This window comes from Bacillus sp. FSL M7-0003 (assembly GCF_038628485.1).
Lineage (GTDB): Bacteria > Bacillota > Bacilli > Bacillales > Bacillaceae > Bacillus > Bacillus safensis.
In genome coordinates this window covers 57,672-173,014 of the sequence record NZ_CP152024.1, presented here as the reverse complement: position 1 = coordinate 173,014, position 115,343 = coordinate 57,672, and the positions used below count along the sequence as shown (strand labels likewise).

The 115,343-nt window shown below is 43.3% G+C and carries 115 protein-coding genes, 13 tRNA genes, 9 rRNA genes, 1 pseudogene and 2 other annotated features (1 of these 140 only partly in view); of the genes and pseudogenes, 3 read left to right on the top strand and 135 right to left on the bottom strand.

The features are described 5' to 3' along the window. Positions 1–243: 243 nt before the first annotated feature. The 5 genes from MHI23_RS00990 to MHI23_RS00970 form a co-directional block, all read right to left on the bottom strand. A tRNA-Thr gene (locus MHI23_RS00990) sits at positions 244–316 on the bottom strand. Between the two features lies 1 nt (position 317). Further along, a tRNA-Asn gene (locus MHI23_RS00985) sits at positions 318–392 on the bottom strand. Positions 393–434: 42 nt separating this feature from the next. After that, a 5S ribosomal RNA gene (gene rrf / locus MHI23_RS00980) occupies positions 435–550 on the bottom strand. Positions 551–611: 61 nt separating this feature from the next. Further along, a 23S ribosomal RNA gene (locus tag MHI23_RS00975) occupies positions 612–3,542 on the bottom strand. A 182-nt stretch (positions 3,543–3,724) separates the two neighbouring features. After that, positions 3,725–5,273 (bottom strand): 16S ribosomal RNA (locus MHI23_RS00970). The 16S, 23S and 5S rRNA genes sit together here with 2 tRNA genes alongside, the layout of an rRNA operon. Positions 5,274–5,648: 375 nt before the next feature. Between MHI23_RS00970 and pdaB the strand changes: the two genes are divergently transcribed. Beyond that, positions 5,649–6,413, top strand: a complete 765-nt coding sequence (pdaB, locus tag MHI23_RS00965; protein WP_025092244.1) for a polysaccharide deacetylase family sporulation protein PdaB — start codon at positions 5,649–5,651, stop codon at positions 6,411–6,413. On the opposite strand, the gene MHI23_RS00960 is transcribed toward pdaB, so the two are convergent. After that, complete coding sequence (locus tag MHI23_RS00960) at positions 6,406–7,008, bottom strand: KinB-signaling pathway activation protein (RefSeq protein WP_034621553.1); 603 nt, start codon at positions 7,006–7,008, stop codon at positions 6,406–6,408. The two genes, pdaB and MHI23_RS00960, sit on opposite strands and share 8 nt — an antisense overlap. Positions 7,009–7,098: 90 nt before the next feature. On the opposite strand from MHI23_RS00960, the gene gerD reads away from it, so the two are divergent. Further along, positions 7,099–7,686: a spore germination lipoprotein GerD gene (gene gerD, locus MHI23_RS00955; protein WP_025092243.1), complete on the top strand. Its 588-nt coding sequence runs from the start codon at positions 7,099–7,101 to the stop codon at positions 7,684–7,686. Between the two features lie 37 nt (positions 7,687–7,723). Here gerD and MHI23_RS00950 read toward each other — a convergent pair whose 3' ends face one another. The 3 genes from MHI23_RS00950 to MHI23_RS00940 form a co-directional block, all read right to left on the bottom strand. Next, on the bottom strand, positions 7,724–8,782 hold the full coding sequence (locus tag MHI23_RS00950) for an Mrp/NBP35 family ATP-binding protein (protein ID WP_024425873.1): 1,059 nt from the start codon (positions 8,780–8,782) through the stop codon (positions 7,724–7,726). A 103-nt stretch (positions 8,783–8,885) separates the two neighbouring features. Then, positions 8,886–9,599, bottom strand: a complete 714-nt coding sequence (cwlD, locus tag MHI23_RS00945; RefSeq protein WP_034283867.1) for an N-acetylmuramoyl-L-alanine amidase CwlD — start codon at positions 9,597–9,599, stop codon at positions 8,886–8,888. Between the two features lie 58 nt (positions 9,600–9,657). After that, on the bottom strand, positions 9,658–10,101 hold the full coding sequence (locus MHI23_RS00940) for a DUF2521 family protein (protein ID WP_044333888.1): 444 nt from the start codon (positions 10,099–10,101) through the stop codon (positions 9,658–9,660). A gap of 152 nt (positions 10,102–10,253) precedes the next feature. Between MHI23_RS00940 and MHI23_RS00935 the strand changes: the two genes are divergently transcribed. Continuing rightward, on the top strand, positions 10,254–10,820 hold the full coding sequence (locus MHI23_RS00935; RefSeq protein WP_125587475.1) for a DUF4825 domain-containing protein: 567 nt from the start codon (positions 10,254–10,256) through the stop codon (positions 10,818–10,820). A gap of 36 nt (positions 10,821–10,856) precedes the next feature. On the opposite strand, the gene MHI23_RS00930 is transcribed toward MHI23_RS00935, so the two are convergent. The 126 genes and pseudogenes from MHI23_RS00930 to purR all read right to left on the bottom strand — a co-directional run. Further along, entirely contained in the window at positions 10,857–11,936 is a 1,080-nt protein-coding gene (locus MHI23_RS00930) for a serine hydrolase (protein WP_342492193.1), read from the bottom strand. Between the two features lie 108 nt (positions 11,937–12,044). Further along, positions 12,045–12,518, bottom strand: coding sequence for a GNAT family N-acetyltransferase (locus MHI23_RS00925; RefSeq protein ID WP_335374395.1), 474 nt, complete (start codon positions 12,516–12,518; stop codon positions 12,045–12,047). 126 nt (positions 12,519–12,644) lie between these two features. Continuing rightward, positions 12,645–13,169 carry a GNAT family N-acetyltransferase gene (locus MHI23_RS00920; protein ID WP_034621546.1) on the bottom strand — a complete coding sequence of 175 codons (525 nt, stop codon included), beginning with the start codon at positions 13,167–13,169 and terminating at the stop codon, positions 12,645–12,647. 282 nt (positions 13,170–13,451) lie between these two features. Continuing rightward, a complete protein-coding gene (locus MHI23_RS00915) occupies positions 13,452–14,291 on the bottom strand; it encodes an HNH endonuclease (RefSeq protein WP_224427095.1) in 840 nt (279 codons plus the stop codon). Between the two features lie 554 nt (positions 14,292–14,845). Then, positions 14,846–15,238, bottom strand: a complete 393-nt coding sequence (gene rpsI / locus MHI23_RS00910; RefSeq protein WP_007496354.1) for a 30S ribosomal protein S9 — start codon at positions 15,236–15,238, stop codon at positions 14,846–14,848. 20 nt (positions 15,239–15,258) lie between these two features. Then, entirely contained in the window at positions 15,259–15,696 is a 438-nt protein-coding gene (rplM, locus tag MHI23_RS00905) for a 50S ribosomal protein L13 (protein WP_003217042.1), read from the bottom strand. Positions 15,697–15,861: 165 nt separating this feature from the next. Continuing rightward, positions 15,862–16,605, bottom strand: coding sequence for a tRNA pseudouridine(38-40) synthase TruA (gene truA, locus MHI23_RS00900; RefSeq protein ID WP_034621540.1), 744 nt, complete (start codon positions 16,603–16,605; stop codon positions 15,862–15,864). An 11-nt stretch (positions 16,606–16,616) separates the two neighbouring features. Further along, positions 16,617–17,414, bottom strand: a complete 798-nt coding sequence (locus tag MHI23_RS00895) for an energy-coupling factor transporter transmembrane protein EcfT (RefSeq protein WP_024425607.1) — start codon at positions 17,412–17,414, stop codon at positions 16,617–16,619. Next, positions 17,411–18,280: an energy-coupling factor ABC transporter ATP-binding protein gene (locus MHI23_RS00890; protein WP_024425606.1), complete on the bottom strand. Its 870-nt coding sequence runs from the start codon at positions 18,278–18,280 to the stop codon at positions 17,411–17,413. The genes MHI23_RS00895 and MHI23_RS00890 overlap by 4 nt, the downstream gene beginning before the upstream one ends. Continuing rightward, positions 18,256–19,098 carry an energy-coupling factor ABC transporter ATP-binding protein gene (locus MHI23_RS00885; protein WP_024425605.1) on the bottom strand — a complete coding sequence of 281 codons (843 nt, stop codon included), beginning with the start codon at positions 19,096–19,098 and terminating at the stop codon, positions 18,256–18,258. Before MHI23_RS00885 ends, MHI23_RS00890 begins: the two co-directional genes overlap by 25 nt. 126 nt (positions 19,099–19,224) lie before the next feature. After that, positions 19,225–19,587 carry a 50S ribosomal protein L17 gene (gene rplQ, locus MHI23_RS00880; RefSeq protein WP_003216944.1) on the bottom strand — a complete coding sequence of 121 codons (363 nt, stop codon included), beginning with the start codon at positions 19,585–19,587 and terminating at the stop codon, positions 19,225–19,227. A 75-nt stretch (positions 19,588–19,662) separates the two neighbouring features. Next, entirely contained in the window at positions 19,663–20,607 is a 945-nt protein-coding gene (locus MHI23_RS00875; RefSeq protein ID WP_003217009.1) for a DNA-directed RNA polymerase subunit alpha, read from the bottom strand. Positions 20,608–20,782: 175 nt separating this feature from the next. Continuing rightward, positions 20,783–21,178, bottom strand: a complete 396-nt coding sequence (gene rpsK, locus MHI23_RS00870; RefSeq protein WP_003217231.1) for a 30S ribosomal protein S11 — start codon at positions 21,176–21,178, stop codon at positions 20,783–20,785. Positions 21,179–21,198: 20 nt separating this feature from the next. After that, entirely contained in the window at positions 21,199–21,564 is a 366-nt protein-coding gene (gene rpsM / locus MHI23_RS00865; RefSeq protein ID WP_003217023.1) for a 30S ribosomal protein S13, read from the bottom strand. A 21-nt stretch (positions 21,565–21,585) separates the two neighbouring features. Next, a complete protein-coding gene (rpmJ, locus tag MHI23_RS00860) occupies positions 21,586–21,699 on the bottom strand; it encodes a 50S ribosomal protein L36 (protein WP_003156543.1) in 114 nt (37 codons plus the stop codon). 31 nt (positions 21,700–21,730) lie between these two features. Further along, on the bottom strand, positions 21,731–21,949 hold the full coding sequence (gene infA, locus MHI23_RS00855; RefSeq protein WP_003217190.1) for a translation initiation factor IF-1: 219 nt from the start codon (positions 21,947–21,949) through the stop codon (positions 21,731–21,733). Continuing rightward, positions 21,927–22,215: pseudogene (locus tag MHI23_RS00850) on the bottom strand (RNA-binding protein). Before MHI23_RS00850 ends, infA begins: the two are co-directional and overlap by 23 nt. 45 nt (positions 22,216–22,260) lie before the next feature. Further along, complete coding sequence (gene map / locus MHI23_RS00845) at positions 22,261–23,007, bottom strand: type I methionyl aminopeptidase (RefSeq protein ID WP_003217210.1); 747 nt, start codon at positions 23,005–23,007, stop codon at positions 22,261–22,263. Then, a complete protein-coding gene (locus tag MHI23_RS00840; RefSeq protein WP_024425604.1) occupies positions 23,004–23,657 on the bottom strand; it encodes an adenylate kinase in 654 nt (217 codons plus the stop codon). Before MHI23_RS00840 ends, map begins: the two co-directional genes overlap by 4 nt. A gap of 55 nt (positions 23,658–23,712) precedes the next feature. Beyond that, positions 23,713–25,005 (bottom strand): preprotein translocase subunit SecY, encoded by a 1,293-nt coding sequence (gene secY / locus MHI23_RS00835; protein ID WP_024425603.1) that lies wholly within the window; start codon positions 25,003–25,005, stop codon positions 23,713–23,715. A 1-nt stretch (position 25,006) separates the two neighbouring features. Beyond that, the gene (gene rplO / locus MHI23_RS00830) at positions 25,007–25,447 is read right to left on the bottom strand and encodes a 50S ribosomal protein L15 (RefSeq protein WP_003216888.1); all 441 of its coding nucleotides are present in this window, start codon (positions 25,445–25,447) and stop codon (positions 25,007–25,009) included. Positions 25,448–25,477: 30 nt separating this feature from the next. Continuing rightward, a complete protein-coding gene (gene rpmD, locus MHI23_RS00825; protein ID WP_003217067.1) occupies positions 25,478–25,660 on the bottom strand; it encodes a 50S ribosomal protein L30 in 183 nt (60 codons plus the stop codon). A 13-nt stretch (positions 25,661–25,673) separates the two neighbouring features. Beyond that, the gene (gene rpsE, locus MHI23_RS00820) at positions 25,674–26,174 is read right to left on the bottom strand and encodes a 30S ribosomal protein S5 (protein WP_007496332.1); all 501 of its coding nucleotides are present in this window, start codon (positions 26,172–26,174) and stop codon (positions 25,674–25,676) included. Between the two features lie 24 nt (positions 26,175–26,198). Next, positions 26,199–26,561, bottom strand: a complete 363-nt coding sequence (rplR, locus tag MHI23_RS00815) for a 50S ribosomal protein L18 (protein WP_008356544.1) — start codon at positions 26,559–26,561, stop codon at positions 26,199–26,201. Between the two features lie 32 nt (positions 26,562–26,593). Beyond that, positions 26,594–27,130, bottom strand: coding sequence for a 50S ribosomal protein L6 (gene rplF, locus MHI23_RS00810; protein WP_008356543.1), 537 nt, complete (start codon positions 27,128–27,130; stop codon positions 26,594–26,596). A gap of 31 nt (positions 27,131–27,161) precedes the next feature. After that, entirely contained in the window at positions 27,162–27,560 is a 399-nt protein-coding gene (gene rpsH / locus MHI23_RS00805; RefSeq protein ID WP_007496327.1) for a 30S ribosomal protein S8, read from the bottom strand. 31 nt (positions 27,561–27,591) lie between these two features. After that, on the bottom strand, positions 27,592–27,777 hold the full coding sequence (gene rpsN, locus MHI23_RS00800) for a 30S ribosomal protein S14 (RefSeq protein ID WP_008356542.1): 186 nt from the start codon (positions 27,775–27,777) through the stop codon (positions 27,592–27,594). Between the two features lie 22 nt (positions 27,778–27,799). Further along, complete coding sequence (gene rplE, locus MHI23_RS00795) at positions 27,800–28,339, bottom strand: 50S ribosomal protein L5 (RefSeq protein WP_024425600.1); 540 nt, start codon at positions 28,337–28,339, stop codon at positions 27,800–27,802. Between the two features lie 25 nt (positions 28,340–28,364). After that, positions 28,365–28,676, bottom strand: coding sequence for a 50S ribosomal protein L24 (rplX, locus tag MHI23_RS00790; protein WP_008356538.1), 312 nt, complete (start codon positions 28,674–28,676; stop codon positions 28,365–28,367). Positions 28,677–28,711: 35 nt separating this feature from the next. Then, positions 28,712–29,080: a 50S ribosomal protein L14 gene (rplN, locus tag MHI23_RS00785; protein ID WP_003216882.1), complete on the bottom strand. Its 369-nt coding sequence runs from the start codon at positions 29,078–29,080 to the stop codon at positions 28,712–28,714. Positions 29,081–29,119: 39 nt separating this feature from the next. Continuing rightward, positions 29,120–29,383 (bottom strand): 30S ribosomal protein S17, encoded by a 264-nt coding sequence (gene rpsQ / locus MHI23_RS00780; protein ID WP_003216906.1) that lies wholly within the window; start codon positions 29,381–29,383, stop codon positions 29,120–29,122. A gap of 25 nt (positions 29,384–29,408) precedes the next feature. Then, positions 29,409–29,609: a 50S ribosomal protein L29 gene (gene rpmC / locus MHI23_RS00775; protein WP_003217155.1), complete on the bottom strand. Its 201-nt coding sequence runs from the start codon at positions 29,607–29,609 to the stop codon at positions 29,409–29,411. Continuing rightward, complete coding sequence (rplP, locus tag MHI23_RS00770; RefSeq protein ID WP_003156478.1) at positions 29,599–30,033, bottom strand: 50S ribosomal protein L16; 435 nt, start codon at positions 30,031–30,033, stop codon at positions 29,599–29,601. Before rplP ends, rpmC begins: the two co-directional genes overlap by 11 nt. 1 nt (position 30,034) lies before the next feature. Beyond that, positions 30,035–30,691 (bottom strand): 30S ribosomal protein S3, encoded by a 657-nt coding sequence (rpsC, locus tag MHI23_RS00765; protein ID WP_003217241.1) that lies wholly within the window; start codon positions 30,689–30,691, stop codon positions 30,035–30,037. 3 nt (positions 30,692–30,694) lie between these two features. Next, on the bottom strand, positions 30,695–31,036 hold the full coding sequence (gene rplV, locus MHI23_RS00760) for a 50S ribosomal protein L22 (RefSeq protein WP_007496316.1): 342 nt from the start codon (positions 31,034–31,036) through the stop codon (positions 30,695–30,697). 17 nt (positions 31,037–31,053) lie between these two features. Continuing rightward, positions 31,054–31,332 (bottom strand): 30S ribosomal protein S19, encoded by a 279-nt coding sequence (rpsS, locus tag MHI23_RS00755; protein ID WP_003216920.1) that lies wholly within the window; start codon positions 31,330–31,332, stop codon positions 31,054–31,056. Positions 31,333–31,389: 57 nt separating this feature from the next. Then, the gene (gene rplB, locus MHI23_RS00750; protein WP_024425599.1) at positions 31,390–32,223 is read right to left on the bottom strand and encodes a 50S ribosomal protein L2; all 834 of its coding nucleotides are present in this window, start codon (positions 32,221–32,223) and stop codon (positions 31,390–31,392) included. Positions 32,224–32,251: 28 nt separating this feature from the next. Further along, on the bottom strand, positions 32,252–32,539 hold the full coding sequence (gene rplW, locus MHI23_RS00745; RefSeq protein WP_003217016.1) for a 50S ribosomal protein L23: 288 nt from the start codon (positions 32,537–32,539) through the stop codon (positions 32,252–32,254). Beyond that, entirely contained in the window at positions 32,539–33,162 is a 624-nt protein-coding gene (gene rplD, locus MHI23_RS00740; RefSeq protein WP_024425598.1) for a 50S ribosomal protein L4, read from the bottom strand. The genes rplW and rplD overlap by 1 nt, the downstream gene beginning before the upstream one ends. Before the next feature lie 27 nt (positions 33,163–33,189). Next, entirely contained in the window at positions 33,190–33,819 is a 630-nt protein-coding gene (gene rplC / locus MHI23_RS00735) for a 50S ribosomal protein L3 (protein ID WP_024425597.1), read from the bottom strand. A 37-nt stretch (positions 33,820–33,856) separates the two neighbouring features. Further along, positions 33,857–34,165, bottom strand: coding sequence for a 30S ribosomal protein S10 (rpsJ, locus tag MHI23_RS00730; RefSeq protein WP_003156464.1), 309 nt, complete (start codon positions 34,163–34,165; stop codon positions 33,857–33,859). Positions 34,166–34,383: 218 nt separating this feature from the next. Beyond that, positions 34,384–35,343, bottom strand: a complete 960-nt coding sequence (locus tag MHI23_RS00725; RefSeq protein ID WP_024425596.1) for an alpha/beta hydrolase — start codon at positions 35,341–35,343, stop codon at positions 34,384–34,386. Positions 35,344–35,452: 109 nt separating this feature from the next. After that, positions 35,453–36,643: an elongation factor Tu gene (tuf, locus tag MHI23_RS00720; RefSeq protein WP_024425595.1), complete on the bottom strand. Its 1,191-nt coding sequence runs from the start codon at positions 36,641–36,643 to the stop codon at positions 35,453–35,455. A gap of 118 nt (positions 36,644–36,761) precedes the next feature. Then, complete coding sequence (fusA, locus tag MHI23_RS00715; RefSeq protein WP_024425594.1) at positions 36,762–38,840, bottom strand: elongation factor G; 2,079 nt, start codon at positions 38,838–38,840, stop codon at positions 36,762–36,764. A 54-nt stretch (positions 38,841–38,894) separates the two neighbouring features. Further along, complete coding sequence (gene rpsG / locus MHI23_RS00710; protein WP_008356520.1) at positions 38,895–39,365, bottom strand: 30S ribosomal protein S7; 471 nt, start codon at positions 39,363–39,365, stop codon at positions 38,895–38,897. 121 nt (positions 39,366–39,486) lie between these two features. After that, positions 39,487–39,906, bottom strand: a complete 420-nt coding sequence (gene rpsL, locus MHI23_RS00705) for a 30S ribosomal protein S12 (RefSeq protein ID WP_008356518.1) — start codon at positions 39,904–39,906, stop codon at positions 39,487–39,489. A 113-nt stretch (positions 39,907–40,019) separates the two neighbouring features. After that, entirely contained in the window at positions 40,020–40,268 is a 249-nt protein-coding gene (locus MHI23_RS00700; protein WP_024425593.1) for a 50S ribosomal protein L7ae-like protein, read from the bottom strand. Positions 40,269–40,412: 144 nt separating this feature from the next. After that, positions 40,413–44,012: a DNA-directed RNA polymerase subunit beta' gene (rpoC, locus tag MHI23_RS00695; protein WP_024425592.1), complete on the bottom strand. Its 3,600-nt coding sequence runs from the start codon at positions 44,010–44,012 to the stop codon at positions 40,413–40,415. A 61-nt stretch (positions 44,013–44,073) separates the two neighbouring features. Then, positions 44,074–47,655, bottom strand: a complete 3,582-nt coding sequence (gene rpoB, locus MHI23_RS00690; RefSeq protein ID WP_342492192.1) for a DNA-directed RNA polymerase subunit beta — start codon at positions 47,653–47,655, stop codon at positions 44,074–44,076. 255 nt (positions 47,656–47,910) lie between these two features. Further along, the gene (locus MHI23_RS00685; RefSeq protein WP_024425591.1) at positions 47,911–48,516 is read right to left on the bottom strand and encodes a class I SAM-dependent methyltransferase; all 606 of its coding nucleotides are present in this window, start codon (positions 48,514–48,516) and stop codon (positions 47,911–47,913) included. 96 nt (positions 48,517–48,612) lie between these two features. Continuing rightward, on the bottom strand, positions 48,613–48,978 hold the full coding sequence (gene rplL, locus MHI23_RS00680) for a 50S ribosomal protein L7/L12 (RefSeq protein ID WP_008345418.1): 366 nt from the start codon (positions 48,976–48,978) through the stop codon (positions 48,613–48,615). Between the two features lie 48 nt (positions 48,979–49,026). Next, a complete protein-coding gene (gene rplJ / locus MHI23_RS00675; RefSeq protein ID WP_024425590.1) occupies positions 49,027–49,527 on the bottom strand; it encodes a 50S ribosomal protein L10 in 501 nt (166 codons plus the stop codon). 69 nt (positions 49,528–49,596) lie between these two features. Further along, positions 49,597–49,737 (bottom strand) — a sequence feature (ribosomal protein L10 leader region). 49 nt (positions 49,738–49,786) lie between these two features. Then, the gene (gene rplA, locus MHI23_RS00670; protein ID WP_017359164.1) at positions 49,787–50,485 is read right to left on the bottom strand and encodes a 50S ribosomal protein L1; all 699 of its coding nucleotides are present in this window, start codon (positions 50,483–50,485) and stop codon (positions 49,787–49,789) included. Between the two features lie 99 nt (positions 50,486–50,584). Next, entirely contained in the window at positions 50,585–51,010 is a 426-nt protein-coding gene (rplK, locus tag MHI23_RS00665; protein WP_003216956.1) for a 50S ribosomal protein L11, read from the bottom strand. Positions 51,011–51,181: 171 nt separating this feature from the next. Then, positions 51,182–51,715, bottom strand: coding sequence for a transcription termination/antitermination protein NusG (nusG, locus tag MHI23_RS00660; RefSeq protein ID WP_003217197.1), 534 nt, complete (start codon positions 51,713–51,715; stop codon positions 51,182–51,184). A gap of 171 nt (positions 51,716–51,886) precedes the next feature. Further along, positions 51,887–52,063 carry a preprotein translocase subunit SecE gene (secE, locus tag MHI23_RS00655; protein WP_008345422.1) on the bottom strand — a complete coding sequence of 59 codons (177 nt, stop codon included), beginning with the start codon at positions 52,061–52,063 and terminating at the stop codon, positions 51,887–51,889. A 34-nt stretch (positions 52,064–52,097) separates the two neighbouring features. Further along, positions 52,098–52,247 (bottom strand): 50S ribosomal protein L33, encoded by a 150-nt coding sequence (gene rpmG, locus MHI23_RS00650; protein WP_008356502.1) that lies wholly within the window; start codon positions 52,245–52,247, stop codon positions 52,098–52,100. A gap of 76 nt (positions 52,248–52,323) precedes the next feature. Further along, entirely contained in the window at positions 52,324–52,980 is a 657-nt protein-coding gene (gene sigH, locus MHI23_RS00645) for an RNA polymerase sporulation sigma factor SigH (RefSeq protein ID WP_008345424.1), read from the bottom strand. A 63-nt stretch (positions 52,981–53,043) separates the two neighbouring features. Continuing rightward, complete coding sequence (gene rae1 / locus MHI23_RS00640; RefSeq protein ID WP_024425589.1) at positions 53,044–53,556, bottom strand: ribosome-dependent mRNA decay endonuclease Rae1/YacP; 513 nt, start codon at positions 53,554–53,556, stop codon at positions 53,044–53,046. A 2-nt stretch (positions 53,557–53,558) separates the two neighbouring features. Continuing rightward, entirely contained in the window at positions 53,559–54,308 is a 750-nt protein-coding gene (gene rlmB, locus MHI23_RS00635) for a 23S rRNA (guanosine(2251)-2'-O)-methyltransferase RlmB (protein ID WP_024425588.1), read from the bottom strand. Beyond that, positions 54,292–54,723, bottom strand: a complete 432-nt coding sequence (locus tag MHI23_RS00630) for a Mini-ribonuclease 3 (RefSeq protein WP_024425587.1) — start codon at positions 54,721–54,723, stop codon at positions 54,292–54,294. The genes rlmB and MHI23_RS00630 overlap by 17 nt, the downstream gene beginning before the upstream one ends. A 3-nt stretch (positions 54,724–54,726) precedes the next feature. After that, positions 54,727–56,127: a cysteine--tRNA ligase gene (gene cysS, locus MHI23_RS00625; RefSeq protein ID WP_044333797.1), complete on the bottom strand. Its 1,401-nt coding sequence runs from the start codon at positions 56,125–56,127 to the stop codon at positions 54,727–54,729. Then, complete coding sequence (cysE, locus tag MHI23_RS00620) at positions 56,124–56,777, bottom strand: serine O-acetyltransferase (protein ID WP_024425585.1); 654 nt, start codon at positions 56,775–56,777, stop codon at positions 56,124–56,126. The genes cysS and cysE overlap by 4 nt, the downstream gene beginning before the upstream one ends. An 82-nt stretch (positions 56,778–56,859) precedes the next feature. Continuing rightward, positions 56,860–57,090, bottom strand: a binding site (T-box leader). After that, entirely contained in the window at positions 57,090–58,541 is a 1,452-nt protein-coding gene (gene gltX, locus MHI23_RS00615) for a glutamate--tRNA ligase (RefSeq protein ID WP_034621521.1), read from the bottom strand. Its footprint overlaps the feature before it by 1 nt. 94 nt (positions 58,542–58,635) lie before the next feature. Then, on the bottom strand, positions 58,636–59,112 hold the full coding sequence (gene ispF, locus MHI23_RS00610; RefSeq protein WP_003216928.1) for a 2-C-methyl-D-erythritol 2,4-cyclodiphosphate synthase: 477 nt from the start codon (positions 59,110–59,112) through the stop codon (positions 58,636–58,638). 3 nt (positions 59,113–59,115) lie between these two features. Continuing rightward, positions 59,116–59,805: a 2-C-methyl-D-erythritol 4-phosphate cytidylyltransferase gene (ispD, locus tag MHI23_RS00605; protein ID WP_024425583.1), complete on the bottom strand. Its 690-nt coding sequence runs from the start codon at positions 59,803–59,805 to the stop codon at positions 59,116–59,118. A gap of 13 nt (positions 59,806–59,818) precedes the next feature. Further along, positions 59,819–60,919 carry a PIN/TRAM domain-containing protein gene (locus MHI23_RS00600; protein ID WP_024425582.1) on the bottom strand — a complete coding sequence of 367 codons (1,101 nt, stop codon included), beginning with the start codon at positions 60,917–60,919 and terminating at the stop codon, positions 59,819–59,821. 153 nt (positions 60,920–61,072) lie between these two features. After that, the gene (gene disA, locus MHI23_RS00595; protein WP_024425581.1) at positions 61,073–62,152 is read right to left on the bottom strand and encodes a DNA integrity scanning diadenylate cyclase DisA; all 1,080 of its coding nucleotides are present in this window, start codon (positions 62,150–62,152) and stop codon (positions 61,073–61,075) included. A 2-nt stretch (positions 62,153–62,154) separates the two neighbouring features. Next, positions 62,155–63,534 (bottom strand): DNA repair protein RadA, encoded by a 1,380-nt coding sequence (gene radA, locus MHI23_RS00590; protein WP_024425580.1) that lies wholly within the window; start codon positions 63,532–63,534, stop codon positions 62,155–62,157. Positions 63,535–63,627: 93 nt separating this feature from the next. Next, a complete protein-coding gene (gene clpC, locus MHI23_RS00585) occupies positions 63,628–66,063 on the bottom strand; it encodes an ATP-dependent protease ATP-binding subunit ClpC (protein ID WP_048240170.1) in 2,436 nt (811 codons plus the stop codon). Further along, on the bottom strand, positions 66,060–67,151 hold the full coding sequence (locus MHI23_RS00580; RefSeq protein WP_024425579.1) for a protein arginine kinase: 1,092 nt from the start codon (positions 67,149–67,151) through the stop codon (positions 66,060–66,062). Before MHI23_RS00580 ends, clpC begins: the two co-directional genes overlap by 4 nt. 4 nt (positions 67,152–67,155) lie before the next feature. Continuing rightward, positions 67,156–67,713 carry a UvrB/UvrC motif-containing protein gene (locus tag MHI23_RS00575; protein WP_024425862.1) on the bottom strand — a complete coding sequence of 186 codons (558 nt, stop codon included), beginning with the start codon at positions 67,711–67,713 and terminating at the stop codon, positions 67,156–67,158. 14 nt (positions 67,714–67,727) lie between these two features. After that, positions 67,728–68,192 carry a CtsR family transcriptional regulator gene (locus MHI23_RS00570; RefSeq protein WP_003217184.1) on the bottom strand — a complete coding sequence of 155 codons (465 nt, stop codon included), beginning with the start codon at positions 68,190–68,192 and terminating at the stop codon, positions 67,728–67,730. Between the two features lie 177 nt (positions 68,193–68,369). Next, positions 68,370–68,485: ribosomal RNA gene (rrf, locus tag MHI23_RS00565) — 5S ribosomal RNA — on the bottom strand. 61 nt (positions 68,486–68,546) lie between these two features. Then, positions 68,547–71,477 (bottom strand): 23S ribosomal RNA (locus tag MHI23_RS00560). 182 nt (positions 71,478–71,659) lie between these two features. Next, positions 71,660–73,208, bottom strand: a 16S ribosomal RNA gene (locus MHI23_RS00555). A 125-nt stretch (positions 73,209–73,333) separates the two neighbouring features. Then, positions 73,334–73,409 (bottom strand) — tRNA-Ala (locus tag MHI23_RS00550). 8 nt (positions 73,410–73,417) lie between these two features. Then, a tRNA-Pro gene (locus tag MHI23_RS00545) sits at positions 73,418–73,494 on the bottom strand. A 7-nt stretch (positions 73,495–73,501) separates the two neighbouring features. Next, positions 73,502–73,578, bottom strand: a tRNA-Arg gene (locus MHI23_RS00540). Positions 73,579–73,588: 10 nt separating this feature from the next. After that, positions 73,589–73,674: transfer RNA gene (locus MHI23_RS00535), tRNA-Leu, on the bottom strand. 12 nt (positions 73,675–73,686) lie between these two features. Then, positions 73,687–73,758 (bottom strand) — tRNA-Gly (locus tag MHI23_RS00530). A gap of 30 nt (positions 73,759–73,788) precedes the next feature. Beyond that, positions 73,789–73,871, bottom strand: a tRNA-Leu gene (locus MHI23_RS00525). An 8-nt stretch (positions 73,872–73,879) separates the two neighbouring features. Continuing rightward, positions 73,880–73,955, bottom strand: a tRNA-Lys gene (locus MHI23_RS00520). Positions 73,956–73,992: 37 nt separating this feature from the next. After that, positions 73,993–74,068 (bottom strand) — tRNA-Thr (locus MHI23_RS00515). A 33-nt stretch (positions 74,069–74,101) separates the two neighbouring features. Continuing rightward, positions 74,102–74,177: transfer RNA gene (locus MHI23_RS00510), tRNA-Val, on the bottom strand. Between the two features lie 799 nt (positions 74,178–74,976). Next, positions 74,977–75,092 (bottom strand): 5S ribosomal RNA (gene rrf / locus MHI23_RS00505). A 61-nt stretch (positions 75,093–75,153) separates the two neighbouring features. After that, positions 75,154–78,084 (bottom strand): 23S ribosomal RNA (locus tag MHI23_RS00500). Between the two features lie 182 nt (positions 78,085–78,266). Continuing rightward, positions 78,267–79,815, bottom strand: a 16S ribosomal RNA gene (locus MHI23_RS00495). Positions 79,816–80,156: 341 nt separating this feature from the next. Then, on the bottom strand, positions 80,157–81,656 hold the full coding sequence (gene lysS / locus MHI23_RS00490; protein ID WP_024427180.1) for a lysine--tRNA ligase: 1,500 nt from the start codon (positions 81,654–81,656) through the stop codon (positions 80,157–80,159). Positions 81,657–81,747: 91 nt separating this feature from the next. After that, positions 81,748–82,749: a tRNA dihydrouridine synthase DusB gene (gene dusB, locus MHI23_RS00485; protein WP_117728229.1), complete on the bottom strand. Its 1,002-nt coding sequence runs from the start codon at positions 82,747–82,749 to the stop codon at positions 81,748–81,750. Next, positions 82,742–82,975, bottom strand: coding sequence for a helix-turn-helix transcriptional regulator (locus MHI23_RS00480; RefSeq protein WP_024425661.1), 234 nt, complete (start codon positions 82,973–82,975; stop codon positions 82,742–82,744). The genes dusB and MHI23_RS00480 overlap by 8 nt, the downstream gene beginning before the upstream one ends. After that, positions 82,927–83,430, bottom strand: a complete 504-nt coding sequence (gene folK / locus MHI23_RS00475; RefSeq protein WP_024425660.1) for a 2-amino-4-hydroxy-6-hydroxymethyldihydropteridine diphosphokinase — start codon at positions 83,428–83,430, stop codon at positions 82,927–82,929. The genes MHI23_RS00480 and folK overlap by 49 nt, the downstream gene beginning before the upstream one ends. Continuing rightward, positions 83,427–83,789 (bottom strand): dihydroneopterin aldolase, encoded by a 363-nt coding sequence (gene folB, locus MHI23_RS00470; protein WP_080780838.1) that lies wholly within the window; start codon positions 83,787–83,789, stop codon positions 83,427–83,429. Before folB ends, folK begins: the two co-directional genes overlap by 4 nt. Continuing rightward, positions 83,782–84,639: a dihydropteroate synthase gene (folP, locus tag MHI23_RS00465; RefSeq protein WP_034622855.1), complete on the bottom strand. Its 858-nt coding sequence runs from the start codon at positions 84,637–84,639 to the stop codon at positions 83,782–83,784. The genes folB and folP overlap by 8 nt, the downstream gene beginning before the upstream one ends. Positions 84,640–84,648: 9 nt before the next feature. Continuing rightward, a complete protein-coding gene (gene pabC, locus MHI23_RS00460) occupies positions 84,649–85,497 on the bottom strand; it encodes an aminodeoxychorismate lyase (RefSeq protein WP_024427181.1) in 849 nt (282 codons plus the stop codon). Beyond that, on the bottom strand, positions 85,494–86,087 hold the full coding sequence (gene pabA, locus MHI23_RS00455) for an aminodeoxychorismate/anthranilate synthase component II (protein WP_024425656.1): 594 nt from the start codon (positions 86,085–86,087) through the stop codon (positions 85,494–85,496). Before pabA ends, pabC begins: the two co-directional genes overlap by 4 nt. A 13-nt stretch (positions 86,088–86,100) precedes the next feature. Beyond that, positions 86,101–87,519, bottom strand: coding sequence for an anthranilate synthase component I family protein (locus MHI23_RS00450; RefSeq protein ID WP_125587549.1), 1,419 nt, complete (start codon positions 87,517–87,519; stop codon positions 86,101–86,103). Between the two features lie 124 nt (positions 87,520–87,643). Continuing rightward, positions 87,644–88,567 (bottom strand): cysteine synthase A, encoded by a 924-nt coding sequence (gene cysK / locus MHI23_RS00445; protein WP_024425655.1) that lies wholly within the window; start codon positions 88,565–88,567, stop codon positions 87,644–87,646. A gap of 77 nt (positions 88,568–88,644) precedes the next feature. Continuing rightward, positions 88,645–89,553, bottom strand: a complete 909-nt coding sequence (locus MHI23_RS00440; protein ID WP_024425654.1) for a peptidyl-prolyl cis-trans isomerase — start codon at positions 89,551–89,553, stop codon at positions 88,645–88,647. A 46-nt stretch (positions 89,554–89,599) separates the two neighbouring features. Continuing rightward, positions 89,600–90,475, bottom strand: coding sequence for an Hsp33 family molecular chaperone HslO (gene hslO / locus MHI23_RS00435; protein WP_125587548.1), 876 nt, complete (start codon positions 90,473–90,475; stop codon positions 89,600–89,602). Positions 90,476–90,489: 14 nt separating this feature from the next. Then, on the bottom strand, positions 90,490–91,266 hold the full coding sequence (locus tag MHI23_RS00430; RefSeq protein ID WP_024427185.1) for a type III pantothenate kinase: 777 nt from the start codon (positions 91,264–91,266) through the stop codon (positions 90,490–90,492). A gap of 162 nt (positions 91,267–91,428) precedes the next feature. Further along, entirely contained in the window at positions 91,429–93,330 is a 1,902-nt protein-coding gene (gene ftsH / locus MHI23_RS00425) for an ATP-dependent zinc metalloprotease FtsH (protein WP_024427186.1), read from the bottom strand. A 95-nt stretch (positions 93,331–93,425) separates the two neighbouring features. Then, positions 93,426–93,965: a hypoxanthine phosphoribosyltransferase gene (gene hpt / locus MHI23_RS00420; RefSeq protein ID WP_008357399.1), complete on the bottom strand. Its 540-nt coding sequence runs from the start codon at positions 93,963–93,965 to the stop codon at positions 93,426–93,428. Between the two features lie 15 nt (positions 93,966–93,980). Then, positions 93,981–95,384, bottom strand: coding sequence for a tRNA lysidine(34) synthetase TilS (gene tilS, locus MHI23_RS00415; protein WP_041105731.1), 1,404 nt, complete (start codon positions 95,382–95,384; stop codon positions 93,981–93,983). A gap of 96 nt (positions 95,385–95,480) precedes the next feature. Further along, entirely contained in the window at positions 95,481–96,488 is a 1,008-nt protein-coding gene (locus MHI23_RS00410; protein WP_125587547.1) for a protein kinase family protein, read from the bottom strand. Then, positions 96,472–97,209, bottom strand: a complete 738-nt coding sequence (locus MHI23_RS00405; protein WP_034325063.1) for a VWA domain-containing protein — start codon at positions 97,207–97,209, stop codon at positions 96,472–96,474. Before MHI23_RS00405 ends, MHI23_RS00410 begins: the two co-directional genes overlap by 17 nt. Before the next feature lie 76 nt (positions 97,210–97,285). Then, complete coding sequence (gene spoIIE / locus MHI23_RS00400; RefSeq protein ID WP_024425648.1) at positions 97,286–99,769, bottom strand: stage II sporulation protein E; 2,484 nt, start codon at positions 99,767–99,769, stop codon at positions 97,286–97,288. Positions 99,770–99,972: 203 nt separating this feature from the next. Then, positions 99,973–100,044, bottom strand: a tRNA-Glu gene (locus MHI23_RS00395). A 25-nt stretch (positions 100,045–100,069) separates the two neighbouring features. Further along, positions 100,070–100,143: transfer RNA gene (locus MHI23_RS00390), tRNA-Met, on the bottom strand. Between the two features lie 177 nt (positions 100,144–100,320). Next, positions 100,321–100,716 carry a S1 domain-containing RNA-binding protein gene (locus MHI23_RS00385; protein WP_008357409.1) on the bottom strand — a complete coding sequence of 132 codons (396 nt, stop codon included), beginning with the start codon at positions 100,714–100,716 and terminating at the stop codon, positions 100,321–100,323. Between the two features lie 82 nt (positions 100,717–100,798). Then, complete coding sequence (locus MHI23_RS00380; protein WP_003217952.1) at positions 100,799–101,173, bottom strand: septum formation initiator family protein; 375 nt, start codon at positions 101,171–101,173, stop codon at positions 100,799–100,801. Between the two features lie 18 nt (positions 101,174–101,191). Further along, a complete protein-coding gene (gene yabQ, locus MHI23_RS00375; RefSeq protein WP_041105727.1) occupies positions 101,192–101,830 on the bottom strand; it encodes a spore cortex biosynthesis protein YabQ in 639 nt (212 codons plus the stop codon). Further along, complete coding sequence (gene yabP, locus MHI23_RS00370; protein ID WP_024425646.1) at positions 101,827–102,135, bottom strand: sporulation protein YabP; 309 nt, start codon at positions 102,133–102,135, stop codon at positions 101,827–101,829. Before yabP ends, yabQ begins: the two co-directional genes overlap by 4 nt. Before the next feature lie 73 nt (positions 102,136–102,208). Further along, a complete protein-coding gene (locus tag MHI23_RS00365; RefSeq protein WP_008341839.1) occupies positions 102,209–102,469 on the bottom strand; it encodes an RNA-binding S4 domain-containing protein in 261 nt (86 codons plus the stop codon). Next, on the bottom strand, positions 102,466–103,950 hold the full coding sequence (gene mazG / locus MHI23_RS00360) for a nucleoside triphosphate pyrophosphohydrolase (RefSeq protein WP_125587545.1): 1,485 nt from the start codon (positions 103,948–103,950) through the stop codon (positions 102,466–102,468). The genes MHI23_RS00365 and mazG overlap by 4 nt, the downstream gene beginning before the upstream one ends. Then, the gene (locus tag MHI23_RS00355) at positions 103,940–105,544 is read right to left on the bottom strand and encodes a polysaccharide biosynthesis protein (protein WP_125587544.1); all 1,605 of its coding nucleotides are present in this window, start codon (positions 105,542–105,544) and stop codon (positions 103,940–103,942) included. Before MHI23_RS00355 ends, mazG begins: the two co-directional genes overlap by 11 nt. 190 nt (positions 105,545–105,734) lie before the next feature. Beyond that, positions 105,735–106,271: a stage V sporulation protein T gene (gene spoVT / locus MHI23_RS00350; RefSeq protein WP_024427194.1), complete on the bottom strand. Its 537-nt coding sequence runs from the start codon at positions 106,269–106,271 to the stop codon at positions 105,735–105,737. Positions 106,272–106,410: 139 nt separating this feature from the next. Next, complete coding sequence (gene mfd / locus MHI23_RS00345) at positions 106,411–109,944, bottom strand: transcription-repair coupling factor (RefSeq protein WP_125587543.1); 3,534 nt, start codon at positions 109,942–109,944, stop codon at positions 106,411–106,413. A 68-nt stretch (positions 109,945–110,012) separates the two neighbouring features. After that, on the bottom strand, positions 110,013–110,243 hold the full coding sequence (locus tag MHI23_RS00340; RefSeq protein ID WP_003217967.1) for an anti-sigma-F factor Fin family protein: 231 nt from the start codon (positions 110,241–110,243) through the stop codon (positions 110,013–110,015). A 55-nt stretch (positions 110,244–110,298) separates the two neighbouring features. After that, entirely contained in the window at positions 110,299–110,865 is a 567-nt protein-coding gene (gene pth / locus MHI23_RS00335; RefSeq protein WP_342492191.1) for an aminoacyl-tRNA hydrolase, read from the bottom strand. Between the two features lie 140 nt (positions 110,866–111,005). Then, positions 111,006–111,632, bottom strand: a complete 627-nt coding sequence (locus MHI23_RS00330; RefSeq protein WP_024425642.1) for a 50S ribosomal protein L25/general stress protein Ctc — start codon at positions 111,630–111,632, stop codon at positions 111,006–111,008. A 139-nt stretch (positions 111,633–111,771) separates the two neighbouring features. Further along, entirely contained in the window at positions 111,772–112,725 is a 954-nt protein-coding gene (locus MHI23_RS00325) for a ribose-phosphate diphosphokinase (RefSeq protein ID WP_024425641.1), read from the bottom strand. 27 nt (positions 112,726–112,752) lie between these two features. Beyond that, a complete protein-coding gene (gene glmU, locus MHI23_RS00320) occupies positions 112,753–114,123 on the bottom strand; it encodes a bifunctional UDP-N-acetylglucosamine diphosphorylase/glucosamine-1-phosphate N-acetyltransferase GlmU (RefSeq protein ID WP_025093516.1) in 1,371 nt (456 codons plus the stop codon). Positions 114,124–114,321: 198 nt separating this feature from the next. After that, entirely contained in the window at positions 114,322–114,618 is a 297-nt protein-coding gene (gene spoVG, locus MHI23_RS00315) for a septation regulator SpoVG (protein WP_008357439.1), read from the bottom strand. Positions 114,619–114,842: 224 nt separating this feature from the next. Continuing rightward, positions 114,843–115,220, bottom strand: a complete 378-nt coding sequence (gene ridA / locus MHI23_RS00310; RefSeq protein WP_024425639.1) for a 2-iminobutanoate/2-iminopropanoate deaminase — start codon at positions 115,218–115,220, stop codon at positions 114,843–114,845. A gap of 38 nt (positions 115,221–115,258) precedes the next feature. After that, on the bottom strand, positions 115,259–115,343 hold the final stretch of the coding sequence (gene purR / locus MHI23_RS00305; RefSeq protein WP_024425638.1) for a pur operon repressor. Its footprint extends 749 nt past the window's final position; only the last 85 of its 834 coding nucleotides appear in the window; its start codon lies off the right edge, out of view — the gene reads right to left on this strand; it ends in the stop codon at positions 115,259–115,261.

Genomic DNA, 115,343 nt, shown 5'->3' with positions numbered 1-115,343 from the left:
GTACAGAGTCTTTTAATATAGAGGATATCACTTTAGTAAGAATAAAAGAAAGAGAATGAAGAATCAAGAACAAAAAGAAGGAGATAAGTAAAAATCGATGCAACACTTCTGTGCAAGCCGTTTTATTCTCTTTCCTAATGTCATCAGTCTACTGATCATCGAGCAGTTCAATATATATATGTAAACAAACAAAAAAAGCCTTCTCATCATCGAGAAACCTTGTCATATTAACATATAGAGGAAAGCTTCCAAGCGGGCTCGAACCGCTGACCTCTTCCTTACCATGGAAGTGCTCTACCTACTGAGCTATGGAAGCATGGCTCCGCAGGTAGGACTCGAACCTACGACCGATCGGTTAACAGCCGATAGCTCTACCACTGAGCTACTGCGGAATGATAAAGTAACTTCTTCCATTGGAAGGATATAAACAAAAAGCTTGGCGGCGTCCTACTCTCACAGGGGGAAACCCCCAACTACCATCGGCGCTGAAGAGCTTAACTTCCGTGTTCGGTATGGGAACGGGTGTGACCTCTTCGCTATCGCCACCAAACCTGATGGAGAGAATGTTCTCTCAAAACTAGATAACAATGTTCATGCTTCACATTAGAATATAGGTTAAGTCCTCGATCTATTAGTATCTGTCAGCTCCACGTGTCACCACGCTTCCACCTCAGACCTATCAACCTGATCATCTTTCAGGGATCTTACTTCCTTGCGGAATGGGAAATCTCATCTTGAGGGGGGCTTCATGCTTAGATGCTTTCAGCACTTATCCCGTCCGCACATAGCTACCCAGCGATGCCCTTGGCAGAACAACTGGTACACCAGCGGTGCGTCCATCCCGGTCCTCTCGTACTAAGGACAGCTCCTCTCAAATTTCCTGCGCCCGCGACGGATAGGGACCGAACTGTCTCACGACGTTCTGAACCCAGCTCGCGTACCGCTTTAATGGGCGAACAGCCCAACCCTTGGGACCGACTACAGCCCCAGGATGCGATGAGCCGACATCGAGGTGCCAAACCTCCCCGTCGATGTGGACTCTTGGGGGAGATAAGCCTGTTATCCCCGGGGTAGCTTTTATCCGTTGAGCGATGGCCCTTCCATGCGGAACCACCGGATCACTAAGCCCGACTTTCGTCCCTGCTCGACTTGTAGGTCTCGCAGTCAAGCTCCCTTGTGCCTTTACACTCTGCGAATGATTTCCAACCATTCTGAGGGAACCTTTGGGCGCCTCCGTTACATTTTAGGAGGCGACCGCCCCAGTCAAACTGCCCACCTGACACTGTCTCCCTGCCCGATAAGGGCAGCGGGTTAGAAGGTCAATACAGCCAGGGTAGTATCCCACCGATGCCTCCACCGAAGCTAGCGCTCCGGTTTCCAAGGCTCCTACCTATCCTGTACAAGCTGTACCAACATTCAATATCAGGCTGCAGTAAAGCTCCACGGGGTCTTTCCGTCCTGTCGCGGGTAACCTGCATCTTCACAGGTACTATAATTTCACCGAGTCTCTCGTTGAGACAGTGCCCAGATCGTTGCGCCTTTCGTGCGGGTCGGAACTTACCCGACAAGGAATTTCGCTACCTTAGGACCGTTATAGTTACGGCCGCCGTTTACTGGGGCTTCAATTCGCACCTTCGCTTACGCTAAGCGCTCCTCTTAACCTTCCAGCACCGGGCAGGCGTCAGCCCCTATACTTCGCCTTACGGCTTCGCAGAGACCTGTGTTTTTGCTAAACAGTCGCCTGGGCCTATTCACTGCGGCTTCTCGGGGCTTTAACACCCTAAGAAGCACCCCTTCTCCCGAAGTTACGGGGTCATTTTGCCGAGTTCCTTAACGAGAGTTCTCTCGATCACCTTAGGATTCTCTCCTCGCCTACCTGTGTCGGTTTGCGGTACGGGCACCTCTCACCTCGCTAGAGGCTTTTCTTGGCAGTGTGGAATCAGGAACTTCGCTACTAAATTTCGCTCGCCATCACAGCTCAGCCTTTATGGGAAACGGATTTGCCTATTTCCCAGCCTAACTGCTTGGACGCGGATATCCAATACCGCGCTTACCCTATCCTCCTGCGTCCCCCCATTGCTCAAATGGTGAGGAGGTGGTACAGGAATATCAACCTGTTGTCCATCGCCTACGCCTTTCGGCCTCGGCTTAGGTCCCGACTAACCCTGAGCGGACGAGCCTTCCTCAGGAAACCTTAGGCATTCGGTGGACGGGATTCTCACCCGTCTTTCGCTACTCATACCGGCATTCTCACTTCTAAGCGCTCCACCAGTCCTTCCGGTCTGGCTTCACAGCCCTTAGAACGCTCTCCTACCACTGTTCGTAAGAACAGTCCGCAGCTTCGGTGATACGTTTAGCCCCGGTACATTTTCGGCGCAGAGTCACTCGACCAGTGAGCTATTACGCACTCTTTAAATGGTGGCTGCTTCTAAGCCAACATCCTGGTTGTCTAAGCAACTCCACATCCTTTTCCACTTAACGTATACTTTGGGACCTTAGCTGGCGGTCTGGGCTGTTTCCCTTTCGACTACGGATCTTATCACTCGCAGTCTGACTCCCAAGGATAAGTCATCGGCATTCGGAGTTTGACTGAATTCGGTAACCCGGTAGGGGCCCCTAGTCCAATCAGTGCTCTACCTCCGAGACTCTTACCTTGAGGCTAGCCCTAAAGCTATTTCGGAGAGAACCAGCTATCTCCAGGTTCGATTGGCATTTCACCCCTACCCACACCTCATCCCCGCACTTTTCAACGTGCGTGGGTTCGGGCCTCCATTCAGTGTTACCTGAACTTCACCCTGGACATGGGTAGATCACCTGGTTTCGGGTCTACGACCACGTACTCATGCGCCCTATTCAGACTCGCTTTCGCTGCGGCTCCGCATCTTCTGCTTAACCTTGCACGGGATCGTAACTCGCCGGTTCATTCTACAAAAGGCACGCCATCACCCGTTAACGGGCTCTGACTACTTGTAGGCACACGGTTTCAGGATCTATTTCACTCCCCTTCCGGGGTGCTTTTCACCTTTCCCTCACGGTACTGGTTCACTATCGGTCACTAGGGAGTATTTAGCCTTGGGAGATGGTCCTCCCGGATTCCGACGGAATTTCACGTGTTCCGCCGTACTCAGGATCCACTCTGGAGAGAATGACATTTCAGTTACAGGGCTGTTACCTTCTTTGGCGGGCCTTTCCAGACCTCTTCGCTTATATCATTCCTTTGTAACTCCGTATAGAGTGTCCTACAACCCCAAGAGGCAAGCCTCTTGGTTTGGGCTGTTCCCGTTTCGCTCGCCGCTACTCAGGGAATCGCATTTGCTTTCTCTTCCTCCGGGTACTTAGATGTTTCAGTTCCCCGGGTATGCCTTCTCATACTCTATGTATTCAAGTATGGATACTACTCCATTACGAGCAGTGGGTTTCCCCATTCGGAAATCTCCGGATCAAAGCTTGCTTACAGCTCCCCGAAGCATATCGGTGTTCGTCCCGTCCTTCATCGGCTCCTAGTGCCAAGGCATCCACCGTGCGCCCTTTCTAACTTAACCATTTCTTACTTTAGAAAGAATCACTATGTGTGATGAACTTTGCATTGCATTCAATGTGAATGTATTACTTATTGTTATCTAGTTTTCAAAGAACAATCCTGTCTCGCTAGAGACATGTTTTGAAGGAATGATCCTTCAAAACTAAACAAGACGAAAACGTACGCTGCTCCATATATCCTTAGAAAGGAGGTGATCCAGCCGCACCTTCCGATACGGCTACCTTGTTACGACTTCACCCCAATCATCTGCCCCACCTTCGGCGGCTGGCTCCATAAAGGTTACCTCACCGACTTCGGGTGTTGCAAACTCTCGTGGTGTGACGGGCGGTGTGTACAAGGCCCGGGAACGTATTCACCGCGGCATGCTGATCCGCGATTACTAGCGATTCCAGCTTCACGCAGTCGAGTTGCAGACTGCGATCCGAACTGAGAACAGATTTATGGGATTGGCTAAACCTTGCGGTCTTGCAGCCCTTTGTTCTGTCCATTGTAGCACGTGTGTAGCCCAGGTCATAAGGGGCATGATGATTTGACGTCATCCCCACCTTCCTCCGGTTTGTCACCGGCAGTCACCTTAGAGTGCCCAACTGAATGCTGGCAACTAAGATCAAGGGTTGCGCTCGTTGCGGGACTTAACCCAACATCTCACGACACGAGCTGACGACAACCATGCACCACCTGTCACTCTGTCCCCGAAGGGAAAGCCCTATCTCTAGGGTTGTCAGAGGATGTCAAGACCTGGTAAGGTTCTTCGCGTTGCTTCGAATTAAACCACATGCTCCACCGCTTGTGCGGGCCCCCGTCAATTCCTTTGAGTTTCAGTCTTGCGACCGTACTCCCCAGGCGGAGTGCTTAATGCGTTAGCTGCAGCACTAAGGGGCGGAAACCCCCTAACACTTAGCACTCATCGTTTACGGCGTGGACTACCAGGGTATCTAATCCTGTTCGCTCCCCACGCTTTCGCTCCTCAGCGTCAGTTACAGACCAGAGAGTCGCCTTCGCCACTGGTGTTCCTCCACATCTCTACGCATTTCACCGCTACACGTGGAATTCCACTCTCCTCTTCTGCACTCAAGTTTCCCAGTTTCCAATGACCCTCCCCGGTTGAGCCGGGGGCTTTCACATCAGACTTAAGAAACCGCCTGCGAGCCCTTTACGCCCAATAATTCCGGACAACGCTTGCCACCTACGTATTACCGCGGCTGCTGGCACGTAGTTAGCCGTGGCTTTCTGGTTAGGTACCGTCAAGGTGCGAGCAGTTACTCTCGCACTTGTTCTTCCCTAACAACAGAGCTTTACGATCCGAAAACCTTCATCACTCACGCGGCGTTGCTCCGTCAGACTTTCGTCCATTGCGGAAGATTCCCTACTGCTGCCTCCCGTAGGAGTCTGGGCCGTGTCTCAGTCCCAGTGTGGCCGATCACCCTCTCAGGTCGGCTACGCATCGTCGCCTTGGTGAGCCATTACCCCACCAACTAGCTAATGCGCCGCGGGTCCATCTGTAAGTGACAGCCGAAACCGTCTTTCATCCTTGAACCATGCGGTTCAAGGAACTATCCGGTATTAGCTCCGGTTTCCCGGAGTTATCCCAGTCTTACAGGCAGGTTACCCACGTGTTACTCACCCGTCCGCCGCTAACATCCGGGAGCAAGCTCCCTTCTGTCCGCTCGACTTGCATGTATTAGGCACGCCGCCAGCGTTCGTCCTGAGCCAGGATCAAACTCTCCGAAAAAGTACAAAACCGAAGTTTTGCTTTTCGCCAGTTTGACTGACTACCTATGAAGTATCATAGGATTTTTTATAAAAACTCGAATTAACAGGTACGTTTTGTCTTGTTTAGTTTTCAAAGATCATCTCCGCCGTTCTTAGCGGCTTTAATAATATAACATTTTGCTTCATCTTATGTCAACAACTTTTTTCAAGTTTATTTCCCGAAGCGTTTTGTGTTTGTCACTGTGTGTCAGCGACGATTAATAATATATCACGAAAACATTCTATTGGTCAACGTCTTTTCAAAACTTTTTTTGAAATAGTTTTATTAAGCATCTTAAACCCTTGTCCTGCATACAATCAAGTAACAATCTTGGACAAGGCAGGAGTGTTTGAATTGAGTCGATTATATGTGTTGCCTATTAAACGGCTGAAGCAAGTTGTCATTATTCTTGTAGCAGCCCTTGCAGCTGCAACCTTTTTTTATGTACAAAAGGCACCGCCGCTGTCGGTATTTAAAACTGAACATGGACCCCGAGCCATTTATAAAGGCGAGACTTCATCAAAACATGTCTCTCTCACTTTTAATATTGGCTGGGGAGATGAGAAGGCTGTTCCTATTTTAAATGTCCTTCGAGAGTACGGTATAAAGAACGCCACCTTCTTTCTGTCTGCTTCTTGGGCTGAGCGTCATCCTGATATCGTGAAACAAATTAAGGAGGACGGCCATCAAATTGGAAGCCTCGGCTATGCTTATAAAAATTATAGTCAGCTTGAAGATAGTGAAATCAAGCAAGATCTTGTCCGTGCACAAAATACATTTCAAAAGCTTGGACTAGATGACATTCAACTATTAAGACCGCCAACTGGACAGTTTAACGAAACAGCACTAAAAATAGCCACACAGTACGGTTATACCGTTGTTCATTACAGCATCAATTCACAGGATTGGCTGAATCCGGGTGTCGACCAGATTGTTCAGAATGTAAATGATCGAATGAAAAGCGGAGACATTGTTCTCCTTCACGCCTCAGATTCAGCAACCCAAACCGCTCAAGCCTTACCCGCTATTTTGAAACAAATAAAAGAAAAGCATTTAAAAAATGTGACGGTTGGCGAACTGATCTCCAATACGAAAACAAAGTCATCTGAAGTTAAGTAGCTTTCGTTTTTGAAAACCGCGGCATCGCTAACAGCTGAAACGCATTACAGCCTAATAGCGGGAATAGCATTAAATACAGCCAGTCCTCTTCATTGACTCTAAGCGCCGGGAACCATTCTAACGACGTGATGACGACCATGAGAAACATTGCAGAAACAAATGTTTTCTTAGAGGACTGCTGCTGTTTAAAGTAAGCCACGATCAATGCAAACACCCCGATAAATAAAGGCAGCCACAAATATGGAAGAAATGAATCATTCTCCCCGAAAAACAAAAATCGCAAGTAAGCTAAATCAAACAGCACAAAAATCACAAGAAACAGCTGAATGGTATTCCATAAAGAATGCGACCGAAAAATCTCTAATGCAAATCGGTGCACTGTCAAAAAAACAACAAACCCCATCTGGCTAATGACACTAAAGATCATCCCTACACCAATGAACCAAAATAACACAGATGCGATCTCTAGAATTTCAAACGATATAAAAAGCTTCTGATACTTCCCCCACTCCAGCGCAAAGCCTACCACGCTTGTAATGACCGCTCCAACAGCTAGCACAGAGAAGAAAAAACGAACTAAATCCCGACTTTTCATTGAATTGATCCAACCCCTATTTTTGTTATGTATAAATTTACGTGAAACATTCATATTAAAAGTAAGACATGTAACGAAAGGAGCCACAGTATGTCAAAAGGCATCTTGCGTATAATGAGCTGTTTTCTTCTTTTATCTCTAACAGCTTGTGCTCCCAAAACCCAATCCTCATCTAATATGGACTATGACGAAACAAAAAAAATGGTCGTCGATATATTAAAGACAGATGACGGTAAAAAGGCCATTCAACAGTTATTAAATGACGAGGCAATGAATGAAGCTTTGGTAATGGATGAACAAACTGTGAAAAAAACGATAGAGAAAACACTGACTTCTGATAAAGGCAAAGAGTTCTGGAAGAAGGTCTTTGAGGATTCTAAATTTGCCGAGACTTTCGCAAAATCCATGCAGCAACAGCATGAAAGAATGTTAAAACAGTTAATGAAGGATCCTGACTATCAACAGCTGATGATGGATATTCTCAAGGATCCTGAGATGGAAAAGAAATACGGTGAACTTGTAAAAAGCAAAGAGTTTAGAAAGCACTTAGAAAAAGTCATTACGGAAACATTGAGCAGCCCTCTTTATAAGAAGAAATTCGAAGATGAGCTCAAAAAGGCAGCATCTGAAAGCAGCAGTGATTCCGGCTCGCAAGGCAGTGAAGGAAGCGACAGTTAAACATCACCCGAGTGGCGTTCATCCACTCGGGCTTTCATTATGCTTTCACTGCTAATTGTTCAATGACTTTATTCGCAATGTGCTGATACACTTCTCCTGTCGGGTGACTCGCATCATAGACAGAAGGTGCGAAATCATCCTCATTCCAATCAGGCTGTCTTAAAGGAATTTGGCCAAGGACTGATACACGCAGCTCTTCAGCCAGCTTGTCCCCGCCGCCTTTTCCAAAGACGTATTCCTTTTCACCTGTTTTTTTGCTTTCATAATAACTCATATTCTCAACGACCCCGAGCACCTCATGATCTGTTTGCAGTGCCATTGCGCCTGCTCTTGCTGCAACGAAGGCAGCCGTTGGATGCGGTGTAGTGACAATGATTTCTTTACAGCTAGGCAGCATTGTATGAATATCAAGCGCTACATCTCCCGTTCCAGGCGGAAGGTCTAATAGTAAGTAATCTAATTCTCCCCACTCAACTTCGTGGAAGAAGTTATTTAACATTTTTCCAAGCATCGGTCCTCTCCAAATAACCGGTGCATTTTCTTCAACAAAAAAGCCCATTGAAATCACTTTGACACCAAAGCGCTCCACAGGAATAATTTTTTCCCCTTTAACTGTTGGTCTGACAGTGATTCCCATCATATCCGGTACACTAAAGCCATAAATATCAGCATCAATCAGTCCGACTTTTTTCCCTAGACGAGCGAGCGCTACAGCAAGGTTAACAGAAACAGTCGATTTACCAACGCCGCCCTTTCCACTCGCAATCGCTAAGAACTCAGGCGGATTTTTAGAGTTAAGCAGGGTTTCTTCCTCATCTTGTGATGGCATAAACTTTTCAAGTGTTTCCTGAGGAAGTTCCTCAAAACGAAGTCCTACTGTGTTAGCGCCAGCTGCTTTCAAGGCTTGTACGATGTCTTGCTGCAGCTTCATCTGCTCAGCAGTGCCTGTTTTGGCAATAGCCACCTTCAGGCTCACATGCTCTTTCTCAGGCTTTAGGCTGATTTCCTTAATGGCATCCAGCTCACCAAGCGGTATATGAAGGAAAGGTTCGTCCATCTTCCCAACTAGTTTTCTCACATCATCTTGTCCGATCATAGCAGAACCTCACCCTTTATTGAATTCGTTTACAATCCAAGTATATCATACATATCCTTACAATGTCTGTCCTGTTTGCCTGCGATCAAAAGGAAAAAGCCCCTTATTCAGGCGGCTCTTTTTGCTCTGTTAAATATCTTAAAATCCCTTTATAAATAGAGGCAGCAATTTGATCCTGATATTTAGGTGTTGCCAGCTGGCCAGCCTCTTTCGGGTTGGAGAGAAATCCAATTTCCACAAGAGCTCCTGGCTTTGTAACATTTTGCATTAAATAAATGCCATTAATCCGCTTCGCCTTCCGATCTGTGTTTTCAAGATTCCTGCGCAATTCATCTTGAATGAACTTCGCTGCCTTTTCATTTTCTTCATACTTTCCGTAAAAAAACGTCTGAGCCCCGCTCCATTTGTTTGATGGTATCGCATTTAAATGAATGCTTAAATAGAGATCCGCTTCAGATTCATTGATGACTTTGACGCGGTTCCTTAAATCCTCCGCTTTCTTCCGGGCATACCCTCTTGTATTCTTTGATGATAGATCAGAATCATCCTCTCGGGTCATGAGAACAAGTGCTCCCTGCTCCTGCAAATAGTCACGTATCTTCATGGATACATCTAGCGCAATCTCTTTCTCAAGCAGCTCTCCTCCTACAGCCCCGCCATCTGGACCGCCGTGACCCGGATCTAAATAGATGATCTTCCCGCTTAGAGGCAAATTCCACGATTTCCAAGAATCATCATTTAGAAATTGAAACCTGAATAAGAATAAGAGGACAATAAACCCGATTAAAAACCCTGTCCACTTCAGCTTTCTTTTCATCCCTGTCCCTCCCATACACCATTATTTTATAGATATGGGACAAGGGCTGGAAATATGCTTAGTGCAGCCGAAGCTTGTGTCTTTTTTCTGATTCACGAAAGCCTTCCTGCCACCACATGCTTAAAAAATCTTTCGCAAATGGATATAAACATGACATCTTCCGCTCCATACGGAACATATTCCCCCACGATTGCAAGCATCCTGCGAGCTCTTCAATCAGCTCAGCTTCCTCCTGGGAGGACCGTTTTTTGATATCGTCGAACGATTCCCCGTATTTACTCGACTCACCGTATCTCCCGCCAGCTAAAAAAGCTTCAATGGCGAAATCGATACAGCCATCACTCATAATACCGGCTGGATCATCTGCAAATGGGAACAGCTTCTTTGTGAATTTTTCGGAAGCAGCCGTTACTTGTTGAAGAGACAATGTACGCAAAAGCTTCTTTTCAAGCGTGACATCTCGTTTTGTTTTCAATTGATAAAATGAAAGCACTTCTGCCATGGACTGAACTCCTTTTTTCTTTGTATTGTTCGTTGGTTTGAACAAAACATGCAGTTCAGTAAATGGAAATGGCGGCCTGTGAACGATCGGAATGGAAAATTGTGATAAAATAGACATTTACATATAGAAAGAACAATAAAGGGGCAAAATCAATGAAGAAATGGATGTATATCCTGCTGCTATTAACAGTCGTCTTATCTGCATGCAGCAGTCAAGCCACAGAGAAAAAGAGCATAAAAGGAATAGAAGACATATCCTTAAAACAACTTTCAACACACAAAAACACGTATCTCGGTGACAATTCAGCCATTCGTGAAATCTTATCAGATCTTCCTGGAGGCGTAATACGTGAATTTGAAATCATCGATAGAAAAGCATTAGACGTCACGTATGGAGTAAAAGAAAATGCAGGCTATACAGAAGAACAGTTTGACGCCTTCTGGTTTGATCAAAAGGATACGATCGAAAAAACGTATTTATACAACGCCATCGCACTTTTTATTCTTGTCGATAACGTAGAGCAAGTGACACTTAACATGAGCTCTAAAGACGAGCCGTCCGTCACGTTTAAAAGAAAACAGCTAGAAAAAAAACTCCCTCACCCTTTTAAAAAGTACAAAGACGATACAACACTTTGGCAAAAGGAACTGGTTGATGGAGTTGTGAAGTCAAAAAAGAAACGCCAAGATGTATACAAAGCGTTTCCAATGCAGAAATAATAAAACAGAGGGGTGTTTCCCTCTGTTTTTTGATGTTTATGTAGTGAAAGCCTGTATCAATCGTTGTCGAAAGTTTTGATCCACTGCTGTAGTAAGCATAAATTCGTTGAATACTTCCCCAATCCAGTGAGAATTGTTCGCTTTTGGATCATTGATAAAAAGAGAGATGGAGATAGAGGATGTATCTGTTCTTCGATATAAAGCACTTGTGAAAACAAACAATGTTGCTCCACCTTTATACCAAAAATATTGATCTGTTTCCTTTTTCAATGTTTCTCCCAGTACGATTTGGCTAAAAAGACCCTTTTCTTCTGTTGTTAACAGCTCGTCATGAAGACGTTTCATAAATTGTGCATATTGATTGGTTGTAGACTTTGTCAGCTTTTGCGTCAGTAATGATTGTATACGCCAGCCTAATAAGTTCTTTTTTTTCATTTTTTCTTCTAACGCCTTTTTATACTCTGGGTCATTTTTCATGATATTAAAAATCTCATTCATTAGAGATTTGTATTGTTCTTCGGATACACCGCTCATTTTCTTGAATGCATCCCGCCGACGATCAGATACATAAGCGGACCACAAAATCATTGGCGTCAGCGGCATGAGTTCATCATGTTCTGTAAGACCTGCTTGTTTCATCTGATCATTGATCTTTTCTAAGCCCAGCCGGTCAATCAAATAATCCGTACAAGCATTCGAACTGAATTGCATCATCCCTTTGGCAACATCTAATAAAGTCGCATGCTCAGAAAAATCATTGACCTCCAGCCAGTACGCGTGCGCACCACCGTCTGTTCTATCAATATAAAACCGCTCTATATCAGGCAATGCCACTTTTTCCTCTAGCTTGATGCCGCCGCTCGATACAGCTTTAACAAAATGAAATAAAACCACTAATTTCACCGTACTTGCAAGTGGCGTTTTTTGATCAGCCTTCCACTCTAACATCACATCATCATTTTCAATGATTGTCACTGAAACGTCCTTTTTGTTTTTTGCGACAAATGTCAAAAGATCTTCCTTTGTTTTTTTCATATCTCTTTTATACAACAAAACTTGAACCCCTACGTAAAGTACGACCACACCTACAACAACTAGACCGATTTTGAGTAACATGTTTCTCCTTTCCAAATAACAGAGGATTTACATATTAAATATAGCAAATATTTCTAATAAAGGCACAAAAAAGCCAGAGGTACGTGAATCCTCCGCTTCTTGATATCCTTATTCATGAGGCAAATGCAGCTTCATTCCTTCATGAGTGGCTTCAAACCCTAATTTCTCATAAAAATGGCGTGCTTCTGGCCTCTGTTTATCTGTTGTCAGCTGAATCATATGACAGCCGCGGTCGCTTGCGCGTTGAATGGCCCACTTTATAAGCAGCGAACCGACTCCTTTTCCTCTATGACTCGAAGCCGTACGAACTCCTTCGATGGATGCTCTCCATCCTCCTTGATAAGTAAGAAATGGCGTCATGGTTAACTGAAGAACACCAACGGCTTCTTTCTGGTCACACGCAACAATGAGTTCAATATTTGGATCAGCATCGATTGATTGAAAGGCTTTGATATAGCTTTCTAATAATGGGCGAGTGTAACGCTCTCTCTTTTGACCTAACTTATCATCTGAAAGCATGAAGACGATTTTGTCGAGATCTTCTTGCACAGCTTCTCTAAATGTCAATTGATTTAAATTCAATGAAAGCACCTCCTACGATAGATGGAAGACTGTTTTTCACTTACTAAAATACCAGTTAAGAGCGTTCTCATATAAAAATTTGATCAGCTGCTTTTTCATCAAAGTACTTCATATCATGAAAACTGATTAAGCTCTCTTCTCGAACCATTCCTCTTGTAGGAGGGCATAGTAAAACTCATCCCACCACTCATTTCCTTGGGGTATACACTGTTTAAAATACCCCTCTCTCCTCATCCCCAATTTCTCCATCACTCTCCACGATGGCACATTTTCAGGCTGACAAGTCGCAATGATTCGATGTAAGTTCAGAGTGTGAAAACCATGATGTAAGACAGCATACGCCGCTTCTGTTGCATAGCCCTTGTTTTGATAGGCAGGATTGAAAACCCAGCCAATTTCATATGTGTGCTCACCAAAGTAAGAATGAAACACGATATGCCCGATGCAAATCTGGTCTTCTTTTAGTAGAACAGCAAAATTCTTGGCTGTTTTAAGACGATTATTTTTAACAAATTCCTGCGCATTTTCTTTAGAAAAAACACCTTCCGGAATATACTTCATCACTTCCGGATCAGAAGTATATGCATAGACATCCTGCCAATCATCTTCAGCAAATGAGCGAATGATACACCTTTCTGTTGTCAGATTCATATGACACCCCCTCCATAGACTTCGTTTTTTAAACAGAAACCTTGCTATGATCCTATTTTATATGTTTCCATACAGAAAAAAAGCACCAGCAGGATGCTGATGCTTTTCGTATATGGTTTGTCTGTAACAAACCTTTGTAAAACGTCCATACAATATAAAATTGATTAACGAAGTGCGAGACGCGCTAATTAACGGGCTATTTTTGCATCAGCCAAAAAGAAAGAATGTCATTCTGTATATTTGTCGTCAAAATGTGATCAAAATTAACCTGTGCCCATTGGGTCAAATTTTGATTGTTTCCACTTCTACGCACTTTAACACTTTCTCTTGAAGTTTTCTTACGTCCTCTTCCAAATCTAAAATATGCATTTTATCATGGCAATTAGGACAAAGAGCAATAGTGTTGTATATTGAATCATCTCCACCACGTGATAGCCATTTAATATGATGGGTATGTAAATGAGGCTCCCCATTCATATTTAAATATGGAGCCGGTTGTTCACATAACTGACAAACTCCCTTTGCCCAGCGTTTTGCAAATTCTGTAACATATGGGTCACGTTCATATGTAGTTGAGATAGTCTTACGTTTACTACTTTTTCTTCTGGCGGTTCTAGCTCTGTTTTCTAAAACGGTCTCACCCAGTTTTCTTACCTTCTTTTCCCTCAACACTTGTTTCATTTTTATCAACTTATCTGGAATGATAAACTTTTGATCGTCTGCCAATACAAGAGGGAAGACCCATACTTGTCGCAGTTGGTCATTATCATCTAGCTGCTCTTCTTGATAAGGTTCATCAGCTAGTTTCACTACCCCACGATACACATATTTCTTCGCTTCAAACACTTCGAACAAATGCATCTCCACTTTATTACTTAATGATTCAGCCACAGTTTTATTTTGAGATGTCAATGTCTGATCTCCCGTTCTACCCATACCAGTATAATGAAAAACATTTCCGTCCCATCGGTCTTCATACAATGCTTTGGTATGATCCGATACTAAAACTAAGGTATTCGTTTCAAGCGAGCGCCTCATACCTCCTTGAGGAGCACATTTAAAAATTTCAGTTATCTCACTATTATTAAGTGTACTTATGGGTTCTATTTTCGCTAAACTCACTATTGCACCTACCTATAATTTAATAACATCACGTAATACGTAATAATAAATATTCCTAGATCGCATCTACAGTTCAACATAGTGGTCAATAAAGGTGATTCAAAGACCTTTAGGCAAATTATATAGCAAAAACACATTATTTTCCCTATTTTCCTCTTACCATACATCATAAATTAGCTAACAAAAATTGGCGAGTTTTGCTACACGAGAACTCATCAAACCATGGAATAAATGCTGTCTCAATAGTGAGGAGTTTGCCTCTGCTGATTACGGAAAATACAACCGCTCTGAGGCAATAGCAGTAATGACCTATTTTCATATTATAAGTTTATTTGAAGCGGGATCAGGCATTAAAGATGTACAGGCTCGATTAGGCATCCAATGACTATGAACATTTATAAACACGTAACAGAAACTCTAAAAGATCAAACCACTCAAAAGTTTCAAAGGTATAGAGTTATAACCAGCAATAAATTCTCGTGGTCCTATTATTTTAGAGCCTAAAAAAAGACCCCCAAGCATAAGCTTGAGAGCCTTTGAGAAACGTAATAGAATTAACGTTTTGAGAACTGAGGTGCGCGACGAGCGCCTTTAAGACCGTATTTCTTACGCTCTTTCATACGAGAGTCACGAGTAAGAAGTCCAGCACGTTTAAGTGGTGTACGGTACTCAGGATCTACTTCTAGAAGAGCACGAGAGATACCGTGACGAATTGCTCCAGCTTGACCAGAGAATCCACCACCGTGAACATTTACAAGAACATCGTAGCTGTTAGCTGTTTCTGTGATGTTCAAAGGCTGTTTCACGTCTTCGATTAAAGCAGCGAATGGAATGTATTCAGTAATTTCACGATTATTAACGACGATACGGCCTTCACCTGGAACTAAGCGAACGCGCGCTACAGAACTTTTACGACGACCTGTACCGTAATATTGAACCTGTGCCAAATTGTTAACCTCCCTTATAATTAACCGCGAAGTTCGTAAACTTCAGGTTGTTGTGCTTGATGTGGATGCTCAGAACCACGGTACACATTTAATTTTTTGAACATTTGACGACCTAGTGGACCCTTTGGAAGCATACCTTTGATAGCAAGCTCCAACATTTTTTCAGGGTAGTTTGTACGCATCTCAAGAGCAGTTCTTTGTTTCAAACCACCTGGGTGCATCGTGTGACGGTAGTAAATTTTGTCCGTCAATTTCTTGCCAGTTAATTCGATTTTCTCAGCATTGATGATGATTACATGATCACCTGTATCAACGTGTGGTGTATAAGTTGGTTTGTGCTTACCGCGCAAAAGTGATGCTACTTCAGTAGAAAGACGACCTAGAGTCTTGCCTGCCGCATCAACAACTAGCCATTTGCGCTCAATTGTGCTTGCGTTCGCCATTGGTGTTGTACGCATGAGTTTCCCTCCTAAATAAATCAATGAATTTTCCTTGAATCAAATGCTACGTTCTATTTCAAAACACAGATAAGTCTTCCGGGGCTTATTTGTGGGGTTGAAATACATACCATATGATATCTTATAACTTTCTGCTTCCTGTGTCAAGAACATGTTACACCTGGTTTAGTTGTCATAGAAAACTTCCCATAAATACAGTCCGTGACTAGGCGCAGTCTTGCCTGCCGCTTCGCGATTTCGGGCGGCAAGCATGGCTTTTATCTCATCAGGGTGAAATTTACCAGAACCGATTTCAAGCAACGTTCCAGCGATAATCCGCACCATGTTGTATAAAAAACCATTCCCTCTCACACGCATTTCAAGGCCGTCTGAGACGTTTTTCCACTCAAGGGCATAAATAACCCTCACCTTGTCCTGAACCTCTGTATTGGCCGCACAAAAGCTTGTAAAGTCATGTGTCCCAATCAGGTGCTCTGCGGCTTCTCTCATTTTATCGATGTCCAGCCGGTAAGGATAGTGACAGGCATACTGTCTCGTGAACACATTTTGGTGTGTTTCTGTTGAGACCTTATAACGGTACTCCTTCGAAACAACACCAAATCTGGCATGAAACGAATCATCGACCTCCTCAGCCTTTAGAACACGGATATCATCCGGCAGCAGGCTGTTGAGGGCAAAAGGCCATCTCTCCATCGGGATCGAGAGCGGGGTCTCAAAATGGATGACCTGTCCCTTTGCATGGACACCGCTGTCTGTCCGGCCGGAAGCCACGATCGGAATCAGTTCATCCTGTTTGTGCATTCTTGCAAGGGCCGACTCAATCTCCGTCTGAACGGTTCGCTGCCCTGGCTGCACCTGATAGCCTTTAAAATGTGTCCCATCGTAGGATACGGTACATTTGACCTTCATCTAGGAATCACCTAATTTCTAAGCAGCACAAGGAGTGCTGTTAACAGGATGAATAGAAGCAGCGTGAACGTGTCCTTCATGCCCCAGACAAGCTGACGGTATTTCGTCCGTCCTTCTCCCCCGCGGTAGCCTCTCGCTTCCATCGCGGTCGCCAGTTCCTCTGCACGCTTAAACGCACTGACGAAAAGCGGAACAAGCAAAGGAACGATAGCTTTCAGGCGATCCTTTAAAGGTCCGCTTGTAAAATCAACGCCTCGTGCCATTTGTGCCTTCATGATTTTGTCTGTCTCTTCTAATAACGTCGGAATAAACCGAAGAGAGATGGACATCATGAGAGCAAGCTCATGAACAGGCAGTTTGATTTTACGGAATGGGTGCAGCAGTTTTTCCATCCCGTCTGTCACTTCTATAGGCGTTGTGGTTAACGTAAGAAGTGTCGTCATCATAATGAGATAGACAAAACGGAGTGAAATGAAGATCCCCTGCTTTAGACCTTCTTCATAAATATTCAGAAAACCAAAGTGGAATAGCAAGGCGCCATCCTTTGTCATGAAAATATGCAGAATAAAGGTAAACAGGACAATCCATAGGATCGGCTTCATTCCCTTGAGAATAAAGTATAGCGGCACCTGAGAAACCATCACCACAAGAATGGTAAAGACACCTAACAGCCCGTAAGTGATGTAATTATTAGCAAAAAAGACAATAAAGACGAAAAAGAAAATTGATAACAGCTTTGTCCTTGGATCAAGACGATGGACAAAGGATGAGCCTGGCACATATTTGCCGATAATCATACTATCCATCATGATGTCGTGTCCTCCTGATAAAGAGCTGTTAAGGCTTCTGCCATCTCATCCATGGTCAGAAGCGGCCTTGGAAACGTAATACCAAGCTTTTCTTCTACAGTCTGCTGGAATTTAATCGTTTCTGGGAGGTCGAGACCAAACGAAGACATGTCTGTACGATTGGCAAACAACTCTCTCGGCGTGCCTGTCGCCTTCACTGTCCCTTTATGCATCACAATCATTTGATCCGCATAATGAGCGGCATCCTCCATACTGTGTGTGACCAGGATCGTGGTGAGGTTTGCCTTTTGATGAAGGTCATAGAACATGTCCATGATTTCCTTCCGTCCACGTGGATCCAGCCCAGCAGTCGGCTCATCAAGCACAAGCACTTCTGGCTCCATCGCTAAAACGCCTGCAATCGCCACACGTCTCATTTGACCGCCGCTTAGTTCAAAGGGAGATCGAGATAATAGGGATTCAGGAAGACCAACCAGTTTCAGCATCTCCTTCGCCTTCGCTTCTGCCTTCTCTTGAGGGACACCGAAGTTCATTGGACCAAAGCAGATATCCTTGAGGATGGTTTCCTCAAAGAGCTGATGCTCAGGAAACTGAAACACGATGCCTACCTTTTTCCGGAGGGGTTTCATATCCTTCTGCTTTTTATTGGCTTGTAAAATGGTCTCTCCAAGCGCAATGCTCCCCTTCGTTGGTTTGAGCAATCCATTTAAATGCTGCAGCAATGTAGACTTGCCAGAGCCCGTATGACCAATGACAGCGACATAGCTGCCCTCTTTGATGGAAGCATTGACATCATACAAAGCGAGACGCTCAAACGGCGTTTTCATTTGATAACGATGCTCTAATTCTTTGATCGTAATGTCCATAGCTCTTTCACCAATCCTTCTTGTGTCAAATGGGCATTTGCAAGCGGCACACCTTGCTGCTTCAATTGCTTGCTCAAGCGATAGGAGAATGGCAGATCAAGTCCAATCTGAACCAGTTGTTCATCTAGTTCAAATACTTCCTCTGGCGTTCCCTCGGCAAATTTCTTCCCGCCATTCATCACAATGACGCGGTCTGCCTTGGCAGCCTCGTCTAAATCATGTGTGATGGAAATGACTGTGACTGTACCTTGTTCCTTCAGAAGTCTAACAGTCTCTAACACTTCTTCACGGCCAATCGGATCAAGCATTGATGTTGCTTCATCCAAGATCATGATGTCAGGGCTTGCGGCAAGCACACCTGCAATAGCGACTCTCTGCTTCTGCCCGCCTGATAGATGGTGCGGCTCTTGATCAAGAAACTCCTGCATATTGACCTGTTTGACAGCCCAATCTACACGTTCTATCATCAATTCCCGCTCAACCCCGTTATTTTCTAAACCAAAAGCCACATCATCACGAACCGTTGAGCCCACAAATTGGTTATCTGGGTTTTGAAAGACCATTCCGACCTTTCTGCGAATATCCCAAACACTTTCTTCTTTGAGCTCAATCTCTCCAACCTTGACCGTACCAGCATCCGGTAAAATGAGCCCATTCAGCACACGGGCAAGTGTGGATTTACCTGAACCGTTATGACCAACAATGGCGAGCCATTCATTTTGATTCACATGCAGTGACACTTGATCTAAAGCGGGCTTGTCCGCGTCCTTGTGATAACGAAATACAATGTCCTTTACGTCAATTAATGTCTTCCCCATCTCTACCGGACCTCCTCTCAGCTCAACCTCTTCTTTGCTTATTCCTAAAAAAAGCCGTAGTACCTAAAAAAGGGCATAGATCCAGTTATGAACTGTCCCGCCCTTTCTTAGATACACGATATGTGATTAAACTAATTCAATGACAGCCATTGGTGCGCCATCGCCGCGACGAGGTCCAAGCTTCATGATACGAGTGTATCCACCTTGGCGATCTTCGTAGCGAGTTGCAACGTCAGCGAATAATTTTTGAAGTGCATCTTGGTTTGTTTCAGCGTTAGCTACTTCATTACGAATGTAAGCTGCAGCTTGACGGCGAGCATGAAGATCTCCGCGTTTGCCAAGAGTGATCATTTTTTCAACTACAGAGCGAAGTTCTTTCGCACGTGTTTCAGTTGTTTCGATGCGTTCGTTGATGATCAAATCAGTCGTTAGGTCACGAAGCATTGCTTTACGTTGTGCACTAGTGCGTCCTAGCTTTCTGTATGCCATGTGATGTCCCCTCCTTAATTAGAGATGCTGTATGAATAAAAAACACACGAAAATCCTAGTTCACAATGAAACTAGTCAATCGTCTTTACGAAGACCCAGTCCAAGTTCTTCTAGTTTCGCTTTCACTTCTTCAAGAGATTTACGTCCAAGGTTACGAACTTTCATCATATCCTCTTCTGTCTTGTTAGCAAGCTCTTGAACAGTGTTAATACCCGCACGCTTCAAACAGTTGTAAGAACGAACAGAAAGATCAAGCTCTTCAATTGTCATTTCAAGCACTTTTTCTTTTTGGTCTTCTTCTTTCTCAACCATGATTTCAGCATGCTGAGCTTCGTCAGTTAACCCAACGAAAATATTCAGGTGTTCAGTTAAAATCTTAGAACCTAGAGCGATCGCTTCTTTCGGTCCTGTGCTTCCATCAGTCCATACATCTAGTGTTAGTTTATCATAGTTTGTGATTTGCCCAACACGGGTGTTCTCCACTTGATAAGTCACACGAGATACAGGTGTATAGATTGAGTCGATCGGAATCACACCGATTGGCTGATCGTCTCTTTTGTTTGCATCAGCAGGATTATACCCGCGACCTCTTTGTGCAGTTAAGCGAACACGGAAGCTCGCATTCTTGCCAAGAGTTGCGATGTGAAGATCTGGATTTAAGATTTCAATATCGCTGTCGTGTGTAATATCAGCAGCTGTTACAGTACCTTCATCTTGTACATCAATTTCAAGCGTCTTCTCTTCTTCAGAGTAGATTTTGAGTGCAAGCTTTTTAATGTTTAAGATAATCGTTGTAACATCTTCAACCACGCCTTCGATCGTTGAGAATTCGTGTAAGACACCATCTATCTGGATCGATGTTACAGCTGCACCAGGAAGTGAGGATAAAAGGATACGACGAAGGGAGTTCCCTAAAGTGGTACCATATCCACGCTCAAGTGGCTCTACGACAAACTTGCCATACTTGGCATCGTCGCTGATTTCAACCGTTTCGATTTTTGGTTTTTCAATTTCGATCATCTAATAAAACCCTCCTTCAAAACGTCGAAACCTCGAATAGAATCATATGAGATTCCATCCGAAATTCCTCATTGTTTAGTCCCGTATGTGCTCAGGCAACGAGTCGTGTATTCGTCTCATAAATAACTGTATCATAACCCATTATTGACAGGGACACAAAATCTATACAAACAAATTACACGCGGCGACGTTTTGGTGGACGGCATCCGTTATGAGGAACTGGAGTTACGTCTCTAATTGCAGTAACTTCAAGACCTGCAGCTTGAAGCGCACGAATTGCAGCTTCACGACCAGAACCAGGACCTTTAACAGTTACTTCAAGTGTTTTAAGACCGTGTTCGATAGAACCTTTAGCAGCTGTTTCAGCAGCCATTTGTGCAGCGAAAGGAGTAGATTTACGAGAACCTCTGAATCCTAATGCACCAGCACTTGACCAAGAAATTGCGTTTCCATGAACATCAGTAATCGTTACAATCGTGTTGTTGAAAGTGGAACGGATATGAGCGATTCCAGCTTCAATATTCTTTTTCACGCGACGTTTACGCGTATTTTGTTTACGAGCAGCAGCCATTCTTTAACTACCTCCTTTACTTATTTTTTCTTGTTAGCTACAGTACGACGCGGACCTTTACGAGTACGCGCGTTGTTTTTTGTGTTTTGTCCACGAACAGGAAGTCCTCTACGATGACGGATTCCGCGGTAGCTTCCGATTTCAATTAGACGCTTAATATTAAGTGAAACTTCACGACGAAGGTCACCTTCTACTTTAAGTTTGTCAATGATATCACGGATTTTACCAAGTTCGTCTTCAGTTAGATCGCGAACGCGAGTGTCTTCAGAAACACCTGCTTCTTTAAGGACTTGTTGCGCAGTCGTACGACCAATTCCAAAAACATATGTTAAAGAAATGACAACACGCTTATCACGTGGAATATCTACACCAGCAATACGAGCCATGATTTGGGCACCTCCTTGTTATTAGCCTTGTTTTTGTTTATGTTTTGGGTTTTCACAGATCACCATTACTTTTCCTTTTCTGCGAATCACTTTACATTTTTCACAGATAGGTTTAACAGATGGTCTCACTTTCATGTGTTTCCAACCTCCTTCTTCCGGAGTTGCTTTATTTGTAACGGTACGTAATTCTACCACGAGTTAAGTCATATGGAGATAATTCTACCGTAACTTTGTCTCCAGGTAAAATGCGAATGAAGTGCATACGGATTTTTCCTGATACATGAGCCAAAACTGTATGACCATTCTCTAGTTCAACTTTGAACATTGCGTTTGGCAAAGTTTCTGCTACAGTACCTTCCACTTCAATTACATCGTCTTTCGCCATTCAAGTGTTCTCCCTTCTTCAAATCAGTAACTTGCTCTCTGACAAATGTCCAAATGAGAATCTCTCAATTGTTCATCTATCACCCGACCTGTTTTGAATATACTGTTCTGAACTTCCGGAGATACGCAATCATAAAAGGTTATATGATTGATATTTTTTCTTAGGAGAATGAAATTTACGCTTTTCTCCGTCTGCGATTAGTACATGGCAGTCAACGAATATGCCGATGACACCTGTATACTGATCTTGTTCTTTCTTTGGACTATACAGACAACCTGCCCGATTTGGGCCTGAAAGGCTTCAGTGAAGACCTAAATCTTAGTCAGTATATCAAAACCTGTATCTGTAATCGCAATCGTATGCTCAAAGTGAGCACACTTTTTCCCATCAACCGTTACAACCGTCCAGTTATCAGCCAATGTTTTCACATATCGGCTGCCTGCGTTCACCATCGGTTCGATGGCCAACACCATTCCAGGTTTTAGCCGCGGGCCTTTGTTGGGCGGACCATAATGAGGAATTTGAGGGTCCTCATGAAGATCCTGTCCGACCCCATGTCCAACATATTCTCTAACAACTGAAAAATTCTCATTTTCAACATACGTTTGTATGGCATGGGAAATGTTCGACAGACGTTCGCCTGGCTTTGCTTCCTGTAAGCCTTTATATAGAGATTCCTCTGTGACTTCCAGTAGTTTGCGGTCTTCATCACTGATTACCCCAACTGGATAAGTCCAAGCAGAGTCACCATGATAGCCATTTAACTTTGCGCCAATATCGATACTAATGATGTCACCATCACGTAAAACCCGTTTACCAGGAATACCGTGAACGAGTTCTTCATTCACCGAAACGCAAATGCTCCCGCGAAAACCATTATACCCTTTAAAAGATGGGATTGCACCCTGCTTTGTAATAAAACGTTCGGCAATTTGATCCAATTCTTTTGTCGAAATACCTGGTTTTATGTGTTTCTTCAGCTCTTCATGAGTCAGTGCGACAATACGTCCAGCTTCTCTCATAATCTCAAGCTCGCGAGGAGTTTTACAGATAATCATTTATTTAATCCTCCAAGCAGGTCCTTAATATCTGCATATACATCGTTAATGTGCTTCGCACCATCAATGTTTGCAAGATATCCTTTTTCTGAATAGAAGTTCAGTAAAGGTTCAGTCTGCTTTAAGTTTACTTCAAGTCTAGTCGAAACGGTTTCTGCATTATCATCTGCACGTTGATAAAGCTCGCCTCCGCACTTGTCGCAAACATTTTCTTTCGCAGGTGGATTGAATACTAAATGATATGTTGCTCCGCAATTTTTGCAAATTCTTCGGCCAGTCAGACGCTCCATCAAAGCATCTTTATCGACTTTAATATTAATGACATAATCAATCGTTCTGCCAAGGTCCTTTAGAATTTCTTCTAAAGCTTCAGCCTGAGCGACTGTTCGCGGAAATCCGTCCAGAAGAAAACCTTGTTCACAATCATTTTTGCCAAGTCTTTCTCTAACAATACCGATTGTGACCTCATCAGGAACAAGCTCTCCTTTATCGATAAAGGATTTTGCTTCGAGCCCAAGTTGTGTCTCCTCTTTCATAGCAGCGCGGAACATATCTCCTGTTGAGATATGAGGGATCCCATAATCATCAACAATTCGTTCTGCCTGAGTGCCTTTACCAGCACCCGGAAGCCCCATTAAGACTAAGTTCATTTCGGATTTCCCCTTCCTTACTTAGAGAGGTTGGGCAGCTGCCCAGCCCTCTGTTTTATTTCATAAATCCACGGTAATTTCGTTTCACTAATTGGCTTTCAAGCTGTTTCATTGTTTCAAGTGCAACACCTACAACAATGAGAAGACTTGTGCCGCCAATTTGTGCAGCGGAAGGTAATCCAGCGAATTGAATGAAAAAGATAGGAAGTATTGAAATCACGGCTAAGAAAATGGCGCCCACAAACGTGAGTCGGTACAAAATGCTCGTAATTCTATCTTGAGTCATTTTCCCTGGACGAACTCCCGGGATATAGCCACCCTGCTTTTGCAGATTTTCAGCCATTTGTTCAGGATTGACTTGGACAAAGGCATAAAAATATGTGAAAGCAACAATCAGTGCTACATAAATCGTCATACCGATTGGCTTAGTATAGTCAAAGTTGTTGGTTATCCAAGTTGTCACATTATTGGTTCCGAAGAACGATGCGATCGTCTGCGGAGTAATAATGAAAGAAACGGCAAAGATGACTGGAATCACCCCTGCTGGATTCACTTTCAATGGAAGGTGCGTTGCTTGACTAGCAGACATTTGTGCACGGCCAGTTCCCTTTGAATATTGAATTGCAATCTTTCTCACTGCCATTTGAATGTAAATAACACCGATAACAATGACAAGAATGGCAATGACAATAAGGGCAATTTTAAGGATTTGCATGAACAGCTGTCCATCTCCACCTACAAATTGTTGAGCGTACACTTGTTTTAATGTTTGAGGGATACCAGCGATGATACCGGCAAAGATAATAATCGAAATACCATTACCAACACCGTGAGCAGTAATCTGCTCACCCAGCCACATTAAAAATGCTGTTCCCGCAGTGAGTACGACCGCAATTAAGAGATACGTTGAAACACCAGGGTTTTCAATCAGCATGCCTCCTGCCATATTGTTGAATCCATATGACATTCCCAGCGCCTGGATAAATCCTAGAACAATTGTAAAATACCTTGTGAATTGTGCTAATTTTCGGCGGCCAACCTCTCCTTGCTTTGACCACTCAGTAAACTTCGGCACAACATCCATCTGCAAGAGCTGAATGATGATCGAAGCAGTGATATACGGCATAATCCCCATTGCAAGAATGGAGAATTGGAAAAGTGCCCCGCCCCCAAACGTGTTGAGGATTCCGAAAACACTCATTTGATCCTGTGCCTGGAGAACATCGGCGTTCACATTAGGCACAGGGATGAAAGCACCTATACGAAAGACGACTAACATTAAAAGTGTGAATATAATCTTATTCCGTATATCTTTCACGCGCATAAAATTGGAGATTGTCTTAAACAAGTTAGATCACCTCGGCTGTACCGCCAGCAGCTTCAATCGCTTCTTTCGCAGAAGCAGAGAATTTATTGGCTTTTACAGTTAATTTTTTTTCTAATTTACCGTTGCCAAGAATTTTTACTCCTGCTTTTAACTTGCTTATTGCACCAGTCTCTAGAAGAAGTTCAGGAGTTACTTCCGTTCCTTCGTCAAAACTGTTTAATCTGTCTAAGTTGATTACCGCGTAATCTTTACGGTTGATGTTTGTAAAACCACGTTTTGGAAGGCGTTGGAATAAAGGCATCTGACCACCTTCGAAACCAGGGCGTACACCGCCGCCAGAACGAGCGTTTTGACCTTTATGACCTTTACCAGAAGTTTTACCGTTACCTGATCCAATACCACGACCAACACGGTTGCGTACTTTACGTGAACCTTCTGAAGGCTTCAATTCATGAAGTTTCATTTGGGCACCTCCTTATCGATTAAAAATGTTTTATTGTTCTTTAACAGAAACTAAATGAGACACCTTGTTAATCATGCCGCGGATCGCTGCATTGTCTTCATGTACGACTGTTTGGTTTGTTTTCTTAAGACCAAGAGTACGAACAGTGACACGCTGATCTTCAGGGCGACCGATTACACTGCGTTTGAGGGTAATTTCTAATTTATTTGCCATTATTGTTCCCTCCTTATCCTAACAGGTCTTCTACAGATTTTCCACGAAGCTTCGCTACATCTTCAGCACGTTTAAGCTCACTTAAACCTTGAAGTGTTGCGCGGATCATGTTGATCGGTGTATTAGAACCTAGAGATTTAGAAAGGATATCAGCTAGACCAGCAAGCTCAAGTACCGCACGCACTGGGCCTCCAGCGATAACTCCTGTACCTTCTGAAGCAGGCTTCAATAGAACGTTTCCTGCACCGAATCGACCGATGATTTCATGTGGAATTGTAGTTCCAACCATTGGTACTTCAATTAAATTCTTTTTCGCATCTTCAACAGCTTTGCGGATCGCTTCTGGTACTTCTTGTGCTTTACCAGTACCGAAACCTACATGACCGTTTTTGTCACCGACAACAACTAAAGCTGCAAAACGGAAACGACGTCCACCTTTAACAACTTTCGCTACGCGGTTAACCGTAACTAAGCGTTCTTCTAACTCTAATTTGCTTGGGTCAATACGACTCATTCGGATGTGTCCCTCCTTCTTTTATTAAAATTTAAGTCCAGCCTCACGAGCAGCTTCAGCTAGAGCTTTTACACGTCCATGATATAGGTATCCTCCGCGGTCAAATACCACGTTAGAGATTCCTTTTTCAACAGCACGTTTTGCAACAAGTTCGCCAACTTTTGTAGCAGCTGCAGTGTCAGAACTATTCTCGATCTTTAACTCTTTATCAAGAGTAGAAGCACTTACAAGTGTTACACCGTTAACATCATCAATTACTTGAGCGTAGATATTCTTGTTAGAACGGAAAACGTTAAGGCGAGGTCTTTCAGCAGTTCCTGAAAGTTTCGCACGAACACGAGCATGTCTTTTAAGACGAGTAGCGTTTTTGCTAGTTTTCGTAATCATCCGAGTCACTCCTTTCTTCACTTTAAGCGATCTTACTTACCAGTTTTTCCTTCTTTACGGCGAACGAATTCACCTTCGTAACGAATTCCTTTACCTTTGTAAGGCTCTGGAGCACGGACAGCGCGGATGTTAGAAGCTAGAGCTCCTACACGCTCTTTATCGATACCTTTAATGATTACTTTCGTTTGAGATGGAACTTCGATTTCAACTCCAGCCTCAGGAACGATTTCAACTGGATGAGAGTATCCAACGTTAAGAACAAGTTTGTTTCCAGATTTAGCTGCACGGTAACCGACACCGATAAGTTCTAAACCTCTTTCGAAACCTTTAGATACACCTTCAACCATGTTTGCAATCAAGCTACGTGTTGTACCATGTAATGCACGGTGTTCTTTATTTTCAGACGGACGGCTTACAGTTAAGACGTTGTCCTCAATTTTAATTTCCATATCAGGGTGAAATGTACGAGTTAGTTCACCTTTTGGTCCCTTTACTGTCACTGTGTTATCGTTGTTTGTCACAGTTACTCCTGAAGGGATCTCGATTAGTTTTTTACCTATACGAGACATACCAAGCACCTCCATTCATCTTAAACTTTTTTTACCATACGTAAGCAAGTACTTCTCCACCAGCTTGTTTAGCACGGGCTTCTTTGTCCGATAAAACACCTTGTGATGTAGAAATAATTGCGATTCCAAGTCCGTTAAGTACACGTGGTACTTCATTTGATTTCGCATATACGCGTAAACCAGGTTTACTGATTCTTTTAAGACCAGTGATAACACGTTCGTTGTTTTGGCCGTATTTAAGGAACAAACGGATAATTCCTTGTTTGCTGTCTTCGACGTACTCAACGTCACGGATAAAACCTTCACGCTTTAAGATTTCAGCAATTTCTCTTTTGATTTTTGAAGCCGGTACTTCTAGCTTCTCATGACGTACCATGTTCGCATTGCGAATACGAGTCAGCAAATCTGCAATCGGATCTGTCATAACCATTATTTAATAACCTCCTTCCCATTTATGGGGATTACCAGCTGGCTTTTTTAACGCCAGGAATTTGTCCTTTATATGCAAGTTCGCGGAAACAAATACGGCAAAGTTTAAACTTACGAATAACTGAATGTGGACGTCCACAACGTTCGCAGCGCGTATACTCTTGAACTTTAAACTTTTGTTTGCGTTGTTGTTTCGCAATCATAGACTTTTTAGCCACGATTTCGCCTCCCTTTCATTGATTATTTCTGGAACGGCATACCTACTTGAGTTAATAACTCACGTGCTTCTTCGTCCGTATTGGCAGTAGTAACGATAACGATATCCATACCGCGGACCTTTGTTACTTTATCGTAATCAATTTCTGGGAAGATTAACTGTTCTTTAATACCAAGCGTGTAGTTTCCACGACCGTCGAAAGATTTCTTAGAAATCCCGCGGAAGTCACGTACACGTGGTAAAGACACAGAAATAAGTTTATCAAGGAAATCATACATGCGCTCTCCGCGAAGTGTTACTTTCGCACCGATTGGCATTCCTTCACGTAGACGGAATCCAGCAATAGACTTCTTCGCACGAGTAACGACAGGTTTTTGACCAGCGATAAACGTTAATTCTTCAACAGCAGTATCGATTGCTTTAGCGTTTTGAACAGCGTCACCAACACCCATGTTGATCACGATTTTTTCGATTTTTGGCACTTGCATTACTGAAGTGTATTCAAACTTAGAAACTAATGCAGGTGTAATTTCTTTTACATACTTTTCTTTAAGGCGGTTCATGAGAAAGACCTCCCTTCCTTATTTACTATTTATCTAGAACTTGCCCAGATTTTTTCGCTACACGGACTTTCTTTCCGTCCTCAACTTTATACCCAACACGTGTCACTTCACCCGTTTTAGGATCAAGCGGCATTACGTTTGATACGTGGATCGGCGCTTCTTGTTCAGAAATTCCGCCTTGAGGGTTAGCTTGGGTTGGTTTAGAGTGTTTTTTCACAAGGTTAATACCTTCTACTAAAACACGTTCCTTTTTAGGGAAAGCAGCAAGGATGACACCTTGTTTACCTTTATCTTTACCAGAGATAACCACTACTTTATCGCCCTTTTTAACATGCATTTAATCGCACCTCCTTGAGTCGCGGATTGTATTCATTAAAGTACTTCTGGTGCTAGAGAAACAATTTTCATATAGTTGTTTTCACGAAGTTCACGTGCTACTGGTCCGAAGATACGAGTTCCACGTGGGCTCTTGTCGTCACGGATGATGACACATGCATTTTCATCGAAACTGATGTAAGATCCATCGTTTCTGCGAGCTCCGCTCTTAGTACGAACGATAACTGCTTTCACAACTTCACCTTTTTTGACAACGCCTCCAGGTGTTGCTTGTTTAACCGTACAAACAATGACATCACCGATGTTAGCCGTTTTACGTCCAGAGCCACCAAGAACTTTAATCGTTAGTACTTCGCGTGCGCCAGAGTTGTCAGCTACTTTTAAACGAGTCTCCTGTTGAATCATTAATGTTACCTCCTTTCGGAAAAAGAAATCCGAACTTTATTAGATAATAACGGCTTCTTCGACAACTTCAACTAGACGAAAGCGTTTAGTCGCAGATAAAGGACGAGTTTCCATGACCTTTACGATGTCTCCGATTTTTGCTTGGTTGTTTTCATCATGTGCTTTGAACTTTTTAGAGTATCTTACACGTTTGCCATAAAGTGAATGCTTTTTGTATGTTTCAACTACAACAGTGATGGTTTTATCCATTTTGTCAGAAACAACACGACCTTGATACACTTTACGTTGGTTACGTTCGCTCATGTTTGCGGGGCCTCCCCTCTAATTATTATTTATTAGCAGCGATTTCTCTTTGACGAATCACAGTTTTCATGCGTGCGATTGATTTACGCACTTCACGAATGCGAGCAGTGTTTTCAAGCTGCCCAGTCGCTAATTGGAAACGAAGATTGAAAAGTTCTTCTTTAAGAGACTTTACTTTTTGTTCAATTTCAGCAGTGGTAAGGTCACGAATTTCATTAGCTTTCATTTGATTCACCACCAATTTCTTCACGTTTTACGAACTTCGTTTTAATTGGCAATTTGTGAGATGCAAGACGAAGAGCTTCACGAGCAACTTCTTCAGACACACCAGAAATTTCAAATAAAACTTTGCCCGGTTTTACTACAGCTACCCATCCTTCTGGAGCACCTTTACCGGAACCCATGCGGACCTCTAGAGGTTTAGCTGTGTATGGCTTAGAAGGGAAAATTTTAATCCAAACTTTACCGCCACGTTTCATGTAACGAGTCATAGCAATACGAGCAGCTTCGATTTGACGGTTTGTGATCCAAGAAGCTTCAAGAGCCTGGATACCGTACTCACCGAAATGTACTTCAGTACCGCCTTTTGCACGACCACGCATTTTTCCACGATGTTCTCTGCGATACTTCACGCGTTTTGGCAATAACATATTATTTTCCTCCTTCCGCAGTATTCTTCTTAGTTGGAAGGACTTCTCCACGATAGATCCATACTTTTACGCCAAGCTTACCATAAGTAGTGTCAGCTTCAGCAGTAGCATAGTCGATGTCAGCACGAAGTGTGTGCAATGGAACAGTACCTTCACTGTAATATTCAGAACGAGCAATATCTGCACCGCCAAGACGACCAGAAACCATTGTTTTGATTCCTTGTGCTCCAGCACGCATTGTGCGTTGGATTGTTTGTTTTTGTGCACGACGGAATGAAATACGGTTTTCAAGTTGACGAGCGATGTTTTCAGCAACTAGCTGAGCATCAAGATCTGCTCTCTTGATTTCAAGAATGTTGATGTGTACACGTTTGCCAGTTAGGCTGTTAAGAGCTTTACGAAGTGCTTCAACTTCAGATCCGCCTTTACCAATTACCATACCTGGTTTAGCCGTGTGGATTGTGATATTTACGCGGTTTGCAGCACGTTCGATTTCTACTTTAGAAACAGACGCGTCAGACAAACGCTTGCTGATGAATTCACGGATTTTCAAGTCTTCATGTAAGAAGTCAGCGTAATCTTTTCCTGCGAACCATTTAGATTCCCAATCACGAATGACGCCAATACGAAGACCTACTGGATTTACCTTTTGACCCACGGATTATCCCTCCTTCTTTTCTGATACAACGATTGTAATGTGGCTAGTACGTTTGTTAATTGCGCTCGCACGACCCATAGCACGTGGACGGAATCTCTTAAGTGTTGGACCTTCGTCAACGAATGCTTGAGTAATCACTAGGCTGTTAGCGTCCAACTCGTAGTTGTGCTCAGCGTTTGCGATAGCAGATTTTAATACTTTTTCAATAATTGGTGAAGCAGCCTTAGGTGTAAGGTTTAAGATAGAAACTGCTTCTCCTACTTGCTTACCTCGGATCAGGTCCATTACTAGACGTGCTTTACGAGGAGCAATACGGACTGTTCTTGCGACAGCTTTAGCTTGCATTTAAAAGCCTCCTCTCATTAGCGTCTTGTTTTTTTATCGTCACTAGCATGACCTTTGTAAGTACGGCTTGGTGCGAATTCGCCCAATTTGTGACCTACCATATCTTCAGAAATGAAAACAGGTACATGTTTGCGTCCGTCATAGACAGCGATTGTGTGACCGATGAATTGTGGGAAAATTGTAGAACGACGAGACCAAGTTTTTACGACTTGCTTTTTGTCAGTTTCATTCAATTTCTCGACTTTAGCCATCAAATGATCATCAACAAATGGTCCTTTTTTTAAGCTGCGAGCCATTGTGGAACCTCCCTTCGTGATTGAACTACGGTCCTAAATGAACCGTAGACAACCCCGTTACTTGTTTTTACGACGACGTACAATGAATTTATCAGACTTGTTGGTTTTCTTACGAGTCTTGAATCCAAGAGTCGGTTTACCCCATGGAGACATTGGTGATTTACGTCCGATTGGAGCGCGTCCTTCACCACCACCGTGTGGGTGATCGTTAGGGTTCATTACAGAACCACGAACTGTTGGGCGTACGCCTTTCCAGCGAGAACGTCCAGCTTTACCGATGTTGATTAATTCGTGTTGCTCGTTTCCAACTTGACCGATAGTCGCACGGCAAGCAGAAAGAATCATGCGAACTTCTCCTGAGTTCAAACGTACAAGAACGTATTTACCTTCTTTACCTAGAACTTGAGCAGAAGTACCAGCAGAACGAACTAATTGTCCACCTTTACCTGGTTTTAATTCAATGTTATGCACAACTGTACCAACTGGGATGTTGATAAGTGGAAGAGCATTACCTGGTTTGATGTCAGCTTCTGGTCCAGAAGTAACTTCAGTACCAACTTGGATTCCTTTCGGAGCAAGAATGTAACGTTTCTCACCATCTGCATAGTTTACAAGAGCGATGTTAGCTGAACGGTTTGGATCATACTCGATTGTAGCAACGCGTCCAGGTATACCGTCTTTATCACGCTTAAAGTCGATGATACGGTATTGACGTTTGTGACCGCCACCTTGATGACGAACAGTCAATCTACCTTGGTTGTTACGTCCGCCTTTTTTGTGTAGCGGTGCAAGCAACGATTTTTCTGGTTTGTCAGTCGTGATTTCAGCAAAATCTGAAGTAGTCATGCCACGACGACCATTACTGGTTGGTTTATACTTTTTAATCGCCATTTTGAATTTCCCTCCTTCTTTTTAAGATTTACGCTTCAAAAATTTCGATTTCTTTGCTGTCAGCAGTTAATTTCACGATCGCTTTTCTGCGACGGCTAGTCATACCAGTGTAGCGTCCAACGCGTTTTGATTTTCCTTTGTAGTTTTGAACGTTGACTTTCTCAACTTTCACTCCAAAGATTTCTTCAACAGCGTCTTTCACTTCTGTTTTGTTAGCTCTGACATCAACTTCGAACGTGTACTTCTTCTCTGTCATTAGATCAGCAGAACGTTCAGTAATGATAGGGCGCTTTAGAACATCACGAGGATCTTTCATTATGCAAGTCCCTCCTCTACTTTTTCAACCGCTGCTTTAGTGATCAGAAGTTTGTCGTGGTTGACAACGTCAAGAACGTTGATACCGTTAGCTTCAACAACTGTTACTCCAGGGATGTTACGAGCAGATAAAGCAACTGTTTCGTTTGCATCCGCAGTGACGATCAACGCTTTCTTCTCAACAGATAATCCTTTAAGGATGCCTGCGAATTCTTTCGTTTTCACTGCATCAAGAGTCAGATCTTCAAGAACGATGATGTTGTTGTCGATTACTTTAGAAGACAATACTGACTTGATAGCCAAGCGGCGAACTTTTTTAGGTAATTTATAAGAATAACTGCGTGGTGTTGGACCGAATACGATACCGCCTCCGCGCCATTGTGGTGAACGGATAGAACCTTGACGAGCACGACCTGTACCCTTCTGTCTCCAAGGCTTACGACCTCCGCCACGTACTTCAGAACGAGTTTTTACTTTATGAGTTCCTTGACGTAAGGAAGCTCTTTGCATAAGAATAGCATCGAATACTACGCTTTCGTTTGGCTCGATTCCAAACACAGAAGCGTTTAATTCGATTTCACCGTTAGTAGAACCGTTTTGGTTATATAATGCTACTTTTGGCATGACTTGTTTCCTCCTTTCCTAAGAGAGTTATTTAGATTTAACTGCACTCTTTACAGTTACTAGAGATTTTTTAGCTCCTGGTACGTTTCCTTTGATCAATAGAAGATTGCGTTCTGCATCAACTTTAACGATCTCAAGGTTTTGAACAGTGATTTGCTCTCCGCCCATACGACCTGGAAGAAGTTTACCTTTGAATACACGGTTTGGATCAACAGGTCCCATTGAACCAGGACGACGGTGGTAACGTGAACCGTGAGTCATTGGTCCGCGTGATTGTCCGTGGCGTTTGATAGCCCCTTGGAATCCTTTACCTTTTGATGTTCCTGTTACATCTACGATATCTCCATTTGCGAAAATATCAACTTTGACTTCCTGACCAACTTCATACGCATCTAACTCCGCACCGCGTAATTCTTTTACGAAGCGCTTAGGAGCAGTTTCCGCTTTAGCAACGTGGCCTTTCTCTGGTTTGTTAGAAAGCTTTTCACGTTTATCATCAAAACCGATTTGGATTGCTTCATAGCCATCCGTGTCAACAGTCTTCTTTTGAAGAACAACGTTAGCAGCAGCCTCAACAACAGTTACAGGGATAAGATCACCGTTTTCTGCGAATACTTGCGTCATACCAATTTTTCTACCTAAGATTCCTTTGGTCATTAGTCACACCTCCTATAATATGTGTTTTCTATTTGAATTAAAGTTTGATTTCGATATCTACACCAGATGGTAAATCTAAACGCATAAGTGCATCAACTGTTTGCGGAGTTGGATTCACGATGTCGATTAGACGTTTGTGAGTACGCATCTCGAATTGCTCACGAGAATCTTTGTACTTATGCACCGCACGAAGGATTGTGTAAACTGATTTTTCAGTTGGAAGCGGGATTGGACCAGATACACTAGCACCAGAACGCTTAGCCGTTTCAACAATCTTCTCAGCAGATTGATCAAGAATTCTATGATCATATGCTTTTAAACGAATACGAATTTTTTGTTTTGCCATTATTTTCCCTCCTTTTCGCCTACTTACGTTAGACAGTTCTCCGTGAGAAAAACCTGATCACCTCGCCATGGCAAAGCGGCCGGGTGTGTCAGCAACCTCTCACTTCATCGCAGTCAAAGACCAACATGCACTATTGTACCAAATTGGCCTGCGTGTTGCAATAATAAATCGGATAAATTTATGATTTGCACACTTTTCACATTATACAGGGATTCAGCCTATAAATCAAGCTTTCCCTGAAGATGATGTATAGCAGTCTTTCTTATGATACGTATAAATTCATCTGGCTCTTCGATATGCGGAGAATGTGCAGAGTCTTTAAAGGTAAACCATTCTTTGATTGGTGCTTTTAATTGATCAACATATGGTTTTGATACAGCAGCTGGTGTAATCATGTCGTGATCGCCAATGAGAAAGTAGCACGGTATTAATATAGTAGAAACTCGGTATTGAATACTCTCATTCATTAGCTGATCCCATAACTTGTCTTGACTAAACTTCTGCCCTTTTATGAACTTCCATTTATCTTTCAGCTGATATTGCTTACTAAAAAGAAACCCTTTTAGTATTTGAAAAACCGGCTTCCATCTATGTGTGAGACCTACGCTCGCAAACTCTTTATATAGAGAAAACAAGGCATGAGCTGATGTCCGTTTCCATGGAGGAGGCGTCAGTAATCGCAGACACCCAGTAAACAGCCGATTGCGATGGTATTTCTTCAAAAGGAGCTCGTATGATACGATATCTTCCTTTAACACATCTACTACCTGACTAATCCCATAATAAGCATGATAAAGATCCGGACGCTTATGTACTGCTTGTATGGCAATTAATGATCCCCACGAGTATCCTGCGATATACAATTTTGAATGACCTAGATAAGATAGGATCTTCTCTGTCAATTCAATCGTGTCTTCAATAAATTGCTGAATGGTCATCGATGCATCGGGAAGATTCTCTTGATAGGAAAGTCCTGCGCCACGCTGATCCCAATGGACAACTGTAAAGTCTTGATCAAGTTCCTCGAGAAAGGAATCAATATAACTGATTTGAGCTGAGCCGGGCCCACCGTGTAAAAATAAAAGTACAGGCTTCGTTTCACTCGTCTGATCTTCTTTCATCCTAATCCATTGGTCAATTCCGCCGATCGACCATTTTTTCAAATATGTCTTTGCCATTCCAGCGATCCTCTCGGTTCCATTTAGATTCTATAGCTTATAGTAGCCGTTCTGATCTGGAAAAGCAAAAAAAGAGACCCTTTTGCAAGGAGTCTCTTTTATATGTTTATTACTTAACGATAGTTGAAACGACACCAGAACCTACAGTACGTCCACCCTCACGGATAGAGAAACGAGTTCCTTCTTCGATAGCGATAGTAGAGATAAGTTCAACTTCCATCTCAGTGTTATCGCCAGGCATTACCATTTCAGTACCTTCTGGAAGATGTACGATACCAGTTACGTCAGTTGTACGGAAGTAGAACTGCGGACGGTAGTTAGCGAAGAATGGAGTATGACGTCCACCCTCTTCTTTAGAAAGTACATAAACTTCAGCTTTGAAACGGCTGTGTGGAGTGATTGTACCTGGTTTAGCAAGTACTTGACCACGTTGGATATCTTCACGAGATACACCACGAAGTAGTGCACCGATGTTGTCACCAGCTTCAGCATAGTCAAGAAGTTTACGGAACATTTCAACACCTGTAACAGTTGTTTTACCGTTTTCTTCTTGAAGACCGATGATTTCAACTTCGTCACCGACTTTAACTTGTCCACGCTCAACACGACCAGTAGCAACTGTTCCACGACCAGTGATTGAGAATACGTCCTCAACTGGCATCATGAATGGCTTCTCAGTGTCACGCTCTGGAGTTGGGATGTACTCATCAACCGCATCCATAAGTTCAAAGATTTTTGCTTCGTAATCAGCATCTCCTTCAAGAGCTTTAAGAGCAGAACCTTTGATAACTGGTACATCGTCACCAGGGAAGTCATAGTCAGAAAGAAGGTCACGAACTTCCATTTCAACAAGTTCAAGTAACTCTTCATCGTCAACCATGTCACATTTGTTAAGGAATACTACGATGTATGGTACACCTACGTTACGAGAAAGTAGGATGTGCTCACGTGTTTGTGGCATTGGACCATCAGCAGCAGATACTACTAAGATCGCGCCGTCCATTTGAGCAGCACCAGTGATCATGTTTTTAACATAGTCAGCGTGTCCTGGGCAGTCTACGTGTGCATAGTGACGAGTTTCAGTTTCATACTCAACGTGTGCAGTTGAGATTGTGATTCCACGCTCGCGCTCTTCTGGAGCACCATCGATTTGGTCATAAGCCATAGCTGTACCTTTACCAGATTTCTTATGAAGAACTGTTGAGATAGCAGCAGTTAGAGTTGTTTTACCATGGTCAACGTGTCCAATTGTACCAATGTTAGCATGCGATTTGGAACGGTCGAATTTTTCTTTAGCCATTCTAAAAATCCTCCTTAAAGGTTCATTGTATTTGGTATAGAGTGATAGAAAGTGAAGAGTTACCTCTCACTTTCTGATCTTCAATAGTAGTTATACTTTAGTTTAAAGGCAAAATCAATTATTCACCTTTATTTTTTTTGATGATTTCTTCACTGATGCTCTTAGGCACTTCTTCGTAGTGATCCATGTGCATAGTGAAAGTACCGCGTCCTTGTGTGTTAGAACGGAGTGCAGTAGCATATCCGAACATTTCAGAAAGTGGAACCATAGCGCGAACAACTTGAGCGTTACCGCGAGCTTCCATACCTTCTACACGTCCACGACGAGATGTGATATCACCCATGATGTCTCCCATGTATTCTTCTGGGATAACAACTTCCACTTTCATCATTGGCTCAAGTAGAACTGGGTTACATTTGCTGACAGCATTTTTCAATGCCATAGATGCAGCAATTTTGAACGCCATTTCGTTAGAGTCAACATCGTGGTAAGATCCATCAAATAATTTTGCTTTGATGTCGATTAATGGGAATCCAGCTAATACACCATTTTCAAGTGAATCTTCAAGACCTGCTTGAATTGCTGGGATGTATTCACGTGGAACAACCCCACCGACGATTGCATTTTCAAACTCGAATCCCGCGCCTTCTTCGTTTGGTTCGAACTCGATCCAAACGTGTCCGAACTGACCGCGTCCACCAGACTGACGTACGAATTTACCTTCAACTTTTGCACCAGAACGGAATGTTTCACGGTACGCAACCTGAGGAGCACCTACGTTAGCTTCAACCTTGAACTCACGCTTCATACGGTCAACAATGATATCAAGGTGAAGCTCACCCATACCAGAGATGATCGTTTGACCAGTTTCAGGGTTTGTTTGTGTACGGAATGTTGGATCCTCTTCAGCTAGTTTAGCTAAAGCGATACTCATTTTATCTTGGTCAGCCTTAGATTTAGGCTCGATAGCTACATCGATTACTGGCTCTGGGAATTCCATAGACTCAAGGATAACAAGATTTTTCTCGTCACAAAGAGTGTCACCAGTAGAAGTATCTTTAAGACCTACAGCTGCTGCGATATCCCCTGCATATACAGTAGAGATTTCTTCACGGCTGTTTGCGTGCATTTGAAGGATACGTCCAACACGTTCACGCTTGTTCTTAGAAGAGTTCTTCACGTATGAACCAGAATCAAGTGTTCCAGAGTATACGCGGAAGAAAGTTAGTTTCCCAACATAAGGGTCAGTCATAACTTTAAATGCAAGAGCTGCGAATGGTGCGTCATCAGTAGACTCACGAACAACCTCTTCATTTGAATCTGGCAGGATACCTTTGATTGCAGCAACATCAGTTGGTGCAGGAAGGTAGTCAAGCACAGCGTCAAGTACAAGCTGAACACCTTTGTTTTTGAAAGCAGATCCAACAAGAACTGGGTAGAATTCAACATTCAATGTTCCTTTACGGATTGCAGCTTTCAATTCAGGAATTGTAATTTCTTCACCCTCAAGGTATTTTTCCATAAGCTCTTCATCAAGCTCAGCGACAGCTTCAATTAGGCTGCTGCGAAGCTCTTCAGCTTTGTCTTTATACTCAGCAGGGATTTCTTTAGCATCAGAGCGAGTTCCAAGGTCATCTTCGTAGAAGTATGCTACGTTTTCTACAAGGTCGATGATTCCTTCGAATTGATCTTCAGCGCCGATCGGCAATTGAATTGCATGAGCGTTCGCTTGAAGACGATCTCTTAATGTGCTTACAGAGTAAAGGAAGTCCGCACCGGTTTTATCCATTTTGTTAACGAATACGATACGAGGTACTCCGTAAGTTGTTGCTTGGCGCCAAACTGTTTCAGTTTGTGGCTCTACACCTGATTGTGCATCAAGAACAGCAACCGCACCATCAAGTACACGTAAAGAACGTTCAACTTCAACAGTGAAGTCTACGTGTCCTGGTGTATCGATGATGTTTACACGGTAACCTTTCCATTGTGCTGTAGTAGCAGCAGAAGTGATTGTAATACCACGTTCTTGCTCCTGCTCCATCCAGTCCATTTGTGAAGCTCCTTCGTGAGTTTCACCAATTTTATGGATACGACCAGTGTAGTATAAGATACGCTCAGTCGTTGTCGTTTTACCGGCATCGATGTGAGCCATGATACCAATATTACGAGTTTTGTCTAAGGAGAACTCTCTTGCCATTGGGTAATTTCTCCTTCCTCATTAGGGAATAGTTTTTTTAGTTTGGTATAAATCCTACCAGCGGTAGTGAGCGAATGCTTTGTTCGCTTCTGCCATTTTGTGTGTATCTTCACGTTTCTTAACAGCAGCACCAGTGTTGTTAGCTGCGTCAAGGATTTCGTTAGCAAGACGCTCTTCCATCGTTTTTTCTCCACGAAGACGAGCGTAGTTTACTAACCAGCGAAGACCTAAAGTAGTACGACGGTCTGGGCGAACTTCTACAGGAACTTGGTAGTTAGCTCCACCTACACGACGTGCTTTAACTTCAAGAACTGGCATGATGTTTTTCAAGGCTTGTTCGAAAACCTCCATCGCTTCATTACCAGTACGTTCTTTGATGATATCAAATGACTTGTAGAGAATTGTTTGTGCTTTTCCTCTTTTACCGTCGATCATCATTTTGTTGATCAAACGAGATACAAGTTTAGAATTGTAAATTGGATCTGGCAATACGTCTCTTTTTGCTACAGGACCTTTACGTGGCATCTGAATAGCCTCCCTTCTCTTTTAAAAGGATTTCTATCTGTCTCTCATCTCAATATCATTGTCAGCTTCCTGACTCCACTGATCTGATATCAACTTCTAAAAACCCTTATGTTTGTTTGTATTATTTGCTTTGTTTAGGGCGTTTTGTTCCGTATTTAGAACGTCCTTGCATACGACCGTCAACTCCGGCAGTATCAAGCGCACCACGAACGATGTGGTAACGTACACCCGGTAAGTCTTTTACACGTCCGCCACGGATAAGTACTACACTGTGCTCTTGTAGGTTATGTCCGATACCAGGAATGTAAGCTGTTACTTCAATCAGGTTAGACAAACGTACACGAGCATATTTACGTAGTGCTGAGTTTGGTTTTTTCGGTGTCATTGTACCGACACGAGTACAAACCCCGCGCTTCTGTGGAGATGTTACGTTAGTGTGCTCTTTTTTGAAACTGTTGTATCCTTTGTTAAGTGCAGGTGACTTTGAGTTTTCAACTTTACTCACGCGTCCTTTGCGTACTAGCTGATTAATTGTAGGCATGTTGTTATTCCTCCCTTCATTACTTTTTTTATAACCCACATACCCAGGTGGTTCATCAAAAGGCAAAAAACAATGCTTTTGCATTTTAAGCATGCAAAAACAAAACAAGTACGTTATAACATAATGGCAACAGCTGCTGCCCCAACTTCAATTCCGCAGGCCTTGCCGAGCTTTTTCATGGAATCTACCACTAAAATGTCTACACCCTTCTCTTGTGCTAGTTTCAATACACTAGCAGTTAAAGCAGGATCAGCATCTTTCGCTACGACGACTTCCTTTACTGAATCTCGTTTCAGAGCTTTTACTGTTTGCTTCGTACCGATAATAATGGATTGAGCCTGTGATACTTTATCATAAGACATCGAATATCCTCCAAAGTAACAGGTTTTATTTTGAGCACCTTGGTTATATTATCATCATGGCAGAAGGATGTCAATATCGTATGACAGATTATCTTGACATCCTTCACCATTTTTGATGATTTTATAGGAATCTCACGAGAAAGATTACTCTACAGGAACCATATCGTCAGACGGCTGCACTTGCGAAACCGGCTTAACTTTACGGTAGTTTGGCATTCCCGTTCCAGCAGGAACAAGTTTACCAATGATCACATTCTCTTTCAAGCCAAGCAGTTCATCACGTTTTCCTTTGATCGCCGCATCTGTTAGGACACGAGTCGTTTCTTGGAAGGATGCCGCAGACAAGAATGAGTCTGTTTCAAGCGAAGCTTTTGTAATACCAAGAAGAACTGGACGGCCTGTTGCAGGACGTTTGCCTTCGAATAGTACTTTTTTGTTCGCTTCAGTGAATTGATGTACATCAAGAAGTGTGCCTGGTAATACGTCTGTATCCCCTGCATCAGCGACACGCACTTTACGAAGCATTTGGCGAACCATTACCTCTACGTGCTTATCTCCGATTTCTACCCCTTGCATACGGTATACTTTTTGTACTTCATGAAGCAGATATTCTTGAACAGCTGTCATGTCAGTCACTTTAAGAAGTTCTTTCGGATCGATCGAACCTTCTGTCAGTACTTGACCACGAGTAACTGTGTCACCTTCAACAACTTTCAAACGCGCATTGTAAGGAGCTGTGTATGAGCGAGTTTCAACTTCGCCTTGAACCACAATTTCCTGCTGCTTGTCACGAACATCGTTAATTTCAGCAACGACACCATCAATTTCAGAAATTGTCGCTTGCCCTTTCGGATTACGCGCTTCAAATAGCTCTTGGATACGAGGTAGACCTTGAGTGATATCGTCTCCTGCTACCCCACCGGTGTGGAACGTACGCATTGTAAGCTGTGTTCCTGGCTCACCGATTGATTGTGCAGCGATGATTCCAACTGCTTCACCGACTTCAACGTCAGTACCAGTTGCAAGGTTACGGCCGTAGCATCGTTTACATACACCATGAGGCGTGTTACATGTAAATGCAGAACGGATCCATACTTCCTCAATTCCTGCTTCAACTACTTCAAGTGCTTTATCTTCATCAATTAGTTCGTTTTCGGCTACAATGACTTCGCCTGTTTCAGGATGAACAATTGGTTTTCTTGCAAAACGTCCGATCAGACGCTCTTCAAGTTTCTCAATAATTTCATTTCCTTCTTTAATAGACTTCGCCAAGATTCCACGGTCTGTACCGCAATCTGTTTCACGGATGATGACATCCTGTGCAACGTCAACGAGACGACGCGTGAGGTAACCTGAGTCAGCTGTTTTAAGGGCTGTATCGGCAAGACCTTTACGCGCACCGTGAGTGGAAATAAAGTATTCCAATACGGTTAAACCTTCACGGAAACTAGATTTAATCGGAAGTTCGATGATACGTCCAGCCGGGTTGGCCATCAGACCACGCATACCAGCCAGCTGAGTAAAGTTAGATGCGTTACCACGCGCTCCAGAGTCACTCATCATGTAGATTGGGTTGACTTCATCAAGGGACTTCATCAGTTTACCTTGGATCACATCTTTAGAAGAACTCCAGATTGAAATAACTCTCTCATAACGCTCTTCTTCAGTAATCAAACCACGTCTGAATTGCTTCATGACGTTATCTACTTTTGCTTGTGCTTCTTCAAGAATTTGCTGCTTATCATCTAATACGACGATATCAGACACACCAACCGTAATACCGGCTTTAGTAGAGTATCTGAAACCAAGATTTTTCATGCGGTCAAGCATTTTAGATGTCTCAGTGATATGGAATCTCTTAAAGATTTCTGCAATGATTTTACCTAAAATACCTTTTTTGAACGGCGCATTGATTTCTTGTTTCTCGATCGCAGCTTTTACATCCTCACCTTTTTCAAGGAAGAAACGATCAGGCGTTTTTTCTTCAATATTGCTCTTTGTCGGCTCATTCATGTATGGGAATGATTCCGGTAAGATTTCGTTAAAGATCAGTTTTCCAACTGTTGTAATCAACAATTTAGAACGCTGTTCATCAGTGAATGTCACATTCTTCAACGAGCTAGCTGCAACAGCTACACGTGTATGAAGATGCACATAACCATTTTGATAAGCTAGAAGGGCTTCGTCAGTATCTTTGAAGACCATACCTTCTCCGATAGCACCTTTGCGCTCAAGTGTAAGGTAGTAGTTACCAAGCACCATATCCTGAGATGGCGTAACAACTGGTTTTCCATCTTTCGGGTTCAAAATGTTTTGAGCCGCAAGCATTAAGATACGAGCTTCAGCTTGAGCTTCAGCAGACAATGGTACGTGAACCGCCATTTGGTCACCGTCAAAGTCAGCGTTGTAGGCTGTACATACAAGTGGATGCAGACGAATTGCGCGTCCTTCCACAAGTGTAGGTTCAAACGCTTGAATACCAAGTCTATGAAGAGTCGGTGCACGGTTTAGTAAGACTGGATGCTCACGAATAACTGATTCTAAAACATCCCATACTTCCGGCTGCACACGCTCAATTTTACGCTTCGCACTCTTGATGTTGTGAGCTAATCCTTTTTCAACAAGCTCCTTCATCACGAATGGTTTGAATAATTCAAGAGCCATTTCTTTCGGAAGTCCACACTGATACATTTTCAAATGTGGTCCTACGACGATAACGGAACGTCCAGAATAGTCAACACGTTTACCAAGCAAGTTTTGACGGAAACGTCCTTGTTTCCCTTTCAGCATGTGAGAAAGAGATTTCAATGGTCGATTTCCTGGTCCTGTTACTGGTCGGCCTCTACGTCCATTATCAATCAAGGCATCGACAGCTTCTTGAAGCATACGCTTCTCGTTCTGAACGATGATGCTTGGCGCGCCAAGATCTAATAAACGCTTCAGACGATTGTTACGGTTGATGACACGACGATAAAGGTCGTTCAAGTCAGAAGTAGCAAAACGTCCACCATCAAGCTGAACCATTGGACGTAATTCTGGCGGAATAACCGGAAGTACATCAAGAATCATCCAAGATGGTTTGTTTCCTGAGTTACGGAAGGCTTCTAACACTTCAAGGCGTTTGATCGCACGTGTACGGCGCTGTCCTTGAGCAGTTTTCAGCTCTTCTTTCAGTGTATCTACTTCTTTTACAAGATCGATATCTTGAAGAAGTTTGTTGATTGCTTCTGCACCCATAGCTGCTTGGAATGTATTACCGTATTTATCTAAATAAGCACGGAATTCTTTCTCAGAAAGAAGTTGTTTCTTCTCAAGCGGTGTATTGCCCGGATCTGTCACGACGTAAGAAGCGAAGTAGATCACTTCTTCTAACGCACGTGGTGACATATCAAGAACAAGACCCATACGGCTTGGGATACCTTTGAAATACCAAATGTGGGAAACTGGGGCAGCCAGTTCGATATGCCCCATTCTCTCACGACGGACTTTTGCCCGTGTTACTTCTACACCACAACGGTCACATACAACACCCTTATACCGAACGCGTTTATACTTCCCACAATGACATTCCCAGTCTTTTTGCGGTCCGAAGATACGTTCACAAAAGAGACCATCTTTTTCAGGTTTCAGTGTACGATAGTTAATCGTTTCAGGCTTTTTCACTTCACCAAAAGACCAAGAACGGATTTTATCAGGTGATGCGAGACCGATGTTCATATACTCAAAATTGTTCACATCTAGCAAGGGGCCTACCTCCCTTTTAATCTTCGGGTTATACCCTAGTCACTTGCTCTAATCGTTTCTGCTATTCTTTTGTGACTGCGTCACGTTCAAGATCGACAGGTGCGAGGTCTGCAGCATCTTCGTCATTAGATAACGCTAATCCGTCTGCTTTCTTCGTTTCCTCATCGTCTTCTAAATCTCTCATTTCTATCTCTTCTTCATCGCCAGATAGGATTTTCACATCCATACCTAAACTTTGAAGTTCTTTGATTAACACTTTGAATGATTCAGGGACACCTGGTTCAGGTACGTTATCCCCTTTGACGATGGCTTCGTATGTTTTTACACGACCCACAACGTCATCCGATTTAACTGTTAAAATCTCTTGAAGTGTATATGCTGCACCGTAAGCTTCAAGTGCCCATACTTCCATCTCTCCGAAACGCTGACCACCAAACTGTGCTTTACCGCCAAGTGGCTGCTGCGTAACAAGTGAGTATGGTCCAGTTGAACGAGCGTGAAGTTTATCGTCAACCATGTGAGCCAGTTTGATCATGTACATGATTCCGACAGATACACGGTTGTCGAATGGTTCACCAGTTCGACCATCATAAAGGACTGTTTTCGCATCACGGGACATACCTGCTTCTTCAAGCGTTTCCCAAACATCTTCCTCGCGCGCACCATCAAATACTGGTGACGCAATGTGGATGCCGAGGTAACGTGCAGCCATACCCATATGAAGCTCAAGTACCTGACCGATGTTCATACGAGATGGTACCCCTAGAGGGTTCAACATGATATCGATCGGTGTTCCGTCTGGAAGATAAGGCATATCTTCTTCTGGAAGGATTTTAGAGATAACCCCTTTGTTACCATGTCGTCCGGCCATTTTGTCACCTTCAGAAATCTTACGCTTCTGAACGATGTATACGCGGACTAATTGGTTTACACCTGGAGGTAATTCATCTCCATCTTCACGGTTGAAGACTTTTACATCGTGGATAATTCCGCCGCCGCCGTGTGGAACACGTAGTGACGTATCACGAACTTCACGAGCCTTTTCACCGAAGATTGCATGTAATAGACGTTCTTCAGCTGTTAGTTCAGTTACACCTTTAGGCGTTACTTTACCTACAAGAAGGTCTCCGTCTTTTACTTCTGCACCAATACGGATGATTCCGCGCTCGTCAAGGTTGCGTAAAGCATCTTCCCCAACGTTTGGAATATCACGAGTGATTTCTTCTGGTCCAAGCTTTGTATCACGAGCTTCTGATTCATATTCTTCAATATGAATAGACGTGTAGACGTCATCTTTTACAAGGCGCTCACTCATGATGATCGCATCCTCGTAGTTGTAACCGTCCCAAGTCATGAAGCCGACCATGACGTTACGTCCTAGAGCCAATTCACCTTTTTCCATAGAAGGACCGTCTGCAAGGATTTCCCCTTTAACGACTTCATCTCCAACACTTACGATAGGACGCTGGTTGTAGCAAGTCCCTTGGTTAGAGCGGACAAATTTCAGCAGGCTGTATTTGTCTAGGTTTCCTTTGACTTGTTGTCCGTCAACGTCTTCATAACGGCGAACCCAAATATTTTTTGCTTCTACACGTTCTACAACACCTGGGTAGCGGCAGATGACAGCAGCACCAGAGTCTTTACCTGATACGTACTCCATACCTGTACCAACAATCGGTGATTCTGGCTGCATCAAAGGCACAGCCTGACGCTGCATGTTCGCTCCCATTAGAGCACGGTTAGAGTCATCGTTTTCTAAGAATGGGATACATGCTGTCGCTGCAGAAACAACCTGCTTTGGCGAAACGTCCATGTAGTCAACGCGGTTTCGAGGAACAACGGTGTTTTCCCCTCTGAAACGAGCAATGATATTATCATCGATAAACGAACCATCATCAGCTAACTGAACGTTCGCTTGTGCTACTACGTAGTTATCCTCTTCATCAGCAGTTAAGTAATCGATTCTCGGTGTCACTTTACCAGTTTCAGGATCAACCCGGCGGTAAGGTGTTTCGATAAATCCGAAGCGATTCACTTTTGCAAATGAAGATAGAGAGTTGATCAAACCAATGTTTGGACCCTCTGGTGTTTCAATCGGACACATACGTCCATAGTGAGAGTAGTGAACGTCACGAACTTCCATTCCTGCACGCTCACGTGTCAAACCACCCGGTCCAAGCGCTGACAGACGACGTTTGTGCGTCAATTCAGCAAGCGGGTTTGTTTGATCCATGAACTGAGAAAGCTGAGAACTACCAAAGAACTCTTTGATAGAAGCGATCACAGGACGAATGTTGATCAGCTGCTGAGGTGTGATCGTGTTTGTGTCTTGAATTGACATTCTTTCACGGACAACACGCTCCATTCTGCTTAAACCAATACGGAATTGGTTTTGCAGAAGTTCACCTACAGAACGCAGACGACGGTTACCAAGGTGGTCGATATCATCTGTGTCACCTACACCATGAAGAAGGTTGAAGAAGTAACTGATTGACGCAATGATGTCAGAAGGCGTGATGTTTTTCACAGCTTCCTCTACATATGCATTTCCAATCACGTTGATCACTTGCTCGCCTTCTTGATCAGTCGGTGCATAAATCTTAATAGATTGAAGTTCTACTTCATCTTCTACTACGCCACCATTAGGATAAAGCTTTCTAAATCCGATGCCGTTTTCTAAGTATGGAAGAACTTTATCAAGAACTCTTCTGTCTAAAATTTGACCTTTTTCTGCTAGAATTTCACCTGTTTCAGGATCAACTAGCGTTTCAGCCAATTTTTGATTGAACAGTCTATTTTTAATATGAAGCTTCTTATTAATCTTGTAGCGTCCAACATTTGCTAGGTCATATCTCTTCGGATCGAAGAAGCGGGAGTCTAGCAAGCTTTTCGCATTTTCAACAGTTGGCGGTTCTCCAGGACGGAGGCGCTCGTAGATTTCGAGAAGTGCTTTATCCGCATTCTCTGTATTGTCTTTTTCCAGTGTGTTGCGTAAGTATTCATTCTCGCCAATGAGGTCAAGAATCTCTTGATCAGAGCTGAAGCCGAGAGCACGCAAAAGAACCGTAACCGGCAACTTACGTGTGCGATCGATGCGTACATAGACTACATCCTTCGCATCAGTTTCGTATTCTAACCATGCGCCACGGTTTGGAATGACAGTCGCAGTAAAACCTTTTTTACCGTTTTTGTCTACTTTACCACTGAAATATACACTTGGAGAACGCACTAACTGAGAAACGATTACACGTTCCGCACCATTAATGATAAAAGTACCTGTGTCTGTCATGATTGGGAAATCACCCATGAACACATCTTGGTCTTTTACTTCTCCAGTTTCTTTGTTAATTAAACGAACTTTTACTCTTAGTGGAGCAGAGTAAGTTACATCACGTTCTTTTGATTCTGCTACAGGATACTTAGGATCCCCTAGGCTGTAATCAATGAATTCAAGAGAAAGGTTACCAGTAAAATCCTCAATTGGGGATATATCTTGAAACATCTCTCTAAGACCCTCATCAAGAAACCACTGATAAGAAGAGGTTTGAATTTCAATGAGATTTGGTAATTCTAACACTTCGCTTATGCGTGCGTAGCTTCTGCGCTGGCGGTGTCGTCCATACTGAACTAGTTGACCTGTCAACTGATTCACCCCTCAAATCATGCGTATTATATGTGTAAAAAGTATTTCTGTCTTTCAAATGTCAGTAAAGAAATACTTTTACAAGACAAAAGAAAAAAGGGTTTCTAAAATAAGAAAACCACATCCAAAAACAAATACCGATTTTATTAGTTTTCCCAAGTATGCATAATTTATACAAAATAGTTGTTTTTTAAGCCTATCAAGCAAAATATACACATTGGCATTTTATAATGTTAACACAGCTAGGAAACTGCGTCAAACTTTTTTAGCTTTGATGATATAGTAGCCCTTTTTTTTCAGTACAACCTCGACTTCTCCAAAGAGCTGCTCTAATTTTTCAATCGCAGATGGCCCACCTTGCTTTTTCTGAATAACCACCCACAACTCACCTTCCGGCAATAAATGATCAGCACTTTTTTCAAAGATCGCATGTACAACTTTCTTCCCTGCCCGTATTGGGGGATTGGTCAGTATAGAGGCAAAAGCAGCTGAGGAATGAACATTCGAGAACAAATCACTTTGATAGATGCGAACATTATCAATGCGATTATGTTTAGCGTTTTCCTTTGAAAGTTCGACTGCTCTTTCGTTCACATCAATCATATGAATGGTACGGCTAGTCATTTCGTTTGCTAACGATAAGCCGATCGGTCCATAACCGCAACCGACATCTAAGACATCGCCATCCAAGTCAGGTTCTTCGAAAGCTTCAATTAAAAGCCTTGAACCAAAGTCGACTTCTTTCTTAGAAAACACTCCACTGTCACTTGTAAAAGTAAAGGTACGGTTTCTCAAGGTGAAGTCCCATGTCTGTTTATTGCTTTTCACTGATGGCTTTTCCGTATAATAGTGGTCACTCATGGTGAATGGACCTCCTCTGGATTCAATCGTTTCAGGAGATTAGAAAAGAAAAAGCCCGCCAGTAAAAGCGAGCTTTCCCAAAAGATTAGGCGAAGATTACTTAACTTCTACAGAAGCGCCAACTTCTTCAAGCTTAGCTTTAAGTTCTTCAGCTTCTTCTTTAGCAATACCTTCTTTAAGTGGTTTTGGAGTGTTGTCAACAAGTTCTTTAGCTTCTTTCAAGCCAAGACCAGTGATTTCACGAACCACTTTGATAACTTTGATTTTTTGGTCTCCAGCACCAGCAAGTACTAGATCAAAATCAGTTTTTTCTTCAGCAGCAGCACCGCCACCAGCAGCTACAGCTACAGGAGCAGCAGCAGTTACGCCAAATTCTTCTTCGATTGCTTTTACTAAGTCGTTTAACTCAAGTACAGTTGCTTCTTTAACTGAAGCAATGATTTCTTCGATATTTAAAGCCATTTGTAATTCCTCCATTTTAAGTTTTTTTACGTAAACGTAAAGTACGCATTAAGCGCCTTGTTCTTCTTTTTGATCTGCAACTGCTTTAGTAGCAAGAGCAAGATTACGAACTGGAGCTTGAAGAACGCTAAGCAACATAGAAAGTAAGCCTTCGCGAGACGGAAGTTCCGCAAGAGCCTTCACTTCTTCTACAGTCGCTACGTTTCCTTCGATGACACCAGCTTTGATTTCTAAAGCTTCGTGGCTTTTCGCAAATTCGTTGATGATTTTCGCAGGTGCGATAACATCTTCGTTACTGAATGCGATAGCGTTTGGACCTGTTAAGAAATCGTTTAAACCCGTTAGTTCAACTTGTTCAACTGCACGGCGAGTCAAAGTGTTTTTGTAAACTTTGAATTCTACGCCAGCTTCACGAAGCTGTTTACGAAGTTCAGTCACTTCAGAAACTGAAAGACCGCGGTAATCTACAATGACAGTAGACATACTATCTTTAAATTTAGAAGTAATTTCATCAACGACAACTTTTTTAGTATCGATTGCATTGCTCATGGTTACACCTCCTGTACATTCTTTGTGTAACACTTATACCGATCAGGCCATCACGTTCCTAACGAACGGTTCTCCATATAAAAAGCCTCCATTAAGACATGGAGGCTGTATATACAAGCATACGTTAACGTAAGACTGTGACATATACACCTCGGCGGGTTAATTAAGCCATAAGGCCCCTGCTGTCTACGGTATAAATGGACATTATTCTATTTTACAACATTTTGATATTATCAAAATGGTTGTCATAAGTCAAGAATTATTTTGCAGAGAAAGAAGATGGATCCACTTTCACGCCAGGGCCCATAGTAGATGTAACAGAAACGTTTTTCACGTATACACCTTTAGCCGCTGCAGGTTTTGCTTTAAGGATTGTGTCATAGATTGTTGCAAAGTTCTCAACAAGCTTTTCGTCCTCGAAAGAAACCTTTCCGATTGGCGCGTGGATGTTACCAGCTTTATCAACGCGGTATTCTACTTTACCAGCTTTGATTTCATTGATTGCTTTTTCAACTTCGAACGTTACAGTTCCTGTTTTAGGGTTTGGCATAAGACCTTTTGGTCCAAGTACACGACCGATCTTACCCACTTCACCCATCATGTCAGGTGTCGCAACGATTACATCGAATTCGAACCAGCCTTGTTGGATTTTAGTGATGTAATCAGAATCTCCAACGTAGTCTGCTCCAGCAGCTTCTGCTTCTTTTGCTTTTTCGCCTTTAGCGAACACAAGAACGCGTTGAGTTTTACCAGTTCCGTTAGGAAGTACAACTGCACCGCGGATTTGTTGATCGTTTTTACGAGGGTCTACGCCCAAACGAAAAGCAACTTCTACAGTCGCATCAAATTTAGCTGTATTTGCTTTTTTTGTAAGAGAAACAGCTTCAGCTACATCATACGCTTTTGTACGATCGATCAGCTTAGCAGCTTCTACATACTTTTTACCTTTTTTAGCCATTATAAAAATCCTCCTTATGTGGTTTTAGCGGAATAACCTCCCACGAATAAGGGTTGCGAACTTGTCAAAACCAAACTCGCAACCCAACAAGACAAAAAATTAATCTTCGATGACAATACCCATACTGCGTGCAGTACCTTCAACCATGCGCATAGCTGATTCAACGCTAGCAGCGTTTAAGTCAGGCATTTTTGTTTCCGCGATTTCGCGTACTTTATCACGCTTAACAGTTGCCACTTTATTACGGTTAGGTTCACCAGAACCAGACTCAATACCAGCTGCTTTTTTAAGTAAAACTGCAGCAGGTGGAGTTTTAGTAATAAATGTAAATGAACGGTCTTCAAAAACCGAAATTTCAACAGGAATGATAAGACCAGCTTGGTCAGCTGTACGAGCGTTAAACTCCTTACAGAATCCCATGATATTAACACCGGCTTGACCTAGTGCAGGTCCAACTGGTGGAGCTGGGTTAGCTTTTCCAGCAGGAATTTGCAATTTAACAACTTTAACTACTTTTTTAGCCACGAGACACACCTCCTTAAAGTCCGTGATGTGGTAATAGGGGAATCCCCCTCCCACTCAACAACTTCATTCTTTATATGAATGACGAAATAACTAGCTAGCGATCTTGAGTGAACTCAAGACGTACCTTTGCTATATTACCACTTCTATACACTCATTTCAAGCTCTTTTAAATTACAATTTATCGATCTGCGTGAACTCAAGTTCAACAGGTGTTTCTCTACCAAACATATTAACGAATACTTTGACTTTGCTTTTATCGTAATCAATTTCTTCAATCGATCCAGTGAAGTTAGCAAATGGTCCATCGATGACCTTAACTGTTTCTTTCAGTTCAAAGTCGATTTCTGTTTTGCGTTCTTCAAGTCCCATTCTCTTCAGAATGGTTTCGGCTTCGCCTGGCAGCAGTGCAGTCGGCTTTGAGCCTGATCCAGCTGATCCAACGAATCCAGTGACACCTGGTGTATTACGAACAACATACCAAGAGTCGTCAGTCATCACGATTTCCACTAGGACATAGCCAGGGAATACTTTCTTTTTGACGACTTTTTTCTTACCATTTTTAATATCCGTTTCTTCTTCTTCTGGTACGACGACGCGGAAGATTTTATCCTGCATGCCCATTGATTCAACACGCTTTTCCAAATTCGCTTTTACTTTGTTTTCATAGCCAGAGTACGTATGCACAACATACCAATTCTTTTCCATTTTCGTTCAGGACTATTTAGTCCTTCCCTCCCCACATTTTATAATGTCTATTTGACGAATCTCGAGTAACGGTAAATATTTTCAAGCAATTGAAAAAACCCGTAAAACGGGTTTTTTGGCAAGTCATATTATGATCTATTATAGCACGTTCAGCAGACCATTATTCAAGTATTAATGAATTAATTCGATTAATTGTGAGATTCCTATATCAAGAAAAGAGAAAAAGATGGCAAAGAATACGACTGTTAAAATAACAGTGATTGTGTAGCGGACCATTTCGTTCTTCTTTGGCCAGCTGACCTTTTTCATTTCTTTTCCGACACTTTTTAAGAAACTGATAATACGCATGTAAAAGACCTCCACAGATTAAAGAACGCAAATCTTACTTCGTTTCTAAATGTGTTTTATGTGAATTACAAGTCTTGCAATATTTCTTAACTTCTAATCTTTCAGCTGCTGAAGCAACACTTTTCATTGTCGTATAATTGCGGCTTCCGCAGTCTTTACAGGCTAGAGTAATCTTTTTCCTCATATTTACACCTATTTTCTCGACATCATTTCATTAGTACCTTATCACAGTGTCGAAAAAGCTGTCAATATAGGTTTGATTAGAGACTAATCTCGCGAAGCTCTAAATATTTCTCTAATTTTCTCTTTACTCTTTGGAGTGCGTTATCAATTGATTTCACATGACGGTTTAAATCTTCCGAAATCTCCTGATAGGATCTGCCATCAAGATACAGCACAAGTACCTTTCTTTCCAGCTCGCTTAGCAGTTCACCCATCTTCATTTCGATATCATCAAATTCTTCTTTGCTAATGATTAAGTCTTCTGGGTTAAGCGCTTTAGCACCGGAAATGACATCCAATAATGTTCTGTCCGATTCTTCATCGTAGATCGGCTTGTCTAATGATACATAGGAATTTAACGGGATATGTTTTTGGCGAGTAGCTGTTTTAATTGCGGTGATAATTTGGCGGGTAATACATAATTCTGCAAAAGCCTTAAATGAAGTAAGCTTGTCCTCTCTGAAATCGCGGATAGACTTATAAAGTCCGATCATTCCCTCTTGGACAATGTCCTCTCGATCCGCTCCTATCAAGAAATAAGATCTTGCTTTCGCACGTACAAAATTGCGGTATTTCGTTATTAAATAATCTAGCGCATCACTATCTCCGACATGAACCCTTTCAATGACTTGTTCATCTTCCAACTGGCAAAATTGCTCTCTGATGGACTTACCCTTGCTGTTGTTTAGATTCACTTCGATCCCCCCGACCGCACCTAGATAGAAATATTATACATTAATGGTTGAAATATCGTCAAGCTATTCCAGATTCCCGCGCCGCCATTTTTCAAACGTTTTCAATACATCTTCTGACAATTCAATCTTAGATGCTGGTTTATCAGAAGTAATCTTTTTGACCCTCGTTTCAATCTTTCGTTCTATCACTTCAATCTCTCTTAAAAGCTCACGAGCCGACTTCCGAAGAGCTCCTTGTCCAAAAATAGCCCATTGTTCCGTAAAATCTGAGGTTGCCACATGAATTTGCGTCCGGATATTATTCAAATCCTGCGCCAGCTTTTCAATCCGCTCATCCGCCGTTTCATTCTCTCTCGTAAAGATGACCTCTACTCGGTGGTTGGTCCGCTTTTTTTCAATTCCTTTGACCATATGGGCATCGAATACGACAATGACTCGATACCCTGTGTAGGCTTGATATTCTGCTAAATGTTGAATCAGCACGTCTCTGGCTTCTTCAAAGCTGTTTTCCTTTAAGTGCTGCAGCTGAGGCCATGCACCTATCATGTTGTATCCATCGACTAAGAGGATATCCATCTCTATTCTCCTAACGGATAACGTTTTCGATACACTTCATACATCAATAGACCAGCCGCAACTGATGCGTTTAACGAAGTAACCTTCCCGGCCATAGGCAGTTTAATCAGAAAATCACACTTTTCTTTAATCAATCGGCCAATTCCTTTTCCTTCACTGCCAATCACAAGAGCCAGCGGCATTGTGCCATCAAATTGTCTGTAATCCTGTTTAGCAGACGCATCTGTTCCCGCAACCCAGATTCCTCTTTCTTTCATTTCATCAAGGGCTCTTGAAAGATTGGTCACTTTTGCAACAGGAATATGCTCAATTGCTCCAGTGGATGCCTTAGCAACTGTTGTTGTTAGACCGACCGCTCTCCTTTTCGGAATGACAATCCCATGTGCACCTACAGCATCGGCCGTACGCATAATAGATCCTAAATTATGCGGGTCTTCAATTTCATCTAAAATCAGAAAGAAAGGCTGTTCATTCCGCTTTTCAGCGATTTGATACAGATCGTCCAATTCTGCATATTCATATGCTGCTACTTGTGCAACGATTCCCTGGTGCTGACCTGTAACCATTTGATCAAGCTTTTTCCTCGGAACATACTGAATGGTGATATTTTGCTTTTTAGCGAGTTCAATGACCTGCTGGGCTTGTCCTTTTACAGTGTTTTCTGCCATCCAGAGCTTGTATAACTCCCGATCTGACTTCAGTGTCTCAATCACTGCATTTTTCCCAATGACATAATCATGTTGCTGACTCATTTGTCTTCCTCCCTGACGTTCCGATTTCAATCGCCTGACCAATCAGCTCTTCTAAGCGTTCGTCCTGCTTTTCGATAAATAAATAACCCATAAGCGCTTCAAACGCTGTACTATAACGATACGTTTGAACGTCTGTGTTTTTAGGCACTGTGCCTGATTTTGCGTTTCTTCCTCTTTTCAGCACCGCTTCTTCTGCTTCAGTGAAAAAGCCTTGCTGCTGAAGCGTAAATAAAATAGCAGCCTGTGATTTAGCTGAAACAATTTTGCTTGCTCGTTTGTGCAGCTCATTTGGCTTTGTCGCCCCCGTTTGGAGGAGGTGATGCCTCACATATACTTCAAAAATGGCATCACCCATATAAGCCAGCGCAAGTCCGTTCAGCTGTTTACCGTCTTTCAGCTTTTCAAAATTCAACATTGCCTATTCTCCTCTTTTCCAGCGAGTACCTTGAGGAGTGTCCTCCAACACAATATTCATGTTCTTTAATTGATCACGAATTTGATCAGATAGGGCAAAGTCACGATTTCTTCTAGCTTCATTGCGTTTTTCAATTAACGCTTCTACCTCTTCGTCAAGCGTGTGCTTTTCTTCTAATGAGAAGCCGAGAACAGACGTAATTTCTTGGAACAAGCCGATAAATGCCTTGATCACTTCCTCCGAAGTATGATCATTTTCCATATAATAATTCGCCTGTTTCGCTAATTCGAATAAAACAGAGATCGCATTTGCCGTATTGAAGTCATCATTCATTTCAGAAACAAATGTCGCACGCTGCTCTTCAATTTTTTCCAGCCATTCCGCATTGTCTTCCGTAATATTCGTGCTGCTCTCAAGACGGTGATGTAAATTCGCATACGATGTCTTGAGTCGGTTAAACGCACTCTTTGTACTTTCTAATAAATCCATTGAGTAGTTAATTGGGTGGCGATAGTGAACCGACAACATAAAGAAGCGGAGCACATCAGGATCTTGTTCTTTCACAATGTCATGCACGAGCACAAAGTTGCCAAGTGATTTTGACATTTTTTCATTATCGATATTAATATACCCGTTATGCATCCAATACTTCGCAAAAGGCTTCCCTGTCAAAGCCTCAGATTGGGCAATTTCATTCTCATGGTGAGGGAATGTTAAATCCTGTCCGCCAGCATGAATGTCGATCGTATCACCTAAATATTTTTTGACCATTGCCGAGCATTCGATGTGCCAGCCTGGGCGTCCTTTGCCCCACGGGCTATCCCAAGAGATTTCCTGATCCTTTGCAGCCTTCCAAAGAGCAAAGTCCAGCGCATCTCGTTTCTTTTCACCTACACGAATACGAGCACCTGTCTTCAATTCATCAATTGATTGGTGAGAAAGCTTTCCATAACCTTCAAATGAGCGTGTGCTGTAATACACGTCACCATCTGCTTCATAGGCGTAGCCTTTTTCAATCAATGTCGCAATAAACGCAATGATATCATCCATGTTTTCCGTCACTCGCGGGTGAAGGTCTGCTTTTTTGCAGCCGAGCGCACTGACGTCTTCGAAGTAGGCTTGGATAAAACGATCAGCAATTGTCGGCACATCTTCTCCGAGTTCATTGGCTGCCTTGATGAGTTTATCATCCACATCTGTAAAGTTTGATACAAAGTTCACATCGTAACCGCTGTATTCTAAATACTTACGTACAGTGTCATAAACAATAGCAGGTCTAGCATTTCCGATATGAATGTAGTTATAAACGGTTGGTCCGCACACATACATCTTGACCTTTCCTGGCTCAAGCGGGACAAATTCTTCCTTCTTACGTGTCAATGTATTATAAATATTGATTGTCATGATTGTTCTTCCTTTCTGCTCAATGAAGCCAGCTCACCTTTTAGCTTTTCCATTTCTCGTTCCAATTCTTTAAAACGATCGGAAACTGGATCTGGCAAATCTTGATGGTTGAGATCACGATTGATTTTCTTTCCATTTTGAACGACCACTCGCCCAGGTATACCTACAACAGTGGAATGGTCTGGGACGTCTTTTAACACGACCGACCCTGCACCAATCTTGGACCCTTTTCCAACCGTGATAGAACCAAGCACCTTGGCACCTGTCGCAATGAGGGCATCATCTAAAATGGTCGGATGCCGCTTTCCCTTTTCTTTCCCTGTTCCCCCTAATGTCACGCCTTGGAAAACAGTGACGTTGTCTCCAATTTCACATGTTTCCCCGATCACGACGCCCATGCCGTGATCAATGAAGAACCGCCTGCCAATGGTTGCCGCCGGATGAATTTCCACCCCTGTGAAAAAGCGGCTGACCTGAGAAATGATCCGCGCAATAAAATACAGCTTCCGCTTATAAAATGCGTGCGCAATACGGTGAGCCCAAATCGCATGAAGCCCTGAATAGGTTAGCACTACTTCAATATAGCTTCTAGCAGCAGGATCTTGATCAAACACAGTATCAATATCTTCTTTCAGCATTTTGAAAAACACATGCTCCCCCCGTTCTTCCCCATGAATCTCTCTTAGGACTTGCTCTCTTTTTTTGGACAAATAAAAAACGCCTCTGCCAAATGACAGAGACGTTTTGAAAACGCGGTTCCACTCTGTTTAGAAAGCTACTTATCTTTCAGCCTTCTCAACTTAATCCCATAACGGAGGGTACCGCCCTTGCATACTAACGTACGTGTTCCTCAAGGGTCTTGAGGGTGCATTTCCAATGTCTGCCCATAAGTCTCTTTCAGCCGGTGGAGACTCTTTCTGTGATGGACGAGTACATTGTACTTCTCCCTCGCAACGATTTCCTTATATTTGTTTAATGCGGTTTAATACCGTTTCTTTACCTAGTAATTCAATACTTTGCGGAAGTTCTGGGCCATGCGTTTGTCCTGTGACAGCCACACGAATCGGCATGAATAGTTTCTTGCCTTTATGCCCTGTTTCTTTTTGTACCGCTTTAATGGCAGCCTTGATTTCATCAGGTGTGAAAGACTCAAGCTGTTCAAGCTGACCTGCAAAAGATGCCATCACTTCTGGTACTTGCTCCTCTGCTAGAACTTCCTTTGCCTCTTGATTATACTCAATTTGCTCCTTAAAGAACAACTCTGTTAACTCAACAATTTCTGCTCCGTAGCTTAATTGTTCGTGATACAGAGAAATAAGCTTGCGTACCCACGTGTTTTCTTCTTCAGTCAGCTGCTCACTTACCTTGCCTGCTTTTTGAAGATGCGGAAGTGTTAGTGCCACAACCTGATCAAGATCAAGTGCTTTCACGTATTGGTTGTTCACCCATTTTAGTTTATGCATATCGAATAGAGCTGGTGACTTAGAAAGTCGGTTTACATCGAAAATGTCGATGAATTGCTCTTTTGTAAACAGTTCTTCTTCGCCTACTGGAGACCATCCAAGTAATGCAATGAAGTTAAACAGGGCTTCAGGTAAATAGCCTAAATTCTTATATTGCTCGATGAATTGAATAATTGATTCATCACGTTTACTTAATTTCTTGCGGTTCTCGTTCACAATCAACGTCATATGTCCGAATAGCGGAACCTCCCAGCCAAATGCATGAAAAATCATGATTTGTTTAGGGGTATTTGAAATATGATCTTCTCCGCGAAGAACGTGAGTCATTTTCATCAAATGATCATCCACGGCTACGGCAAAGTTATAAGTTGGCGTGCCATCTTTTTTCACAATAACAAAGTCACCAATGCCGTCTGTTTCAAATGAAATTTCACCTTTGACCATGTCGTCAAATTTGATGATTTCTCCTTTTGGTACTCGGAAGCGGATGCTTGGCTCTCTTCCTTCAGCAATCAGTTTGTCCTCTTCTTCTTTTGATAAATGACTGCATTTACCAGAATATCGAGGCATTTCACTGCGGGCGATTTGTGCTTCACGCTCGGCCTCTAGCTCTTCAGCCGTACAATAGCACTTATAAGCCAAGTCCTTCTCTAACAGTTCGTCATAATATTTTTTGTAAATATCATTACGCTCTGATTGTCTGTAAGGACCGTAACCGCCATCTTTATCAATGCTCTCATCCCAATCAATACCGAGCCATTGCAGGTGGCGAAGCTGGCTTTCCTCCCCGCCTTCTACATTACGCTTTTGGTCCGTATCCTCGATTCGAATAATAAATTTGCCGCCTTGGCTGCGTGCGAACAAATAGTTGAAAAGAGCCGTTCTAGCATTCCCAATATGTAAATGACCAGTTGGACTCGGTGCATAACGAACACGCACTTCATTTCCCATGAGTTTAACTTCCTTTCATCTGCATCATGTTGTCTGACACCAATTTTTTATAAACGTATTTTATCATCAAAACCTATTCTCATCAAAATGGATTTTACTTTTTCTGAAGAAGCACTGTTGCCTGAGAGGCAATTCCTTCTCCTCTTCCTGTAAATCCGAGTTTCTCTGTCGTTGTTGCTTTGACATTCACCTGTGTGACATCTGCCTCAAGCGCTTCTGCAATTTTCTCACACATTGGTTGAATGTAAGGTGCCATTTTTGGCTTTTGCGCCATGATGGTGCAGTCAATATTCACAAGTGTGTAGCCCTTTTCTTTCACAAGTGCCCACACATGCTGCAATAATTTAAAAGAATCTGCATCCTTAAACTCAGGATCTGTGTCTGGGAAATGTCTGCCGATATCTCCTTCAGCAATCGCACCAAGGCATGCATCTGCCACTGTGTGAAGCAGGACGTCAGCATCTGAATGCCCTAGCAGTCCCTTTTCATAAGGGATGGTGACCCCGCCGATAATTAGAGGTCTTCCCTCTGTTAATTGATGTACATCAAAACCTTGTCCTATTCTCAACATGATCTAGTACCCTCTTTCCGCATCCATAATTGCCTTGGCAACCAATAAATCATCCGGTGTTGTCAGCTTAATATTGGTATAGTCTCCTTGGACAATATACACATTCTCACCTTGTAATTGTTCAACAAGACTGGCGTCGTCTGTTCCAAGGAAGCCTGTCCGCTCCGCATATTCATGCGCCTCTTTTAAAATAGAATGACGAAAAGCTTGTGGGGTCTGGACTGCCCACAAGCTCTGACGTTCAATGGTTTGTTCCACTTTGCCTTCTTGAACGCGTTTGATTGTGTCTTTCACTGGTACCGCTACAACTGCGGAGCCTTTTTCAATCGCCGCTTTAACGAGCAAGTCAATCTGTGTATGCTTAATAAAAGGCCTTGCCCCATCATGAACAAGCACGATGTCCGCATCTTTCACAGCCTTTAATCCTTCGTATACACTTTGCTGACGTTCTTCACCGCCAGTGACAAGTGAAACAGGCGTTTGAAAAGCGTGTACCTTGAGTAGCCTTTCAAAGTCTTGACGCTCCTCTTCATTGATCGCTAGGATCATTCGTTTGCATTGCGCATGAGCGTCAAACACCTTTAGTGTATGAATGATGACCGGCATTCTTTTCAGCTCAATAAAAAGCTTATTGCGGCCGGCCTTCATTCGTTTCCCCTGCCCCGCAGCCGGAATAACTACTTCATAATACATGTTCGTTCTCCCTTTAGAGCGCCTTCTCCAGAAGTTTTGGCTTCGCAAAAATCATTCTTCCAGCAGCAGTCTGCAGCACACTTGTGACGAGCACGTCAATGTCTTTTCCAATGTAATTGCGTCCTTCCTCGACCACAATCATCGTCCCGTCATCTAAGTAAGCAACACCTTGGTTATGCTCTTTCCCATCTTTGATGACCTGTACCTTCATTTCTTCCCCAGGCAGTACAACCGGTTTAACGGCATTGGCTAGATCATTGATGTTTAACACTGCTACTTTTTGAAGTTCGCATACTTTATTTAAATTAAAATCATTGGTCACAACAACACCTGAAGTTAATTTCGCCAGCTTCACAAGCTTGCTATCAACCTCTTGAATGTCTTCGAAGTCACCTTCGTAAATTTCAACTTTGATATCCAATTCTTTTTGAATACGATTTAAAATATCAAGACCTCTTCGGCCTCTATTTCTCTTTAATACATCTGAAGAGTCTGCAATATGCTGTAATTCCTCGAGTACAAATTGAGGAATTACCATGACACCTTCTAAGAATCCAGTTTGGCAAATATCTGCGATTCTTCCATCAATGATAACACTTGTGTCTAAAATTTTCAGCTTTTTATCTTCTATTTCAGGTTCATCATCAGCTGCTCCTTTTTTCTTTGTGACCTTTGCAGATCGGGAGAACAGCCCTATCATTTCATCCTTCTTCTTAAAGCCTACCTGAAACCCAAGGTATCCTAAAAAGAAAGCCAGGAAAATCGGAATAATGGTACCAAAAATATGATATGGGATATTGTTTAGCGGGATCACGTTTACAATAAGATATGCTAGAATAAGTCCAAATACTAATCCGAAACTTCCAGATATAAGATCAGGAAGAGGCGCCTTCAATAGAGAATCCTCGATCCATTTCACCCAATTTACCACATAACCTGTGCACCATTTACCAATGATGAAGAACACAACGGCTCCTATTAGTGCTGAAGAGTAAGCATTTGTTATGAAAGGTATGTCCTTTACATTTAAAAGCAGAAATAACTCTGGAATGATAAAAATCCCCACAACTGCACCCAAAATGATAAAAAACGCCTGAACGATTCTTTTTAACATACCTTCACCTCCTTTATTTTTCATCTGTCAATCCACCTTCATCTGACATTGATATATGTTTAAGTTTCCTATCATGAGCAACAGAAAACAAAACCATCATTAATATACCCATATTCATCCATTTTTAACCGTAGTAGAGGAAAATTTCTCTTCTTAAAGCTGACGGTCGATATAATGTTTTTCTTGTAACCTTTTTAATCCTTTTTTTATCTTTTTCGCTCTTACTTCTCCAATTCCTTCTACTTCATCCAATTCTTGTACATCTGCTTCCATAATTCGATCTAGCACACCGAATGCTTCAACCACATTTTCGACGATTGGCATTGGCAGTCTAGGGATTTTATGGAGCAATCTGTATCCTCTTGTGTACACATATTCGTCAATATTTGTAGAAGCGGGATATCCAAGTAACTTGTACAGAATGGAATCATCTAAAAGCTCAAAGCTCGACATATCTTGAAGTTGTTTAAGCAGCACATACGGATCTTTAATCTTTTCTTTCACGTAATCTTTAATAAATAAAGCCGCTTCCTGCTCCATATCTGTAATCAATTCATTGACCTGCAGACGGATCAAGTGTCCCTCTGTTCCAAGCTCTTTGATATACATATTGATTTCATTTTTGATTCTGAGTACCATTTCGTAGCGGTGCAGCACGGATAATACATCCCCAAAGGTCACAAGCTCTTCGAATTCTAGGGCGCTTAACGCAGAAATGGCGTGATCTAAAATCGTTTTATATTTCTCAAGTGTTTGAATGGCTTGATTAGCCTTTGTTAAAATAAAGCCAATATCTTTCAGCGTATAACGACGATTCCCTTGGTATAAGGTAATGACGTTCCTCCGTTCAGAAATAGCAATAATTAAGCAGCCTGTCTGCTTTGCTACACGTTCAGCCGTCCGGTGCCTCATGCCTGTTTCCGATGAATGAATGGTTGCATCTGGCATCAGCTGTGTATTCGCATACAAGATTTTTTGACCAGAATCGCTAAGAATAATGGCTCCATCCATCTTCGCCAATTCATATAAATGTGCTGGGGAGAAGGCTGAATTAATGTGAAATCCTCCATCTACCACACTCTTTACTTTGTCATTATAACCAACAACAATGAGCCCGCCAGTATTGGCTCTCAGGACGTTTTCAATCCCTGCCCGCAGAGGTGTTCCTGGTGCCACAAACTGTACAATATCTAAGAGATCGAGTTCTCTCGCTCCTTTTTTCTCTTTTTCCATTTCTATGATCCCCCTAGTGAAATTCGAAGTGCCTCCGCTACATTTTCTACACCAACTAACTCAATCCCTCTCGGCTTTTTCCATCCGTCTATATTCGCCTGAGGAATAAACATTCGCTTAAATCCTAGTTTTGCAGCTTCCTGCACTCGCTGTTCAATTCTTGATACTCTTCTGACTTCTCCCGTCAGACCGACCTCTCCTATAAAGCAATCCGCTTGATGCGGCGCTGCATCTTTAAAGCTTGATGCAATACTGACGGCAATAGCTAAGTCAATCGCCGGTTCGTCAAGCTTCACACCGCCTGCGACCTTTAAATACGCATCTTGGTTTTGCAGCAGCAGCCCCACGCGTTTTTCTAAAACTGCCATGAGCAGCGATACTCGATTATGATCAAGGCCAGTGGCCATTCTTCGCGGATTCCCAAAGCTTGTCGGGGAAATTAATGCCTGTATCTCGACAAGTACGGGTCTTGTTCCTTCCATTGAGGCAACAACACACGAACCAGATACACCTGCCGACCGCTCTTCTAAAAAGATTTCTGATGGGTTTAATACTTCCGTGAGCCCTTCCTCTCTCATTTCAAAAATTCCCAATTCATTCGTTGAACCAAATCGGTTTTTGACCGCCCGTAAAATACGAAACGTATGATGACGCTCGCCTTCAAAATAAAGAACTGTGTCCACCATATGCTCTAAAAGGCGTGGGCCTGCGATCGAGCCTTCTTTGGTCACGTGACCAACGATAAAAATAGGAATACCATTTGTTTTGGCAATCTTCATCAGCTGCGCTGTACATTCTCTAACTTGAGATACAGAGCCGGGAGCTGAAGTAATATCGCTTTGATAAACGGTTTGAATCGAATCCACCACAACAAACGCAGGTTTCATCTCCTGTATAGCAGACGTTATATACTCCATATCGGTTTCAGCCAAAACATGTAAAGAGGTGCTTTCAATGCCAAGGCGGTCCGCTCTTAGCTTCGTTTGTTTAATGGACTCCTCACCAGATATGTATAACACATTCTGATTTTTGTCTGAGAGCTGTGCTGATACTTGTAATAACAATGTGGACTTCCCAATCCCAGGATCTCCGCCGATGAGAACAAGAGAACCTTTGACAATTCCACTTCCTAATACTCGGTTAAATTCTTCTAAATTTGTTTTAATTCGGGGTTCTTCGGATGTTTCAATTGCAGATATAGGTGAAGGTTTTTGAATGGTTTGAACAGAATGATTAAAAGCACTTCGACGGTTTGCCGGCTCTTTGCGAACGACCTCTTCTGTCATACTGTTCCACGTGCCGCAGCCTGGACATTTCCCCATCCATTTGGCTGACTCATAACCGCACGATTGGCATATAAATTTTGATTTTGTCTTAGCCATAGATTGAAGAATACAACTCCTTATACTGGTCAGAAAATAAGTAAAGGGAGGCATACACCTTGCTGGTATGCCTCACACTTTTTTCTTACTATATTAGTTCGTAGCAGCCGTCGCTTTTACGACAATTTCTCCATCTTCCACATCTAATACGATATGTTGACCTTTTTCAATATTCCCCTTCAGAAGCTCCTCAGAAAGTCGATCTTCTACATGCTTTTGAATCGCTCTTCTTAACGGACGCGCACCGTACTCAAGATCTACTCCTTCGTCGGCAATTTTCGCTTTTGCTGCTTCCGTCAATTCAATTGATAGGTCTTGTTCTTTTAATCGTTTTGTCAATTGATCAGACATGAGAGACACGATCTCTTTGAGATGTTTCTTCTCAAGCGAGTGGAAGACAATGATTTCATCAATACGGTTGATAAACTCAGGTCTAAACGCACGTTTCAACTCGCCCATCACTTTGCCTTTCATATCCTTGTAATTTTGACCTTCATCCTGCACGTTAAAGCCAACATATTTATTGCGCTTCAGCTCACTAGCTCCAACGTTTGAAGTCATGATCAAAATCGTATTTCTAAAGTCAACGGTACGCCCTTTAGAATCAGTCAGACGACCATCTTCTAACACTTGCAGTAAGATATTAAATACATCTGGATGAGCCTTTTCAATCTCGTCTAAAAGAACGACAGAATAAGGTTTTCTTCTCACTTTTTCAGTCAGCTGTCCACCTTCATCATAACCCACATAGCCTGGAGGTGACCCAACCAGTCTGGATGTAGAGTGTTTCTCCATGTATTCAGACATATCAATACGGATCATTGCTTCTTCATCACCGAAAATAGACTCAGCGAGTGCTCTTGCAAGCTCCGTTTTACCAACCCCTGTTGGTCCTAAGAAGATAAAGGAGCCGATTGGACGTTTTGGATCTTTCAGGCCAGCACGTGCACGTCTCACCGCTTTCGCTACAGCGACAACGGCTTCATCCTGCCCGATCACACGAGAGTGGAGCAATTGTTCCATGTTCAGAAGCTTATCTGTCTCCGTTTGAGCAATTTTCGAAACAGGTACTCCCGTCCAGCTCGAAACGACCATTGCAATATCATCTACAGATACCTCTGAATTCTCTTGTCCCTGCTTTTCTTTCCATGATTTCTTTGTCACTTCTACTTTTTCACGCAAACGCTGTTCTGTATCGCGAAGAGAAGCTGCTTTTTCAAATTCTTGACTTTGAACTGCCGCATCCTTTTCCTTGCGTACTTCATCCAGCTTTTGCTCTAATTCTTTTAGATTAGGTGGTGTCGTGAACGAACGTAAACGGACTTTCGAACCTGCCTCATCAATTAAATCAATCGCCTTATCTGGAAGGAAACGGTCAGAAATATAACGGTCAGACAGCTTCACCGCCGCCTCAATCGCTTCATCTGTAATAGACACACGGTGATGTGCTTCATACCGGTCTCTAAGTCCTCTTAAGATTTGAATACTTTCATCAACAGACGGCTGATCTACTTGAATTGGCTGGAAACGTCGTTCAAGCGCAGCGTCCTTTTCAATGTATTTACGATACTCATCTAACGTTGTCGCTCCAATACATTGAAGCTCACCACGTGCTAAGGATGGCTTCAAGATATTAGACGCATCAATCGCGCCCTCTGCTCCACCAGCACCAATGAGTGTATGAAGCTCGTCGATAAAGAGAATGATATTTCCTGCCTGGCGAATTTCGTCCATCACTTTTTTCAAACGATCCTCGAATTCACCACGATATTTCGTCCCAGCTACAACAGTTCCCATATCCAGTGTCATCACTCGTTTATCGCGCAGGATTTCAGGCACTTCGTTATGAATAATTTGCTGTGCAAGACCTTCTGCGATGGCTGTTTTACCAACACCAGGCTCACCAATCAGCACAGGGTTATTTTTTGTTCTTCTACTTAGGACCTCAATGACACGTTGAATTTCTTTGCTTCGGCCAATGACAGGGTCCAAGCTGTCCTCTTTTGCAATAGCTGTCAAATCTCTTGCCAAGCTATCTAGTGTTGGTGTATTTGCATTGCTATTAGAGCCTGCCGCAGATGCACCGGTTTCATTGCTTCCAAGCAGCTGCAGAACTTGCTGACGTGCTTTATTTAAGCTCACTCCGAGGTTATTTAAGACACGGGCAGCGACACCCTCTCCCTCACGAATAAGACCTAATAGAATATGTTCTGTCCCTACATAGGAATGACCTAGCTTTCTTGCTTCATCCATTGAAAGCTCAGTGACCTTCTTCGCTCTAGGCGTATAATGAGGAATAGCTTGAGACACCTCTTGCCCTCTTCCAATCAAGCTTTCGACTTCTTTTTGGATTTTATCTGAAACAAGGCCCAGTGCTTCTAACGCTTTGGCAGCGATGCCCTCACCTTCACGTACAAGGCCAAGTAAAATGTGCTCAGTACCTATGTTCTTATGGCCTAGGCGAATGGCTTCTTCTTGTGCAAGTGCTAATACCTTTTGAGCTCTTTCAGTGAATCTTCCAAACATCATATCGTTTCATCCTCCTGTCCATTCCTATGCATTTCTAAGCGCAGCCTTTCTCTAATAATCGCTGCTCGTTTTATATCTCGTTCATTTGGCTCTAAGGCTCCTCCTGAATATTGTTGAAGGAAGCCGGGCTGAGTCAAAATCATGAGTTCATTCAGTATATTACTTGAAAGCCCCTTAATGATACCTAAATCAATTCCAAGCCGCACATCTGACAAACACTTTGCTGTTTCTTTTGATTCAATCATACGACAATTGGCCAAAATCCCTAAGGAACGGTACACTCTGTCCTCAAGTTCAATTTTAGATGTTTGATATAAAGCTTTTCGTGCAGATCGCTCTTGTTCAATGAGCTGAGCGGTCACACTATTCAAGTCATCTACAATGTCTTCTTCTGATTGACCAAGTGTCATTTGATTTGATATTTGAAAGATGTTTCCTATTGCTTCGCTGCCCTCACCATAAATTCCTCTGACCACAAGACCTAATTGATTAATGGCCGGAATAATCCGATTCATTTGTCTTGTGAGCGCTAATGCTGGTAAATGCATCATGACCGAAGCCCTAATACCTGTACCTACATTGGTCGGACAGCTTGTTAAGTATCCTCGCTTTTCAGAAAACGCATAATCCACTTGCTCTTCAATCCAGTCATCTACCTGATTAGCCGCTTTTAGTGCATTGGCTAGCTGAAAACCTGGGAATAAGCATTGGATTCGAATATGGTCCTCTTCATTCAGCATCACACTGATTTCTTCATTTTCAGAAAGCAAACAGCCGCCAAATCTTGATTCAGCTAAATTGGGGCTAATCAAATGCTTTTCAACAAGTACCCTCTTTGCTAAAGGCTGCGTTTCATTCATTCGAATCAGAACAAAGTTTCCAATGTCCTTCACTTCCTGGCTAGCAAACTTTTGTTCGAATTGCTGGAGAACAGCTTCAGCTTCAGCTTGAGAAAACTGAGTTGGGAAACGAACATGCTCTAGATTGCGAGCTAGCCGGATACGACTGCTTAGAACAATGTCACTTTCTGGTCCTTTTTGTTTCATCCACTGACTTAGAGCGTCTTGAATAAAATGCTGGAGCGACATGTCGTTAATCTCCCTCCCTCTGCTGAGATTGCTCATGCTCTAATGCACGAATTTGATCTCGAACTTCCGCTGCCTTTTCGAACTCTTCCTGTTCAATCAGCTGCTTCAGCTCTTGCTGCATTAACTCAAGTTTCCGGCGAACATGCAGGCTGCCGGCAATTCGTTTTGGGACTTTTCCATTATGGACTGTATTTCCACTATGGACTTTCCTTAAAACAGGGTTCAGATACTGATCAAATGTACGATAGCATTCTGCACAGCCAAATCGGCCTGTTTTTCTGAACTGTTGAAAGGTTAAGCCACACTTAGGACATTGATCCACTTCTTTCGCTTCTTGAAAAATAGACGAGCCCTTGTTAGCACTTGTGGTGAAGCTAGGATCAATATTCAATAAGCCTGATAATAAGTTGTGAATCGAGAAACCTTGGTTTCCACTCATAGCATATGAATCACTGTTTTCTTTTGCACATTGTTCACATATGTGCATTTCTTGTTTTTCTCCATTTATAACTTTCGTAAAGTGAAAAGTGGCTGGTCTCTCATTACATTCTTGACAAATCAATCTTTTCACCCGCTTTACTTTAATTTCAGAGCATTTAACATCGCTTTCATCATCCGAGCACGCAGTTCATCACGTTCAGGTAAATCAATATGCAATACAGAACGGTCCATGACACTAATCATCATCTTAGCTTCTCTTTCAGATAAAATGTTATTTTCAACAAGACGCATGATGATATGATCAGATGCAGCCTGTGATAAACGATGATATATTTGGGAAATAATGTTGTTCAATAAGTCGACTTCATCATTCATTTTGACTTTAATGATGCGGATATAGCCACCGCCGCCACGCTTACTTTCAACGATATAGCCTCTCTCGCTCGTAAAGCGTGTATTGATAACATAGTTAATTTGTGAAGGTACGCATTGAAATTTATCTGCAATTTCATTGCGCTTAATTTCTAATATTTCTCGACCGTTCTGATCCAAGACTTCCTTCAAATACTGCTCGATGATATCAGAAATATTTTGTGCCACTCCGCCTCCTCCTCCATTGACTTTGACTATATTTGACTTTAATCTTACTATAAATTTTTTCGATCGATTTTTCAAGATAATCGCTCAACTAACAATATTATTTCCACATTTATATGGTATCAAACCTCTCAAAAACACAAAAAAGACCAGTTCCGACTGGAACTGATCCTTATAGAAGCTTGGCGGCGTCCTACTCTCACAGGGGGAAACCCCCAACTACCATCGGCGCTGAAGAGCTTAACTTCCGTGTTCGGTATGGGAACGGGTGTGACCTCTTCGCTATCGCCACCAAACCTGATGGAGAGAATGTTCTCTCAAAACTAGATAACAATGTTCATGCTTCACATTAGAATATAGGTTAAGTCCTCGATCTATTAGTATCTGTCAGCTCCACGTGTCACCACGCTTCCACCTCAGACCTATCAACCTGATCATCTTTCAGGGATCTTACTTCCTTGCGGAATGGGAAATCTCATCTTGAGGGGGGCTTCATGCTTAGATGCTTTCAGCACTTATCCCGTCCGCACATAGCTACCCAGCGATGCCCTTGGCAGAACAACTGGTACACCAGCGGTGCGTCCATCCCGGTCCTCTCGTACTAAGGACAGCTCCTCTCAAATTTCCTGCGCCCGCGACGGATAGGGACCGAACTGTCTCACGACGTTCTGAACCCAGCTCGCGTACCGCTTTAATGGGCGAACAGCCCAACCCTTGGGACCGACTACAGCCCCAGGATGCGATGAGCCGACATCGAGGTGCCAAACCTCCCCGTCGATGTGGACTCTTGGGGGAGATAAGCCTGTTATCCCCGGGGTAGCTTTTATCCGTTGAGCGATGGCCCTTCCATGCGGAACCACCGGATCACTAAGCCCGACTTTCGTCCCTGCTCGACTTGTAGGTCTCGCAGTCAAGCTCCCTTGTGCCTTTACACTCTGCGAATGATTTCCAACCATTCTGAGGGAACCTTTGGGCGCCTCCGTTACATTTTAGGAGGCGACCGCCCCAGTCAAACTGCCCACCTGACACTGTCTCCCTGCCCGATAAGGGCAGCGGGTTAGAAGGTCAATACAGCCAGGGTAGTATCCCACCGATGCCTCCACCGAAGCTAGCGCTCCGGTTTCCAAGGCTCCTACCTATCCTGTACAAGCTGTACCAACATTCAATATCAGGCTGCAGTAAAGCTCCACGGGGTCTTTCCGTCCTGTCGCGGGTAACCTGCATCTTCACAGGTACTATAATTTCACCGAGTCTCTCGTTGAGACAGTGCCCAGATCGTTGCGCCTTTCGTGCGGGTCGGAACTTACCCGACAAGGAATTTCGCTACCTTAGGACCGTTATAGTTACGGCCGCCGTTTACTGGGGCTTCAATTCGCACCTTCGCTTACGCTAAGCGCTCCTCTTAACCTTCCAGCACCGGGCAGGCGTCAGCCCCTATACTTCGCCTTACGGCTTCGCAGAGACCTGTGTTTTTGCTAAACAGTCGCCTGGGCCTATTCACTGCGGCTTCTCGGGGCTTTAACACCCTAAGAAGCACCCCTTCTCCCGAAGTTACGGGGTCATTTTGCCGAGTTCCTTAACGAGAGTTCTCTCGATCACCTTAGGATTCTCTCCTCGCCTACCTGTGTCGGTTTGCGGTACGGGCACCTCTCACCTCGCTAGAGGCTTTTCTTGGCAGTGTGGAATCAGGAACTTCGCTACTAAATTTCGCTCGCCATCACAGCTCAGCCTTCACGGGAAACGGATTTGCCTATTTCCCAGCCTAACTGCTTGGACGCGGATATCCAATACCGCGCTTACCCTATCCTCCTGCGTCCCCCCATTGCTCAAATGGTGAGGAGGTGGTACAGGAATATCAACCTGTTGTCCATCGCCTACGCCTTTCGGCCTCGGCTTAGGTCCCGACTAACCCTGAGCGGACGAGCCTTCCTCAGGAAACCTTAGGCATTCGGTGGACGGGATTCTCACCCGTCTTTCGCTACTCATACCGGCATTCTCACTTCTAAGCGCTCCACCAGTCCTTCCGGTCTGGCTTCACAGCCCTTAGAACGCTCTCCTACCACTGTTCGTAAGAACAGTCCGCAGCTTCGGTGATACGTTTAGCCCCGGTACATTTTCGGCGCAGAGTCACTCGACCAGTGAGCTATTACGCACTCTTTAAATGGTGGCTGCTTCTAAGCCAACATCCTGGTTGTCTAAGCAACTCCACATCCTTTTCCACTTAACGTATACTTTGGGACCTTAGCTGGCGGTCTGGGCTGTTTCCCTTTCGACTACGGATCTTATCACTCGCAGTCTGACTCCCAAGGATAAGTCATCGGCATTCGGAGTTTGACTGAATTCGGTAACCCGGTAGGGGCCCCTAGTCCAATCAGTGCTCTACCTCCGAGACTCTTACCTTGAGGCTAGCCCTAAAGCTATTTCGGAGAGAACCAGCTATCTCCAGGTTCGATTGGCATTTCACCCCTACCCACACCTCATCCCCGCACTTTTCAACGTGCGTGGGTTCGGGCCTCCATTCAGTGTTACCTGAACTTCACCCTGGACATGGGTAGATCACCTGGTTTCGGGTCTACGACCACGTACTCATGCGCCCTATTCAGACTCGCTTTCGCTGCGGCTCCGCATCTTCTGCTTAACCTTGCACGGGATCGTAACTCGCCGGTTCATTCTACAAAAGGCACGCCATCACCCGTTAACGGGCTCTGACTACTTGTAGGCACACGGTTTCAGGATCTATTTCACTCCCCTTCCGGGGTGCTTTTCACCTTTCCCTCACGGTACTGGTTCACTATCGGTCACTAGGGAGTATTTAGCCTTGGGAGATGGTCCTCCCGGATTCCGACGGAATTTCACGTGTTCCGCCGTACTCAGGATCCACTCTGGAGAGAATGACATTTCAGTTACAGGGCTGTTACCTTCTTTGGCGGGCCTTTCCAGACCTCTTCGCTTATATCATTCCTTTGTAACTCCGTATAGAGTGTCCTACAACCCCAAGAGGCAAGCCTCTTGGTTTGGGCTGTTCCCGTTTCGCTCGCCGCTACTCAGGGAATCGCATTTGCTTTCTCTTCCTCCGGGTACTTAGATGTTTCAGTTCCCCGGGTATGCCTTCTCATACTCTATGTATTCAAGTATGGATACTACTCCATTACGAGCAGTGGGTTTCCCCATTCGGAAATCTCCGGATCAAAGCTTGCTTACAGCTCCCCGAAGCATATCGGTGTTCGTCCCGTCCTTCATCGGCTCCTAGTGCCAAGGCATCCACCGTGCGCCCTTTCTAACTTAACCATTTCTTACTTTAGAAAGAATCACTATGTGTGATGAACTTTGCATTGCATTCAATGTGAATGTATTACTTATTGTTATCTAGTTTTCAAAGAACAATCCTGTCTCGCTAGAGACATGTTTTGAAGGAATGATCCTTCAAAACTAAACAAGACGAAAACGTACGCTGCTCCATATATCCTTAGAAAGGAGGTGATCCAGCCGCACCTTCCGATACGGCTACCTTGTTACGACTTCACCCCAATCATCTGCCCCACCTTCGGCGGCTGGCTCCATAAAGGTTACCTCACCGACTTCGGGTGTTGCAAACTCTCGTGGTGTGACGGGCGGTGTGTACAAGGCCCGGGAACGTATTCACCGCGGCATGCTGATCCGCGATTACTAGCGATTCCAGCTTCACGCAGTCGAGTTGCAGACTGCGATCCGAACTGAGAACAGATTTATGGGATTGGCTAAACCTTGCGGTCTTGCAGCCCTTTGTTCTGTCCATTGTAGCACGTGTGTAGCCCAGGTCATAAGGGGCATGATGATTTGACGTCATCCCCACCTTCCTCCGGTTTGTCACCGGCAGTCACCTTAGAGTGCCCAACTGAATGCTGGCAACTAAGATCAAGGGTTGCGCTCGTTGCGGGACTTAACCCAACATCTCACGACACGAGCTGACGACAACCATGCACCACCTGTCACTCTGTCCCCGAAGGGAAAGCCCTATCTCTAGGGTTGTCAGAGGATGTCAAGACCTGGTAAGGTTCTTCGCGTTGCTTCGAATTAAACCACATGCTCCACCGCTTGTGCGGGCCCCCGTCAATTCCTTTGAGTTTCAGTCTTGCGACCGTACTCCCCAGGCGGAGTGCTTAATGCGTTAGCTGCAGCACTAAGGGGCGGAAACCCCCTAACACTTAGCACTCATCGTTTACGGCGTGGACTACCAGGGTATCTAATCCTGTTCGCTCCCCACGCTTTCGCTCCTCAGCGTCAGTTACAGACCAGAGAGTCGCCTTCGCCACTGGTGTTCCTCCACATCTCTACGCATTTCACCGCTACACGTGGAATTCCACTCTCCTCTTCTGCACTCAAGTTTCCCAGTTTCCAATGACCCTCCCCGGTTGAGCCGGGGGCTTTCACATCAGACTTAAGAAACCGCCTGCGAGCCCTTTACGCCCAATAATTCCGGACAACGCTTGCCACCTACGTATTACCGCGGCTGCTGGCACGTAGTTAGCCGTGGCTTTCTGGTTAGGTACCGTCAAGGTGCGAGCAGTTACTCTCGCACTTGTTCTTCCCTAACAACAGAGCTTTACGATCCGAAAACCTTCATCACTCACGCGGCGTTGCTCCGTCAGACTTTCGTCCATTGCGGAAGATTCCCTACTGCTGCCTCCCGTAGGAGTCTGGGCCGTGTCTCAGTCCCAGTGTGGCCGATCACCCTCTCAGGTCGGCTACGCATCGTCGCCTTGGTGAGCCATTACCCCACCAACTAGCTAATGCGCCGCGGGTCCATCTGTAAGTGACAGCCGAAACCGTCTTTCATCCTTGAACCATGCGGTTCAAGGAACTATCCGGTATTAGCTCCGGTTTCCCGGAGTTATCCCAGTCTTACAGGCAGGTTACCCACGTGTTACTCACCCGTCCGCCGCTAACATCCGGGAGCAAGCTCCCTTCTGTCCGCTCGACTTGCATGTATTAGGCACGCCGCCAGCGTTCGTCCTGAGCCAGGATCAAACTCTCCGAAAAAGTACAAAACCGAAGTTTTGCTTTTCGCCAGTTTGACTGACTACCTATGAAGTATCATAGGATTTTTTTATAAAAACTCGAATTAACAGGTACGTTTTGTCTTGTTTAGTTTTCAAAGATCATATTGGTGGAGCCTAGCGGGATCGAACCGCTGACCTCCTGCGTGCAAGGCAGGCGCTCTCCCAGCTGAGCTAAGGCCCCATAAAAGATGGTCGGGAAGACAGGATTCGAACCTGCGACCCCTTGGTCCCAAACCAAGTGCTCTACCAAGCTGAGCTACTTCCCGATCTTAATGGCGCGCCCGAGAGGAGTCGAACCCCTAACCTTTTGATCCGTAGTCAAACGCTCTATCCAATTGAGCTACGGGCGCTTATTTATAATGCCGAGGGCCGGACTTGAACCGGCACGGTAGTCACCTACCGCAGGATTTTAAGTCCTGTGTGTCTGCCAATTCCACCACCCCGGCGTGGATGGTATAAGCGGAAGACGGGATTCGAACCCGCGACCCCCACCTTGGCAAGGTGGTGTTCTACCACTGAACTACTTCCGCATTACAGGATTTCTTTATTTTATTTGGCAATGCGGGTGAAGGGACTTGAACCCCCACGTCATAAAGACACTAGATCCTAAGTCTAGCGCGTCTGCCAATTCCGCCACACCCGCATGAAACATGGTGAGCCATGAAGGACTCGAACCTTCGACCCTCTGATTAAAAGTCAGATGCTCTACCAACTGAGCTAATGGCTCGCTTTAAAAGCGACTTGTCTATCTTACCATATGAAAGTGGTGCCGGCAAGAGGACTTGAACCCCCAACCTACTGATTACAAGTCAGTTGCTCTACCAGTTGAGCTACACCGGCTTTATCTATCCTAACATTATGTAAGAATAAATATGGTGGAGGATGACGGGCTCGAACCGCCGACCCTCTGCTTGTAAGGCAGATGCTCTCCCAGCTGAGCTAATCCTCCATATTGTGTCGTTTCGAAGTGTCTCTCGATCTGACAAATAGTATTATATAACGATAAGATATTGTTTGTAAAGACTTTTTTAAAATAATTTTTGAATTTATTTTAAAGCTGTTTTTTCATCTTTTCGTTAAGGCACCTAAAGAAGTTTACCACTTGTCTCATCATTTTAAAAGCCTTTTTTTCATTTTTTTATGTTTTTTTGTTAAAAAGAGTACTAATAAGGCTTTATTCCTTTGAAAACAGCTATTTCGAAGCTTTCATACCCTTGATTTTATTTCATATATCTCTGGATAAAAACATTCAAAAAAGAAATTCTGTTATTATTTTATTTTTCTGAGAAATCTTTTTTGCATAAAAAAGTGTGAAAATACTGCTGGTCTTTACTATTTTTCAACAAAATCGTTTCACATCATTTTTCTACTGCTTCAAATAATTTTAACAGGAGAAATAAAATGAGTATTGTTTCTTTCATTTCTTCTATCCTTTTAAATTGGAAATGCAACAATAGCTGACCATACCTTTCGGGATGAGGTCTTTCTATTTAGTGCCCTATACATCGCCTTTCTAGATCTATTTAGCCGAAGGTGAGGTTTTCTATGCTTTTAGTGTAGACCCTTGATAATTTGAGCTGCTGGTTCATATGATGACCGACATGTTAAATTGAAAGAGCGTAAAGTTTGATTTATTTAGCAATCAACGAGGGAACAACGTATTTTCACTTTAAGAACCTATTATATAGAAGCAAGTCATGCAAAAACACAAAAAAGACCAGTTCCGACTGGAACTGATCCTTATAAAAGCTTGGCGGCGTCCTACTCTCACAGGGGGAAACCCCCAACTACCATCGGCGCTGAAGAGCTTAACTTCCGTGTTCGGTATGGGAACGGGTGTGACCTCTTCGCTATCGCCACCAAACCTGATGGAGAGAATGTTCTCTCAAAACTAGATAACAATGTTCATGCTTCACATTAGAATATAGGTTAAGTCCTCGATCTATTAGTATCTGTCAGCTCCACGTGTCACCACGCTTCCACCTCAGACCTATCAACCTGATCATCTTTCAGGGATCTTACTTCCTTGCGGAATGGGAAATCTCATCTTGAGGGGGGCTTCATGCTTAGATGCTTTCAGCACTTATCCCGTCCGCACATAGCTACCCAGCGATGCCCTTGGCAGAACAACTGGTACACCAGCGGTGCGTCCATCCCGGTCCTCTCGTACTAAGGACAGCTCCTCTCAAATTTCCTGCGCCCGCGACGGATAGGGACCGAACTGTCTCACGACGTTCTGAACCCAGCTCGCGTACCGCTTTAATGGGCGAACAGCCCAACCCTTGGGACCGACTACAGCCCCAGGATGCGATGAGCCGACATCGAGGTGCCAAACCTCCCCGTCGATGTGGACTCTTGGGGGAGATAAGCCTGTTATCCCCGGGGTAGCTTTTATCCGTTGAGCGATGGCCCTTCCATGCGGAACCACCGGATCACTAAGCCCGACTTTCGTCCCTGCTCGACTTGTAGGTCTCGCAGTCAAGCTCCCTTGTGCCTTTACACTCTGCGAATGATTTCCAACCATTCTGAGGGAACCTTTGGGCGCCTCCGTTACATTTTAGGAGGCGACCGCCCCAGTCAAACTGCCCACCTGACACTGTCTCCCTGCCCGATAAGGGCAGCGGGTTAGAAGGTCAATACAGCCAGGGTAGTATCCCACCGATGCCTCCACCGAAGCTAGCGCTCCGGTTTCCAAGGCTCCTACCTATCCTGTACAAGCTGTACCAACATTCAATATCAGGCTGCAGTAAAGCTCCACGGGGTCTTTCCGTCCTGTCGCGGGTAACCTGCATCTTCACAGGTACTATAATTTCACCGAGTCTCTCGTTGAGACAGTGCCCAGATCGTTGCGCCTTTCGTGCGGGTCGGAACTTACCCGACAAGGAATTTCGCTACCTTAGGACCGTTATAGTTACGGCCGCCGTTTACTGGGGCTTCAATTCGCACCTTCGCTTACGCTAAGCGCTCCTCTTAACCTTCCAGCACCGGGCAGGCGTCAGCCCCTATACTTCGCCTTACGGCTTCGCAGAGACCTGTGTTTTTGCTAAACAGTCGCCTGGGCCTATTCACTGCGGCTTCTCGGGGCTTTAACACCCTAAGAAGCACCCCTTCTCCCGAAGTTACGGGGTCATTTTGCCGAGTTCCTTAACGAGAGTTCTCTCGATCACCTTAGGATTCTCTCCTCGCCTACCTGTGTCGGTTTGCGGTACGGGCACCTCTCACCTCGCTAGAGGCTTTTCTTGGCAGTGTGGAATCAGGAACTTCGCTACTAAATTTCGCTCGCCATCACAGCTCAGCCTTCACGGGAAACGGATTTGCCTATTTCCCAGCCTAACTGCTTGGACGCGGATATCCAATACCGCGCTTACCCTATCCTCCTGCGTCCCCCCATTGCTCAAATGGTGAGGAGGTGGTACAGGAATATCAACCTGTTGTCCATCGCCTACGCCTTTCGGCCTCGGCTTAGGTCCCGACTAACCCTGAGCGGACGAGCCTTCCTCAGGAAACCTTAGGCATTCGGTGGACGGGATTCTCACCCGTCTTTCGCTACTCATACCGGCATTCTCACTTCTAAGCGCTCCACCAGTCCTTCCGGTCTGGCTTCACAGCCCTTAGAACGCTCTCCTACCACTGTTCGTAAGAACAGTCCGCAGCTTCGGTGATACGTTTAGCCCCGGTACATTTTCGGCGCAGAGTCACTCGACCAGTGAGCTATTACGCACTCTTTAAATGGTGGCTGCTTCTAAGCCAACATCCTGGTTGTCTAAGCAACTCCACATCCTTTTCCACTTAACGTATACTTTGGGACCTTAGCTGGCGGTCTGGGCTGTTTCCCTTTCGACTACGGATCTTATCACTCGCAGTCTGACTCCCAAGGATAAGTCATCGGCATTCGGAGTTTGACTGAATTCGGTAACCCGGTAGGGGCCCCTAGTCCAATCAGTGCTCTACCTCCGAGACTCTTACCTTGAGGCTAGCCCTAAAGCTATTTCGGAGAGAACCAGCTATCTCCAGGTTCGATTGGCATTTCACCCCTACCCACACCTCATCCCCGCACTTTTCAACGTGCGTGGGTTCGGGCCTCCATTCAGTGTTACCTGAACTTCACCCTGGACATGGGTAGATCACCTGGTTTCGGGTCTACGACCACGTACTCATGCGCCCTATTCAGACTCGCTTTCGCTGCGGCTCCGCATCTTCTGCTTAACCTTGCACGGGATCGTAACTCGCCGGTTCATTCTACAAAAGGCACGCCATCACCCGTTAATGGGCTCTGACTACTTGTAGGCACACGGTTTCAGGATCTATTTCACTCCCCTTCCGGGGTGCTTTTCACCTTTCCCTCACGGTACTGGTTCACTATCGGTCACTAGGGAGTATTTAGCCTTGGGAGATGGTCCTCCCGGATTCCGACGGAATTTCACGTGTTCCGCCGTACTCAGGATCCACTCTGGAGAGAACGACATTTCAGTTACAGGGCTGTTACCTTCTTTGGCGGGCCTTTCCAGACCTCTTCGCTTATATCATTCCTTTGTAACTCCGTATAGAGTGTCCTACAACCCCAAGAGGCAAGCCTCTTGGTTTGGGCTGTTCCCGTTTCGCTCGCCGCTACTCAGGGAATCGCATTTGCTTTCTCTTCCTCCGGGTACTTAGATGTTTCAGTTCCCCGGGTATGCCTTCTCATACTCTATGTATTCAAGTATGGATACTACTCCATTACGAGCAGTGGGTTTCCCCATTCGGAAATCTCCGGATCAAAGCTTGCTTACAGCTCCCCGAAGCATATCGGTGTTCGTCCCGTCCTTCATCGGCTCCTAGTGCCAAGGCATCCACCGTGCGCCCTTTCTAACTTAACCATTTCTTACTTTAGAAAGAATCACTATGTGTGATGAACTTTGCATTGCATTCAATGTGAATGTATTACTTATTGTTATCTAGTTTTCAAAGAACAATCCTGTCTCGCTAGAGACATGTTTTGAAGGAATGATCCTTCAAAACTAAACAAGACGAAAACGTACGCTGCTCCATATATCCTTAGAAAGGAGGTGATCCAGCCGCACCTTCCGATACGGCTACCTTGTTACGACTTCACCCCAATCATCTGCCCCACCTTCGGCGGCTGGCTCCATAAAGGTTACCTCACCGACTTCGGGTGTTGCAAACTCTCGTGGTGTGACGGGCGGTGTGTACAAGGCCCGGGAACGTATTCACCGCGGCATGCTGATCCGCGATTACTAGCGATTCCAGCTTCACGCAGTCGAGTTGCAGACTGCGATCCGAACTGAGAACAGATTTATGGGATTGGCTAAACCTTGCGGTCTTGCAGCCCTTTGTTCTGTCCATTGTAGCACGTGTGTAGCCCAGGTCATAAGGGGCATGATGATTTGACGTCATCCCCACCTTCCTCCGGTTTGTCACCGGCAGTCACCTTAGAGTGCCCAACTGAATGCTGGCAACTAAGATCAAGGGTTGCGCTCGTTGCGGGACTTAACCCAACATCTCACGACACGAGCTGACGACAACCATGCACCACCTGTCACTCTGTCCCCGAAGGGAAAGCCCTATCTCTAGGGTTGTCAGAGGATGTCAAGACCTGGTAAGGTTCTTCGCGTTGCTTCGAATTAAACCACATGCTCCACCGCTTGTGCGGGCCCCCGTCAATTCCTTTGAGTTTCAGTCTTGCGACCGTACTCCCCAGGCGGAGTGCTTAATGCGTTAGCTGCAGCACTAAGGGGCGGAAACCCCCTAACACTTAGCACTCATCGTTTACGGCGTGGACTACCAGGGTATCTAATCCTGTTCGCTCCCCACGCTTTCGCTCCTCAGCGTCAGTTACAGACCAGAGAGTCGCCTTCGCCACTGGTGTTCCTCCACATCTCTACGCATTTCACCGCTACACGTGGAATTCCACTCTCCTCTTCTGCACTCAAGTTTCCCAGTTTCCAATGACCCTCCCCGGTTGAGCCGGGGGCTTTCACATCAGACTTAAGAAACCGCCTGCGAGCCCTTTACGCCCAATAATTCCGGACAACGCTTGCCACCTACGTATTACCGCGGCTGCTGGCACGTAGTTAGCCGTGGCTTTCTGGTTAGGTACCGTCAAGGTGCGAGCAGTTACTCTCGCACTTGTTCTTCCCTAACAACAGAGCTTTACGATCCGAAAACCTTCATCACTCACGCGGCGTTGCTCCGTCAGACTTTCGTCCATTGCGGAAGATTCCCTACTGCTGCCTCCCGTAGGAGTCTGGGCCGTGTCTCAGTCCCAGTGTGGCCGATCACCCTCTCAGGTCGGCTACGCATCGTCGCCTTGGTGAGCCATTACCCCACCAACTAGCTAATGCGCCGCGGGTCCATCTGTAAGTGACAGCCGAAACCGTCTTTCATCCTTGAACCATGCGGTTCAAGGAACTATCCGGTATTAGCTCCGGTTTCCCGGAGTTATCCCAGTCTTACAGGCAGGTTACCCACGTGTTACTCACCCGTCCGCCGCTAACATCCGGGAGCAAGCTCCCTTCTGTCCGCTCGACTTGCATGTATTAGGCACGCCGCCAGCGTTCGTCCTGAGCCAGGATCAAACTCTCCGAAAAAGTACAAAACCGAAGTTTTGCTTTTCGCCAGTTTGACTGACTACCTATGAAGTATCATAGGATTTTTTATAAAAACTCGAATTAACAGGTACGTTTTGTCTTGTTTAGTTTTCAAAGATCATGTTCGTTATCGCTCGTAAGCGACTTTAATATCTTACCATTTTGCACCGGTTAAAGTCAAGAACTTTTTTCAATTTCTTTTTTTAACCTCGTTGCTGTTTTGCGGCAACGAATAATAATATACCACCTGGAATCTTTCCTTGCAATAGTTTTTTTAAAAAAAGTTTCATTTTATGAAAAATAAAAAGCGCCATAGATAAAATGGCGCTTTGATTGATGTATTAGCGGTTTCTCATTTGCGGGAAAAGCAGTACATCTCTGATTGATGGAGAATTTGTTAAAAGCATGATTAATCGGTCGATCCCGATTCCTAAACCACCTGTTGGAGGCATGCCGTATTCTAATGCTTCAACAAAATCGTCATCCATTAGATGTGCTTCGTCATTTCCTTCTTCACGTTCTTTTAATTGAGCTTCAAAGCGTTCTCTTTGATCAATTGGATCGTTTAGCTCTGTGAATGCATTTGCATGCTCACGGCGCACAATAAACAGCTCAAAGCGATCTGTGAAGCGAGGGTCTTCAGGATTTTTCTTAGCTAATGGAGAAATCTCCACTGGATGTCCGTAAATGAATGTAGGCTGAACCAATGTTTCTTCTACTTTTTGCTCGAAGAACTCATTGATAATATGACCTACTGTCATATTTTTCGTGATTTCAACACCATGATCAGCAGCATGCTGTTTTGCTTCTTCTATAGACATCTCCTGCCAGAAGTCTACACCTGTTGCTTCTTTGACCGCTTCAACCATATGCAGTCTCTTCCATTCAGGTTTGAGATCAATTTCATCTTCTCCATATTGAATGGTTGTTGTTCCCAGCACCTCTTGGGCAATATGGGCAATCAAGTTTTCAGTCAGATTCATGATGTCTTTGTAGTCTGCGTATGCTTCATACAGTTCGATCATAGTGAATTCTGGGTTATGACGAGTCGATACACCTTCATTACGGAATACGCGGCCAATCTCGTATACTTTCTCTAGACCACCGACAATTAGGCGTTTTAAGTGCAGTTCGATCGCAATACGCATATAAAGCGGCATATCAAGTGCATTGTGATGAGTAATGAAAGGACGCGCTGATGCACCACCAGGAATGCTGTGCATTGTTGGTGTTTCAACTTCTAAGTATCCTTTAGAATCTAAGTATCTTCTCATGGATTGAATGATTTTGCTTCGCATAATGAACGTCTGCTTACTTTCTGGATTTACAATGAGGTCAAGGTAGCGCTGACGATAGCGTTGTTCAACATCTTTTAATCCATGATATTTATCAGGAAGCGGGCGAAGTGCTTTTGTCAGAACCTCAAAGCTAGTCGCTTTAATAGAAAGTTCTCCGACATTTGTTTTAAAAACAGTCCCTGTTACACCGATGATATCGCCTAGGTCTGAGCTTTTAAATAATTCGTAAGCTTCTTCCCCTACACTATCTTTACGAACGTAGATTTGAATTTGTCCTTCTAGGTCTTGAATATGCGCAAAGCCAGCTTTACCTTTTCCGCGCTTTGTCATCATACGTCCAGCGATTGTTACTTGAGCCGCTTTTCCTTCTAAGTCTTCTTTAGAAAACTCGTCATATTCAGCGATAATTTGCGCAGATTGATGAGAACGGTCATATCGTTCACCGAATGGATCGATACCCTCTTCTCTCATTTTATTCATTTTGTCACGTCTGACCTGGAATTGGTCATTTAATTCTTCGTTATTAAGCCCTTCATTACTCATTTTATATCACTCCAATAATGTATTTTGCAGAGAAAAGCAGAAAAACTGCCAGTTCATGCACTAGCAGTGAGCTACAAAAAGAAAGATAATCTTATCCTACTTTTATACTTTGAAGCTCTTTTGCCTCGGCTTCGATCGTAAAGTCATCAAGAACTTGTACAAGCTCCGCTCTCGTTTCACTTTGATTGATTTGATTTCTTACGTCCGCATTGCCTCGGACACCTTTTAAGTACCATGCTGCGTGCTTTCTCATTTCTCTAACAGCCACATGCTCGCCTTTTAGATCGATGAGTCTGTCTAAGTGAAGCTTGCACACTGACATTTTCTCACGCACGTTTGGCTCTTCTTTCAGTTCACCCGTTTCTAAATAATGAACCGTTCGATAAATCATCCACGGGTTTCCTAGTGCAGCTCTTCCGATCATGACAGCGTCCACACCCGTTTCATCAAGCATACGTTTTGCATCTTGAGGGGTTTTGACATCGCCATTGCCGATGACAGGAATTGAAACAGATTGTTTAACCTCTTTAATAATATCCCAATTCGCTGTTCCTTCGTACATTTGCACGCGTGTCCGTCCGTGAAGCGCAACCGCTTGTCCACCTGCTCGTTCAACAGCACGGGCATTGTCGATAGCAAAGATATGGTCTTCATCCCAGCCCATTCTCATTTTCACAGTAACTGGTTTGTCTACAGCTTCTACGACAGCAGAGACCATTTCATAAATCTTGTTTGGATCAAGGAGCCATTTCGCTCCTGCATCACATTTCGTAATCTTTGGTACAGGACAGCCCATGTTAATATCAATGATATCAGCTGTGGTATTCTGGTCTACGAACTTTGCCGCTTCGACGAGTGTGTCTTTTTCCCCTCCAAATATCTGAAGGCTCAAAGGCTTTTCCCGTTCATCAATGTATAGCATACCCATCGTTCTCGCGTTGTTGATCAGGATCGCTTTGTCACTGACCATTTCAGCGCAGACTAAGCCCGCTCCAAACTCTTTCACCGTCAGTCTGAAGGCAGAGTTGCACACACCAGCCATTGGTGCGAGCACTACTTTGTTTTTAATATCGATATCTCCGATTTTAAACATTTTTCCCCCTCCTTTCTTCTTCAAGAATTGGCGAAAGTTCTTCCACCGTTATATTTAAAGCATCTGCTATTTGACCAACCAATTGGTTTGTTGGTAATCGATTGCCTCGCTCAATTTCTCCTAAGACAGAGACAGAGATGCCCAGTCTTTTCGCGAACCCTTCCTGAGTATACCCTTTTAGCTTTCGGTATGCACGAATTCTTCTACCCCACATGTCTTTTTCCATATGCTTACACCTTCTTGGTCTGTTACGGCATTTATTTGTACTTCGCCGATTTCTGGGCAAATCTCACTCATCGGGACAAGAACGAATAAACGTTCGTACATTCTAGGATGCGGCACTACAAGTTGTTCTGTTTCAATATTTTCACGATTATAAAGTAAAATGTCAAGGTCAGCCGTTCGCGGTCCCCATCTCACTTCTCTTGTTCTGCCTAACTCCTGCTCGATTTTCTGAGTAAGAGACAGCAGTTCCTCCGGACGAAGTGAAGTGGTAATTTTCACGGCCATGTTTAAAAAGTCATCTTGGTTTTCATAGCCTACAGGTGCTGTTTCATATATCGAAGAGATTAATTCCACTTGAACCTCTGGATGTTCATGCAGTTTTTTGACGGCTTCTTTTAAATAGGTTTCTTTTTTACCTATGTTTGAGCCTAATGCGATGTATGCTGTATTGTTCATGTGCGCGATCTCGTCATTTCAATTGCAACGGACTGATAGTGTCCTGGAATTGGCGGATCTGGTTTGATCACCTTCACTGTACATTCCTGAACTGTCGGAAAATCCTTTAACACTTGGTTTGCAATTCTTTCTGTCAGTGTTTCAACGAGATTGACCGGCTTACCTTCTACAATGCTTTTGCAGATTTGGTAAAGCTCTGCATAGTTGATGGTCTCATTGAGATCATCAGTTTGTCCGGCTTTACTTAAATCAAGTGAAGCTGTTAAGTCCACGCGGAATCGCTGCCCTAATTTATTTTCTTCTGCAAATACACCATGGTACCCGTAAAATTCCATTCCATTTACATATACTTTATCGATGATAAGCGCCTCCCTTATTCAGCATAGCATCCATCATTTTTGCCATTCTTGCTATTTCTTTTACATCATGTACACGGACCATCGCACTGCCCTTTTGAATCCCAAGGCAAACAGTCGCACCTGTTCCTTCAGTACGTTCTTCAGGCGGCAGGTCTAAGACAGCACCAATGAATCGTTTTCGTGATGTAGCTAGCAGCAGTGGATACCCAAGGTGACAAAAATGTTCGAGTTCATTCATGACCTTCAGGTTGTCCTCTTTATTTTTCGCAAATCCTACCCCTGGATCTAATATGATCATGTCATCACGGACACCCGCTTGCTGGGCAATTTGGACACTTTCTTTCAAATCGGCGATCATATCTGAAATCAGATGTGTGTAGTTTCGTTCTGGCCGATTGTGCATTAAAATGATTGGGACATTGTGCTTCGCTGCCACATGTGCCATTTGGGGATCTGCCTTCGCTCCCCATACATCATTAATGATGGAGGCTCCAGCCTTCACCGCTTCATCTGCGACACGGGCTTTATACGTATCAATAGAGATAGGTACATCTAATTCTTTTGTGATCTTCTCAATGACAGGAATGACCCTTGAAAGCTCCTCTTCTTCCGAGACAAGTGCCGCTCCCGGGCGAGTCGATTCTCCGCCAATATCAATAATATGCGCCCCGTCTTCTATCAGCTGCGCTGCATGAGCCAGCGCTTTATCTACTTGATTAAACTTTCCTCCATCTGAAAAAGAGTCAGGAGTGACATTTAAAATGCCCATGACCAATGTCTTGTCTTCATAGCTAAGGGTGTGATGCTTGGCCTGTATGATTTTTGGCTGTTTTATCAATTGTTGTGTCATTGTGTCCACCTACTCTTTATGGTCTTGACGTTCTTTTGTGTATTGCATTCTTAACTTTGTTGAGATGGTCCGGCTGTTTTTGGGCAAGTGGATGTCTCCTATACTCCCGAAAGGTACAACTCCCTGAACAGAATTAGTCATCCATACCTCATCAGCTGAGAGCAAATGTGAGACTGGGTATCGTCCTTCCTTTAGCGAGATCCCCATCGCGTGGAGCGTTTCCATACAGTATCGACGAGTGACCCCATTTAAAATGCCTGTATCAAGTGACGGTGTATAGACCACATCATCTTTCCGCCAAAAAACATTCGAGGTAATACCTTCTGCCACATCATCTTCTTTCGTTAAAAAGATGCCTTCTAACGCCGGGTCGTTCCCCACTTCTCTTTTCGCGAGCAGGTTGTTCATATAGTGATGAGACTTGAGGCGCCTTGGCCCTTCTGGTGTATTTCTTCTTGTTTGAAGAATGACTCCCTTTTTCTCATCTAAAATAGATTCTGGACGGAATGGAGAGATCATGACAAAAACGACAGGCTCTTCATAAGGATCTGCAGAAAACCCATTGCCTCTGCCCGCAGAAACATTCAAGCGAATTCTCGCATGGCCGCCGGCTATTTGGTTTTTATTCAGTAAAGTATAAATGATGTCGAGTACAAATGGTTTCTCTATTGTGGATTCGATGCAAAGGTCACGTAATGATTGATTGAGCCTTTCAAGATGCCAATCTAACAGGAAGACTTGTCCTGCCAGGCTGGTAAATGTTTCGAATACACCGATGCCATATAGAAAACCATGATCAAAAGGAGAAAGAGTCGCGTCTTTCTCCTCTATATACTGACCGTTCAGATAAATGATCATGCGTTTACTTCATGCCCCTTTTTACGATAGGTTTCAATGAAATTTTTCAGCATTTCTTTTCCGAAGGACGTCATAATCGATTCAGGATGGAATTGCACACTTTCAATCGGCAGTTCTTTATGGCGAATCGCCATGAGCTCGCCTTCTTTTGTGCTGGCTGTTGCGTCAAAGCACTCTGGCAATGTCTCATTTTTGACAATTAATGAATGGTATCTCGTTGCGACGAGCGGATTTTGAAGTCCTGTGAAGACACCTTTTCCGTCATGTTTAATCTCTGACGTTTTACCGTGCATTAAGCGCTCTGCTCGAACGACATCCCCGCCAAAGACTTGTGCGATGGATTGGTGACCTAGACACACACCGAAGATCGGAATACTTCCTGCAAAGTGCTTGATCGCCTCCATACTAATTCCCGCTTCATCAGGACTGCATGGCCCTGGAGAAATCATGAGGAAATCCGGCTTGAGCTCTTCAATTTCTTGAATGGTTACTTGATCATTCCGTTTCACGATCAATTCTTCTCCAAGCTCACCTAAATACTGGACCAGGTTGTACGTAAATGAATCATAATTATCAATCATTAAAATCATACTCTGCTCACCTCTAACTCAAAATAGTCTCTTCTTTGCTCAGCTGTAATGCTTTTTTCACTGCATAGGCTTTTTTAATCGATTCTTTATATTCGTGTTTTGGGACAGAATCTATGACGATCCCCGCACCTGACTGCATAAAGGCTTTTCCTTCTGTACAATACGCAGTACGAATGACGATATTAAAGTGCATATCGTGATTGAATCCAAACCAGCCTATAGATCCAGTATAAAGCCCACGTCTTGTTGGCTCAAGTTCTTCTATGATTTCCATCGTCCTTACTTTTGGAGCACCTGTAATCGTTCCACCTGGGAATACAGCTCTCATAACATCTACCGCGTCACATTCATCACGCAGCTCTCCTTGTACATTGGATACAATATGCATCACGTGTGAATATTTCTCAATCGCCATAAATTCGTTCACTTTTACGGATCCATAAGTGGATACGCGTCCAAGGTCATTCCGCTCAAGGTCAACGAGCATCACATGCTCTGCGCGTTCTTTTTCATTTTCAATGAGCTCTTTTGCCAGCGCTTGATCCTCAGCGTCGTCTTTGCCTCGTGATCTTGTTCCGGCAATTGGTCTTGTTTCTAGCTGAGTTCCTTTTTTCTTAATAAGCAGCTCTGGAGATCCACAAACAATTTGGAAGTCAGGCGTATGCAGGTAAGACATGTAAGGAGATGGATTGACTTGACGTAACGTTTTGTATAAATCATACGGATGAGTGTGAAGCTGTTCATCTTGTCTGATGGATAAGTTCACTTGGAACACATCACCGTTTGCGATATATTGCTTAATTTTCTCTACTGCTTCCCCAAAGGTTTCTTCAGTGAATGGTGCTGCTGGTACAAATTCTGTGGAAGGTTCACTGACAGGTGATTGTGCTGATTCTTCTGAAGAGCTTGTCCATTTTTGCTTCCATTCTTCAAGCCTTTGGTTCGCTTTACTCACTGATTCCGTTTCCTCTATGTGCGTAATCAGCCACAGCGCGTGCTCTTTATGATCAAAAACTGCAACATCGTTAAATACGAGGAAATAAAGGTCTGGTGTTTGAAGATCATCAATTGACAGCATCTTAAAATGTTCGATGTATCTAGCATAATCGTAGCTTAAAAACCCAATTGCTCCGCCTTGAAAGTCGGGGTATTCGTCGTTCGTTTCGGTTCGAAGGGTTTGAAACCAATCCGTAAAGGCTCTGAATGGATCACCTTCTTTGAACAGCACCTCATCTTGATAATGGATAGTCGTCATTCCATCTTTCCCCTTCGCTTTAGCGATCGGGTGAATACCAGCGATGCTATAAGAACCGACGCGCGCACTTTCAAGAAGCACATGATGTGTTTCACGAGCAGTTAATTGTTCGTATCTTTTCAAAAATGCATCTTTCGTAAAAGGAATTTTGATGCCCATCGGCCTGCGTTGTGTCATGTTATCATCCTTTTTCATTTTCATTAACCTTATTGTAATGCAATCCAATTTATTTAGAAAATAGTATTTGCTTTCCATCTTCAGAATTCATAAAAAAACCCCAGCAAATGCTGGGGTGATTGGTTTAATCGAATTGATAAAGAGGTGTACTGAGGTAACGCTCACCATTACTTGGGATGATGGCCAGAACCTTTTTCCCTTTACCAAGCTTCTTCGCTGTTTGAAGCGCTGCGTAAATAGCTGCTCCAGAAGAAATACCGCCAAGGATTCCTTCTTCTTTCGCTGCTTTTCTTGCAAGCTCAAATGCATCTTCGTTTTTCACTTGGATGATGCCGTCATATATTTCTGTGTTCAAGATGGAAGGAACAAAACCTGCTCCAATTCCTTGAATTTTATGCGGACCCGGCTTACCGCCTGACAATACAGGGGAATCTGTCGGCTCTACTGCATAAAGCTGAATGGATGGGATGGCTTCTTTTAGGACTTCACCAGCACCTGTAATCGTACCGCCCGTACCAACACCTGCAATAAATGCATCAAGCTCGCCGTCAAACTGTTCAAGAATTTCTTTCCCAGTTGTACGACGGTGAATCTCTGCATTGGCTTCGTTGCTAAATTGCTGAGGCATGAAGTAACCATGCTCTTCTGCTAATTCTTCCGCTTTTTTGATGGCACCCTTCATTCCTTCTGCACCTGGTGTTAAGACAAGTTCCGCACCATAAGCGCGTAAAAGGTTGCGGCGCTCCTGACTCATTGTGTCCGGCATAACCAAAATCGCATTGATTCCTTTAGCAGCCGCTACCATTGCAAGGCCGATTCCTGTATTTCCGCTTGTTGGTTCAATAAGCGTATCGCCGGCTTTTAATGTACCTTTTGCTTCAGCATCTTCGATCATCGCTAAAGCAATACGATCTTTGACACTGCTGCCCGGGTTCATATATTCAAGTTTCAAGTAGACATCCGCACTGTCTTCATCTACTAAACGGTTTAATTTAACGACTGGTGTATTTCCTATTAGTTCAAAAACTGAATTTGCAATACGAGCCATCACTAACACCTCTATCTCCGAGTAATTTTATTGTATTAATATTAAATTATCAATTTCAAAAAATTTTGTCAATGCTTTTAGTCCTGCTCTCCATCGTAAAACCATGTGACTTTCGCTTCTTTCCACAGGGTTTTGACATTCGCCTTTTCACCTAGATCTTCCATGGCAATCTGCCTTTTAATCTGGTCTTTGACTTCGTCATAGGAGAAAGAGCGACCATTTAATTTTTCTTTTAACTGAATAATGGCATACCCGTTTTTGGTCTGAATCGGCTCTTTCGTCCATTCATCTGGCTGAAGCTTTTGAGCTTCTTGTATGTATAGGGCTGGGATACTTTCCTGCTCTTCTGTCACAAATCCAAGATCTCCGCCGTATGGTGAGGTGTAACGGTCGATTGAACGTTCAGCTGCCACGGCTTCGAAGCTAGACCCACCTTTTAAATCTTTTAATACATTTTCAGCCTCGCTCTTTGTCTTCACGACGATATGGCGAATGCGGTATGAATCATCATATTGATATAAGTCCTTGTTTTTTTCATAAAACGATTTCGCTTCTTTTTCAGAAACGACGGCATCTCTTGTTAAAAGCTGCTCTAATAAAATTTGATAACGAATCTGTTCTTTCCATTCCTTCTCACTTGTATGTCCATCTTCATAGAAATTATTAGACACCGCTTTGAGCATGAGCAATTCACGATTGATCTCTTTTGAAGACACTTCCAGCTTGTTTTGCTTGGCAAGCTGATTGACCACCTTCTGATTGATCATTTGCTCAAGAGTCGCCTTTCCGTAGCGGTCTTCCATTTTCTTTAGCCATTCTTGACGCGTCACCTTCTCTTTTCCAATCGACGCAATTTCTTCACCACTCTTCCCGTTAGAAGAAGCCTGTGACATTTGTGACTTTGTTAATACATATGCAATGACAACGGCATTAATCATGAGCAACACGAGAATAAATGTCCATACCACTCTTGCTTTTAGTCTCATCTTTCGTCTCCTTTCCATTCTAAAAAGAAAACCCGCTGCTTAGAGCTTAGCGGGTTAATTCTTCACGCAGCTCCTCTAGCTCTTCTTTTGTAAATACATACGTTTCGTTACAAAAATGGCATTGAGCTTCTGCTTGTCCGTCTTGTTCAATCATATCGTCAATTTCGGTTTTTCCTAGGCTGATAATGCCATTTGCAAACCGTTCTTTTGAGCAGTTACAAGCAAATTCGACAGGTAAAGTTTCTAAAATTTGAGGCTTTTCACCAAGTACTTCTTCTAATATTTGTTCTGGTGTCATCCCTTTTTCAATGAGTTTAGAGATTGGTTCAATAGTTGACAGGCGCTTTTCTAGTCTTTCAATGACAGCATCTTCTGTACCAGGCAGCAATTGAATGATGAAACCGCCTGCTGCGAGAATCGAATTATCTGGATTGACAAGGACACCTACGCCTACAGAAGAAGGCACTTGCTCAGAAGAAACAAGATAATAAGTAAAGTCATCTCCAATTTCACCTGAGACAATTTCTGTTTGTCCTGTAAAGTGGTCCTTCAGCCCGATATCTTTGACAACACTTAACGTTCCAGATGTTCCGACTGCACGTCTAACATCCAGCTTGCCATGTTCATTTAAGTCAAAGTGAACTTGTGGGTTTGAGACATATCCTCGTACCTGGCCTTTTGCATTTCCATCAGCAATAATGGCGCCGATTGGTCCACCGCCTTCTATTTTGACAGTTAGCTTATTCTCACCTTTCAGCATAGCACCCATCATGACTGTTGCTGTCATCGTTCTGCCGATGGCTGCTGATGCAGTCGGCCACGTATGATGTCTTCTTTGTGCTTCGTTGATTGTATCTGTTGTGTTTGCAGCATATGCGCGGACTTTTCCATCATATGCTAACGCTTTAACTAAGTAATCCATTTGATTTAAACCTCCTATAATACACCGACACGATTACGTTCATAAATGAGCTGCAGTCCTTTTAATGTGAGGAACGGATCGACAATATCAATACAGTCTGATTCATTTCCAATCAATGTAGACAAACCGCCTGTTGCAATGACTTTCGGTGTTTGTTTGGCTTGCTGCTTCATCCGTTTCACTATTCCCTCGACTTGGCCAACATATCCATAAAGGATGCCGGATTGCATCGCACTGATGGTGTTTTTTCCAACAATGTGATCTGGACGGACAATTTCAATTCTCGGCAGCTTCGCCGCTCTTGTATATAAAGCTTCAGTTGAGATGGTAATACCCGGTGCAATCGCTCCACCCATGTATTGTTTTTGTTCATTGATATAACAGTAGGTTGTTGCTGTTCCAAAGTCTACCACAATAAGAGGTGCCCCATATAGGTGAATTGCTGCTACTGCATTGACAATTCGATCTGCCCCGACTTCCTTTGGGTTGTCACACATAATGTTTAATCCAGTCTTCATTCCAGGCCCTACAATTTGGGGTGTTATGTGAAAATACTTTTCGCACATTCTTTCAAGTGCGAACATCATTGGCGGGACAACAGACGAAATGATAATCCCTTCTATTTGGTCAAACATCAGCCCCACATAATCGAATAAAGCCCTGATGGACATACCAAATTCATCTTCTGTTTTATGACGGCTTGTTTCAATTCGCCAATGGTAGTTTAGATCGCCATTATGATAAACACCTAAAACGGTATTTGTGTTTCCTACATCTATCACGAGTAACAACTTCATCACCACTTTGAATAGTTTCTCAAAAAGAGCATTTTTCGACTTTCTATCATACCATACACGAATTGAGTTCCATTTGTAAACAATTCGAAACCGATCCATTCATGAATCGAAATAAAAAAAGCCGCCGGTGATCCCGGCAGCTTTCACAGAAGGAGATTAGATCTCCTCATCTTCTTTTTTCTTGATGTTTACTTTCACATCATCGTTTTTCTCTTCGTCATCTGCATATACACGCTCTGGAAGCTTTCCAGTTTCGTAAAGAGATTTAATTTGTTCAGCATCTAATGTTTCAACTTCTAGAAGGGCTTGTGCGATGATTTCTAACTTATCTTTATTCTCAGTGAGAATTTGTTTCGCACGTTCGTAGCTCTCCTTAATGAAACGCTGAACTTCTTGGTCAATTTCGTAAGCGATCGCTTCACTGTAATTCGGCTCATTGTTAAAATCACGGCCAAGGAAGACTTGACCTCCTTGTGATTGACCGAATTGAAGCGGACCAAGTTTATCAGACATACCGAACTCTGTGACCATTCTTCTTGCAATGCCTGTTGCACGCTGGAAGTCGTTGTGAGCGCCTGTACTGACTTCACCAAACGTAATTTCCTCTGCAACACGACCGCCGAGCAAGCCGACAATCTTATCAAGAAGCTCTGGCTTCGTTTGGAAATAACGGTCTTCTCTTGGAAGCATGACCGCATATCCGCCTGCCTGACCACGAGGAACGATCGTTACTTTATGCACCATGTCCGCTTCGTCTAGGATAAGACCTATGACGGTATGACCTGCTTCATGGTAAGCCACAATATTACGTTCTTTCTTCGAAATGACACGGCTTTTCTTCGCCGGCCCAGCGATGACACGGTCAGTCGCTTCGTCAATATCACGCATATCGATTTTCTTTTTGTTATGACGGGCAGCAACAAGTGCTGCTTCGTTTAGTAAGTTCTCAAGATCTGCTCCAGAGAACCCTGGTGTTCTGCTTGCAATGGCTTTTAAGTTAACTGACTCGTCAAGCGGTTTGTTTTTCGCATGAACTTTCAGTACTTCTTCACGGCCAATAACATCTGGGCGGTCAACCGTAATTTGACGGTCAAAACGTCCCGGACGCAGCAATGCAGGGTCTAGAATATCTGCACGGTTTGTCGCAGCAATGATAATAATACCTTCGTTGGCACTAAAACCATCCATTTCAACAAGAAGCTGGTTAAGCGTTTGTTCACGCTCGTCATGACCACCGCCAAGACCGGCTCCACGCTGACGACCCACTGCATCAATCTCATCAATAAAGATTAAGCAAGGTGCATTCTTTTTCGCATTTTCGAATAAATCACGTACACGTGATGCACCGACACCGACGAACATCTCGACGAAGTCAGAACCACTGATGCTGAAGAAAGGAACGCCTGCTTCTCCTGCAGATGCTCTCGCAAGCAATGTTTTACCTGTACCTGGAGGTCCTACTAGTAAAACCCCTTTAGGGATTCTTGCGCCAAGCTCCGCAAATTTACGTGGGTCCTTCAGGAATTCAACCACTTCTACAAGCTCTTGCTTTTCTTCATCTGCACCGGCAACATCTTTAAATTTCACACGTTTCTTCTCTTCTGTGTAAAGCTTCGCCTTACTCTTACCAAAGTTCATGACTCGGCTTCCGCCGCCCTGAGCTTGGTTCAATAAGAAGAAGAACAGGATAAAGATGATGATAAACGGAATGATGGTTGTCAGAACTTGCAGCCATCCATTTGTTTCAGGTGCTGGTTCTACTTTTACATCTGTATTCTTCAGTGCACTGTAAATTTGGTCAACACCTTGACCATCTGGAACATGGGTAATGAAGTATTGATCTTTCTTCGCGCCATCTAATTGACCACGAATTTCATAAACCCCTCTTACAGGCTGAATGGAGATACTCTCCACTTTTCCCGCACTTAGATTTTGCGAAAATTTGCTGTAAGACATGTTCTCAGGCTTTTGATTTGGGGATCCTAACCAACTGACGACCCCTATCACAAGTAATAAAATAAGTATATAAAAAATCGTATTACGAAAAACCCGATTCATTCCTTACCTCCTCCCACAGTAAGCACAACTATGTTCAATAGTATCATAGAAAATCATTCCAACACAACCAATAACCTCATGTATACGTATGCTGATTAGCCTTCGTAAACAGATGGTTTTAACACTCCAATATACGGGAGGTTTCGGTAACGTTCAGCGAAATCCAATCCATAGCCGACAACAAATGCATCTGGCACTTCAAATCCAACATAATCTGCTTTGATGTCTGCTTTGCGGCCGCTTGGTTTATCAAGCAATGTCACAATTTTAATGGAATTTGCTTTACGGTATCGGAAAAGCTCTACCAGATAGCTCAAAGTTAACCCACTGTCGATGATATCTTCCATAATCAAAATATCTCTTCCTTCAACAGAAGTATCTAGATCCTTAATGATCTTTACTTCTCCAGAAGATACGGTAGACTTTCCGTAGCTAGATACATCCATAAAATCAAGTTCTAAATATGTATCAATGTGTTTGATCAGGTCTGCCATGAATGGAAGAGCCCCTTTCAAAACACCAATAGCCAGGGGAAATTTACCATCATAATCACTGGTTAATGTTGCACCCAGTTCCTTCACTTTTTGCTGGATCTCTTCTTCTGAGATCAAAATCTTTTCAATATCTTGTTTCATGCTTTTGCTTGCCCCCTACAAATTTTCGTGCTGTCTATATTGTAATACAATGAGATCGCTGTTTGTCATATCAATTTCTTCAAAAACGGATTTTTTCAGACCTGGGATCCAGATGATTTGATGATCCGAGTCAGTGACGATCGGCCAGCTGTCTCTTTCTGCAAGAGGCACTTTTTTATCAATAAATATATCCTTCACCTTTTTTGATCCATTCATCCCTTTAAGTTTGATTCGATCACCATTTTTTCGTGAGCGAATGATCAAAGGGAGACGAACATGATCTTTTTGAAGCAAGAAAAAATGGTTTCCGTTCCGTGCATCCTTCGGAACATGATTTGATACGGCGATAGACTGTCCATTTGGGAGAAAAAGCTCTTCTCCGAGCTCAACCTTTAAGTGAAGAGCATAAGACTGGTCTAATACATGCGATCGTTCAAAGGTAAACATACAGTGATCATAAGACTTGACAGCTTGTAAACCTTTTGGCAAATCTAATGATCCAGACGGTTGATCGGTATGAGATAACCAGTCTAAAGTCCCTAGAATATGCTGGTTTGAAAACGCTGATTGAGTGTTTTCATAAAGATAGTTTAATATTAGTTGAATGCCTCTTCTTTGTAAAGGCAAAGGCAGGTCAAGCAAAGGCTTCGTTTTGATCTCAATTTGCTTAGGCGATTGACTCGTTATCACTTGGTTCATTTGTTCCTTTGTTAAAGCCTGCAAGTATTGCTCATCCTCAGTCAGCATGTCACTTACAAACTGAAAGCTTTCATGTACATGAGGTGCCTCTTCTTTTAACACGGGAAGAATGTGTCTTCTTACCCGGTTTCTCAAGTAGTCATCCGTATGATTGCTTTGATCAATGACATAGGGGACATGTTCTTTTTCACAAGCTTTTAGTACGTCGTCCTTAGAGTATCCAATGAGCGGTCGAATCAGCCACCCATTTTGAAAAGGACGTTTTGCTTGGATACCCGCGAGTCCTATACCAACAGTCCCTCTCGCAAGTCTCATCAACATTGTTTCTACTTGGTCGTCTCCATGATGTGCAAGCGCTATAAATTGAGCGTTGTATTGCTCCATCAATTGACGAAAGAAAGCATATCTGCACTCCCTTGCAGCTGCCTGTTTGTTTAAGCGGTTTTCTTTTGCATATTGGGTGACCTGTATGCGGGACGATTCAAAAGGGATCTCGTGCTCCTTACAGTAAGCCTCAACAAATGCCAAATCAGCAAAGGACTCTTCTCCTCTGAACATGTGATCTACATGGGCTGCAATCAGCTGATAGGAACCTTTGCGGCGCTTGTTAAGTTCATGCAGTAAGAGCATAGAATCCGGTCCGCCGGAAACCCCGACAATGACTGTCGTATTTTCAAGGTAAACATCATGTTTTTTCAAAAAAGATTCAATTCTATTCACAACTTCCTCCTCACAAAGAGCAGGTAATTTAAAGATATACATATCCTATCACTTTCAGTAGCTCCAAGCAAAGAAGAAGCCTGCTTTTTTACAGCTCTACAACAGGAACAAAACCACATATGCACAGTAAAGGGCGAGTACACTGCATACGATAAGAATGGTTTCAAAAAGCCCGCCTGATTTTTTACGTATTGACGTTCTTTTTGCTGCTGCAGCCCGCGATCGTGAGGTCACTTGTTGATTTTGATTAACAGCGGGTTTTGGCGCAGGTTTTTGCTGCTGCTTCTTTTGGCGCGATTTTCTTGATGCAATCAGCTGTCCTTCTTTCAGCATCGCACTTTTCATGTCTGCTGCTGATTGATATTTACCTTGTAGAGCAGCCTTTAACACCCTTTCATATCGCTTTAATAAAGGATGTCCTTCAATGGCTCGATAAAGCTGCTTTTCTGGTTCTGCTCCTTTTTTGAATTCTTTCTTATACGCACAGTTGACCATCACCATGGTTAGGGCAAATAAATCATAGGTTGGTTCAGCTTTTCGTGTACCGAATCCCCAATAACCTCGATCAAAAAACTCGGTATACTCCTTAATTGCCCTGCCTGCTTTCGTCGTTCCTCCCACATCAATGCACCGAATCGTTGCCGGGGGACCAGAAACAATGAGATTATCCGGCTTTAAGTCACCAAAAATCCATCCTTCCTGATGTAAATGAGCCAGACTGGATAAAAGCTGAATCATCAAAACAACGATCCACTCATCACCCTTTTGTTTCACAAATTCAAGCAATAATGGACCTCTGACATATTCCATCACATAAAAGGAGCGTTTTTGAGGCATACCTGGATAAATCGCATCATCCATATCATAAAAAGAAGGCCCCATGGTTTTCACAGGAGCCTTTGAAAAGGATTTTAATACATTGACTTCAGATGCAATGAGCATACTGTCATCACTCACTTTAAGGGCCGCTTGCCCATGTGGCGATTCGGCCAGATAGACAACACCGTTCGCCCCTTTTCCAAGCTCTTTTACAATACGGTAATGATGGTGGTGCCATTTCCCTTGAATCACCGTGCCTAACGGGATGTTAGAAGCCGAATTCATCATCATGCTCTTCCTTTGCTTCAAGCAGCCCTTTGCGTGAACGAACTGATTTGAAATGCTGAAGTGCTTCCCGAAGCGCTGGTCCCGTTGGGGTGATGCCTCCAGTGGTCAGTTTTGGGAAAATAGATGATAATGAATCGAATCGAGGCGTCCAATTCAACACAATTTCAGCATCTGAGTTTTTCCCGGGAAATACACACATCCCAAACTGATTTTCTCCAATTCTTGAATTTAAACTGATGGAAAGGTCGATAAGTGCCTCTTTGACGGTTGGCAGCTTCGGTTTCATACTTGCACTTGTATCAACAAGCACAAGTACTTGAAGATGAACCGTTTCTCCTAACTCATCGACAACCTCCATTACTTCCCCGCGCTTATCAGGTGGAAGCTCTTCAATTTCAGTGTCTTTGCCGAGTATTTGCTGCAATTCTTTATTCACAACACCTTGCAGGGTTTGTGTCATTGCTTTTTTCGTGACCATTTGTACTGTTTGAGATAACTGCTGGACGTAGACAACTTGATGGATGCCTCCCCCTGCGAGAGCAATCCCCTCTACTTCCTTCATCGCTTCATGATCGTGTCTGTTTTCTTCCATAATGCCAATGACATTGACTGTAATCCCTTGTTCCTTTGCCAATGAGGCAATCGCAAGCGGATCTTCCCCGTGATTTGAGCAGCCATCTGTAATCAATAAGATTTGGTTGACGTGACCTTTTCGCATCTTCATTCCTCCTGGGATTGTAACTGAATGCTTATATCCCCATCATCGCCAGAAGAAATTCATATTATACGATATTTTAAGAAATCTCTTGTTTCTCAAGATAGAATGTGCCGGTCGGAATGGAAGCCCATTTTGGTGTGTTGTGGTCGAGCCTGATGACAACAACTGTCATATCGTCGTCAATTTGTCCTGCTCTTGTTCGAATAACCTCTTCCATTAATAAATCAGCAATTTCTTGGGGATCTTCTGTTTTAAAGCTTTTCATTTTCCGTTTCACCCATAGATCATGATTTTCAATATGCTTCGGCCCCTCAAAAATACCGTCACTCATCATAATCAATAGGTCTCCTGCCTTCATCTGTTCGCTCACAACCTCGACTTCAAATTCATCAATAATGCCAATCGGCAAGTTGCTTGCTTGTACCTTCATCACCTGATCACCCCGTTTAATAAAGCTGGGTGTTGAACCAATCTTGAGGAACTTACAGCTTGCATCCTGTAAATCAATGATCGATAAATCCAATGTTGAATAGATCTCGTCCGTCGTTCGTAAAGATAAAATACTATTAATGGTTTTAATCGCCACTTTTTCATTGATACCTGATGCTAATATTTTTTCTAACAGCTTAATCGTTTCATTGCTTTCAAAATGAGCACGTGCTCCGTTGCCCATTCCATCACTAATAGCTGCGGCATACTTGCCTGCTCCAAGCTCCATCATGCTGTAGCTGTCTCCAGATACCAGTCCTCCGCCTTTTGCTGCATGTGCCACGCCTGTAGCTACTCGGTATGATTTAGCAGAGCCAAATACAACGTGGCAATAGCCTGTTGGATGCTCTGCACACTGTTCTGCTTTGACTAAAATCTGTTCTTCTAAAATATCTGAAAGCATTGGCGCAATGATTTTTTCACATTCCCCATGCCCTTGGCAATATGGGATTCTCATTTCAATATCCACATTTCCCTGCTCCAAGCTATAGATTTCTACTTGCTGAATTTCAATGCCAAAGTGCTGTAGTGCTTCTATCATCTGCTCTTCCTGAATAAAATGCTGCTCTCTTTCTCGTTTTATTTCCCGGGAAAAATCCTCCATCACTTGTGAGACCCCCATCAGCTGTTCAGCCACAAGACGCCTGCTGTCTTGGACTTTTTTCTTCAGTGTCTGGTTAGCTTTATAGTAAGCGATCTCCTCTTCGATCAATTCCTCAACATGTTTTGATTTTGAGCAGTGCTGACTAAATTTCTTTTTCAATTTTCGGTTATGCTCATACGTTTTTTCATCAGATTCATGCATAACTTGTTTCATTAGTTCATAGGTTGTATCAAAGTTCTGCACCCAGCATTTATTTTTCTTATAGCACGTTTGACAGGATCGTTCTGTGATCGTACTTAAAAAAAGATCTACATCCTCTTCCTGCTTCTTCTCTTCAGGAATGGATTCGTAAAATGTCGCAAAACTCTCAGACAGCGCATGAAATACATGAGAGAATTGATCTACCTTTTTTGCTGTCACGTCTCGTACCTTCCGAGCATATTGCTGCTGCTCTTGTACATGCTCTACCGTACCAGGAATGTATTTCGCTACCTTGGAAGTAACTGATTGCGGCGTGAGCAAAAAGAGCGCAACCGCTATAAGTGATTCATACAGTGTGGTCATGAGACCTGCTGACCCTTCCCCGTACAGTGAAATGAGTAAGGAACCCACAATTAAGCCGATGGCTGCCCCTGCTTTCTTCCCTTCTTTCAGCAATCCGCCTAATAAGCCTGAAAAGGCAAGAAGACTCATCTGATAAAGGTTTCCGATGTTAGCAAGACCGAGAATTAATCCTGTCACAACACCGACCGTACAACCAATACTGGCTCCGCCAATAAAGGCAAATGTCAGCACTACATAACGTGACAAAATATGCTCTGCCTGCATTCCTTGAAATGTGATCCCAGCAAGACCAGTTAAAACTGAGGCAATTAAAATCATAAAACAAATAATTTCTTCGACCTTTAAAGAGTGTTTAATTTTCCTGACTGTAAAAATCGGCAGGCTTTGAAGAAAAATCAGAGTCAAAATGAAGGCAAGTCCTGCTTCGACACCCGCCATGACGTAATCATAACTTTGCACAGCACCTTGCTCTAGGTAAACAAACGCTCCTCGGGTGATCAGCATTGAGAGAACAATGACAACCGGTAATGTTTTCACTGGGTCTTTGATGATGAAAGAAACCACCTTTGACATAAGGAGAAACATGAGCAGCGACGCAAACACAAACAATGCATTTTGAGGTGATATTGTCATCGCCCCAGCGAGTAATGCTAGACAAGCAAGCATCGCCTTATCTCTTTTAATAAGCAGCATGGAGCCAAAGAAAGGCAGAGCAAACGGCATAATTTCAGATAATATAAAGGCTCGTCCTAATAAAAAGCCTAGAACAACATAAATAAACCCTTTATAGAAAAAAAGAGAATGCGTGTGATGAAGAAACAGGTTTTTCATCTTTTTTAATCCCGCACTGATTCTTTCAAACCCCGCTCCTGTTAAATCAGTTCTTCTTTCTAGTTTTTCCATCTTCTCATCCCCCACCTGATATTCGTTGCTTGTCATTATAGCGAAGGTGAAAAAGAAATTTTGTCAAAAGAAGTTGTCGTTTCCATAAAACGTTCGACGCTTTATTCGTCAAAGAGGCATACTTTCATGAAAGTCGATGTCTTTCATCAGAATTTTACGAAGGCACAAAAAAACAGCTTTCCTATAGAAAGCTGTTTCGAATATGACCCGTACGGGATTCGAACCCGTGTTACCGCCGTGAAAGGGCGGTGTCTTAACCGCTTGACCAACGGGCCTTGCTTTATGTTCTAGTTAAAAGGATAGCGGCGGAGGGGATCGAACCCCCGACCTCACGGGTATGAACCGTACGCTCTAGCCAGCTGAGCTACACCGCCATAATGAAAATGCGCTAAGAAGCACAAGAACTATAATACAAAGGATTCGCTTGTCCGTCAATAGAAAGTTTTAAATTAAATGACGAAATCTCAAAAAATGTCGGATGGATCATGAAAAAAAGCACCTGCTGAACAGCAGATGCTTTGTTGTGAAAATATATAGAAAGCAGCAACAAGTTAACCTCTTCTTGCTCCGCGCCCCCCACGTTTTGATTCCGTGTTACGTTTTAAAGATGTTAAGCGATCTTCGCTATCTTTTAAGAATTTGTTCATTTTTTGTTCAAACGATTCCTTCGGACGGAAATCATTTCTGCTTGGTCTTGATTGTTGTTGAGGACGATCTTTTGCTTTTTTAATGGACAAGCCGATTTTACCGTCTTTTTCAACGTTAATCACTTTCACTTCAACTTGTTCACCGACTTTTAAATGCTCATTAATATCTTTTACATAGTTATCGGCTACCTCACTGATATGAACGAGACCAGTTGAACCGCCTGGCAACTCCACAAAAGCTCCAAAATTTGTAATGCCCGTAACTTTCCCTTGTAACTTGCTGCCAACTTCAATCGACATAAAAAAAGTGCTCCTCCTTAGACTTATAAAAAAATCTCATTTGTTCAATTATACATAAACTGAATTTTAAGTGTCAACAAGGCTAATCGCTCTTATTGCCCACATCAAAGATTTTTTCGCCTTTTTTGGACATATAATAGTCCCGTCGTGCCAGTTCGAGTACGTATTCCTTGCTTTTCAGCTTCTTAATTTCATCAGAAATATCTTCCTGCTTTGTTTGTAATTGCTTCAACTCTTTTTCGAGCGCAACCTTCTTCTCTTCTTTTTCCTTTAGTGAAGACGATTGCGACCAGAGGGCACTTGTCACCAAGACAGCAAACATGAGCACGATTACACCAAACACGGTAAGCCTTCTAAGGAGTCCGCGACGTTTGCGTTTTAAGCGCTGCGCTTGCTGTTCCATTTGTTTTTGGTAATCATTTTGAATTTGTGCGATATTTCTTTTTCTCTTGTTCAAAATTGAAGGCCTCCTCTCTTACTTTGTCCAGAATTGTTTCCATTTCGTTTTGATGGTACCAGATAATTTCTTGGCCCCTTGTAAAATTCCTGCTCCTTTTGAGAAAAACAATCTCATTGATGTTCGCCATTTTTCGGGAATCCGATGAATAATGGTCACATTGAGTAACCAGATGAGCGGATAACAAACAATCGACAGCACCTTCCACACGAGCCGAAACGTAAAACGAACAAGACGTAAGAGCGAGTGGAGCAAGAACAGAATAGCACTTATAATCAATGTGATCATCCAGCGGATCGGCTGGAAGACAACCGACATGACCAGCCTTTTTAGGAAGAGAACAGTCTGATATACACACATCATGATAAACTTGAGAATCTTGAGATACAAATGTTTCATCAATGCCTGATACATCGAGAAACCTAGAGCAACAGCTAGAAAAATATAAAGCCTGAATTCTCCCTCATTTGTCAGCAGCAGGACGTAAAAGAATAAGAGACCCTGTACCATCCAAAAAAGGAGATCGTGGATAACCAAAAGCCATTTTGCTGTTTTTTCCCGGTTCACAAACAGCTTGTACGTATCAAGCGATGCGCCCAGCCAGATGCCCATCGCCGCCATGGAAAGCATCGTATAAAACTGGACTGTCAGCGTCATTTAAACAGCTTGCTAAAAAATCCTTTAGCTTTCTCCCCGTGCTGCTCATCCACATAGATTAAATCAAAAACACGCCCTTTGATCGACACAACGCCCTTTTCGACGTCTAGGTTTTTCATTTGCAGATTTTCTCCGCGGATGGCGAGAATCCCCATGACCGTCTCCAGCAGAAATTCCTCACTATCAAAGCTTTCCACTTGTTTGACACCAGTAATATCTAAATGCTTTCTGTTTCGCATTGTGACATTGTGCTCCGCGTCTGATGACAGCTTCGTGCCTTGAGGTTGATTATAATATTGATTCATCTATACATCCCCCATATCTCATACTTGCATGTTACTGCATTGTATGTGATAAGAGGGTCATTTAGAACAAGCCCTATTCTGCTGTTTTTTCTTCTTTTAGCACAGTATACATGCCAGCCGCTTCTTCTTTTTTCGTCGTGTCCTTTAACTCGTTGACTTGAACAGTCACTAGTTTTTGACCAAAGCGGATTTGCAGCTCATCTCCTTCTTTCACGTCAGAGCTTGCTTTCGCCTGTGTTCCGTTAATAGATATCCTGCCTTGATCAGCTACTTCTTTTGCCAATGTTCTTCTTTTAATTAAACGGGACACTTTTAAAAATTTATCTAATCTCATGTGTGTTCACCTCTTTCTATGCCTTTCGCATCGTTCCATAGATCGTCCATTTCCTCTAGCGTTAAGTCATCTAACGAACGGCCCATGTCCTTTGCTTTTTGTTCGATATGCTGAAAGCGCCGTATGAATTTTGTGTTGGCAGAAGCGAGTGCCGTTTCAGGCTCTAGGTGATAGAACCTGCCAATATTGACGAGAACAAACAAAAGATCTCCAAATTCATCTTTCATCTGCTTCGTTGCACCTTCGTCCGTCTTCTCTGCCACTTCAACGAGAAATTCCTGCTTTTCTTCTTCGTATTTGTTCCAAATATCTTGAACATCTGTCCAATCAAAGCCCACTTTGGCAGCTTTCTTTTGGAGCTTATACGCCTTTGTTAGTGCCGGAAGTGTCGCCGGAATCGATTGCAAAATAGAACCGGTACGCTCTGGCTTCTCCTGCTGTTTGATTTTTTCCCAGTTGGCCACCACATCTGCTGCCTCAGAAACATTCGTGTCACCAAACACATGGGGGTGGCGTCGAATCATTTTTTCTGTGACATGCTGAATGACGTCATCGATTGAGAAATAACCGTCATCTTCGCCAATTTGAGCGTGAAGTAACACCTGCAGCAGCACATCGCCAAGCTCTTCCACCATATGATCTGGGTCATCTTCATCTATCGCTTCAAGCAGTTCATAGCATTCTTCAATTAAATATGGTTTCAGTGATTCATTGGTTTGTTTTTGATCCCATGGACAGCCGCCCGGACCTCTTAATGTACGTATGACGTCACGGAAGGTGTCAAATTGTTGATAAAGCAGCTGTTCATCTTGAATTGGAGGAACATAAACACTCGTTAAGTTATTTATCGACACATCTCGATCAAGTTCAAATAAAGGAACGGCAGTAATCTGTTCCTGACTGCTTCCAGCCGCAGTCACAATATAAACTTCATAATCGTCGGGGAGCTTTTCCATCAGCGTGAGTTTCACATTCGAAGCTGTCATCTGATCATATACCTGACAAATCAGGACGTGCTGGGTTAATTTCAGATCATCCGCTCTCATATCCCCTGCATCAACGAATTGTAATCCCTCGATGGGATCAATCTGCAAGGAGTTGAATGTCGCATCTAGAAAGCTTTGTCCACCAGCGACAGACACCTCAACCCCGCGCTCTTTCTGCCCGGCGACGAGCAGCTGTACGGTCTTTTCTGCCACAAATGGATGACCAGGTACAGCGTACACAATGTCTTTTTCTGCTGCCTCTGCAAATAATATTTCGGTAATTTCCTGATACACCTGATCAAACTGATCATGCTTTTCATAAATTTCATCAAAAAAGGTGAGAGATGGGACCTCCTGCATTAACTCTGCGATAAGCGGATGATCCTGCGTTCTCATAAATACTTCTTTCGCCTGCTTCAGCTGCTTATATACACCGAGCGTCAGCTGATCCATGTCGCCTGCCCCGAGACCGACGACGGTAATCTTACCTGCCATTTTGATTCCCTCTCATCTGTTTAAAATATAAAATCTTTTCTCCTAATGGAATGAGTCTCCATTCCTCGTCCGTAAATACTTCTAGCTTAAGAATACTATATAAAAAGGCGAAACCACCAATAAAAACTGATGTCAGGCTCTCTAAAACGGAAAACGGGCGTTTTTCAAAGGGGATGACCCATGAAAACAGAGCCTGATATCCTATTAAGACCACAGCCATGAAGGCGGCTGATAAAAGAATTTTCACCGGGAACAGCTCTCTCAACGAAATCCATCCTTTATGCTTCAAATAAACGGCATTGAGCACGGCTACTGTGAGAAAACCACATACAGTTGACCATGCGGCACCATGGATGCCAAATAACGGTACAAACTCAATTGTTAGAATCCATTTCACCAGCACGCTGAGAACCACCACAACAGCAGGATATACAGTATGCCCGAGCCCTTGCAGTAAAGCCGCCTGCGTAATGGCAATCGACGTAAAGACGATCGATATACAGAATATTTGCAAGGCATCGGTGCCTAAGTCATTACGAAAAAGCATTGTATTGACTGGTGCTAAAATACAAATCAGTCCAACCGCTGACCCTATCCCTAATACCGACGTGGTCTTAACCGATGAGCGAACTTTTTGCCGTATTGTTTCATGCTCTCCATTCCTCATGGCTGCAGATAAAAATGGCACAAGAGAGGTTCCGATGCTGATGGCAAACACCGTTCCGAGCTGTAAGAAAGGCTGGCCTCGGTCATATACACCTTTCGCCGCCTTTGCCGCCGCTTCACTGAGACCCTCGCTGCGCAGCAGTGCATACAGATGAAAAGCATCAATCATTTGCATCCATAAAATGAGCAAACCGCTGACACAAATCGTCAATGTATACAGCACCAAACTCTTCATAACATCTTTTTTTCGAAGTGTCGCCTGTTTGCCTGACATACTTGCAACAGACTGCTTTCGATAGGTCAGCCAAAGGAAAAGAAGCAAAATGAGCGAGGCCGCACTTCCTGCGATAGAAGAGAACACCGCACCCGCCCCTGTTTCATAAAGCGAATAGCCGTGCCTCACGAAATAGAAGGATAAAACAAGCAGGACACCTACCCTGATGAGCTGCTCAACCAACTGAGAAACAGCTGTTGGAAGCATCAGACCGTCACTCTGAAAAACTCCCCTCAGCATCACAGTGAGCGGCAGAAATAGAAACACAAAAGCACTCATCTGGATGAGCAGAATTAATTGACTGTCTGCCATAAGACTCGCAATTGTGCCTGCTCCTATGTAAAGACAAAGAAATAAGGCTAGGCTCAGTAAAGTGATATAGACCAAGGATACCCTTGTAATGATCCGTCGATTCTCTTCCCCATGCTCACTCAAAAGCTTGGACACCATGACAGGAAAACCTGTTGTACCAAGCATGATGGCAATGCCAAGGAAAGGATATACCTGCTGATAAATATAAAACCCTGTGTCCCCTACGATGTTTTGAAACGGGACACGGTAAACGGCACTTAATATCTTTGATAACAAGCCTGCGATGGTCAAAATCACCGCACCCTGGAAAAGCCAATGCGGCTGATTCACAGCATTTTTCATGGATGACTCCTTTAAAATAAATCTACAGTTAAACGCACTCATTATAACATACGTGAATGAAAAGACGTTTCTTTCTAAGGAGTAGACGGCACATGTCTCGTTTTGTTTCATCCCATATAAAAAACCGACAAAATCAAATGATTTCATCGGCATTCTTTCATTTTATCAAGATGATATAGAGTTATTAGACCTAATGTTCCATTTGACGGGCTAAGAAGCCAGCTGCCGTTTCTGCCGCTTTATGCTCCACTTCTCCCATTGAACGCTCTTTAGAAAATAAGACGACGGCGCCAATTGGATCTCCGTTCGCAACAATAGGTGCAATGGTATAAGCAGATACGTCATCATCAATACCATCGACAAGTTGAATTTCTTTTTTATTTTCTTCTAACACAGAATTACGCTGATCCATTGTTCGTTCAAGTAAATCACTGATGGATTTGTTCAAGTACTCTTTTTTCGAACTGCCAGATACAGCAATATACGTATCTCGATCACAGATCAGGATGGAATGACCCAGACTGTCGAATAATGCATCAGCATATTCCTTCGCAAAGTCTCCTAGCTCACTAATCGGCGAATACTTCTTCAAAATCACTTCTCCATCGCGGTCGACGAAAATCTCAAGCGGATCTCCTTCCCGGATGCGCAATGTTCTGCGAATCTCCTTCGGAATAACCACTCTACCTAAATCATCGATGCGGCGTACAATTCCAGTTGCTTTCATTCACTGCTGCCTCTCTTTCGTTTGATGATGTGTTGGGTGAATGGAACAAAAGCGTCCACTTTATGCAACATTCACCACTTGACCCTGAGTTTAGTATCCGTCACATCAAACGTAATATACACGAGAGACAAACAAAATTTTATGAAGATGGAATGGTTTCTTTTTTCACATCTTGAAGGCCTCGAAGCATGTTAAGGACAACCTCAAGCCATTCCTCAGTCTTCTTGCCTTTCGTTTGGACAGAAATAATCAGCTTGCTGCCTTCCATTCCTAACCCGATTTCACGTCCATATTTACTGCCGAGCTCAAATAATTTTTGACCGTCGATTTCACTGCTTGCTTTCTCATCAAGAGTCATTCTGACAATGCCTTTCTCCATCTTGATCAGCTCGACACGTTCTTGGACAGCGTACACCTTCATTGTCGCAATCGTAAACAAGTCAGCCACTTCTTGCGGATATTCACCAAATCGGTCGATCATTTCATCCTGAAGCTCTTTTCTCTCTTCAATCGATCCAATTGCTCTGAACTGTTTATACATTTCAATCTTTTGCTTGCCATCCGAAATATAAGTGTCTGGGATGTAAGCATCAATTTGCAGATCAATTTCTGGCTCGAACTTATCTTGAGCCGTTGTATCGCCTCTTCTTTCCTCAATGGCTTCTTTCAGCATTTGAGAATAGAGGTCGAATCCAACCGAATCAATGAAGCCATGCTGCTGAGCACCAAGTAAGTTCCCTGCTCCTCGAATTGTTAAATCACGCATCGCAATTTTAAACCCAGATCCGAGCTCTGTGAATTCTTTAATGGCTTGAAGTCTTTTCTCCGCAACTTCAGAAAGAACTTTATCTTTTCGATACGTGAAATAAGCATAAGCGACACGGTTCGAACGCCCGACTCGTCCTCTTAGCTGGTACAGCTGAGAGAGCCCCATTTTATCGGCATCGTGGACGATGAGCGTGTTCACATTTGGAATATCGACTCCCGTTTCAATGATGGTGGTACTGACCAATACATCTGATTCACCTTCAAGAAAATTAATCATCACTGATTCCAGCTCGTTCTCACTCATTTTCCCGTGCGCATAACTGACTTTTGCGTCTGGGACTAGCATGGAGATTTCGTCTGCTTTTCGTTCAATATCCTCAACACGGTTGTAAAGGAAGTACACTTGACCGCCGCGTGCTAATTCTCGCTCTATCGCTTCTCTGACTAGAGCGCCATTATACTCAACCACATAGGTTTGAACAGGGAAACGGTTTTCAGGCGGTGTTTCAATCACTGATAAATCCCGTACGCCAAGCATGGACATATGAAGCGTACGCGGAATTGGCGTAGCCGTTAATGTCAGTACGTCGATATTGGCTTTCATCTGCTTAATTTTCTCTTTATGCGTCACACCAAAACGCTGTTCCTCATCAATGATCAACAGTCCTAAATCCTTGTAGACGATGTCTTTTGAAAGAAGGCGGTGTGTGCCGATAACCATATCGATCGTTCCGTTTTTCAGCCCTTTTAACGTTTCAGTTGTTTCTTTTCTTGTACGGAAACGGCTCAGCTGCGCAATTTTGACAGGGTAGTCTTGGAATCGGTCCATGATTGTGTCAAAATGCTGCTGTGCTAAGATGGTTGTCGGAACAAGCAAGGCTACCTGCTTCCCGTCAGCAATCGCTTTAAAGGCCGCACGAATAGCCACCTCCGTTTTTCCGTAACCCACATCTCCACAAAGCAGACGGTCCATTGGACGTTCCCGCTCCATATCCTGTTTAATTTCGTGAATCGAACGGATTTGATCATCTGTTTCCTGATAAGGGAACGCAGATTCAAACTGGCGCTGCATCTCATGATCAGGCGAGAAGGCATATCCTTTGCTTGCCTCGCGTTCTGCGTACAGTTTAATCAGATCATCTGCGATGTCCTGTACAGATGTTTCAACTTTTTTCTTCACGCGTTTCCAATCGCTGCCGCCTAGTTTGTACAGCTTTGGTTCTTTACCTTCTGATCCTACATATTTCTGCACCTGATCAATTTGTTCAACCGGTACATAAAGCTTGTCGCTTCCTTGATAATGAATATTTAAATAATCTTTATGAATGCCGCCGATTTCAAGCGTTTCAATTCCTAAATATTTACCGATCCCGTGGTTAATGTGCACCACATAATCGCCGACTTGAAGCTCTGAATAGCTCTTGATCCGCTCTGCATTGGTCAGCTTTTGCTTACGCGCCTGTTTTTTCACACGTTTCTTGAAGAGTTCACCTTCTGTGATTACAGCAATTTTTGATAACGGCAGTTCAAAGCCTGTTTGCAGCTCACCTTGTAAAATATACACCTGTCCGCTCACAAGCTCAGCGTCCGGTTTAGCAAGAGCGGCTTCAATGTCATAATCATGCAGAACAGACGACAGCTTTTCTGTCCGCTCTTCATCAGCACCTAAGAAGACAACCGTGTATTGCTGTTTTTTATAGCGTTCAATTTCACTCGCCAGCACATTCATCTGTCCGTGGAAATTCTGCATTTGCTTACTAGATACATTGACGATATTTTGCGGATTTGTCTGCTGGACATGTCTCAGGAACAAAGAGTAGTACAGAATGGATCTCGATTGCTGATTGATCAGTTCTTGGAACGGGAAAGATAGAGATAAATCATGAAGAATATTGCCTTCTTCAAGCAGACTAATTGTCCAATCGGCTTCTTCCTGTTCAAGCTGTTCTTCCATCTCCTGAATTCTGCTGATTTCATCTAAAATAATAATCGTATCCTGCGATGTGTAATCTAGCAAACTAGCAGGCTTTTCATAGAAATAGGACAGGTACTTCGTCATTTCCTGTGTCACGATGCCTTCTAACAGCTTCTCGCGATCAGCAGATATATTTTGATGAAGCAGTTCTTTTTGCTGATCTGAGTTGAATTTCTTTAAGCTCTTCGCCAGCCCTTGATCAAGCTGTTCAATGGCTCTCACTCGTTCCGGACCTCTCACAATTAACTCTTTTGCAGGACCTATTTTGATTTCTTGAAGGGTTTCTAATGAACGCTGTGTATCCGAATGAAACGTTCGAATCGAGTCTACTTCTGTATCAAACAGTTCAATACGGATTGGATGATCTTCCGTTAACGCATAGATGTCGATAATTCCTCCGCGCACACTAAAATCTCCGGGCGCTGCAACCATCGAGGTCCGGTCATAACCAATTTGTACGAGCTGTTTTGAAAACGCCTCCAAATCAATTTCTTCACCGATCTTTAAATGGATCTGACTCTCCTTCCAGAGCTCAACTGGCGGAAGCATCCTGCGAACCGCAGCAGCGGGAGTGACGATAATGGGGTCTTCTCCATTCGCAAGTCGATTCAAGACATCCAAACGCTGTGCTCTCAGCTCAGGACTGGCCACTGCAATTTCTGAAGCGATGAGTTCATTGACAGGATAAAGAAGGACCGAGCGATCGGGCATCACACTTGCTAGATCATCTGTAACCTTCTGCGCCTGATATAAATTGTGAGTCACAATAAACATTGGCCGCTTCAGTTCGTCTGATATCGCGGCTGTAAATAAAGATCTGACGGAGCCTGATAGTCCGGCAAGCAGCTGTTCTTTTAACCCTTCCTTTAGTCCATTAAAAATGGACTGAAAATCATCACTTTGTTTGATAAATGATTGTATGTTTTTCATTTGGCTCCTCCTCCCTGTTTGTTTAAAACAGAAAAACGCTTTGGTCTAATATCTACACCAAAGCTTTTTTATTGAATAAAAGTATGATACTGATGGTAATCAGGATTTCTTTCGAGCGCCTCTTGGCAATCCTCACAAATGGTTTGTACATGTAAATCACCATTTTCCCTATAAGAAATCATATCGTTTCTTTCCTCATTTGTTAAGTGATGAAATCCAAGTGCTTCACTTTGGACAGCGGATTCATCTAGACTGCCAACCTTTACACCACAGTGGCGGCAGTAATAATGCAAAGCCATACGTGATCCTCCCATGCTGAGATTTTATGATCAGTATGTGCTTCACTTATCATTCTTATACCTTCTTGTTAAAATCATTCATCACTTCTAAAAATGGCTTTTTTAAAGCCGCTTCACAAGCCTCGACAGACGATTGAATGGCTGATGCGATGTCAGGCTGTTCTTCTTCTGAGAAACGTCCTAGTACGTAATCAACGACCTTCATGCCGTTTTGAGGACGTCCAATGCCGATACGGAATCGGTCAAATTCAGGTGAACCTAAATGCTGAATCAATGATTTGATTCCATTATGCCCGCCTGCACTTCCTTTTGTACGTAGGCGAATCCGGCCAGTTGGCAAATCAAGATCATCATAGATCACTTTCAAATGTTCGAGGGGAATATCGTAATAGTCCATCAGCGGACGCACACATTCTCCTGATAAGTTCATATATGTAAGCGGCTTTACAAGTAGAACCTTTTGCCCCGAAACAAACCCAGTTCCAAATTGTCCATGGAATTTTGATTGATTTAAAGGAATGCCCCATTTTTTCGATAATTCATCTATTGTCATAAACCCGACATTATGTCTTGTTTTTTCATATTCTTTTCCTGGATTGCCTAATCCAACGAATGCAATCATGAAACCAATAACCTCCTTTGTCACACAGCACACGCCTAAAAAATGAGCCAATCAGATTGCCTCATGTAAAAACGTATGAATTCTTTTCATTCTAGCACAAAAGACGCAACCGCGGGAGGGTTACGTCTTTAAATGACCAGTTATTCTCCATCGTCATCCTTTTCTTTAATGGCCTCAGGCTCTTGCGGCTCTTCTTCGCTATCCGGCTCAGGAACCTCTGATTGCTGAGGCGGCAGAATGGAGGCAACGACTTCTTCTGGATCATTATTGATTTGATAAGATGACTGAACAGGCAGATCAGCAACTGTTAAGACATCATTGACTTCTAAGTTTGTAATATCAGCTTCAATATTCTGCGGGATATCTTTTGGTTTCGCTGTAACAGATAATTCAAATAGTGGCTGCTGAAGCACACCGCCATCTTTTACCCCTTTAGACTCGCCAATCAGCTGTATTGGTACATCTGCCTCAATTTCACGCTGTAAGTCAACAACTTGGAAGTCAGCATGGACAAGCTCGTTTTTCAGCGGATCTGTTTGTAATTCTGTCACCATCACAGATTTCGTTTCACCACCCACGTCTAAGGTGATAATTGTATTCTTCCCTTCATCACGTAAGGTCTTTAATAAATCGATGCTGTCTAATGAAACAGCCAGGCTGTCTGTATTTTTTCCGTATATGACACCAGGAACGTGTCCTGAATGACGGATTTTTTGCAGTGTGGAACGTTTGAAATCAGTTCTTTTATTTGCTTTTAAAGTTGCCATATTCAGCACCATCCTATTTCTTTTTTTGTCACTACTTTCATAATTACCCATAACCGAATCATTTTAAACCTATTTGCCGTGAATGATGATAGCAAAAAGACCCCAAGCTTGATGCCTAGGGCCTTTTTTAATCAGAAAATTAGCTGAAAAGGTAGCTCACAGATTCTTCTTCATGTACACGGATGATGGCTTCTGCAAGCAAAGGCCCAACCGAAAGCGGAATGAATTTTCCAACTTTCTTGTCATCAGTTAATTGAATACTGTTTGTCACAACCAATTCTTTAATTTTAGAGTTTGTGATACGTTCTACTGCTGGTCCAGACAATACTGGGTGCGTACAGCAAGCATATACTTCAGCTGCTCCATTTTCGACTAGCGCATTTGCTGCAAGTGTAATAGTACCAGCTGTATCAATGATATCATCGATCAGAATCGCCGTTTTGCCTTCAATGTTACCAATAATGTTCATGACTTCAGCAACGTTTGGCTTTGGACGGCGTTTGTCGATAATTGCGATCGGCGCTTTCAGGCGGTCTGCCATTTTACGCGCACGTGTCACACCACCGTGGTCAGGAGACACAACAACGATATCATTCAAGTTCTTCTGTTCGAAATAGTTTGTTAAGATTGGCACAGCCATTAAGTTATCGATTGGAATATCGAAGAAACCTTGGATTTGCGGCGCATGAAGATCAAGTGCAATCACACGTGTAGCACCTGCTGTTTCAAGCAAGTTTGCAAAAAGCTTCGCAGTGATTGGCTCACGAGGTTTTGCCTTACGATCTTGACGTGCATATCCGTAATAAGGGATCACAATATTGACAGTTTTCGCAGAAGCGCGTTTTAGCGCATCCACCATAATGAGCAGTTCCATAATATGCTCATTGACTGGCGCACTTGTTGATTGAATGACATAACAATCACAGCCGCGGATACTTTCTTCAATATTGATTTGGACTTCACCGTCACTAAAACGTTTAACAGAGCTCTTTCCTACATCAACTCCGATACGATCGGCAATTTCTTTGGCAAGTTCAGGGTTTGAATTCAAAGAGAATATCTTTAAATTCGCATCAGCATAACGATTAGACATGGTATGGTAAACCTCCGGGTATTTGGATTATTTTTTATGAATATTTTTCACATAATCTTCTTTATTGACTTGTCTTGCTCTAGCAATAGACAATGCATCCTGCGGTACATCTTCTGTAACCGTTGAACCGGCTGCAACATATGCCCCTTTTCCGACAGTGACTGGTGCAACTAGATTTGAATTACAGCCAATAAATGCGCCGTCTTCAATCTTCGTTAAGAATTTGTTTTTCCCATCATAGTTGACTGTAATGGAACCACAGCCAAGATTTACATCAGTTCCGACCTCTGCGTCTCCAATGTAGCTTAGATGAGATGCCTTGCTGCGGTCTCCGAAAACTGTTTTCTTGATTTCGACAAAATTTCCGATTTTTACTTCATCGCCAATTTTCGACAACGGGCGAATATGAGCAAACGGTCCAATTGTCACATCAACTCCAACCTCACTATCGCAGACGACAGATTGCTTAATGACTGTTCGATCTCCGATGATGCTGTCAACAATTTCAGTGTTTGGCCCAATAGTGGCGTCTGCACCGATTTTTACATTCCCTTTGATGACCGTCCCAGGATAAATAACTGTATCTTCACCGATGACAGAATCTGGCGAAATATACGTGTTCTCAGGATCAATCAAGGTCACACCATTCTTCATATGCTGATGATTAATACGTCGCTTCATGAATTGCTCTGCTTGTGATAGAGCGATACGATCGTTAACTCCAAGTGTTTCTTCAAAATGCGGTGTTTGATAAGCTGCAACTGTTTGCCCTTCATTTTTTAGAATTTCAATAACGTCTGGCAAGTAGTATTCACCCTGTGCATTTTCATTCGACACTTGCTCAATCACACGGAAGAGATCTTCATTTGAAAAGCAATAAGTCCCTGTATTAATTTCATTCACTTGACGCTCTGCATCGTTCGCATCTTTATGCTCCACAATTTTCACGACAGCACCTGTTTCGTCACGAATAATACGGCCATAGCCTGTCGGATCATCCGCATGTGCTGTTAAAATAGTGACTTTCGCTTGATGTTTTTGATGCTCGCTTAACATGGCTTCCATTGTTTCCGCTGTCAATAATGGCGTATCACCACAAATGACAATGGTTGTTCCCTTTTCCTGCGCGAGGAACGACTTTGCTTGTTTGACGGCATGGGCTGTTCCCAGCTGTTCTTCTTGAAGTGCATACTCACTTCTGTCTCCAAGCTGCTCTTTCACGTCCTCTGCACCATGACCGACAATCGTCACCAGCTTGGCTAAAGAAAGCTTTAACGCTTCATCTGCCACATGCTCGACCATTGGCTTTCCGCAAACTGGATGAAGTACTTTATATAGCTTTGACTTCATTCTCGTTCCTTTTCCCGCTGCTAAAATCACTGCGAACCGCTTATCCATTGATTGGCCTCCAATATCCCTATTATCCATAGAAAAATATATCCTAAATAAAGACTGATTTCAAGGATACATAAGGAAGTACAATAATTTTCTAACAGATGAAAGACTTAAGAAACAAGAGAAAGAACGAAAAAAAGACAGCATTTAAAAGAAAACATTCATTTTCTCTTAAAGCCGTCTTTTTAAGTTCACATATGATTAAGAAGCTCCAGCTTCTTCATATTCAATTGTTTCTTCCTCTTCGCCTAAGCGATGATATTCATTTAATACAGCATCTTGGATTTTACCCCGAGTGCTTGAATTAATTGGATGTGCAATATCGCGAAACTCTCCATCAGGCGTGCGTTTGCTAGGCATTGCTACAAACAACCCATTGTTTCCATCAATCACACGAATATCATGAACAACAAATTCGTGGTCCAGCGTGATGGATGCAATCGCCCTCATGCGACCATCGGTATTCACGCGGCGTAATCTTACGTCAGTAACTTCCACAGTAGTTCACCACCTTTTCCCAATATAAAAGCATTACTTAGGTATTCAACGATCGTGGTGATTCTCCTGCTCTTTTTTTAAACTTTTTTTGAAATATCGGGATATTTATACATTATTTGTCATATTCGTGACGGCGCTTACATTCTCAGCATAAAAAAAGACATCATGATGATGTCTTTCCCTGCATATGATGAAACCAAACGGCTTTCATTGAGAGTGCCTGTTTATTTAACTAATGCAACTACTTCTATTTCTACAAGCGCATCCTTTGGAAGTCTTGCCACTTCCACGCATGAACGAGCTGGCTTATGTGTATGGAAATACTCACCGTACACTTCATTCACTTCAGCGAATTGTTCCATATCTTTAATGAAAACAGTTGCTTTCACGACTGTTTCAAAGGAAGCACCTGCTGCTTCAAGTACAGCCTCAAGATTACGGAATACTTGATGTGTTTGTTCTTTAATATCTCCATTTACAAAATCTCCAGCTGGGGTTAATGGAATTTGCCCTGAGCTGTAAAACATGTTATTGACAATAATTCCTTGAGAGTAAGGTCCAATGGCTGCTGGTGCATGTTTGGTTTGAACAACTTTTGTCATATCAATCTCTCCCATTCAAATACATGTTTAATCAAAGCTTACGCTTTCGAATGAAAAAACTCGTGGAAATTGCCTTCATTGATCTCAATGATTTTTTGCTTCATATCAATGGTAGAAAGCTTT

Excerpts from the sequence above, each read along its gene's own strand:
- MHI23_RS00960 (WP_034621553.1), bottom strand. The coding sequence starts at position 7,008 with ATGAAAAGTCGGGATTTAGTTCGTTTTTTCTTCTCTGTGCTAGCTGTT.
- gerD (WP_025092243.1), top strand. The coding sequence starts at position 7,099 with ATGTCAAAAGGCATCTTGCGTATAATGAGCTGTTTTCTTCTTTTATCT.
- MHI23_RS00950 (WP_024425873.1), bottom strand. The coding sequence starts at position 8,782 with ATGATCGGACAAGATGATGTGAGAAAACTAGTTGGGAAGATGGACGAA.
- cwlD (WP_034283867.1), bottom strand. The coding sequence starts at position 9,599 with ATGAAAAGAAAGCTGAAGTGGACAGGGTTTTTAATCGGGTTTATTGTC.
- MHI23_RS00940 (WP_044333888.1), bottom strand. The coding sequence starts at position 10,101 with ATGGCAGAAGTGCTTTCATTTTATCAATTGAAAACAAAACGAGATGTC.
- MHI23_RS00935 (WP_125587475.1), top strand. The coding sequence starts at position 10,254 with ATGAAGAAATGGATGTATATCCTGCTGCTATTAACAGTCGTCTTATCT.
- MHI23_RS00930 (WP_342492193.1), bottom strand. The coding sequence starts at position 11,936 with ATGTTACTCAAAATCGGTCTAGTTGTTGTAGGTGTGGTCGTACTTTAC.
- MHI23_RS00920 (WP_034621546.1), bottom strand. The coding sequence starts at position 13,169 with ATGAATCTGACAACAGAAAGGTGTATCATTCGCTCATTTGCTGAAGAT.
- rplM (WP_003217042.1), bottom strand. The coding sequence starts at position 15,696 with ATGCGTACAACACCAATGGCGAACGCAAGCACAATTGAGCGCAAATGG.
- truA (WP_034621540.1), bottom strand. The coding sequence starts at position 16,605 with ATGAAGGTCAAATGTACCGTATCCTACGATGGGACACATTTTAAAGGC.
- MHI23_RS00895 (WP_024425607.1), bottom strand. The coding sequence starts at position 17,414 with ATGATGGATAGTATGATTATCGGCAAATATGTGCCAGGCTCATCCTTT.
- MHI23_RS00890 (WP_024425606.1), bottom strand. The coding sequence starts at position 18,280 with ATGGACATTACGATCAAAGAATTAGAGCATCGTTATCAAATGAAAACG.
- MHI23_RS00885 (WP_024425605.1), bottom strand. The coding sequence starts at position 19,098 with ATGGGGAAGACATTAATTGACGTAAAGGACATTGTATTTCGTTATCAC.
- rplQ (WP_003216944.1), bottom strand. The coding sequence starts at position 19,587 with ATGGCATACAGAAAGCTAGGACGCACTAGTGCACAACGTAAAGCAATG.
- MHI23_RS00875 (WP_003217009.1), bottom strand. The coding sequence starts at position 20,607 with ATGATCGAAATTGAAAAACCAAAAATCGAAACGGTTGAAATCAGCGAC.
- rpsK (WP_003217231.1), bottom strand. The coding sequence starts at position 21,178 with ATGGCTGCTGCTCGTAAACAAAATACGCGTAAACGTCGCGTGAAAAAG.
- rpsM (WP_003217023.1), bottom strand. The coding sequence starts at position 21,564 with ATGGCTCGTATTGCTGGTGTAGATATTCCACGTGATAAGCGTGTTGTC.
- rpmJ (WP_003156543.1), bottom strand. The coding sequence starts at position 21,699 with ATGAAAGTGAGACCATCTGTTAAACCTATCTGTGAAAAATGTAAAGTG.
- infA (WP_003217190.1), bottom strand. The coding sequence starts at position 21,949 with ATGGCGAAAGACGATGTAATTGAAGTGGAAGGTACTGTAGCAGAAACT.
- map (WP_003217210.1), bottom strand. The coding sequence starts at position 23,007 with ATGATTATCTGTAAAACTCCTCGCGAGCTTGAGATTATGAGAGAAGCT.
- MHI23_RS00840 (WP_024425604.1), bottom strand. The coding sequence starts at position 23,657 with ATGAACTTAGTCTTAATGGGGCTTCCGGGTGCTGGTAAAGGCACTCAG.
- rplO (WP_003216888.1), bottom strand. The coding sequence starts at position 25,447 with ATGAAACTTCATGAATTGAAGCCTTCAGAAGGTTCACGTAAAGTACGC.
- rpmD (WP_003217067.1), bottom strand. The coding sequence starts at position 25,660 with ATGGCAAATAAATTAGAAATTACCCTCAAACGCAGTGTAATCGGTCGC.
- rpsE (WP_007496332.1), bottom strand. The coding sequence starts at position 26,174 with ATGAGTCGTATTGACCCAAGCAAATTAGAGTTAGAAGAACGCTTAGTT.
- rplR (WP_008356544.1), bottom strand. The coding sequence starts at position 26,561 with ATGATTACGAAAACTAGCAAAAACGCTACTCGTCTTAAAAGACATGCT.
- rplF (WP_008356543.1), bottom strand. The coding sequence starts at position 27,130 with ATGTCTCGTATAGGTAAAAAACTAATCGAGATCCCTTCAGGAGTAACT.
- rpsH (WP_007496327.1), bottom strand. The coding sequence starts at position 27,560 with ATGGTTATGACAGATCCGATTGCAGATTTGCTGACTCGTATTCGCAAT.
- rplE (WP_024425600.1), bottom strand. The coding sequence starts at position 28,339 with ATGAACCGCCTTAAAGAAAAGTATGTAAAAGAAATTACACCTGCATTA.
- rplX (WP_008356538.1), bottom strand. The coding sequence starts at position 28,676 with ATGCATGTTAAAAAGGGCGATAAAGTAGTGGTTATCTCTGGTAAAGAT.
- rplN (WP_003216882.1), bottom strand. The coding sequence starts at position 29,080 with ATGATTCAACAGGAGACTCGTTTAAAAGTAGCTGACAACTCTGGCGCA.
- rpsQ (WP_003216906.1), bottom strand. The coding sequence starts at position 29,383 with ATGAGCGAACGTAACCAACGTAAAGTGTATCAAGGTCGTGTTGTTTCT.
- rpmC (WP_003217155.1), bottom strand. The coding sequence starts at position 29,609 with ATGAAAGCTAATGAAATTCGTGACCTTACCACTGCTGAAATTGAACAA.
- rplP (WP_003156478.1), bottom strand. The coding sequence starts at position 30,033 with ATGTTATTGCCAAAACGCGTGAAGTATCGCAGAGAACATCGTGGAAAA.
- rplV (WP_007496316.1), bottom strand. The coding sequence starts at position 31,036 with ATGCAAGCTAAAGCTGTCGCAAGAACAGTCCGTATTGCTCCTCGTAAA.
- rpsS (WP_003216920.1), bottom strand. The coding sequence starts at position 31,332 with ATGGCTCGCAGCTTAAAAAAAGGACCATTTGTTGATGATCATTTGATG.
- rplB (WP_024425599.1), bottom strand. The coding sequence starts at position 32,223 with ATGGCGATTAAAAAGTATAAACCAACCAGTAATGGTCGTCGTGGCATG.
- rplW (WP_003217016.1), bottom strand. The coding sequence starts at position 32,539 with ATGAAAGATCCTCGTGATGTTCTAAAGCGCCCTATCATTACTGAACGT.
- rplD (WP_024425598.1), bottom strand. The coding sequence starts at position 33,162 with ATGCCAAAAGTAGCATTATATAACCAAAACGGTTCTACTAACGGTGAA.
- rplC (WP_024425597.1), bottom strand. The coding sequence starts at position 33,819 with ATGACCAAAGGAATCTTAGGTAGAAAAATTGGTATGACGCAAGTATTC.
- rpsJ (WP_003156464.1), bottom strand. The coding sequence starts at position 34,165 with ATGGCAAAACAAAAAATTCGTATTCGTTTAAAAGCATATGATCATAGA.
- MHI23_RS00725 (WP_024425596.1), bottom strand. The coding sequence starts at position 35,343 with ATGGCAAAGACATATTTGAAAAAATGGTCGATCGGCGGAATTGACCAA.
- tuf (WP_024425595.1), bottom strand. The coding sequence starts at position 36,643 with ATGGCTAAAGAAAAATTCGACCGTTCCAAATCGCATGCTAACATTGGT.
- fusA (WP_024425594.1), bottom strand. The coding sequence starts at position 38,840 with ATGGCAAGAGAGTTCTCCTTAGACAAAACTCGTAATATTGGTATCATG.
- rpsG (WP_008356520.1), bottom strand. The coding sequence starts at position 39,365 with ATGCCACGTAAAGGTCCTGTAGCAAAAAGAGACGTATTGCCAGATCCA.
- rpsL (WP_008356518.1), bottom strand. The coding sequence starts at position 39,906 with ATGCCTACAATTAATCAGCTAGTACGCAAAGGACGCGTGAGTAAAGTT.
- MHI23_RS00700 (WP_024425593.1), bottom strand. The coding sequence starts at position 40,268 with ATGTCTTATGATAAAGTATCACAGGCTCAATCCATTATTATCGGTACG.
- MHI23_RS00685 (WP_024425591.1), bottom strand. The coding sequence starts at position 48,516 with ATGAGTGACCACTATTATACGGAAAAGCCATCAGTGAAAAGCAATAAA.
- rplL (WP_008345418.1), bottom strand. The coding sequence starts at position 48,978 with ATGGCTTTAAATATCGAAGAAATCATTGCTTCAGTTAAAGAAGCAACT.
- rplJ (WP_024425590.1), bottom strand. The coding sequence starts at position 49,527 with ATGAGCAATGCAATCGATACTAAAAAAGTTGTCGTTGATGAAATTACT.
- rplA (WP_017359164.1), bottom strand. The coding sequence starts at position 50,485 with ATGGCTAAAAAAGGTAAAAAGTATGTAGAAGCTGCTAAGCTGATCGAT.
- nusG (WP_003217197.1), bottom strand. The coding sequence starts at position 51,715 with ATGGAAAAGAATTGGTATGTTGTGCATACGTACTCTGGCTATGAAAAC.
- secE (WP_008345422.1), bottom strand. The coding sequence starts at position 52,063 with ATGCGTATTATCAGTTTCTTAAAAAGTGTCGGAAAAGAAATGAAAAAG.
- rpmG (WP_008356502.1), bottom strand. The coding sequence starts at position 52,247 with ATGAGGAAAAAGATTACTCTAGCCTGTAAAGACTGCGGAAGCCGCAAT.
- rae1 (WP_024425589.1), bottom strand. The coding sequence starts at position 53,556 with ATGGATATCCTCTTAGTCGATGGATACAACATGATAGGTGCATGGCCT.
- rlmB (WP_024425588.1), bottom strand. The coding sequence starts at position 54,308 with ATGAGTCAGCAACATGATTATGTCATTGGGAAAAATGCAGTGATTGAG.
- MHI23_RS00630 (WP_024425587.1), bottom strand. The coding sequence starts at position 54,723 with ATGTTGAATTTTGAAAAGCTGAAAGACGGTAAACAGCTGAACGGACTT.
- cysS (WP_044333797.1), bottom strand. The coding sequence starts at position 56,127 with ATGACAATCAATATTTATAATACATTGACACGTAAGAAGGAAGAATTT.
- gltX (WP_034621521.1), bottom strand. The coding sequence starts at position 58,541 with ATGGGAAATGAAGTGCGTGTTCGTTATGCACCGAGTCCAACTGGTCAT.
- ispF (WP_003216928.1), bottom strand. The coding sequence starts at position 59,112 with ATGTTGAGAATAGGACAAGGTTTTGATGTACATCAATTAACAGAGGGA.
- ispD (WP_024425583.1), bottom strand. The coding sequence starts at position 59,805 with ATGTATTATGAAGTAGTTATTCCGGCTGCGGGGCAGGGGAAACGAATG.
- MHI23_RS00600 (WP_024425582.1), bottom strand. The coding sequence starts at position 60,919 with ATGTTAAAAAGAATCGTTCAGGCGTTTTTTATCATTTTGGGTGCAGTT.
- disA (WP_024425581.1), bottom strand. The coding sequence starts at position 62,152 with ATGGAAAAAGAGAAAAAAGGAGCGAGAGAACTCGATCTCTTAGATATT.
- radA (WP_024425580.1), bottom strand. The coding sequence starts at position 63,534 with ATGGCTAAGACAAAATCAAAATTTATATGCCAATCGTGCGGTTATGAG.
- clpC (WP_048240170.1), bottom strand. The coding sequence starts at position 66,063 with ATGATGTTTGGAAGATTCACTGAAAGAGCTCAAAAGGTATTAGCACTT.
- MHI23_RS00580 (WP_024425579.1), bottom strand. The coding sequence starts at position 67,151 with ATGTCGCTCCAGCATTTTATTCAAGACGCTCTAAGTCAGTGGATGAAA.
- lysS (WP_024427180.1), bottom strand. The coding sequence starts at position 81,656 with ATGAGTAATGAAGGGCTTAATAACGAAGAATTAAATGACCAATTCCAG.
- dusB (WP_117728229.1), bottom strand. The coding sequence starts at position 82,749 with ATGTTTAAAATCGGAGATATCGATATTAAAAACAAAGTAGTGCTCGCA.
- MHI23_RS00480 (WP_024425661.1), bottom strand. The coding sequence starts at position 82,975 with ATGGAAAAAGACATGTGGGGTAGAAGAATTCGTGCATACCGAAAGCTA.
- folK (WP_024425660.1), bottom strand. The coding sequence starts at position 83,430 with ATGAACAATACAGCATACATCGCATTAGGCTCAAACATAGGTAAAAAA.
- folP (WP_034622855.1), bottom strand. The coding sequence starts at position 84,639 with ATGACACAACAATTGATAAAACAGCCAAAAATCATACAGGCCAAGCAT.
- pabC (WP_024427181.1), bottom strand. The coding sequence starts at position 85,497 with ATGATCATTTATCTGAACGGTCAGTATATAGAGGAGAAAGACGCGACT.
- pabA (WP_024425656.1), bottom strand. The coding sequence starts at position 86,087 with ATGATTTTAATGATTGATAATTATGATTCATTTACGTACAACCTGGTC.
- MHI23_RS00450 (WP_125587549.1), bottom strand. The coding sequence starts at position 87,519 with ATGACACAACGCAGGCCGATGGGCATCAAAATTCCTTTTACGAAAGAT.
- cysK (WP_024425655.1), bottom strand. The coding sequence starts at position 88,567 with ATGGCTCGTATTGCAAATTCAGTTTTTGAACTAATAGGAAATACACCA.
- MHI23_RS00440 (WP_024425654.1), bottom strand. The coding sequence starts at position 89,553 with ATGAGACTAAAAGCAAGAGTGGTATGGACATTTATTCTCGTGTTGCTC.
- hslO (WP_125587548.1), bottom strand. The coding sequence starts at position 90,475 with ATGGATTACTTAGTTAAAGCGTTAGCATATGATGGAAAAGTCCGCGCA.
- ftsH (WP_024427186.1), bottom strand. The coding sequence starts at position 93,330 with ATGAATCGGGTTTTTCGTAATACGATTTTTTATATACTTATTTTATTA.
- hpt (WP_008357399.1), bottom strand. The coding sequence starts at position 93,965 with ATGAAACAAGATATTGAAAAGATTTTGATCTCAGAAGAAGAGATCCAG.
- MHI23_RS00410 (WP_125587547.1), bottom strand. The coding sequence starts at position 96,488 with ATGAATTCGGCTTCTAACATCCCGTTAGGCACGGTGATTCAAGGGAAA.
- MHI23_RS00405 (WP_034325063.1), bottom strand. The coding sequence starts at position 97,209 with ATGCGAAAAGGTCACGTCAACCAAATCTTATTGATTACAGATGGCTGC.
- spoIIE (WP_024425648.1), bottom strand. The coding sequence starts at position 99,769 with ATGGAAAAACTAGAAAGAAGAACTGATTTAACAGGAGCGGGGTTTGAA.
- MHI23_RS00385 (WP_008357409.1), bottom strand. The coding sequence starts at position 100,716 with ATGTCGATTGAAGTTGGCAGCAAGTTACAAGGGAAAGTTACGGGCATT.
- yabQ (WP_041105727.1), bottom strand. The coding sequence starts at position 101,830 with ATGACGCTGACAGTCCAGTTTTATACGATGCTTTCCATGGCGGCGATG.
- yabP (WP_024425646.1), bottom strand. The coding sequence starts at position 102,135 with ATGAATCAATATTATAATCAACCTCAAGGCACGAAGCTGTCATCAGAC.
- MHI23_RS00365 (WP_008341839.1), bottom strand. The coding sequence starts at position 102,469 with ATGAGATTAGATAAATTTTTAAAAGTGTCCCGTTTAATTAAAAGAAGA.
- mazG (WP_125587545.1), bottom strand. The coding sequence starts at position 103,950 with ATGGCAGGTAAGATTACCGTCGTCGGTCTCGGGGCAGGCGACATGGAT.
- MHI23_RS00355 (WP_125587544.1), bottom strand. The coding sequence starts at position 105,544 with ATGAAAAATGCTGTGAATCAGCCGCATTGGCTTTTCCAGGGTGCGGTG.
- spoVT (WP_024427194.1), bottom strand. The coding sequence starts at position 106,271 with ATGAAAGCAACTGGAATTGTACGCCGCATCGATGATTTAGGTAGAGTG.
- mfd (WP_125587543.1), bottom strand. The coding sequence starts at position 109,944 with ATGAAAAACATACAATCATTTATCAAACAAAGTGATGATTTTCAGTCC.
- MHI23_RS00340 (WP_003217967.1), bottom strand. The coding sequence starts at position 110,243 with ATGGCTTTGCATTATTACTGCCGCCACTGTGGTGTAAAGGTTGGCAGT.
- pth (WP_342492191.1), bottom strand. The coding sequence starts at position 110,865 with ATGATTGCATTCGTTGGATTAGGCAATCCAGGAAAAGAATATGAAAAA.
- MHI23_RS00330 (WP_024425642.1), bottom strand. The coding sequence starts at position 111,632 with ATGGCAACTTTAAAAGCAAATAAAAGAACTGATTTCAAACGTTCCACA.
- MHI23_RS00325 (WP_024425641.1), bottom strand. The coding sequence starts at position 112,725 with ATGTCTAATCGTTATGCTGATGCGAATTTAAAGATATTCTCTTTGAAT.
- glmU (WP_025093516.1), bottom strand. The coding sequence starts at position 114,123 with ATGGATAAGCGGTTCGCAGTGATTTTAGCAGCGGGAAAAGGAACGAGA.
- ridA (WP_024425639.1), bottom strand. The coding sequence starts at position 115,220 with ATGACAAAAGTTGTTCAAACCAAACATGCACCAGCAGCCATTGGACCT.